Source organism: Enterobacter sp. DSM 30060, assembly GCF_013375955.1.
GTDB lineage: Bacteria > Pseudomonadota > Gammaproteobacteria > Enterobacterales > Enterobacteriaceae > Enterobacter > Enterobacter intestinihominis.
Map to the genome: position 1 here is coordinate 3779545 of NZ_CP056118.1, position 110692 is coordinate 3890236.

General features: G+C 54.2%; 128 protein-coding genes, 2 tRNA genes and 7 pseudogenes (2 of these 137 running past the window's edge). 81 read left to right on the plus strand and 56 right to left on the minus strand.

What is annotated here, in order from left to right; genetic code table 11:
- From HWQ15_RS23265 to gamL, 7 genes and pseudogenes are all read right to left on the minus strand, one after another.
- Positions 1-148, minus strand: the start of a protein-coding gene (locus HWQ15_RS23265; protein WP_223862003.1) for a phage N-6-adenine-methyltransferase. The gene continues 455 nt to the left of window position 1, outside the view; only the first 148 of its 603 coding nucleotides appear in the window; the start codon lies at positions 146-148; its stop codon lies beyond the left edge, outside the window.
- A gap of 219 nt (positions 149-367) precedes the next feature.
- Positions 368-1435, minus strand: a pseudogene (locus tag HWQ15_RS23270) (DNA cytosine methyltransferase); the annotation flags it as partial.
- Complete coding sequence (locus tag HWQ15_RS23275) at positions 1432-1890, minus strand: hypothetical protein (protein WP_063849970.1); 459 nt, start codon at positions 1888-1890, stop codon at positions 1432-1434. The pseudogene HWQ15_RS23270 and the gene HWQ15_RS23275, both read right to left, overlap by 4 nt.
- Positions 1890-2513 (minus strand): lambda exonuclease family protein, encoded by a 624-nt coding sequence (locus HWQ15_RS18040; RefSeq protein WP_063849968.1) that lies wholly within the window; start codon positions 2511-2513, stop codon positions 1890-1892. The genes HWQ15_RS23275 and HWQ15_RS18040 overlap by 1 nt, the downstream gene beginning before the upstream one ends.
- Positions 2510-2791 carry a hypothetical protein gene (locus HWQ15_RS18045; protein WP_162148171.1) on the minus strand — a complete coding sequence of 94 codons (282 nt, stop codon included), beginning with the start codon at positions 2789-2791 and terminating at the stop codon, positions 2510-2512. The genes HWQ15_RS18040 and HWQ15_RS18045 overlap by 4 nt, the downstream gene beginning before the upstream one ends.
- Before the next feature lie 23 nt (positions 2792-2814).
- Positions 2815-3013: pseudogene (locus HWQ15_RS18050) on the minus strand (hypothetical protein).
- 11 nt (positions 3014-3024) lie between these two features.
- The gene (gene gamL / locus HWQ15_RS18055) at positions 3025-3309 is read right to left on the minus strand and encodes a host nuclease inhibitor GamL (RefSeq protein ID WP_063418855.1); all 285 of its coding nucleotides are present in this window, start codon (positions 3307-3309) and stop codon (positions 3025-3027) included.
- Between the two features lie 123 nt (positions 3310-3432).
- On the opposite strand from gamL, the gene HWQ15_RS18060 reads away from it, so the two are divergent.
- The gene (locus HWQ15_RS18060; RefSeq protein ID WP_063216523.1) at positions 3433-3630 is read left to right on the plus strand and encodes a hypothetical protein; all 198 of its coding nucleotides are present in this window, start codon (positions 3433-3435) and stop codon (positions 3628-3630) included.
- On the opposite strand, the gene HWQ15_RS23280 is transcribed toward HWQ15_RS18060, so the two are convergent.
- From HWQ15_RS23280 to HWQ15_RS18075, 4 genes are all read right to left on the minus strand, one after another.
- Positions 3631-3786 (minus strand): host cell division inhibitory peptide Kil, encoded by a 156-nt coding sequence (locus HWQ15_RS23280; RefSeq protein ID WP_063216521.1) that lies wholly within the window; start codon positions 3784-3786, stop codon positions 3631-3633.
- A complete protein-coding gene (locus tag HWQ15_RS23285; RefSeq protein WP_042889509.1) occupies positions 3783-3941 on the minus strand; it encodes a hypothetical protein in 159 nt (52 codons plus the stop codon). Before HWQ15_RS23285 ends, HWQ15_RS23280 begins: the two co-directional genes overlap by 4 nt.
- Positions 3938-4168 carry a hypothetical protein gene (locus HWQ15_RS18070; protein ID WP_042889510.1) on the minus strand — a complete coding sequence of 77 codons (231 nt, stop codon included), beginning with the start codon at positions 4166-4168 and terminating at the stop codon, positions 3938-3940. The genes HWQ15_RS23285 and HWQ15_RS18070 overlap by 4 nt, the downstream gene beginning before the upstream one ends.
- 144 nt (positions 4169-4312) lie before the next feature.
- On the minus strand, positions 4313-4543 hold the full coding sequence (locus HWQ15_RS18075) for a hypothetical protein (protein ID WP_139154040.1): 231 nt from the start codon (positions 4541-4543) through the stop codon (positions 4313-4315).
- 761 nt (positions 4544-5304) lie between these two features.
- Between HWQ15_RS18075 and HWQ15_RS18080 the strand changes: the two genes are divergently transcribed.
- Positions 5305-5511, plus strand: a complete 207-nt coding sequence (locus HWQ15_RS18080; protein ID WP_063849964.1) for a hypothetical protein — start codon at positions 5305-5307, stop codon at positions 5509-5511.
- Between the two features lie 23 nt (positions 5512-5534).
- On the opposite strand, the gene HWQ15_RS18085 is transcribed toward HWQ15_RS18080, so the two are convergent.
- The 3 genes from HWQ15_RS18085 to HWQ15_RS18095 all read right to left on the minus strand — a co-directional run bounded on the left by HWQ15_RS18085 (position 5535) and on the right by HWQ15_RS18095 (position 7100).
- Positions 5535-5819: a type II toxin-antitoxin system HicA family toxin gene (locus HWQ15_RS18085; protein ID WP_045265467.1), complete on the minus strand. Its 285-nt coding sequence runs from the start codon at positions 5817-5819 to the stop codon at positions 5535-5537.
- Positions 5820-5830: 11 nt separating this feature from the next.
- Positions 5831-6127 (minus strand): DUF1902 domain-containing protein, encoded by a 297-nt coding sequence (locus HWQ15_RS18090; protein WP_045265468.1) that lies wholly within the window; start codon positions 6125-6127, stop codon positions 5831-5833.
- A 280-nt stretch (positions 6128-6407) separates the two neighbouring features.
- On the minus strand, positions 6408-7100 hold the full coding sequence (locus tag HWQ15_RS18095) for a helix-turn-helix transcriptional regulator (RefSeq protein WP_015571542.1): 693 nt from the start codon (positions 7098-7100) through the stop codon (positions 6408-6410).
- Positions 7101-7205: 105 nt separating this feature from the next.
- Here HWQ15_RS18095 and HWQ15_RS18100 point away from each other — a divergent pair, with 105 nt between their 5' ends.
- From HWQ15_RS18100 to HWQ15_RS18325, 47 genes and pseudogenes are all read left to right on the plus strand, one after another.
- Positions 7206-7439 (plus strand): helix-turn-helix domain-containing protein, encoded by a 234-nt coding sequence (locus HWQ15_RS18100; protein ID WP_003859811.1) that lies wholly within the window; start codon positions 7206-7208, stop codon positions 7437-7439.
- Between the two features lie 29 nt (positions 7440-7468).
- Entirely contained in the window at positions 7469-8011 is a 543-nt protein-coding gene (locus HWQ15_RS18105) for a toxin YdaT domain-containing protein (RefSeq protein ID WP_057060256.1), read from the plus strand.
- A gap of 89 nt (positions 8012-8100) precedes the next feature.
- Positions 8101-8247, plus strand: a complete 147-nt coding sequence (locus HWQ15_RS18110; RefSeq protein ID WP_015571544.1) for a hypothetical protein — start codon at positions 8101-8103, stop codon at positions 8245-8247.
- A gap of 52 nt (positions 8248-8299) precedes the next feature.
- A complete protein-coding gene (locus HWQ15_RS18115) occupies positions 8300-9325 on the plus strand; it encodes a replication protein (protein WP_255319021.1) in 1026 nt (341 codons plus the stop codon).
- Positions 9322-10695: a replicative DNA helicase gene (locus HWQ15_RS18120; RefSeq protein WP_176587402.1), complete on the plus strand. Its 1374-nt coding sequence runs from the start codon at positions 9322-9324 to the stop codon at positions 10693-10695. Before HWQ15_RS18115 ends, HWQ15_RS18120 begins: the two co-directional genes overlap by 4 nt.
- A complete protein-coding gene (locus HWQ15_RS18125; protein WP_148745112.1) occupies positions 10685-10999 on the plus strand; it encodes a protein ren in 315 nt (104 codons plus the stop codon). Before HWQ15_RS18120 ends, HWQ15_RS18125 begins: the two co-directional genes overlap by 11 nt.
- Positions 10996-11550: a hypothetical protein gene (locus tag HWQ15_RS18130; RefSeq protein WP_176587403.1), complete on the plus strand. Its 555-nt coding sequence runs from the start codon at positions 10996-10998 to the stop codon at positions 11548-11550. Before HWQ15_RS18125 ends, HWQ15_RS18130 begins: the two co-directional genes overlap by 4 nt.
- Positions 11547-11732, plus strand: a complete 186-nt coding sequence (locus tag HWQ15_RS18135; RefSeq protein WP_060460437.1) for a hypothetical protein — start codon at positions 11547-11549, stop codon at positions 11730-11732. Before HWQ15_RS18130 ends, HWQ15_RS18135 begins: the two co-directional genes overlap by 4 nt.
- A pseudogene (locus tag HWQ15_RS18140) lies at positions 11729-12169 on the plus strand (ead/Ea22-like family protein); the annotation flags it as partial. The gene HWQ15_RS18135 and the pseudogene HWQ15_RS18140, both read left to right, overlap by 4 nt.
- 11 nt (positions 12170-12180) lie before the next feature.
- Complete coding sequence (locus HWQ15_RS18145; protein WP_063216510.1) at positions 12181-12384, plus strand: hypothetical protein; 204 nt, start codon at positions 12181-12183, stop codon at positions 12382-12384.
- A 3-nt stretch (positions 12385-12387) separates the two neighbouring features.
- Positions 12388-13566 carry a DUF551 domain-containing protein gene (locus HWQ15_RS23290; RefSeq protein ID WP_255319022.1) on the plus strand — a complete coding sequence of 393 codons (1179 nt, stop codon included), beginning with the start codon at positions 12388-12390 and terminating at the stop codon, positions 13564-13566.
- 31 nt (positions 13567-13597) lie between these two features.
- Positions 13598-13831 carry a hypothetical protein gene (locus HWQ15_RS18160; protein WP_059596222.1) on the plus strand — a complete coding sequence of 78 codons (234 nt, stop codon included), beginning with the start codon at positions 13598-13600 and terminating at the stop codon, positions 13829-13831.
- A 211-nt stretch (positions 13832-14042) separates the two neighbouring features.
- Positions 14043-14498: a YbcN family protein gene (locus HWQ15_RS18165; RefSeq protein ID WP_063849959.1), complete on the plus strand. Its 456-nt coding sequence runs from the start codon at positions 14043-14045 to the stop codon at positions 14496-14498.
- Positions 14498-14668 (plus strand): NinE family protein, encoded by a 171-nt coding sequence (locus HWQ15_RS18170; protein WP_032652810.1) that lies wholly within the window; start codon positions 14498-14500, stop codon positions 14666-14668. The genes HWQ15_RS18165 and HWQ15_RS18170 overlap by 1 nt, the downstream gene beginning before the upstream one ends.
- Entirely contained in the window at positions 14661-15302 is a 642-nt protein-coding gene (locus HWQ15_RS18175; RefSeq protein ID WP_063849957.1) for a recombination protein NinG, read from the plus strand. The genes HWQ15_RS18170 and HWQ15_RS18175 overlap by 8 nt, the downstream gene beginning before the upstream one ends.
- A 109-nt stretch (positions 15303-15411) precedes the next feature.
- Positions 15412-16101, plus strand: coding sequence for a bacteriophage antitermination protein Q (locus HWQ15_RS18180; RefSeq protein ID WP_176587404.1), 690 nt, complete (start codon positions 15412-15414; stop codon positions 16099-16101).
- 97 nt (positions 16102-16198) lie between these two features.
- Positions 16199-16276, plus strand: a tRNA-Met gene (locus HWQ15_RS18185).
- A 3-nt stretch (positions 16277-16279) separates the two neighbouring features.
- A tRNA-Arg gene (locus HWQ15_RS18190) sits at positions 16280-16355 on the plus strand.
- A gap of 189 nt (positions 16356-16544) precedes the next feature.
- Positions 16545-16850: a phage holin family protein gene (locus HWQ15_RS18195; RefSeq protein WP_154815988.1), complete on the plus strand. Its 306-nt coding sequence runs from the start codon at positions 16545-16547 to the stop codon at positions 16848-16850.
- Positions 16837-17313: a glycoside hydrolase family protein gene (locus HWQ15_RS18200; protein ID WP_045348743.1), complete on the plus strand. Its 477-nt coding sequence runs from the start codon at positions 16837-16839 to the stop codon at positions 17311-17313. Before HWQ15_RS18195 ends, HWQ15_RS18200 begins: the two co-directional genes overlap by 14 nt.
- Complete coding sequence (locus HWQ15_RS18205) at positions 17310-17705, plus strand: DUF2570 domain-containing protein (RefSeq protein ID WP_063135921.1); 396 nt, start codon at positions 17310-17312, stop codon at positions 17703-17705. Before HWQ15_RS18200 ends, HWQ15_RS18205 begins: the two co-directional genes overlap by 4 nt.
- A gap of 263 nt (positions 17706-17968) precedes the next feature.
- Positions 17969-18187: a hypothetical protein gene (locus HWQ15_RS18210; protein ID WP_032935985.1), complete on the plus strand. Its 219-nt coding sequence runs from the start codon at positions 17969-17971 to the stop codon at positions 18185-18187.
- Positions 18184-18390 carry a hypothetical protein gene (locus tag HWQ15_RS18215; RefSeq protein ID WP_032935983.1) on the plus strand — a complete coding sequence of 69 codons (207 nt, stop codon included), beginning with the start codon at positions 18184-18186 and terminating at the stop codon, positions 18388-18390. Before HWQ15_RS18210 ends, HWQ15_RS18215 begins: the two co-directional genes overlap by 4 nt.
- Before the next feature lie 3 nt (positions 18391-18393).
- On the plus strand, positions 18394-19032 hold the full coding sequence (locus HWQ15_RS18220) for a putative metallopeptidase (RefSeq protein WP_058663661.1): 639 nt from the start codon (positions 18394-18396) through the stop codon (positions 19030-19032).
- Positions 19033-19064: 32 nt separating this feature from the next.
- Entirely contained in the window at positions 19065-19544 is a 480-nt protein-coding gene (locus tag HWQ15_RS18225) for a DUF2280 domain-containing protein (protein WP_022651005.1), read from the plus strand.
- Positions 19531-21009: a DNA-packaging protein gene (locus tag HWQ15_RS18230; protein WP_063216482.1), complete on the plus strand. Its 1479-nt coding sequence runs from the start codon at positions 19531-19533 to the stop codon at positions 21007-21009. The genes HWQ15_RS18225 and HWQ15_RS18230 overlap by 14 nt, the downstream gene beginning before the upstream one ends.
- Positions 21010-21069: 60 nt before the next feature.
- Positions 21070-21270, plus strand: coding sequence for a hypothetical protein (locus HWQ15_RS18235; protein WP_063216484.1), 201 nt, complete (start codon positions 21070-21072; stop codon positions 21268-21270).
- A gap of 69 nt (positions 21271-21339) precedes the next feature.
- A complete protein-coding gene (locus tag HWQ15_RS18240) occupies positions 21340-22689 on the plus strand; it encodes an anti-CBASS protein Acb1 family protein (RefSeq protein ID WP_063216486.1) in 1350 nt (449 codons plus the stop codon).
- Positions 22649-23575, plus strand: a complete 927-nt coding sequence (locus HWQ15_RS18245; RefSeq protein ID WP_063216488.1) for a phage minor head protein — start codon at positions 22649-22651, stop codon at positions 23573-23575. The genes HWQ15_RS18240 and HWQ15_RS18245 overlap by 41 nt, the downstream gene beginning before the upstream one ends.
- A 2-nt stretch (positions 23576-23577) precedes the next feature.
- Complete coding sequence (locus tag HWQ15_RS18250; protein ID WP_063216490.1) at positions 23578-24843, plus strand: hypothetical protein; 1266 nt, start codon at positions 23578-23580, stop codon at positions 24841-24843.
- Between the two features lie 12 nt (positions 24844-24855).
- On the plus strand, positions 24856-25311 hold the full coding sequence (locus HWQ15_RS18255) for a hypothetical protein (RefSeq protein WP_063216492.1): 456 nt from the start codon (positions 24856-24858) through the stop codon (positions 25309-25311).
- Positions 25312-25325: 14 nt separating this feature from the next.
- The gene (locus HWQ15_RS18260; RefSeq protein WP_058663656.1) at positions 25326-26423 is read left to right on the plus strand and encodes a major capsid protein; all 1098 of its coding nucleotides are present in this window, start codon (positions 25326-25328) and stop codon (positions 26421-26423) included.
- Positions 26424-26432: 9 nt separating this feature from the next.
- Positions 26433-26729, plus strand: a complete 297-nt coding sequence (locus HWQ15_RS18265; RefSeq protein WP_063945709.1) for a hypothetical protein — start codon at positions 26433-26435, stop codon at positions 26727-26729.
- A 58-nt stretch (positions 26730-26787) separates the two neighbouring features.
- Positions 26788-27189, plus strand: a complete 402-nt coding sequence (locus HWQ15_RS23305; protein ID WP_045339783.1) for a hypothetical protein — start codon at positions 26788-26790, stop codon at positions 27187-27189.
- Entirely contained in the window at positions 27189-27377 is a 189-nt protein-coding gene (locus tag HWQ15_RS23310; protein WP_058663674.1) for a hypothetical protein, read from the plus strand. The genes HWQ15_RS23305 and HWQ15_RS23310 overlap by 1 nt, the downstream gene beginning before the upstream one ends.
- Positions 27361-27723, plus strand: coding sequence for a hypothetical protein (locus tag HWQ15_RS18270; protein ID WP_115168533.1), 363 nt, complete (start codon positions 27361-27363; stop codon positions 27721-27723). Before HWQ15_RS23310 ends, HWQ15_RS18270 begins: the two co-directional genes overlap by 17 nt.
- A 7-nt stretch (positions 27724-27730) precedes the next feature.
- Entirely contained in the window at positions 27731-28168 is a 438-nt protein-coding gene (locus tag HWQ15_RS18275; RefSeq protein WP_042889545.1) for a hypothetical protein, read from the plus strand.
- Positions 28165-28551 carry a hypothetical protein gene (locus tag HWQ15_RS18280; RefSeq protein WP_042889546.1) on the plus strand — a complete coding sequence of 129 codons (387 nt, stop codon included), beginning with the start codon at positions 28165-28167 and terminating at the stop codon, positions 28549-28551. Before HWQ15_RS18275 ends, HWQ15_RS18280 begins: the two co-directional genes overlap by 4 nt.
- Before the next feature lie 17 nt (positions 28552-28568).
- Positions 28569-29303 carry a phage tail tube protein gene (locus HWQ15_RS18285; RefSeq protein ID WP_022651017.1) on the plus strand — a complete coding sequence of 245 codons (735 nt, stop codon included), beginning with the start codon at positions 28569-28571 and terminating at the stop codon, positions 29301-29303.
- Positions 29304-29341: 38 nt separating this feature from the next.
- A complete protein-coding gene (locus tag HWQ15_RS18290) occupies positions 29342-29995 on the plus strand; it encodes a DUF6246 family protein (RefSeq protein WP_049126362.1) in 654 nt (217 codons plus the stop codon).
- Positions 29996-30178: 183 nt separating this feature from the next.
- Positions 30179-30709 carry a KilA-N domain-containing protein gene (locus HWQ15_RS18295; RefSeq protein WP_176587405.1) on the plus strand — a complete coding sequence of 177 codons (531 nt, stop codon included), beginning with the start codon at positions 30179-30181 and terminating at the stop codon, positions 30707-30709.
- Between the two features lie 114 nt (positions 30710-30823).
- Complete coding sequence (locus HWQ15_RS18300; RefSeq protein ID WP_032676269.1) at positions 30824-31192, plus strand: hypothetical protein; 369 nt, start codon at positions 30824-30826, stop codon at positions 31190-31192.
- 8 nt (positions 31193-31200) lie between these two features.
- Positions 31201-31479: a hemolysin XhlA gene (locus HWQ15_RS18305; RefSeq protein ID WP_237764776.1), complete on the plus strand. Its 279-nt coding sequence runs from the start codon at positions 31201-31203 to the stop codon at positions 31477-31479.
- A 76-nt stretch (positions 31480-31555) separates the two neighbouring features.
- Complete coding sequence (locus tag HWQ15_RS18310) at positions 31556-31888, plus strand: hypothetical protein (RefSeq protein ID WP_074171117.1); 333 nt, start codon at positions 31556-31558, stop codon at positions 31886-31888.
- A gap of 44 nt (positions 31889-31932) precedes the next feature.
- On the plus strand, positions 31933-34527 hold the full coding sequence (locus HWQ15_RS18315; RefSeq protein WP_176587406.1) for a tape measure protein: 2595 nt from the start codon (positions 31933-31935) through the stop codon (positions 34525-34527).
- Positions 34527-34874 (plus strand): phage tail protein, encoded by a 348-nt coding sequence (locus tag HWQ15_RS18320; RefSeq protein ID WP_022651022.1) that lies wholly within the window; start codon positions 34527-34529, stop codon positions 34872-34874. Before HWQ15_RS18315 ends, HWQ15_RS18320 begins: the two co-directional genes overlap by 1 nt.
- 21 nt (positions 34875-34895) lie before the next feature.
- Complete coding sequence (locus HWQ15_RS18325; RefSeq protein WP_023303625.1) at positions 34896-35057, plus strand: hypothetical protein; 162 nt, start codon at positions 34896-34898, stop codon at positions 35055-35057.
- On the opposite strand, the gene HWQ15_RS18330 is transcribed toward HWQ15_RS18325, so the two are convergent.
- Positions 35040-35504, minus strand: coding sequence for a retropepsin-like aspartic protease (locus HWQ15_RS18330; RefSeq protein ID WP_032665925.1), 465 nt, complete (start codon positions 35502-35504; stop codon positions 35040-35042). The two genes, HWQ15_RS18325 and HWQ15_RS18330, sit on opposite strands and share 18 nt — an antisense overlap.
- 164 nt (positions 35505-35668) lie before the next feature.
- On the opposite strand from HWQ15_RS18330, the gene HWQ15_RS18335 reads away from it, so the two are divergent.
- The 11 genes and pseudogenes from HWQ15_RS18335 (at position 35669) to HWQ15_RS18380 (ending at position 44975) form a co-directional block, all read left to right on the plus strand.
- Positions 35669-36373 (plus strand): phage minor tail protein L, encoded by a 705-nt coding sequence (locus HWQ15_RS18335; RefSeq protein ID WP_023296451.1) that lies wholly within the window; start codon positions 35669-35671, stop codon positions 36371-36373.
- Positions 36373-37092, plus strand: a complete 720-nt coding sequence (locus tag HWQ15_RS18340; RefSeq protein ID WP_059291162.1) for a C40 family peptidase — start codon at positions 36373-36375, stop codon at positions 37090-37092. Before HWQ15_RS18335 ends, HWQ15_RS18340 begins: the two co-directional genes overlap by 1 nt.
- On the plus strand, positions 37035-37568 hold the full coding sequence (locus tag HWQ15_RS18345; RefSeq protein WP_023296453.1) for a tail assembly protein: 534 nt from the start codon (positions 37035-37037) through the stop codon (positions 37566-37568). The genes HWQ15_RS18340 and HWQ15_RS18345 overlap by 58 nt, the downstream gene beginning before the upstream one ends.
- Positions 37569-37577: 9 nt before the next feature.
- The gene (locus HWQ15_RS18350) at positions 37578-41327 is read left to right on the plus strand and encodes a phage tail protein (protein WP_080399876.1); all 3750 of its coding nucleotides are present in this window, start codon (positions 37578-37580) and stop codon (positions 41325-41327) included.
- A gap of 43 nt (positions 41328-41370) precedes the next feature.
- Entirely contained in the window at positions 41371-41685 is a 315-nt protein-coding gene (locus tag HWQ15_RS18355; protein WP_022651029.1) for a hypothetical protein, read from the plus strand.
- 48 nt (positions 41686-41733) lie between these two features.
- Positions 41734-42357, plus strand: a complete 624-nt coding sequence (locus HWQ15_RS18360; protein ID WP_246559849.1) for a hypothetical protein — start codon at positions 41734-41736, stop codon at positions 42355-42357.
- A gap of 107 nt (positions 42358-42464) precedes the next feature.
- Positions 42465-42698, plus strand: coding sequence for a hypothetical protein (locus HWQ15_RS18365; RefSeq protein WP_017382566.1), 234 nt, complete (start codon positions 42465-42467; stop codon positions 42696-42698).
- A gap of 58 nt (positions 42699-42756) precedes the next feature.
- Positions 42757-43935 (plus strand): tail fiber domain-containing protein, encoded by a 1179-nt coding sequence (locus HWQ15_RS18370; protein WP_080398137.1) that lies wholly within the window; start codon positions 42757-42759, stop codon positions 43933-43935.
- A gap of 55 nt (positions 43936-43990) precedes the next feature.
- Positions 43991-44335, plus strand: a pseudogene (locus tag HWQ15_RS18375) (recombinase family protein); the annotation flags it as partial.
- A gap of 83 nt (positions 44336-44418) precedes the next feature.
- Entirely contained in the window at positions 44419-44658 is a 240-nt protein-coding gene (locus HWQ15_RS23315; RefSeq protein ID WP_063945722.1) for a hypothetical protein, read from the plus strand.
- A complete protein-coding gene (locus HWQ15_RS18380; protein ID WP_023306078.1) occupies positions 44658-44975 on the plus strand; it encodes a hypothetical protein in 318 nt (105 codons plus the stop codon). Before HWQ15_RS23315 ends, HWQ15_RS18380 begins: the two co-directional genes overlap by 1 nt.
- Positions 44976-45114: 139 nt before the next feature.
- Here the strand turns inward: HWQ15_RS18380 and HWQ15_RS18385 are convergent.
- Positions 45115-45309: pseudogene (locus HWQ15_RS18385) on the minus strand (PTS sugar transporter subunit IIBC); the annotation flags it as partial.
- Between the two features lie 179 nt (positions 45310-45488).
- On the opposite strand from HWQ15_RS18385, the gene HWQ15_RS18390 reads away from it, so the two are divergent.
- Positions 45489-46517 carry a Mal regulon transcriptional regulator MalI gene (locus tag HWQ15_RS18390; protein WP_023299968.1) on the plus strand — a complete coding sequence of 343 codons (1029 nt, stop codon included), beginning with the start codon at positions 45489-45491 and terminating at the stop codon, positions 46515-46517.
- A 55-nt stretch (positions 46518-46572) separates the two neighbouring features.
- Here HWQ15_RS18390 and HWQ15_RS18395 read toward each other — a convergent pair whose 3' ends face one another.
- Positions 46573-48099 carry a YdgA family protein gene (locus tag HWQ15_RS18395; protein ID WP_022647926.1) on the minus strand — a complete coding sequence of 509 codons (1527 nt, stop codon included), beginning with the start codon at positions 48097-48099 and terminating at the stop codon, positions 46573-46575.
- Between the two features lie 99 nt (positions 48100-48198).
- The gene (gene manA, locus HWQ15_RS18400; RefSeq protein WP_048966442.1) at positions 48199-49374 is read right to left on the minus strand and encodes a mannose-6-phosphate isomerase; all 1176 of its coding nucleotides are present in this window, start codon (positions 49372-49374) and stop codon (positions 48199-48201) included.
- A 199-nt stretch (positions 49375-49573) separates the two neighbouring features.
- On the opposite strand from manA, the gene fumA reads away from it, so the two are divergent.
- Positions 49574-51220 (plus strand): class I fumarate hydratase FumA, encoded by a 1647-nt coding sequence (gene fumA / locus HWQ15_RS18405; RefSeq protein ID WP_063149330.1) that lies wholly within the window; start codon positions 49574-49576, stop codon positions 51218-51220.
- 212 nt (positions 51221-51432) lie between these two features.
- A pseudogene (fumC, locus tag HWQ15_RS18410) lies at positions 51433-52796 on the plus strand (class II fumarate hydratase).
- Here fumC and tus read toward each other — a convergent pair.
- The 4 genes from tus to rstA form a co-directional block, all read right to left on the minus strand.
- Complete coding sequence (gene tus / locus HWQ15_RS18415; protein WP_022647930.1) at positions 52797-53726, minus strand: DNA replication terminus site-binding protein; 930 nt, start codon at positions 53724-53726, stop codon at positions 52797-52799.
- A gap of 74 nt (positions 53727-53800) precedes the next feature.
- Positions 53801-55099 carry a two-component system sensor histidine kinase RstB gene (rstB, locus tag HWQ15_RS18420; RefSeq protein ID WP_063149331.1) on the minus strand — a complete coding sequence of 433 codons (1299 nt, stop codon included), beginning with the start codon at positions 55097-55099 and terminating at the stop codon, positions 53801-53803.
- A 325-nt stretch (positions 55100-55424) separates the two neighbouring features.
- Positions 55425-55844: an anti-adapter protein IraM gene (iraM, locus tag HWQ15_RS18425; protein ID WP_032671145.1), complete on the minus strand. Its 420-nt coding sequence runs from the start codon at positions 55842-55844 to the stop codon at positions 55425-55427.
- A gap of 389 nt (positions 55845-56233) precedes the next feature.
- Positions 56234-56950 (minus strand): two-component system response regulator RstA, encoded by a 717-nt coding sequence (rstA, locus tag HWQ15_RS18430; protein ID WP_176587407.1) that lies wholly within the window; start codon positions 56948-56950, stop codon positions 56234-56236.
- Positions 56951-57077: 127 nt separating this feature from the next.
- Here rstA and HWQ15_RS18435 point away from each other — a divergent pair, with 127 nt between their 5' ends.
- Positions 57078-57413 carry a GlpM family protein gene (locus HWQ15_RS18435; protein WP_022647934.1) on the plus strand — a complete coding sequence of 112 codons (336 nt, stop codon included), beginning with the start codon at positions 57078-57080 and terminating at the stop codon, positions 57411-57413.
- Here the strand turns inward: HWQ15_RS18435 and folM are convergent.
- The 3 genes from folM to ydgH all read right to left on the minus strand — a co-directional run bounded on the left by folM (position 57410) and on the right by ydgH (position 60684).
- Positions 57410-58132 (minus strand): dihydromonapterin reductase, encoded by a 723-nt coding sequence (gene folM / locus HWQ15_RS18440; RefSeq protein WP_022647935.1) that lies wholly within the window; start codon positions 58130-58132, stop codon positions 57410-57412. The genes HWQ15_RS18435 and folM overlap by 4 nt on opposite strands.
- A gap of 39 nt (positions 58133-58171) precedes the next feature.
- On the minus strand, positions 58172-59554 hold the full coding sequence (locus tag HWQ15_RS18445; protein WP_063216364.1) for an amino acid permease: 1383 nt from the start codon (positions 59552-59554) through the stop codon (positions 58172-58174).
- A gap of 185 nt (positions 59555-59739) precedes the next feature.
- Positions 59740-60684 (minus strand): DUF1471 family protein YdgH, encoded by a 945-nt coding sequence (gene ydgH, locus HWQ15_RS18450; RefSeq protein WP_063216361.1) that lies wholly within the window; start codon positions 60682-60684, stop codon positions 59740-59742.
- 535 nt (positions 60685-61219) lie between these two features.
- Between ydgH and pntA the strand changes: the two genes are divergently transcribed.
- The 3 genes from pntA (at position 61220) to HWQ15_RS18465 (ending at position 65368) form a co-directional block, all read left to right on the plus strand.
- Positions 61220-62749, plus strand: a complete 1530-nt coding sequence (pntA, locus tag HWQ15_RS18455; RefSeq protein ID WP_063149348.1) for a Re/Si-specific NAD(P)(+) transhydrogenase subunit alpha — start codon at positions 61220-61222, stop codon at positions 62747-62749.
- A gap of 10 nt (positions 62750-62759) precedes the next feature.
- Positions 62760-64148, plus strand: a complete 1389-nt coding sequence (gene pntB, locus HWQ15_RS18460) for a Re/Si-specific NAD(P)(+) transhydrogenase subunit beta (protein WP_022647939.1) — start codon at positions 62760-62762, stop codon at positions 64146-64148.
- A gap of 107 nt (positions 64149-64255) precedes the next feature.
- Positions 64256-65368, plus strand: a complete 1113-nt coding sequence (locus HWQ15_RS18465; RefSeq protein ID WP_022647940.1) for a mechanosensitive ion channel family protein — start codon at positions 64256-64258, stop codon at positions 65366-65368.
- 38 nt (positions 65369-65406) lie between these two features.
- Here the strand turns inward: HWQ15_RS18465 and uspE are convergent, their stop codons facing one another.
- The 6 genes from uspE to HWQ15_RS18495 form a co-directional block, all read right to left on the minus strand.
- A complete protein-coding gene (gene uspE, locus HWQ15_RS18470; RefSeq protein WP_063216359.1) occupies positions 65407-66357 on the minus strand; it encodes a universal stress protein UspE in 951 nt (316 codons plus the stop codon).
- Positions 66358-66494: 137 nt separating this feature from the next.
- Positions 66495-67247, minus strand: a complete 753-nt coding sequence (fnr, locus tag HWQ15_RS18475; RefSeq protein ID WP_000611906.1) for a fumarate/nitrate reduction transcriptional regulator Fnr — start codon at positions 67245-67247, stop codon at positions 66495-66497.
- Between the two features lie 183 nt (positions 67248-67430).
- Positions 67431-67946, minus strand: a complete 516-nt coding sequence (gene ogt / locus HWQ15_RS18480; RefSeq protein ID WP_023306088.1) for a methylated-DNA--[protein]-cysteine S-methyltransferase — start codon at positions 67944-67946, stop codon at positions 67431-67433.
- Positions 67947-67955: 9 nt separating this feature from the next.
- Positions 67956-69482: a p-aminobenzoyl-glutamate transporter gene (gene abgT, locus HWQ15_RS18485; RefSeq protein ID WP_022647942.1), complete on the minus strand. Its 1527-nt coding sequence runs from the start codon at positions 69480-69482 to the stop codon at positions 67956-67958.
- A 36-nt stretch (positions 69483-69518) separates the two neighbouring features.
- On the minus strand, positions 69519-70964 hold the full coding sequence (locus HWQ15_RS18490; RefSeq protein WP_063149333.1) for a M20 family metallopeptidase: 1446 nt from the start codon (positions 70962-70964) through the stop codon (positions 69519-69521).
- Entirely contained in the window at positions 70964-72274 is a 1311-nt protein-coding gene (locus HWQ15_RS18495) for a M20 family metallo-hydrolase (protein ID WP_063149334.1), read from the minus strand. Before HWQ15_RS18495 ends, HWQ15_RS18490 begins: the two co-directional genes overlap by 1 nt.
- A 175-nt stretch (positions 72275-72449) precedes the next feature.
- Here HWQ15_RS18495 and HWQ15_RS18500 point away from each other — a divergent pair, with 175 nt between their 5' ends.
- Positions 72450-73361, plus strand: a complete 912-nt coding sequence (locus tag HWQ15_RS18500; protein WP_046620072.1) for a LysR family transcriptional regulator — start codon at positions 72450-72452, stop codon at positions 73359-73361.
- A gap of 350 nt (positions 73362-73711) precedes the next feature.
- Positions 73712-74275: a DNA endonuclease SmrA gene (smrA, locus tag HWQ15_RS18505; RefSeq protein WP_023299979.1), complete on the plus strand. Its 564-nt coding sequence runs from the start codon at positions 73712-73714 to the stop codon at positions 74273-74275.
- Positions 74276-74284: 9 nt separating this feature from the next.
- On the opposite strand, the gene HWQ15_RS18510 is transcribed toward smrA, so the two are convergent.
- Complete coding sequence (locus tag HWQ15_RS18510; protein WP_023299980.1) at positions 74285-75943, minus strand: methyl-accepting chemotaxis protein; 1659 nt, start codon at positions 75941-75943, stop codon at positions 74285-74287.
- 144 nt (positions 75944-76087) lie between these two features.
- On the opposite strand from HWQ15_RS18510, the gene HWQ15_RS18515 reads away from it, so the two are divergent.
- The gene (locus tag HWQ15_RS18515) at positions 76088-76954 is read left to right on the plus strand and encodes an aldo/keto reductase family oxidoreductase (protein WP_063149335.1); all 867 of its coding nucleotides are present in this window, start codon (positions 76088-76090) and stop codon (positions 76952-76954) included.
- A gap of 47 nt (positions 76955-77001) precedes the next feature.
- On the opposite strand, the gene HWQ15_RS18520 is transcribed toward HWQ15_RS18515, so the two are convergent.
- Positions 77002-77202 carry a hypothetical protein gene (locus HWQ15_RS18520; RefSeq protein ID WP_023299982.1) on the minus strand — a complete coding sequence of 67 codons (201 nt, stop codon included), beginning with the start codon at positions 77200-77202 and terminating at the stop codon, positions 77002-77004.
- Between the two features lie 634 nt (positions 77203-77836).
- On the opposite strand from HWQ15_RS18520, the gene HWQ15_RS18525 reads away from it, so the two are divergent.
- Complete coding sequence (locus HWQ15_RS18525) at positions 77837-80266, plus strand: glucose/quinate/shikimate family membrane-bound PQQ-dependent dehydrogenase (RefSeq protein WP_063216356.1); 2430 nt, start codon at positions 77837-77839, stop codon at positions 80264-80266.
- Between the two features lie 86 nt (positions 80267-80352).
- On the opposite strand, the gene pqqF is transcribed toward HWQ15_RS18525, so the two are convergent.
- From pqqF to HWQ15_RS18560, 7 genes are all read right to left on the minus strand, one after another.
- A complete protein-coding gene (gene pqqF / locus HWQ15_RS18530; RefSeq protein ID WP_063149336.1) occupies positions 80353-82629 on the minus strand; it encodes a pyrroloquinoline quinone biosynthesis protein PqqF in 2277 nt (758 codons plus the stop codon).
- A gap of 5 nt (positions 82630-82634) precedes the next feature.
- Positions 82635-83777 carry a pyrroloquinoline quinone biosynthesis protein PqqE gene (pqqE, locus tag HWQ15_RS18535; protein WP_063149337.1) on the minus strand — a complete coding sequence of 381 codons (1143 nt, stop codon included), beginning with the start codon at positions 83775-83777 and terminating at the stop codon, positions 82635-82637.
- A complete protein-coding gene (gene pqqD, locus HWQ15_RS18540; protein WP_003857508.1) occupies positions 83764-84042 on the minus strand; it encodes a pyrroloquinoline quinone biosynthesis peptide chaperone PqqD in 279 nt (92 codons plus the stop codon). Before pqqD ends, pqqE begins: the two co-directional genes overlap by 14 nt.
- Positions 84043-84044: 2 nt before the next feature.
- Positions 84045-84800, minus strand: coding sequence for a pyrroloquinoline-quinone synthase PqqC (gene pqqC, locus HWQ15_RS18545; protein WP_023306095.1), 756 nt, complete (start codon positions 84798-84800; stop codon positions 84045-84047).
- 2 nt (positions 84801-84802) lie between these two features.
- Positions 84803-85720 (minus strand): pyrroloquinoline quinone biosynthesis protein PqqB, encoded by a 918-nt coding sequence (pqqB, locus tag HWQ15_RS18550; protein WP_063148142.1) that lies wholly within the window; start codon positions 85718-85720, stop codon positions 84803-84805.
- 55 nt (positions 85721-85775) lie between these two features.
- Positions 85776-85847: a pyrroloquinoline quinone precursor peptide PqqA gene (gene pqqA, locus HWQ15_RS18555; protein ID WP_002905689.1), complete on the minus strand. Its 72-nt coding sequence runs from the start codon at positions 85845-85847 to the stop codon at positions 85776-85778.
- Between the two features lie 138 nt (positions 85848-85985).
- Positions 85986-87005 (minus strand): dipeptidase, encoded by a 1020-nt coding sequence (locus HWQ15_RS18560; protein WP_058678023.1) that lies wholly within the window; start codon positions 87003-87005, stop codon positions 85986-85988.
- A 255-nt stretch (positions 87006-87260) separates the two neighbouring features.
- Here HWQ15_RS18560 and HWQ15_RS18565 point away from each other — a divergent pair, with 255 nt between their 5' ends.
- On the plus strand, positions 87261-87707 hold the full coding sequence (locus HWQ15_RS18565) for a hypothetical protein (protein ID WP_022647956.1): 447 nt from the start codon (positions 87261-87263) through the stop codon (positions 87705-87707).
- A gap of 67 nt (positions 87708-87774) precedes the next feature.
- Here the strand turns inward: HWQ15_RS18565 and yajD are convergent, their stop codons facing one another.
- On the minus strand, positions 87775-88122 hold the full coding sequence (gene yajD, locus HWQ15_RS18570) for an HNH nuclease YajD (protein ID WP_063149338.1): 348 nt from the start codon (positions 88120-88122) through the stop codon (positions 87775-87777).
- Between the two features lie 208 nt (positions 88123-88330).
- On the opposite strand from yajD, the gene HWQ15_RS18575 reads away from it, so the two are divergent.
- Complete coding sequence (locus HWQ15_RS18575) at positions 88331-89365, plus strand: LLM class flavin-dependent oxidoreductase (RefSeq protein ID WP_063149339.1); 1035 nt, start codon at positions 88331-88333, stop codon at positions 89363-89365.
- The gene (locus tag HWQ15_RS18580; protein WP_063149340.1) at positions 89358-90305 is read left to right on the plus strand and encodes a zinc-dependent alcohol dehydrogenase family protein; all 948 of its coding nucleotides are present in this window, start codon (positions 89358-89360) and stop codon (positions 90303-90305) included. Before HWQ15_RS18575 ends, HWQ15_RS18580 begins: the two co-directional genes overlap by 8 nt.
- Here the strand turns inward: HWQ15_RS18580 and HWQ15_RS18585 are convergent.
- Positions 90302-91342, minus strand: coding sequence for an AI-2E family transporter (locus HWQ15_RS18585; RefSeq protein WP_045308500.1), 1041 nt, complete (start codon positions 91340-91342; stop codon positions 90302-90304). The genes HWQ15_RS18580 and HWQ15_RS18585 overlap by 4 nt on opposite strands.
- Before the next feature lie 421 nt (positions 91343-91763).
- On the opposite strand from HWQ15_RS18585, the gene mdtJ reads away from it, so the two are divergent.
- Together mdtJ and mdtI are read left to right on the plus strand one after the other, a co-directional pair.
- Complete coding sequence (gene mdtJ / locus HWQ15_RS18590; RefSeq protein ID WP_032624865.1) at positions 91764-92126, plus strand: multidrug/spermidine efflux SMR transporter subunit MdtJ; 363 nt, start codon at positions 91764-91766, stop codon at positions 92124-92126.
- Positions 92113-92442: a multidrug/spermidine efflux SMR transporter subunit MdtI gene (gene mdtI, locus HWQ15_RS18595; RefSeq protein ID WP_022647960.1), complete on the plus strand. Its 330-nt coding sequence runs from the start codon at positions 92113-92115 to the stop codon at positions 92440-92442. The genes mdtJ and mdtI overlap by 14 nt, the downstream gene beginning before the upstream one ends.
- 5 nt (positions 92443-92447) lie before the next feature.
- Here mdtI and HWQ15_RS18600 read toward each other — a convergent pair whose 3' ends face one another.
- The 4 genes from HWQ15_RS18600 to HWQ15_RS18615 all read right to left on the minus strand — a co-directional run bounded on the left by HWQ15_RS18600 (position 92448) and on the right by HWQ15_RS18615 (position 96814).
- Positions 92448-93269: a serine protease gene (locus HWQ15_RS18600; RefSeq protein ID WP_023299991.1), complete on the minus strand. Its 822-nt coding sequence runs from the start codon at positions 93267-93269 to the stop codon at positions 92448-92450.
- Positions 93270-93547: 278 nt separating this feature from the next.
- Positions 93548-93853, minus strand: coding sequence for an acid resistance repetitive basic protein Asr (gene asr / locus HWQ15_RS18605; protein WP_022647962.1), 306 nt, complete (start codon positions 93851-93853; stop codon positions 93548-93550).
- A 148-nt stretch (positions 93854-94001) separates the two neighbouring features.
- Entirely contained in the window at positions 94002-95486 is a 1485-nt protein-coding gene (locus HWQ15_RS18610) for a carboxypeptidase M32 (protein WP_045308501.1), read from the minus strand.
- Positions 95487-95560: 74 nt separating this feature from the next.
- Complete coding sequence (locus HWQ15_RS18615; protein WP_022647964.1) at positions 95561-96814, minus strand: MFS transporter; 1254 nt, start codon at positions 96812-96814, stop codon at positions 95561-95563.
- Between the two features lie 121 nt (positions 96815-96935).
- Between HWQ15_RS18615 and HWQ15_RS18620 the strand changes: the two genes are divergently transcribed.
- From HWQ15_RS18620 to bioD, 3 genes are all read left to right on the plus strand, one after another.
- A complete protein-coding gene (locus HWQ15_RS18620; protein ID WP_022647965.1) occupies positions 96936-97841 on the plus strand; it encodes a LysR family transcriptional regulator in 906 nt (301 codons plus the stop codon).
- A 121-nt stretch (positions 97842-97962) separates the two neighbouring features.
- The gene (gene mlc / locus HWQ15_RS18625) at positions 97963-99183 is read left to right on the plus strand and encodes a sugar metabolism global transcriptional regulator Mlc (RefSeq protein WP_063149342.1); all 1221 of its coding nucleotides are present in this window, start codon (positions 97963-97965) and stop codon (positions 99181-99183) included.
- A gap of 131 nt (positions 99184-99314) precedes the next feature.
- A complete protein-coding gene (gene bioD, locus HWQ15_RS18630; protein WP_015570628.1) occupies positions 99315-100010 on the plus strand; it encodes a dethiobiotin synthase in 696 nt (231 codons plus the stop codon).
- Here the strand turns inward: bioD and clcB are convergent.
- From clcB to HWQ15_RS18665, 7 genes are all read right to left on the minus strand, one after another.
- Positions 99945-101255 carry a voltage-gated ClC-type chloride channel ClcB gene (gene clcB, locus HWQ15_RS18635; protein ID WP_063149344.1) on the minus strand — a complete coding sequence of 437 codons (1311 nt, stop codon included), beginning with the start codon at positions 101253-101255 and terminating at the stop codon, positions 99945-99947. The genes bioD and clcB overlap by 66 nt on opposite strands.
- A 104-nt stretch (positions 101256-101359) precedes the next feature.
- Complete coding sequence (gene osmV, locus HWQ15_RS18640) at positions 101360-102508, minus strand: osmoprotectant ABC transporter ATP-binding protein OsmV (protein ID WP_022647969.1); 1149 nt, start codon at positions 102506-102508, stop codon at positions 101360-101362.
- Positions 102508-103155: an osmoprotectant ABC transporter permease OsmW gene (osmW, locus tag HWQ15_RS18645; protein WP_063148135.1), complete on the minus strand. Its 648-nt coding sequence runs from the start codon at positions 103153-103155 to the stop codon at positions 102508-102510. The genes osmV and osmW overlap by 1 nt, the downstream gene beginning before the upstream one ends.
- 8 nt (positions 103156-103163) lie before the next feature.
- The gene (osmX, locus tag HWQ15_RS18650) at positions 103164-104063 is read right to left on the minus strand and encodes an osmoprotectant ABC transporter substrate-binding protein OsmX (RefSeq protein WP_017694085.1); all 900 of its coding nucleotides are present in this window, start codon (positions 104061-104063) and stop codon (positions 103164-103166) included.
- An 18-nt stretch (positions 104064-104081) separates the two neighbouring features.
- Positions 104082-104792, minus strand: a complete 711-nt coding sequence (gene osmY / locus HWQ15_RS18655; protein WP_022647971.1) for an osmoprotectant ABC transporter permease OsmY — start codon at positions 104790-104792, stop codon at positions 104082-104084.
- A gap of 261 nt (positions 104793-105053) precedes the next feature.
- Positions 105054-105797, minus strand: a complete 744-nt coding sequence (locus HWQ15_RS18660) for a YoaK family protein (protein WP_045621656.1) — start codon at positions 105795-105797, stop codon at positions 105054-105056.
- 299 nt (positions 105798-106096) lie between these two features.
- Entirely contained in the window at positions 106097-107224 is a 1128-nt protein-coding gene (locus tag HWQ15_RS18665; RefSeq protein WP_074143603.1) for an alpha/beta hydrolase, read from the minus strand.
- A gap of 114 nt (positions 107225-107338) precedes the next feature.
- Between HWQ15_RS18665 and HWQ15_RS18670 the strand changes: the two genes are divergently transcribed.
- Together HWQ15_RS18670 and catA are read left to right on the plus strand one after the other, a co-directional pair.
- On the plus strand, positions 107339-108223 hold the full coding sequence (locus HWQ15_RS18670) for a LysR family transcriptional regulator (protein ID WP_063149351.1): 885 nt from the start codon (positions 107339-107341) through the stop codon (positions 108221-108223).
- 86 nt (positions 108224-108309) lie between these two features.
- Complete coding sequence (gene catA / locus HWQ15_RS18675) at positions 108310-108969, plus strand: type A chloramphenicol O-acetyltransferase (protein ID WP_023300000.1); 660 nt, start codon at positions 108310-108312, stop codon at positions 108967-108969.
- A gap of 56 nt (positions 108970-109025) precedes the next feature.
- Here catA and HWQ15_RS18680 read toward each other — a convergent pair whose 3' ends face one another.
- The 3 genes and pseudogenes from HWQ15_RS18680 to HWQ15_RS18690 all read right to left on the minus strand — a co-directional run.
- A complete protein-coding gene (locus tag HWQ15_RS18680; protein WP_022647976.1) occupies positions 109026-109337 on the minus strand; it encodes a YebG family protein in 312 nt (103 codons plus the stop codon).
- A gap of 108 nt (positions 109338-109445) precedes the next feature.
- A pseudogene (dmsD, locus tag HWQ15_RS18685) lies at positions 109446-110061 on the minus strand (Tat proofreading chaperone DmsD).
- Positions 110062-110106: 45 nt separating this feature from the next.
- Positions 110107-110692: the 3' portion of a dimethyl sulfoxide reductase anchor subunit family protein gene (locus HWQ15_RS18690; protein ID WP_063149346.1), read on the minus strand. The gene runs 269 nt beyond the window's last position; only the last 586 of its 855 coding nucleotides appear in the window; its start codon lies beyond the right edge, outside the window; its stop codon occupies positions 110107-110109.

Genomic DNA, 110692 nt, shown 5'->3' on the forward strand with positions numbered 1-110692 from the left:
AGCAGAACTCAGCATTAAGGGAAGCGAAGAGGGCTGGAGGAGTACGCCAGAGGTCACGCTGGTCGAGCGGTGTTTTACTTCCGCCATAATCACCATTCAACTTCTCTACTGGCAGCGCTGCGGCGATGCGCTCACCGATCCAGCGCATAACCGGCACAGCCATAGAGTTACCTATCGCCTTGTAGCGCGGTCCATCGGCCGCCCGCCCACAGCACTCTTCAAACGTCATCTTTCCACCGCGCATCAAGTATTTGGCAAAATCACGGTCCATTTTTTCGGGGCTTACTTTGCGACCGTATTCAATCAAGGTGTGATCGTCGGGGAATCCCTGCAGGCGCTCACACTCACGGGGAGTCAGGCGGCGAACCTGCATACCCCACCCGATAGCTCCGACCCCCATACCAGCGCGGCCGCCATTCGGTGTCAAAAGCGCGTTGGCAGTTCCGTCATTTCTCACTTCGACCGTGCTCCCTTCTGACCGCCCACGGATTGCCAATGTGAATGGTTCAGTAACTATCGCGTTTTCCTGTCCGTTGTTGCGTCCGAGCGTGTGCGCAAGTTCTCGGTTGGTATCTGGATCCTGCGTGCCGTGCACTGCGAAAGTCTCAGTATCAAAATCCAAACTGATCCCATGCGCGGTGCAGGCGGTCGCCACATCAATATGACCGGCAGTATTGCCACCGCCAAAAGCAATCAGGTGTCCAGCTTGTGCCTGATTGTCGTCTGCGCCACACGTTCCAACGCCTCGTGCAGTAAGGGCGGCAACAGCCTTTTGCGTTTCTCGGTGTGGCGGAGAATCCCGGCGCACGCTGTCGAGCTCAAAAAGTACCGCTGCGGGATCGAATCCTTTTCGAGCACTTGCGACAACGAACACACGGCGGCGTCGTTGGGCCACCCCGAAAAATTGAGCATCAAGGATGCGCCAGGCGATAACCCTTTCTGGTCCAGACACACAACCAGCGTGCGTCCATTTTCCCCCTGCTGGCTGCAATTCACAGCTTTCTCCGGCAAGTCCTGCCAGAAAGCACCCGAAGGCATTGTCTTTGCTGCTGAGCACGCCGGGGACGTTTTCCCAGACGATGATTGCTTCTGGCTCACCGCGTTCGCGGCGCTTTGCATCGATTGCATTGGCTAATTCCACGTAAGAGAGGGTTAACTGGCCGCGGTCATCAGACAGGCCTTCACGTAAGCCGGCGATGCTGAATGCCTGGCAAGGCGTACCACCGACAAGAACATCAGGCGCTTCGACATCACCAGTGCGCACCGCATCGGATATTTTGGTCATGTCGCCGAGGTTGGTTACTTCCGGCCAGTGGTTGGCGAGAACTGCCGAAGGGAAGGGTTCGATTTCAGAGAACCAGGCTGGCTTCCAGCCGAGAGGTTCCCACGCTTTGCTGGCAGCTTCGATACCGCTGCACACGCTTCCATATTTCATGATGTACGCTCCGGATCGTTAACATCCCAGCCATTACGCTCAATATTCACAGCCAGACGCTTATCTCCGACCTCTTCGATACTCCGTCCGGTCATCTCTGAGACTTCTGCGTTTGTGTGGCGCCACAGGTATGCAACTTCTTCTGCTGTCCATTCAGGCATGACTTTTCCTCCTGACGATCGGGAAAGTGAGTTGCGCTTGCTGCGCACGGAGTGGATAGAGCGGCCGGTTGCCGCGGCGATTTCCTCTGGAGTGAATCGACCAAACAGAAACAACTCTGCTTTGGTCCATTGTCTGCCTGTCATTCTGGAAGGTAGAGGAGCGCCGATCCGTGTCGCCTGAGTGGTGACTGCGCGTTCCGTGCGCTCGAGTTTTTCGGCGATAAGTGGAAGAGGCATTGTTTTGCAAGCGTCATAGAGGAATAGGTTTTCCCATGGCTGCCAGGTTTCTGCCATCACATAACCTCCATGATTCTCGCTTTTGTTTCAGCTATGAGTTTTATGAAATCCTGCCGACGAGATCTCAGTCTTTCTATCTCTGTTTCACATTCGGCGGCCGTTAGGCGATAGACAATGAGCTGCTTGCCATCCGGGAAGTCTGAGCAGTAGCTGATGAAGTCCACCCAATCCCTGCCAGAGCAATCAAGGTGACCGACCAGTTGCCATCTGTATGCCGGATCGAAGGAACCGCGGGTGAGGGTGGAATAGTGAGTGGCGGCAATGACCGACTTAATCTCAACGAGCCCGTCCTGGCCAACGAGGCCGTCGGGGCTGTCGCCGTACGTGTCGTGATCAAAGAAACCGCCGTTATCCACGTCGACGAAGTTCATCTCTTCGTACAGCATGCGGGCAATTGGCTCCTGTTCGTGCCCGCGCTCCATGTGGTCGTTTGAGAAGCCAAACTCAGACTTGCACCCCTTAATCTGCTCCAGAGCCAACTGTAGAGCGTAACGCTTGGCCGGTTCGCCAAACGCTTTACCATCGTTAGCCATGATCAGACCGAAGTTTGAAGCGGTGGCCTTACCCAGGCGAAGAGCATCCCACTCTTCACCGTTTTGCTCGACGTCGTGCCAGATCATGATGAACACTCCTGCTCAAGTTGGCGGCGATGTTCTGGAGAAATGTCCATTCTCGCCAGCACTGCATCAAGGTTGCCATCGCGCTTGAAGGCGGCCTTAGCGTTATTCCATGCCTGCGTTTTTTCCGGTGAAAGCACCGGCTTTGTAACGCGTGCCGGGCTTAAGCGGAGGCCTTCAACCGATTCCTTTCCGAACCGGACATTTTTATCGACGTAAACAGTGACCTTTACGCCAACCCAATCTTCAAGGAATGGCGAGCCGGTAATGCTTTTCAGCATCTTGCTGTTCGTGGCATTCAGAATCATCGGCTTAAGCTTTTCGCCAGGGCGCAGCTCACGCTCTTCAAAATAAGCAGTGTTAAAAACGTCTTTGGATTTTTTTGTTTTGTCGTTTTCTAACGTTGCCCGGGCGATCGTCAGCACCGTTGGCTCAACGATATCGGCGCTGCTCAGGTAAGGGGAGTCAAAAGCTTTTCGGTAGTGAGTTTTAGTTTCAGACATTTCATGCATCCTTAAAACGGGCAGCCGGTACGGTGTTCCCAGTCGTATTCCGCCTGGGCGTAAGCAACTGCCGAAATGAAATCGTTGTAGGCCTCGCCAGCTTTATCGCTGCGAAGTCCTTCGTATGGGCTGGAGTCAATAGGTACGGAGAAGTGGAAGAGGCCGGACGGCTCTTTTGGCATCATGTCGATGATTTGCTGCGCCCGGTCGTCGATCCACTTCTCTTTCTCGTCGGTGAGCTGCTGCTCAACCCAGCGCCGGTCTTCGATACGGTCGTAAGTGAGGAATGCGTTCATGGCTGAACTCCTGAAATTTGGATGTGCAAAGCCCGGTACAAATTGGCTACCAAAGCGCGTGAATTTGATGATTTATTGCTGATTGGCTAAATTCATGACTCCACCATTAAAGAGGTTGCGATCATGGAATTTATTGCTTTCAGTGAAGGGGACGTGGTTGCTATATCAGGTGATGATGATGAATGGCTTGTGGAGCAATTCCATCCTGATTCTCCCGATACTGACGTTACTATCTATAACCTGAGGACTGGTGACTATATTGCTCAGAATTACAAGGATATGCGGCGAAGGATAGTCAGGGTAATCAGGCATGAGGAATAATTACTGCGTCGAAACCTGACGTCCGCGATACCACGGCATGCCAGCAGCTCTTTTCATCTCTTCGTTGGCTTCCATCCATTTGGCGCCATTGCGCTGCGCTTTGGCGTCACGAGCTTTCTGCTGCGCAAGCCGCAGCAACTGATGATTGATAGTCATACCTTCACCTCAACCTGTTCCAGGAGGCCAGCGATATGCATCTGCCAGCGGTTAAGCGTCAGCTTGTCACGCGGTGCCGATAACGACGTCAGCTGCCACTCGTTATCGTTGAGCTTTTTGGCGGTGTACTGCTTTCCGTTGTGGGTTACTGTCATGATGCCTCCCGGGCGCGTAGCATTGCGTCTGCCATTTCGTAGGCCTCAGTTGCAGTGCATGCATCACTTGCCATCCATTCAGGATTGGACAATTTGCCCTGCATTGCCTTTGCTGCGAAATAGTCTCGCAGCGACATACCACCATTGGTAATAACCTCTTCCACGCCTGGGGCTACCGGCTTTCTTATGTGAGGAAAAGCTGGTCCGCCATGATTTTCTTTGCTCATATTCATCTCCACGCTTAAGGCCGCGCCGCCGAACGTTAAACAAGACTTCTGCGCTAATGGGCGGTGGATGGCCGCCGGTTGTCATAAATGGGCAGACTCGAAAATCTGCCTATGTATGGCCGATAAAAAACCCGCCGTGGCGGGTCAATCGCTTGTTACTGTGTAACCTTCGTTTTCAAGCCAGCGAACCACATCAGATTCATCCATTGCATCAAGAAGTGATGCCGCCGTGTACTCAGAAATAATTTCTTCCGGCTTAACACATTCAACTAACTCGATACTGTCGATATCGATTTCCATATGCCTATTCCATCCGTCGCCGTATGGGTTAATAGAGTTAATTTGTTTAACTTTTAACGTCGCATCTATTGCCATCGCCTTACCCTCTGTCGTTACCCGCTGATGCGGGAGAAATGCTTTGGTGCTGGCTCCCCACAATGAAGCAGGGAAGGCCGTCGTCGCCTTGGTGAGCCATTACCTCACCAACTAGCTGATAACCGTCTGCCAGCCCAAAGCACTCACCAAAAACCCCGACATCGCCGGGGTTTCCGAAAGCATTTGTGGTACCGATTATTTGTGAGCGATATAGCTTTGCCGTCGCATAGAAGCTCCTTTGTTGCGTGGGTTGATGAATCGAAATGCTTTGGTGATTGGATGGCCGTAGTAGGATTACGGCGCCATGCTGTTCTTTCGCTTAAAGCTTTTCCAGGCTGCGTCTTTCTGACGGCAGTTCAGCCCGCATTCATCCAATCCCAAAACATCCCTGTATTGGTCAGCGCCAACTCTCTGCCAGTGTTGCCCGTTCTCACGCCGTTCTCGCTCTCGCGCGGGGATACTCTCTCACCGACCGGATCGCACCCGGTGATACTGCACGTTTACGTGTAGGGGTCTTAACAGGTCATTGACGCTGTAAATCTGCATGTTGTTAAAAAGCAGGCGACTTGCTGTCCGCCGCTGGCTAACTTCGCTCAGCTGTCGATGTTTCGTTTCGATGGGCTTATTAAAAACCATAGTTGTTTTATCGTCAACAACAATAGTTGTATTAATGATTAATGTGGTTTTATTTGGTTGTTTTTAAACGAAATTTATTTTTAGCTCCGATGATGGTATGTTTGAAAAAACATCAGGAGGTGGCTATGGATCGTGATGAGCTTGCAGATGACCGGATAGCCTTCATGGCTGGAGAGGTTGGGTGTGTGGTGTTCGAGCTGGTTTACAACGGGATTGAGATTAACAAGGACAACATTGTGGGATTTCTGGAAGGGAAGCGTAAAGCCGTCGGGAACGTGATTCACAAAGGGATGTTACGGGATGCGACTGAGATGGTCCGGAAGGGTAAATAAAAACCCGGCGCGGTGGCCGGGTTTTAGCTGGTGATTTGAAATCCTATATCTTCAAGCGTAGCGTCACCTCTGCATAATGCGTGAAAGTGGCGATCTTTCAGCCCGGCTTGTTTAGCCATGGATTTTATCAAATCTCTGGAAAATGGGGCGTGATGCTTATCAACTGTAACCACCCATTTCCCTTTGCTGTTCTTGAGAACCCATTGTTCGTGAGAGGTTCCTGTTTTGGGTTTCATTTCAAACCCCATTTTCTTAAGCCCTCTGATTACCTCGTCGTATTTCAAAGGGGTAAGCTTTTTCAAGAACATGTAATGCAGTCCTAAGCATGAGCATCACAAGGTTCAGCAAAGAGCTTTGCTTCACCTCGTTTTCTGACAAAGACCTGAAAGGCGATCACCCAATACTTTAGCCACATAGATAGCGGTGCTTTACGGCTAAGTAATTGTTTTGCATATTCCGGTTCTGATAGTGCTTCAGTGAAAAAGTCTTTAATCTGTTCGTCCAGTTTTTTTACGGCGTCCTGCATGGTATCTGCTTGCGCTGCCAATGACAGGTCTAAACACGCAGCTACGTAAACGCCGTTCTGCTGGTAGGCCATGCAACGTAAGGTTTTCATTTTGTATCTCCTCAGAAGCTCTCATATAGGAGCTTAAGTGAAGTTTACCCTATAGGTGATTTTAGGCAACTCAAAAAATAGATAAAAATGTAAATGTCAAGGAGTGGGGTTTATTAATCTGAATTTTTATACAGTGTAATTGTTTTGTATGAAAAATTCGCCATCCTTAACCAAACGTCTCATCAGGCCACCATAAGCACGATCGCAACAACCGAGAGCAAAGTAACCACGCCTACTATCAGATATTCTCTTATCACCCAAACACCTCATCAGGCCACTGCTACAGTTTGTTGTAAGCTATCGATTCATGGATCAGCGCTTTTCCCATGATGTAGAGCTGGTCCTGATTCTCTTCTGTTACATACCAGTCTTTGTAAGCCGGGTTATCTGAAAGCACGGCTAATTGCAGGCCCTGCATTTGCAGACGCTTAACATGGAAGTGCTGCCCAAAGACAAATGCGTATACTCCGTCAACCTTGAAGTTCCTCACTGACACATCGAAGAAGAGGCGATCACCAGACTGAATCGTTGGACACATACTGTCACCGTCTACAGTCATCACCTTCACATCATGCTGTGCGCGATTGCCGAAGAGGGCGCGGGCATGCTCATTTGTGAACTCAATAGCATGCAGAACTTCTACAAACTCAGAAATCATGAATGATCCCGGTCCCGCACTAACAGTGAGGTCGAGAACGTCTACGCGGAATACGTCCGAAGCTGCATTAGTTAATAAAGCTGCCCCTGATTGCTTTCCGTCATTAAGCATCGCCCCTTCTCCAGAGCTGAGCCAATCAGGCATTACCCCGAGCGCGTTAGCAATTTCCACAAGCTTGGTGGTCTGGCTGGCTTTTCCTGTTTCAATTTTCTGAATAGCCGCCTGGCTAACACCCACGAGATCCCCGAGCGCCTTTTGTGTCAGGCCTCGTGCCGCGCGTGCTTCTTTCAGTCTTCCAGCAAGTGTCGTTTTCATAAGGTTAAATGTACAACCGTGGTTTTATTCCATCAAACGAAAATGGTTGTTGACTAAATACAACCATAGTTTTATTCTTCATTCATATTCACTACGGAGGTTGTTATGAACCCAACCATTAAAACCGCTATCACCATTGTCGGCTCTCAAAAAGCCCTTGGTGAAGCGTGCGCAGTGTCGCAGCAGGCGGTTTACAAGTGGCTACACAACAAAGCGAAGGTTTCTCCGGAGCATGTGAACAGCATCGTAAAAGCAACTGGTGGCGAGATTCAGGCATACCAGATTCGCCCTGACTTGCCGACGCTGTTTCCGTCACCGGCCGACAACAATGCCGCTTAACGGCGGCCTTAACAACGAAAGGGAAAGCAATGCATTCACTTGCGTATCAACACAATACCGGAATACACCCGGGAGCGGTGATAAACCGCGCTCAACCTAAGGCGGCGCCAGACCACGAAAAGATCCGCGATGCGGTCCGGGCATGGTCGTCGGCGCTGGACAATCAGGACGTCGTTTCGGCGCTGATCATCAACGAATACCGGGAGCAGGGCGGGAACTACATAAGCTTTCCGGAAGACATCAGCCGGGCGCGGCAGAAGCTGTTCCGCTTTCTGGATAACCGCTTCGACTCCGAGCAGTACCGCGAGAACGTGCGCCAGTTGACACCGGCAATCATGGCCGTCCTGCCACTGGAGTACCGCAACCGCCTGGCGCCGCAGAACGACACGATGTCGCTGATCGCCTCTGCGATGAAAGAGTGCGCTGAAGCTAAACAGGCCGTGCTCCTGGACGCTCCAGAGCATCAAAAGCTGAAAGAGGTAAGCGAGGGTATAGCGTCGCTGTTTCGCCTTATGCCTGAGCAGGTAGGCCCGCTGATGACGATGGTGACGTCGATGCTGGGGGTTATGTGATGGGAAGTTTCAAAAATGGCGAAAGCCAGTCTGCGCGAACAGAACTGGCCTTCAGATGCAAATCGTGTGCACTCATTGCAGGAGGAATAATGGCAAAAAATCCACGCTATTACCATACCGCTGTACATAAAAACATAACCCGCGACCGCTTCATCCGCTCGGTTAATCCGATTGTGGCAGAGAAGATGCGCGCCATCCTGGAAGAACTGAAACGTAAGGAGAGTGGCCGTGGGTAACCTCGCAAAAGTAATACCTTTCAGACCGTCTGTATCGGTCGTGGAGCGTCAGGTGGCAGATATCGATGATGGGTATACCCGCATCGCTAACGAGCTGCTGGAAGCGGTTATGGCTGCTGATTTAACGGCTCGCCAGCTGAAGGTCGTTCTGGCGGTGATCCGCAAAACCTACGGGTTCGGGAAAAAGTTTGACCGCATTACCAATACACAGATATCAGGGATGACCGGTATTCACCATACGCATGTCTGCAAGGCCAAGAACGAGATGATTGCGATGAACATCATCGTTACCAACGGCCTTGCGATCGGGGTGAATAAGCTGATTTCTGACTGGAATTTCAGCATTAGCCAAAATGGCAAATCATTAGCCGAAACAGCTAATGAAACATTAGCCAAGTCAGCTAATACCAATAAGCCAACTCAGCTAAACACAAAAGAAACTATTCAAAAGAAAGAAAGAAAAGATCCCCCTAAATCCCCCCAGGGGGAAAACTCACTCGCTCAGGAGGTGATGGATTACTTCAACGAGCTAACGGGTAGTCGTTGTGCTGCACTGGCGCCTTTCGAGAAAGCTCTCTCCACGGTGAAGAGCAAAGACCAGTGCTACACCGCTGAAGAGCTGAAACTGGTTATCCGCTGGGCCCATGTGAACTGGGGCCACAGCTTCAAGCCAGAGAACCTGTGCCGTATGACCCGCTTTGATGGATACCTGTCAGACGCCCTGATATGGGCAGATGGTCATGGAAGCAACCCGAAAGCCTGTCCGCACGAAGAGATCATCAAGCTCTGGAATGAAAAATTCCCTTCGAAGGCCGTTTCGCTGCATGAGTGGAACCGCCGCCGTCCGGCCTATCGAGACCTGGAAGCTGTGTGGAACGGCAAAACCACCCAGGGCAACTGGCGAGAACTGAAGCACATGGGAATGGCCTTCGAGCTGATTAGCAAGTCTTCCCTGTTCGGCACCAGAGGCGATCAGCCATGGCTGACTCTCGACTGGATACTGAATCCGAAGAACTGGGGATCTGTCTACGAGCAGGCCATCAACGAGCACCGTGAGCGCAAGGGAGTCAAAGCATGAGCCGTTTTATCGATTTGTACGTTGAGCAGGCCGTCATCGGCGGGATCATGCTCGCAGCGGGCCGCACAGACGGCGTTGACATGGCGACTGACGCGATTGAGGGGCTGACTGAGGACCACTTCACAGCAACGCCTCACAAGGTGGCTCTGCGGTCCTACAAACGCCTCAACGAGTCCGGGGAGAAGATAGACCTGCTGACGTTGACCAGCGACCTTGAACGGCTTGGCGCGCTGGAAAGTGCCGGGGGATTCGCTTACCTGGCTGAATGCAGCAAAAATACACCGTCGTTCGCGAACCTTGCCTCGTACTGCGAAAAGTTGCGGGAAATGCATCTCGGCCGCCGGATGACCCTGGCGTTACAGGTTGGGATCCAGAAGCTGTCCGAACCAACGACCGAGGGTATCGCAGACATCATCGGCAACATTCAGGCCGACATCTCTGGAATTGAGCACAGCGCTGACTACGGAACTGAACACATCACCACTGGCATCGATATGTCGCTTGAAACCATCCAGGCGATCATCAATGGCGACATCTGGAAATACAAAACAGAGCTCGGCATGTCGACCATCGATAGCGCTTTCGGAGGATTCAACAATACGGATTTTATCGTTGTTGGCGGACGTCCTGGCATGGGGAAAACCATGTTTAGCACCACAGTGACAGAAACCGTAGGCCTGAAAAACAAAAAGCCGGTGCTGTTCTTCAGTCTCGAAATGCCAGTGGAACAAATCTCTGAGCGAGTCGCTTTCCACCGGGCGCGGGTAAGCAAAGAAGATCTGCTGAGCAAAGTTAGCGGGAAAATGGACGAGGCATGGGGGAAGGTTAGTCACTGCATGAAGGAGTTCATCGACTCTCCGATCTACATCAATGACAAGCCATCCCTGAGCGTTCACCAGGTGCGTGCGGAAGCGCGGCGTATGAGTAAGAAGTTGGGCGGACTGGGCGTGGTAATCGTCGATTATCTCCAGAAGATGCGGATGTCAGACCCGGAGAACATGAACCGCAGCGTAGGGGAGATCGCTACGGGCCTGAAGAACCTGGCGAAAGAATTGCGTTGCCCGGTCATCGCTTTGGCCCAGCTGAACCGAAACCTTGAACAGCGCGCTAATAAGCGTCCCGTTGCCGCAGACCTGCGAGAGTCTGGCGTCATTGAGCAGGAAGCCGATGTGATCTTCATGGTTTACCGGGATGAGAAGTACAACGAAAACACCGAACTGAAAGGCATCACCGAAATCATCTGTGTGAAGGCCCGCCATGCTCCGGGTGCAGAAAAGACCTACCACTTCAGCAGCCGCTACTCCGGCCTGGACCCGGTAGATTTCACCTACAGCGGTCAGATGCAACAGGAGGCTGACTATGAGTGCTAAGTCCATGACAGGGCGTGAAGCTATTGAGTGGTATCTGGAAGGTTACGGTTCATTCACCGCTGAACTGGTATGCGAAGCAACCGGAGTGTCCCGCTCTCAGGTGCTGGCGGCATCGTTCAAGATGCGGCAGAACGGCGAGATCGTCCTTCGCGAACGTAACTGGCGCACCAATGTTTACGTGGCCGCCGAAGACGACGAAGGGAAGCCGATCAATCGCGAGGGCGAGAACACAATTTTCCAGGGATGCCGCAACAGCGCGGCGATGAAGCGAGTATTGATGGTTTGGGGGAGGGCAGGGGTATGAGCGTGAAACGTTATGAGTGGATGGCCTGTGATGAGCATGCGTGCCATTGCGACGTGGTAGAGAGTGCTGAAGGCGATATGGTTGATTACGAAGACTACGCCGCACTTGAAGCCAGATGCGCGGCGCTGGCTGCGGAGAATGCACTTTTGAAAAAATCGGAGCCAGCACCATTCAGTAAACTGATGATGGAGGCGCTTGATGTTTATCAGGCGGGCGCTGACGAAGTGCCAGAGTTGGCAATGCTGAGCGCATATAAAAAACTGCGAGATGGACTAAAAACCCCGGCGACGGACGCTTTCCTGGCTGAAGTGCGAGCGCAGGCGCGTAACGAAGGCATCAACTATGCAGCCAGTCGTCTCGCCGCTGCATTCAATCACGGTTTCGTTGATAAGCCTCTGGCTGAAGTATACGACGTGGTGCGCATGATTATGACGACTAAAGAAGACCTGGCAAACGACCCATTACCAGCTACGGACGGTTTGTCCGGCGAATATGCAGAGAAGTTTCTCGCAGAGTTTTCCGCCCAGCTTCGCAAAGGAGTGCAGTCATGAAAAACCGTAAAGCAAAAATCATCATTCTTCGCGCCCTGAAAAACTGCTACCCGCGCCAGTGGCTGAACGTAAGCAATCGCCGCATGGTTCTCTTCACGCTAGGTGGTGTTAGCCGTGAAGGGCATCAATTCAAAAAGAGCGCAGCACAGAATCGCTGGAAGAATCATGTGAGGTTCCAATGAGCAACATCGACAAACTTATGGAAAAGCTGAAATCGGCTGCGCTAAAGCTTAACTGCGAGCAATGGCAAACACGCAATGGCTTTAGCGGCGTTGAGGTGATTGTTAAAGGCAGTGTGGCAAAGGGGCATGGTTGTGTGAGTTATCAGCCGGTCGCTTCTGAACTGGTTGATACCAAAACGGCAAAGGCAATCGCTTTATTTTGTCCGGCCAACATTTTGGCGCTGCTGGATGAGCTGGAAGCAAAAGACGCGAAAATAGCCAACCTTACCGCCGAACGCGATGCTCTTCGTGAAGGCGCGATGGGTGACGCGAAGCACAGCAATACCCGTGCTGCGGCCGATATCTATTTCCAGTTAGTCGAGGAGTGCGAAATACCTGCCGGCGGCTCCCTGGTTGAGTATATAAGCGATCTGCGTGAGCGCGCCGCAGCCGGTAAAGGAGAGTAAGCATGGCTGACAAATGCCTCCGCTGTGTAACCGGGATGATCGGCGCGATGAAGATTTATCAGGGCGACTGGGAGCAAAGCGTTGCCTTGTTTGAAAAGAAAATCGCCGACTGGAATGAGCGCACGCGTCATTACGCGATCCCTCATCCGGGCTTTGCCAATAAGTTTAACCATTGCCCAATGTGCGGCAGGAAGGTTGAGGACTAGCCCATGACATTAACCAAAGAATGGCTAAAGCATACCATCGCGGAGCTTGAAGAAGAGCGCGATGCTGTGCCCGGAGTTGTAAACGAAGATGCGGCCAAGGCGCTCGCTGCGATGAAACTGGCGCTGGCATCGCTCGAAGCGGAGCCGGTGTCAGTCAACGACGATATGGCTTATGCATTCCATCATGCGATATCAGATTCATCATTAGGCTCTGACGAAGTTGAAGAAATTAAGGCTGGGTTGCGTGCTGCATTCGCTAATGTCACCGCCCAGCCAGCGCCGGTATCTGTGCCTGATGATATAGACACTCGCATGAAAAATGCCGGTATGTTATCTGCGGCAGAAATTATTGCTGGCCAGCCGATTGATGCATTCATGAAGCATGCGGGTGTAGTGGATTTAGAAAGCCTGCTTAAGTGGTCTGAAATGCGCCGCGCTGAGTTCCTCCGTATGCAGGCAAAATATGAGTTGGGCGACAATCAAAAGGACGACATGTACGAGTGGGTTATCTCTCACGTCGCAGCTTTCAGCGAACTTCACGTTAACATCCGCGCCGCCATGCTTCAGGGTGCCGATGGTACCCTCACCAATGAAGGTACCATACCAGTCACGCAATTTAAGCCGGTAGCAGACCTGTACGGCTTAACCTCACCAACTGGTGGCGAAACATCATTCACTTTCGACGCTGTTGAAGCTCGCGATTTCATTGATGGCGGTTGGTTATGTCAGGAGTACGTGACGCTGGAACGGTATCAGGAAGCGATAACCAACCATACCGAGGATAAGCTCGCTATGGTTGACCATTCCGGTGACTCCAACAATATGGTTGAACCTGTAACGACGGCTTACAAGTTGCGCGATGCGGTGGAAACCATTCGCAGCTCCGGTATAGCAATCGATGCCGATAAAATATTTGCAGAGCGCGATGTTCTCAACTCTCCGGTGATTCCGGATGGTTGGGTGGCTTGCAGTGAGCGGATGCCTGAAGACGATGACTTCGTTTATATCTGGCCTCGTCCCGATTTTGGTGTCGAGTTGCATGTTGCTCAGTACGGAAAATTCGATAAAAGAGATGCTGGCTGGTACGCGCAGGTATACGAGCAAAATTACGGCATTGAATATTATCCGGTAAGGGTCACCCACTGGATGCCACTGCCAGCAGCACCTCAGCAGGAGGTGTGATGTGGATGAGAAAACAAAGATTTTAGAGGTAATGCAAGCTAGAGCTGCTCAGGAAGAGAAAGTCCTTGGCGGCAGATATCCAGTCAGGATGGCTACATGGAATCTTCGCCTGGCAATGGAGGCTAGATTCCCAGATGAAGAGTGGAAGTCAGCAGAGCTTCGCAAGATTTTAACCGAGATGGCTAAGGAAGGGCTCGTAACAAAAGACTTAGGCCACAGCAGGATAGGTCAGGCTGTATGGAGGCTTGAGAAGCGCGACGCCTAACCAATTCGCCGCATAACAAAACGTCAAGCAACGTTTGATTTCCAATAATCATCCATCCATAATTAAGTCATCGGAGCCTGAACAACTCCGGTGACTTCTGCGCATTTAAGGGGACTTAAATGCGACCACAATCTGAACTCCTCACCTTGTCACAGATGCAGAAATGCACCTGCGATTTTCTGCATTCTGCGGTTTCCTTTAAGGAGGCCGTATGACTCTGCCAGTAGACGGTATCAAACTCCATCGCGGCAACTTCGCGGCCATAGGCCAGCAAATTCAGCCATTGCTGGATGCAGGCCAATGCTTCCGCCTTCAGGTTAAGCCATGGCGCGAGAAGCGCAGCCTGTCTCAGAACGCACTCAGCCACATGTGGTACACGGAGATCAGTAAATACCTCATCGCCCGCGGCAAGACCTTCGCTACTCCTGAGTGGGTCAAAGACGCGATGAAGCACACCTATCTCGGCTACGAAAGCAAAGACCATGTAGACGTCGTGTCCGGCGAGGTCACCACCGTCCAATCCCTCCGCCATACGTCAGAGCTGGAAACCGGCGAGATGTACATCTTCCTGTGCAAAGTCGAAGCCTGGGCAATGAATATAGGCTGCCACCTGACCATTCCGCAGAGCTGCGAGTACCAGCAGCTGCGCGATAAGCAGGAGGCCTGATGTCTACTCCACTTTCCCGCGTCATCACAAACGAAATATTCCGCGTTCCGGCGCGCCGCCAGCGTAAGCCTGCGGTTAAGCCGTCCGATATCCCAACACTGAAGGGCTACACCGCCCGCCTGGTGGATCAGAAATGGCTGCGCCTCGCGGCAAGGAGAAATCATGCGTAAACCATCCCGCCGTAAGTGCAAAGTATGCGGTGAATACTTCGTACCGAAATTTCACGACATCCGGATCCGCTGGTGCAGCCCGGAGCACGGCGCAATCCTCGCGATGGAAGAGCGCGAAAAGGAGAAGGTGAAAGCTGCGGCTAAGCGCATCAAGGAGCAGAAGGAAGCCGAGAAGGCCGGGCGCAAACGCCGTAAGGAGCGTCTGGCAGAGCTAAGGCCTGCCGGTTACTACAAGGCGCAGGCTCAGCAGGCTTTCAACGCCTACATCCGTGCGCGAGATGCTGATTTGCCATGCATCAGCTGCGGAGAGACCAACCCGCCCGATCTGCACGGCGGCCAGTGGGACTGTGGCCACTTCAAATCTGTAGGTGCAAACCCTGAGCTGCGCTTTGAAGAGCGCAACGCCCATAAGCAGTGCAAATCCTGTAATGGCGGCGCTGGCAAATACACCGCCAAAGAGGCGACGGTCGCGCAGCAATACGAAGCTGGCCTGGTCGCTCGTTACGGCCAGGAATACGTCGACTGGCTCAATGGCCCTCATGAGATGACCAACTACCGCCGGGAAGACTTCATCCGGATCCGGGATGAGTACCGCGCCAAACTCAAAGCACTGAAACAGCAGGAGGCCGCATGAACCACGCCGACCTCCTCCAGTACCAGGCAGAAAGCGTTAAGCGCGCCAACCTGCCGCCAGTAGCAAAGCACAGCCAGGCCAAAACCAATCAGCCACAGAAGGAAGCCGCATGAACAGTCAGCAACTGGAATACGTACGTCAGCAGCTCATTGTGGCGACCGCAGACCTAAGCTGGGCGACGAAAGGGCAACTGGTAGCTTTCGCCGAGAACGCGCAATTCACCGCGACGGCGCGCAGCCGGGGACGTAAGAAAATCACTGACCCGGTCACCGGCCGGAAAGTTAACCCGGACGGCCCGGCGATGAGTGGCAGCCAGTCCCGCGCTAAGGGCTCATCTATCGCGCTGGTGGGTCCGGTCGAGTTCGTGACAGCATCTTGGCGCCGCGCTGTCATGTCTCTGGAAGAACATCAGAAAGCGTGGCTACTATGGAACTACAGCGAGAATATCCGCTTCGAGTACCAGGTTGCGATCACCCAGTGGGCGTGGGCAGAGTTCCGGGAACAGCTCGGCACGAAGAAAGTGGCCGGCAAGACGCTGGATCGCCTGAAGAAGCTAATTTGGCTGGCGGCGCAGGACGTGAAATTGGAGCTGGCAGGGCGTGAGACGTACGAATATCAGGCGCTGGCGGAGTTGGCTGGCGTGGCGAAATCCACCTGGACAGAAACGTATCTGCCTCACTGGCTGGCGATGCGTAACAGCTTTAAGCGACTCGATAGCGGTGCGCTTATCTCAGTAACGCGATCACGTTCACAACAAAAGGCGACAAATTTAGACGTAAGTCTTGCAAAACCGAACTAAAACGCATATATTTCATGTAAATCTGATATCGTCGCCATAGCTTCGTAGGTCGACAAAGAATTAAGAGCCTCGCTAAATGCGGGGCTTTTTTGTTTCTGGGCCGGAAGCTCATTTGGTATGAGCGGTCCCCTCATAAGGGAAGGGTAGACAGGTTCGAATCCTTCACGGCCCACCAAATTTGCCTGTAGCTCAGAGGAAAGAGCAACCGCCTTCTAAGCGGTTGGTCGCTGGTTCGAATCCAGCCAGGCGAGCCAAACCCAGCCAGGGTATTTACGGCCATAGAGCCGACATTGCCTTACCCTCATCTTCCTGGCTTGTCGCCAGGTTTTTTATTCCAGGCCGCAGACAATCAATTCCAGATGCCACGTAGCTATCGTGTCTGACGGCCTTTCCCCACTACACAAACAGCACCCCGTTTTTTCGGAGGTGATATGGCTAAACGTATGCAAGATAAAGAAAGCATTGCCGGAGTGTCATGGTTGATAGTCCTTGCTCTGTCATGCTGGGGCGGCCTGGTCCGATACCTTATTGACGTTAAGCAGAACAAAGCCACCTGGAGCTGGATCAACGCGCTGGCGCAAATTGCAGTGTCCGGCTTTACCGGTCTTATTGGTGGCCTGATCAGCGTTGAAAGTGGGCTGAGCCTTTACATGATTCTGGTTACGTCGGGCATTAGCGGGGCGATGGGCTCTGTGGCGCTGACGTACTTCTGGGAACGCCTGACGGGGATGAATAATGCAAACAATTAACCCTCAGCGCAAAGCGTTTCTCGACATGCTGGCATGGTCAGAAGGCACTGACAACGGACGGCAGCCGACCCAAAACCACGGTTACGACGTAATTGTTGGCGGATCGCTGTTTACTGATTACTCCGATCACCCGCGCAAACTGATTACGCTGAATCCGAGACTTAAATCTACTGCTGCGGGGCGCTATCAACTACTGGCGCGTTACTGGGATGCATATCGCAAGCAGCTTGGGCTGAATGATTTCTCTCCAGCTAACCAGGACGCTGTTGCTCTCCAGCAGATTAAAGAGCGCGGGGCGCTACCTCTGATCGACCGTGGCGACATTCGCCAGGCTATCGATCGTTGCAGCAATATCTGGGCATCACTTCCCGGCGCTGGTTACGGTCAGTTCGAACATAAAGTTGATGCTCTGATTGCAAAGTTCAAGGCTGCCGGAGGCAAAGTTAACGAGCCTGCATCATGAACACGACCATCATCTCGTTGTTGAAAAAACTTTGGCTTCCAGTTGTCATCCTGTTTGTATTTGCCGTGCTGTCGTGGAAGGTGAATCACTACCGCGACAATGCCATCACCTACAAAGGCCAGCGCGACAAGGCGACGGTCAGGGCAGACACATCGGAAGCGATCACCAACAACGTGATCACCACGATGAACCTTATCCGTGACATCTCACAGGCTACCCAGAATGCAAAGAACGAACTGGCCCATAAAGGCGAGACGCGCATTGTCTACATCAGGCAGGCACTTGAAGGCGATCCGTGTGCTAACCAGCTTGTTCCTTCTGCCGCTGCTGACAGCCTGCGGGAATACGCAGACAGTTTACGTTCCGGCCCCGGTGGTGCCGATAAGCGCTGACCTGACCGCAGACACACCGATCCCCGGAATGGTGGTTCCGTTCACATGGCAGGCAAGTCTCGAGTTAAACGCTCAGCTCTATACGGCGCTGGGGCAGTGCAATCTGGATAAGGCGGCAATCCGCAAAATCGAATCCTCCCGACAAGGAAAGAATGCTCAACCCCAATAAGGCGGTGATCATCATCTTGCTGACGGGTAAGCCGTAAGTGGCTAAGCACTTCTGAGAAGCAGGGCAACAGCTGCGACAAGGCAAAGAGGTAATCATGTCCGACATCTACCAAATCACGCTAACCACCCAAACAGGCGAAACCTTCACGGGCAAGATGTCACGACGTCAGCCTGAGTTGGTAAACGGCTTTGTGCCGCTGGCAACCGAAACAGGCCAGTGGCTTTACTTCGCACCTGCTGATGTGAAGCGTGTGGAGTTCACGCCAGTACCGGCAGAGGAAGAACCGGCAGAAACTGAGGAGTCCGCATCATGAAGAGCGCTTTTATCCCGGTAACGCTTAGCCTGGATGTTTCATCTGCTGGCGAAGAGGCTCAGGCCGTGGCCAGCGAGCTACTCCGCCGCACTAATGGGCTTAGCCCGCGCATTTCTGAAGATGAGGCGCTTCGGATTCTACTGGTCGACGTGACCCGGGATTACCTGAAGGCCAAGAGCAAGGCAGATCAAACAACGGAGTAATCCATGGCTAACGATGACGAGCGCAGGCCATACCCGCCAGTTAACTTCATCGCCTCCGACAACTGGCAGCCATACACCAGACTGATCCCAGCCAATGAAGTGCATGAGTGGGTAAATCGCCAAATCCTGAGCGATACCGGCAGCATCCATAACCATGACCACGAGCACTTGGTTGAGGCCGATCTCTGCTTCATGTGGGCGTCAGACTCATTCGCGAAGAAGGGGCGCTACGTCCTCGGCCAGGCCGAACAGGTAATGCTCCGTGCCGGTGGTTGGCAGAAAGCCAGAATGGAACAGCAGATGCATGAATGGTTCGGGCGCATCCCAAAGTTCATCATCACGCTGGCAGCCGATTACTGCTCACAATGCAGTGACCTCGAATTTTGCGCACTGGTAGAGCATGAGCTTTACCACATCGCCCAGGCCACCGATGATTTCGGCGCGCCAAAGTTCAACAAAGAGACTGGGCAGCCAGTGCTTACACTGCGCGGCCACGACGTCGAAGAATTCACTGGTGTCGTACGTAGATACGGTGCCAGCAAAGAAGTACAGGAGCTCGTTGATGCGGCTAATGCGCCAGCAGAAGTGGCTCACATCGATATAGCCAGGTCATGCGGCACATGCATGCTAAAGCTGGCCTAACAATATGACTGATTATGACAGGCAGGTAACTAATGGCGACACTGAAAGGTGAGGTCAAAGCCTTCATCGTTCAGTCCCTTGCCTGCTTCGATACTCCATCCCAGGTGGTTGAGTTGGTCAAAAAAGAATTTGGCCTGAGCATCACTCGTCAGCAGGTCGAATCACACGACCCGACGAAAGCAAACGGCAGGGGGCTGGCGCAGAAATGGGTGGACATGTTCAATGCCACCCGCGAACGCTTCCAGAATGAAATCTCAGACATACCGATCGCTAACAAGGCGTACCGACTTCGCGTTCTCGACCGCATGGCAACGCGTGCCGAGGGCATGAAGAACCTCGCGCTTACTGCCGAGATTATCGAACAGGCGGCGAAGGAATGCGGCGATGCCTACACCAATAAGCACAAGTTTGAACATTCCGGCCCGAATGGTGGCGCCATCCAGACGATCACCATGAGCAAAGAGGAATACAAATCCGCACGGCAGGAGATGATGGAGGATGACGACTGCTGAGCAAAGGGCATTTGCCCGTAAGGTTGAATGCGAAGAGGACGGGCTCTATTACGCTCGCTACTTCTTCAAGCAGCGCACCGGCGGAAAGATGATTGTCGCGCCTCACCACAAGGTGATTCAGCAAACGCTGGATCGCGTCATTGATGGTGAGATTCAGCGCCTGATCATCAACGTCCCGCCTGGGTACACGAAAACGGAACTGGCGACCATCAATATGATGGGCCGAGGGCTGGCGCTGAACTGCCGGGCCCGTTTCATGCACCTGTCCTATTCGCATAACCTGGCGCTGCTTAACTCCTCAACCGCGCGCGGCATGATTAAGTCGCAGGCCTACCAGTCGATGTGGCCGATGGCGCTGCGCGATGACGCAGACAGCAAGGCGATGTGGTGGACCGAGCACGGCGGCGGCGTTTATGCGTCGTCAGCTGCCGGGCAGGTTACCGGCTTTCGTGCCGGGCACATGGAACCAGGCTGGCAGGGGGCGCTGATTATCGATGACCCGGTTAAGCCAGATGACGCTTACTCAGAGATCGTCCGCGACGGAGTAAACAACCGCTTTAACGAGACAATCAAATCACGACTGGCGATCGAGACGACGCCGATGATTGTCATCATGCAGCGGATCCATTACCACGACCTGAGTGGCTATCTGCTGCGGGGCGGGAGTGGAGAGAAATGGCATCACCTGAATCTGCCGGTGATTATCGACAATAGTCAGCCATATGCGGCGCAGTACCCTGAAAACTCACACGCTATACCGATTGACCATGGCTTACCTGACGGCTGGCTGTGGCCTTTTAAGCACAATGAATCGCATCGTGTATCGCTGTTCTCGCACCGGCGCACCGCAGAAGCCCAGTACATGCAGAAGCCTCGCAGGTTTAATGCAGAAGGCGCTCTGTGGACGGAGGTGATGATCAGTGCGGCGCGCGAGTTGCAAATTCATCACGACAAGGTTCGCACTGTCGTAGCCATTGACCCGCAGGCAACAAACAGCGACGAAAGCGATGAAACAGGTATTGTCGCTGCCAGCTCATATGGTGCTGGTGATAAAAAGCAGTTCTCTGTGGATGGCGATTACAGCGGTAAATTTTCACCTGCTGGATGGGCCAAGAAAGCCATATCGGCTTATGAGCAACACGAAGCTGACGCGATAGTTATTGAGACGAACCAAGGTGGAGACATGGCGGAGGAGACACTCCGCAACGCCGGGTTCAAAGGTCGCATCATTCGTGTCCATGCCAGCAAAGGGAAGTATGCCCGCGCGGAGCCGATATCGGCGCTCTACGAGCAGGGCCGAGTGGCAAATCACGGAAATCTCTACGTGTTGGAGAATCAGCTGATGGAATACATCCCAGCCACTGCGAAGAAATCACCAGACCGCCTCGACGCGATGGTTTACGCACTGACAGAACTGAATGGATCGCAACCTGTAGGGATGATGATTCCAAAACGATTGAGATAATCAATTAAGTTTTGGTTTATCCCTGCCGATTATCTTCTTGAACAAAAATGAGGAGATAATATGGAACAGTTCGATACAGATGATGGCCGTCCACAAATCGTCATAACATTTGAATACATTGATCCAGAAACAGGCAAGAAGGTTTTTGTCTCAAGAGCTGTTGATAAAGCAACATATGATAGCGATTCGGGCGCTTTGTATGCGGAAGCAGAAATGATGGCTCAAGAATTTAAATATCGGATGAAAGAAGAGGGCCTGTAAACCCAATTCTCTTTCTAAGGTCGCTCAGGCGGCCTTTTTTATTGCCATAAATCCACCAACGGACAATCCATGACTGACAAATTAACTCTCGCCGTCAACCATGCGTTGAACGATGCGCGGATGGCGCGCGCCCGTATGGGACTGATGGCGCCAACGATGGGGCTGGACAATAAGCGCCATTCCGCATGGTGCGAGTATGGATTCCCTGAGCAGGTGACCTACGAAAACCTCTATGCCCTTTACCGCCGCGGCGGTATCTCTCACGGTGCAGTTGAGAAGCTGGTGGGCAAGTGCTGGCAGACTAACCCGGAAATCATCGAGGGTGACGATGCCGACGAGAGCAAGGACGAGACCATCTGGGAGAAGAACACCAAAAAGGTTTTCACAAAGCGCCTATGGCGGGCCTTTGCTGAAGCTGACCGCCGCCGCCTGGTCGGGCGCTATGCTGGCATCCTGCTGCATATCAACGATTCAAGAGTATGGGATCAGCCGGTTGTTCGCGGTAAGTCACTTAAAAAGGTAACGATCGCATGGGCCGGTTCGTTAACTGTGAGCGAGTGGGTAACTGACCAGAAATCTGCAGACTACGGGCAACCAAAGCAGTGGAAATACGTTGAGAGCCTGCCAAATGGCGGGACGAATCAGCGCTTTGTGCATCCTGATCGCGTCTTCATCTTGGGCGACTACTCGAATGATGCCATTGGCTTCCTTGAGCCTGGCTATAACGCCTGCGTCAGCCTTGAGAAGGTCGAGGGTGGTTCTGGTGAGTCATTCCTGAAGAACGCCGCGCGGCAGCTTAATGTCAATTTTGAGAAGGAAATCGACTTCAACAATCTCGCGTCACTTTATGGCGTGAGCATTGACGAGTTGCAGGATAAGTTTAACGAAGTTGCCGGGGAAATGAACCGTGGTAACGATGTTCTGATGACAACCCAAGGGGCTACAGTCGCACCACTGGTCACAGCTGTAGCGGATCCGTCAGCGACCTATAACGTCAACCTGCAAACCTTCGCTGCATCTGTTGATATCCCTGTGAAAGTTCTGGTTGGGATGCAGACGGGTGAAAGGGCAAGCACCGAGGATCAGAAATATTTCAACGCGCGCTGTCAGTCACGCCGCGGTGACCTGTCATTCGAAATTGAAGACTTCAGTGACAAGCTCATCGACCTGAACATCATTGATGCTGTCAGCGAGAAGACGGTTATCTGGGATGACCTCAACGAGCAGACAGGAACTGAGAAACTCGCCAATGCCAAAACCATGGCAGAGATTAACCAGACGTTCCAGGGCAGCGGAGAGAATCCGGCATTCAGCCGTGAAGAAATTCGCACGGCAGCCGGTTATGAAAACGTCGATGAATTCCCGTTAGGAGAAGAGGATGACGACGAAAAAGACGAAGCCACCAATTCTGCCGCGTAACTATCAGGATCCGACCGGAGCCGATGCGCTGGAACGCCGGGCAATGAAAGACTTCTCCAGGCGGATGAATAAGATTGGCAAAGCGTACAAATCAGCACTCGACAAAATACCTTCCTCCCTCGCAGTAAACGCCAGATACGAATACCAGCTAAACCCAACGCTACTCTCCATCATCCTGAACGATGCCAGTTACCTGGTGGATCAGGTGCTGCTTGAAGGTGGCGATTACGACCTGTGGTTTTACGAGTACATAGATCTGGCTTCGGAGAAAGGGACCGGGCAGTCGTTCTACAACCTCAGCCAGCAGTCGCCGGTGTACGCCGCTGGTCGTGAGTCGTTAGCGTCCATCCTCGCAAGCGACCCGTACCAGCAACGAATGGCGCTGGTGCATGCGCGTGTATTTGAGGAAATGAAGGGGCTGAGCGCTGACGTTAAGCGCGACATGGCGCGCGTGCTGACTGATGGCGTGGGGCGCGGGCTTAATCCGCTGGAGATTGCGCGCAACCTGACAGACCAGACCGGAATCGAGAAGCGCCGGGCAAACCGTATAGCACGCACTGAAGTGACTACCGCGCTGCGCCGGGCAAAGTGGGATGAAGACCAGGAGGCGAATGACCTATTCGGCCTTAAGACCCTTCTGGTTAACATCTCGGCGCTGTCATCGACCACCCGACATACCCATGCAGTGCGTCACGCCCACCTCTACACCAATGAAGAGGTCCGTGACTGGTACAGCAAGGATGGCAACTCCATCAACTGCAAATGCAGCCAGCAGTCGGTGCTGGTGGATGCGGACGGTAAGCCGGAATACCCGGACACCATTACGAAACTAAAACAGGAATATAAATCGATGCAGGCGCGCGGTTACGCCTGGGCGGAGAAATAACTATGCCTATGCAGGTCAACATCACCACGCAGGTGAACAGTCAGTCTATCCGGCGCGAAACATACAACGGGCGTGAGCATCTGGTACTGCCGAGTTACACGCTTCCGGCGAACGTCGTCATGAATGGCGGGCTGTACACGCAAGAACAAATCGACGCCCACTATAAGGGACTGGAAGGCACCCTGGCACCGCTTGGGCATCCTCAGGTTAACGGTCAGTTTGTGTCTGCTTTCTCGCCTGAGGGGATTAACGCAGGCCATATCGGCGCGTGGAACCGCAACGTTAAGAAGTCCGGTAATCGCATCTACCTAGAAAAGTGGGTAGATGTTGCCCGCGCTAGCGAGTCGGAAGGTGGCAGGGAACTGCTTGAACGTGTCGCTGCCATTGAGCGCGGTGAAGACGTGCCGCCGATTCATACCAGTGTTGCCGCATTCCTCGACCAGCTTGAACCTAACGAACAACAGAGAGCTACGGGCGCCGAGTGGGTGGCGAAGATTCACAGCATGGACCATGACGCGATCCTGCTGCACGAAGTCGGAGCGGCCACCCCTGAGCAAGGAGTAGGCCTGATGGTTAATGCCGATCTTGCTCAGCCGCTTAAGGCGAACTCCGGCGCGCTAGTGGGTGAATCCTACCGGGAGCGCGAGCAGCGTCTCGATCGGGCGGCCAAAGCTAAGTTTGCGGCGGGCGCGGATGAATACGCATGGGTTGCTGACTTCACTGACTCGCAAGCGGTAATCATCCGCAACGGCGGCACCGCTGAGGTGTTTGGCTACAAGTCTGAGGGCGGCGTTATCACCTTCGACGACACCGGCACCGCAGTAGCGCGCCAGGAGTCATGGGTGGCCGTCGTAGCCAACAAATTCAAAGCTCTATTCACACCGCAGGAACAGCCTGCACCAAACCACAAAACGGAGGGCGACATGCCTTTAACCAAAGAAGAACTGGAACAAATCGGCAGCATGATCGGCCAGGCTGTTGCGACCAATACTGAAGCGGCTATTAAGCCTCTCGCGGAAAAGGTTGATGCGCTGCAGGCCAATCAGAAGCAACTCTCGGAAACCCTGACCGCCAACTCTCGCGCTGAAGAGAAAACAAAGCGCGAAGCGGTTGCCAAGGTCCATGGCGATATCGTGGCTAACGCGCTGTCTGGCGAAGCTCTGGATGCGATGTTCAAGACGCTGGGCGAAGCTGCACCGCTGGGCACCAACAATGCGCAGCAGCAGAAAGAAACCGGTGCACCTAACCCTGCCGAATACTTCAAATAAGGAGCCAGAATAATGGCACGTTATCGTCGCGTTAATATCGACGGTCAGTCTCTGTACAAGACCGAAACCCGCGTTACTGCCGCATCCTTGCTGCCCGGTACCGCTGCAGTCATCAATGACGACAATGAGTTTGCGCAGGCAACTTCGCTGGCTGGTCGTATCTACATCATCGATGTTGCCTATCATCAGGGTCTCAAAATCACTGAAGCAGTGCCAGCCGGCGACTCCGCAGTGGGTAACTACGTAGAAGAGGGCCGCGAGCTGGCGCTGCTGTGCGTGGCGGGGACTTACGCCAAAGACGATCCAATCAAGCTGGGTAGTAATGGGCAATTTACCAAAGCTACTGCAGACACCGATTCGGTGATTGGCTATAGCCAGGACGATGCGACCATCGCAGCCAGCACTACCGATTTCATCCGCGTGCGTATGCGCGTCGGTACCGTAGCCGCTGCAGATGCTGGCGCTTAATCAGGAGAATAATAATGTATTTTACCGCTGAATCACTGGCTACTAACCGCCGACTCCAAGGGCACTGGAGTGAGCTGTGGGCCAACCGTGACATTTATAACGCCCAGCATGACATGATGGTCAACGCGTACCGCACGCGCATGACGCATGAAATGCTGGCGGCGAATGCCATCGGTGGCTTTACACGTGAATTCTGGGCCGAAATTGACCGCCAGATTATCCAGATGCGCGATCAGGAAATTGGCATGGAAATCGTCAATGACCTGATGGGTGTGCAGACCGTGCTGCCGATTGGAAAAACTGCAAAGCTGTATAACGTCTCCGGCGATATCGCGGATGATGTCTCTATCAGCATTGATGGTCAGTCGCCGTATTCCTTCGACCACACCGAATTCGGTTCAGATGGCGATCCGATCCCGGTATTCACTGCTGGTTACGGAGTCAACTGGCGCCATGCTGCCGGGCTGAGCACTGTCGGCATCGATCTGGCCCTGGAATCTCAGTCGGCCAAGATGCGTAAATTCCACAAGAAGCGCGTCGACTTTTACCTGAACGGCGATGCCAGCATCGTGGTTGATGGTCTGCCAGCGCAAGGTATGAAAAACCACCGCAACACTCAGAAAATCAACCTGGGTAGTGGCGCTGGCGGCGCCAACATCAATCTCACCACAGCTACACCGGCTGAGCTACTGGCATTCTTTGGCCCCACAGGTCCATTTGGCCTCACTGCCCGCCGTAACAAGGTTACAGCTTACGACAAGCTGTGGGTGAGCCCTGAAGTCTGGGCCAACATGGCTAAGCCGTATCTGGTGGATATCAACACCGGCACAAATGCGCTGCTTAGCGGAACCGTTCTGGATGCGATCAGCAAGTTTATTCCTGCTAAGTCTATCCAGATGACCTATGCACTGGAAGGTAACGAGTTCCTGGCGTACGAGCGCCGACAGGATGTGATTTCTCCTCTGGTAGGTATGGCTGTGGGCGTTGTACCGCTCCCGCGCCTGATGCCGCAGAGCAACTACAACTTCCAGATCATGTCCGCAGAAGGTTTGCAGATCAAGAAGGACGGCGAAGGCCTGTCCGGTGTGGTCTACGGCGCCAACCTGGCTTAAGGAGCAATCATGGCTGAAAAATACGAAGTGGTTAAGCCGTGGCACGGCGTTGCGCTTGGTGACGTTGTTGAGCTGGGCGAAGTTCATCCGTCGCTGAAACCGCATGTGCGCAAGCTGTCCGATAAAGCTGCTGCGGAACTGGTACCTGCAACCCCGGGTGCTGGCACTGACAACAAAGCGCGCAAAGAGGCAGTCATTGCCCGACTCGATGCGCTGGGCATTGAGCATAAAGGCAACCTGGGCCTGGAGAAGCTCACTGAGTTGTTGCCGGAAGGTGAACTCGAAAAGCTTTTCCCTGCTGAATAACGGCCGCCTCTAAGGCGGTTTTTTTATGCCCTCTTCGGAGGGCTTATCAGAGGCTCGCATGATTACTACAGTACAGGCCAAGGAATATCTGGAGTCAGTCGGTATCACGCTGCCTGATTTCATCCTGCTGGCTCTTTTAGAGCAGGCTGGCAGCATTCAGGAGTGTCTGGATGCGCATTACCCTCCCGCAACCGCTCTGCTAATACAGTCCTACCTGCTGGGGCTAATGGCGCTGGGGCAGGGTGACAAGTACATCAGTTCTCAGACAGGGCCCAACGGCGCATCACGCTCATTTCGGTACCTGTCTTTTGCTGACCGATGGAAAGCCTCTCTGGGGCTTCTGAGGGGACTAGATAAGTATGGATGCGCTACAAGCCTGATCCCGCCTGATCCGACTAACACCGCTTTCGCTGGCATCTGGATTGCAAGGGGTGGCTGCATGTGCAACGGGAGTCGATGATGGCGTTGATATCGGTCAAGCAGAGGCTTCCTGAGCCCTTCGTAAAGGTCTGGGTTATCACTGACTGCGGGCGGCGGGTCACGGGTTACGTTAAAAGTAACGGGGAATGGTATTTGCTGTGCCGGAAGGTCGCCGCTGTGAATCCGGAGGTTATCCGGTGGGAGGATGAAAGTGTCAGTCACGGCTAACTGGTCTTACACCAACGTCGCCACTGTCTACCCTCGCGTCTATGACGACTGGAACAACACCTGGACAAACGGCACCCCATACCTGATTGACTGCACCTGGACGGCGAACAATGAAGTTGCCGTTGATGGCAGTGGTAAAGAGTTCACCACGAACCTGATTTTCTTTACTGAGCTGAAGCGCAATGGCATCGATGCGACCATGCCGAAGCGTGACTGGTATATCGCCAGAGGTGACACAACGGCACAGGCCGATCCGCTGAAAGCTGGTGCAAACGTCATCAAGGCGGTGACGGAATGGGATATGTCACCATTCGGCGAGGAGCCAGACTACAAAATTCTGACGTGAGGGGATCATGCCCGTAAAAGGTATCAAGCGTGTTCAGATGAACACCCGCAAGGTGCTGGCAGAAATTGCCGGGCCACGCACAGAAAGAGTGCTGACTGGGGTCATGATTGTCGGATCGTCTCACGCTGCGCTACTTACTCCCATTGACACATCCACGCTTATCAACAGCCAGTACAGAAAGCTTGAGCCAATGCCCGGCGGGATGCAGGGAAAGGTCGGTTACACGGCTGCATACGCTGCCGCCGTTCACGGTATGTCCGGTAAGCTAAAAGGTCAGCCGCGTGGACACTTCGGAAGAACTCGCGCTGGAAAAGAATTCGGCGGCGGCACCGGGAAGGGGAATTACTGGGATCCCGATGCCGAGCCGGGGTTCCTGACCAAAGGCTTTGAGCGTGACGGTCTCAACGAGATTAAGGCCATCATCAAGCAAGGGTACAAAGTATGACGCGTAGCGAAGTGTATGACGCGCTGAGAGCGTGGTTGCAGTCGCATGGCTTTGATGTTGGTTATCGCGTCCAGAAGCGATTCTGGAATGAGTTGGAGAATACCGAGGGGGAAAGATACCTTGTCATCCAGCAGAACGGTGGCGGCAAGCCAGAAGAAGCGATAACCCGCGATTATTTCCGCATCCTCCTCCTGTCAGGTCAGAACGACAGCGATATTAACCATGTTGAAGACCGCGCCGACGCCATCCGCCAGGCGATGATCGACGACTACAAAACCGAATGCATCATTTCGATGCAGCCAATAGGCGGCATCACCGCCATCCAGACCGAAGAAGGGCGTTACCTCTTCGATATTTCCTTTCAAACCATCATTTCCAGATAACACGGAGATAAATCACTATGGCGTGTGAATCGGGCGCTTTTACCGGGCGCGACGTCGTCGTTTATTACGCGATTGGATGCCCTGAAGTACAACCCACCGCCAGCGCTTACCGCCGACTCGGCATGATGCGCGGCAAAACAGTAAATGCAGAGTGGGAAACCGCAGATGCGACCGGCGACATGAGCGCTGCATTTACTCAGGAGAGCCTCGTTACCTACAAGAACATTTCGTTCTCAGGTGACGGTGTGACCCGCAAAGAGGATGTTTATGCGCAGAACGCGCTTAAGCGTCACGTCTACAACCCGCCAGCAGAGACCAGCAACCAGCCGTATGTGTGGTTCAAAATCATCTCTCCGAACGATATCACCGAAGGGCCGTTCATGGTGACATCATGGGGCGATGAGGCGCCGCACGACGACGTTGCCACCTGGTCTGTCGAAGCGTCCAGTGCCGGTCAGGTTGACGTGCGTGATGTTGGCGCGGTAATCACCATTACCACTCAGCCGCAAAACCGCACACTGACCGTAGGTGACGCGCTGAACCTGTCAGTTGCCGCGACGGTTTCTGATGGTTCTACGCTGGCTTACCAGTGGCAGAAAAACGGCAGTGATATCTCAGGTGCAACATCCGCAACGTACACCAAAGCGAGTGTGATTGCTGGTGATGCTGGCTCATACACCTGCCAGGTGTCATCCACCACGGCGGGTACCGTCACATCCGGTACTGCGACGGTTGTTGTCAACGCAGCCTGACACCAGGGGCTTCGGCCCCATTTTTTTTGAGAGGTTTCATGAAAGCAATAACCGATATCGGCCAGGCCATTGTCCGCTCTGGGGGCAAAGAGATATTCCTCAACCCGTCATTCCTCGCCATGTCTCGTATTGGGTCGCCGGAACAGATTGTTGATGCTTTCGTGAAGGTTCATGCCGGGCATTACCCGAAACACCGAATCTCCGATACTCAAATCCTGAAGGCGGCCAATGCCCGATGCTTTGCTGAAATGGCAGCATCTGCGGCAAACGTAGTACGGAATTGCTCTGAGGGTGATATTGCAGAGGTGATTGGTTCGTACTCGGTGAACGCAGAAGGACGGCTGCTGTTCAAGCCTGGGGTTATCCCAATCGAGGATGTTATCCAGCTTGCCCGCCACCTGATTCTGCATGGCGTAATGGGCGATCAGCCGCCGGAGGATTTCGAAGGAAAAAAAGGCGAATACAGTGACAAATTCGATGTACGGTCATTCGTCTACACCGCTGTTGCTCACCTCGGCATGAGCGAGTCTGATGCCTGGAACATGACAATGACCAGCTTCCGCGCCGCCATGAATGCCAAGTTCCCGCAGAAAGAGAAAGCCAGAGTGCCGACTCAGGAGAAATACGACGAGGTTATGGACTGGGCCGAGCAAATGCTGGCTATCGACGCGCAACGGAACGGCCCGCATTAATCTCCTTCGAAGCAACACAACCAGCCTCGCAATAGCGGGGCTTTTTTGTATCCGCAATAAAACCAACGCGCTTCACACGCGCACGTTATAATCCTAGAGCCTACAGAAAGCGAGCCTGAGAGTTAGTTGTACTCTGGGGCGGCTATCTCTGTGTGACAGGCTCACTTTCTATAGGTAAACCTCATGCACTATCCAACCGTATCTGTAAACGGAGTTTCCGTTCGCGTTGATGACGAAGGGCGCTACAACCTCAATGATCTTCACGCTGCCGCAGTGGCAAACGGAGAGGCAACAGAACAGCAGCGCCCAAGTCAGTTTTTGCGTAGTGCTCAAGTTAAGCGCTTCATAAAAGCACTAAAAGCCAAAGTGCAAAAAAGCACTCTGGAACAAATTCAACCACTTAATGTTATTAAAGGTGGGGATGAACCAGGCGTTTGGGGTGTTGAACTGTTGGCGATCCGTTATGCCGCATGGATTAAGCCGGAATTTGAGATTGAAGTATATGAGGTGTTCCGAACGGTGGTTCGCCTCGGCATCAGTGCCATGTCCCGCCTGAACAAAATTGACCACATCATCAATACTGAAACCAAGCAGATCAGCCTATGCGCCAGCCAGATGGCCAGATGGGGTTCCGGCGGCCGCAAGCAACTACTGAACGCAGCACGGGATCGTGTTGCTGATGAAGTTCAAATGTATTTGCCTGGCATTATGTAGGCAGCGATAACCCGCTTAACTGCGGGTTTTCCCGTTGCCATGGATAGATGAACAGTTTTTGAAGTCATGCCCGCGTGATAAATTTAAGGAAATACCATTTCGTGGTGAATCAGCGTGGAAGACGAAAAACAGCACCAAATGCAACTTCAACTGACCCTTCAGCGGCGGCTGGAGAAAGTTACTCCTGAGCTATTTTCTGAATATCTCTTCGAACGCGGCGTCAAAACAGTCATATGCCCAATTTGTGGGAGTGATGATATTTCTATACCTAACGCCAGTTCAATCACTGTGGGGCCTGATGGGTGCGAAAGCAGCATTTATGCCATCCCTGTCAAACTTGATACAGAAGGACCATCATACTCTTTAGTAAAATATGAATATCGTTTGATATGTAAGAACTGTGCGTATTCTATGCACTTTGCAACGTGGCCAGTATTGAAGTGGGTTGAACAGAAGTTGTCAGAAGCAGGGGAAGACCAATGAATATTAGAATGGAAGATAACATTCACGTAGTCGATTTCCCGAAACACGGTGGCGGAGGTAGCGGAGGAGATGACATGCTAGAGAAGCGTGTAAAGAAACTAGAGGATGATCTGGCTGGCATTCGGACTGATATAGCAGTCATAAAATCAAATTATGCAAACAAAGAAGATGTCGCCTCTTTAAGAGCTGAGTTACACCAATCTATTTCCGCTCAGACAAAATGGTTAGCTGCGACCATGATTGGTATAGCCGGCCTTGCCATGGCAGTTGCCAAGCTCATTTTCTAACCCAGCGCTCGCTGAGTTTTCCCTGGCCACGATCCCTGCTAGGATTCCCTCATCTTTTACCAAAGGGGATAGGGATATGAAGAAAACACTTCTTTTAGGATTTTCGTTGCTTTCTTTTTCGGTTTTGGCCGCATCATACCAGATACAGGTGCCAACTGATTCGAAAGCAACATACACAGTGCTGGACAAAGGTTCTCAAGGCTCACTCAGAACAATCACGACAAAAAGAGATGGGTCATCTGGGGTTACATTTTCGCAGCGAATTTATAATTGTGAAGCAAACGAAGTTAAATACTTGGGTTCTGGTGAGAGCTTAGAAGAAATGAAGAGCTCTAAGGCCGATCCTGGCATGTCGCCAATAGTAAGTGGCTCCATTGCTTACTACCTAGGTCGAGAGGCCTGCAAGTAATCCAAACCCGCTCCGGCGGGTTTTTTTATGCCCGGAGATTAAAAATGGCACAGAATGTTGGTGATATTGAGTACACAATTAAAGCTGATACCGCAGAGCTTTTGACCGCAGGGAAAGATGTTAATCGGGTCACAGGGCGGATGGAAAGCGATCTCAGTAAAGCTGATAAAGCAGCCGACAGGCTTAGTACAGGCCTTAATAAAGTCGGAGTTGCAATTGCCGGGGCTTTCACCATTCAGGCAGCCCAAAGAATTATAGAAATTGCAGATAATATGAATACGCTGCAAGCGCGGGTAGCAAGGCTTTCACCTGATGCAGATAAAGCTCGGGAAACCATGTCATCTTTATCCGCTATTGCCTCTGGATCTGGAAATAGCCTAGAGGAAACAGAAAGACTCTGGGAATCATTAACTACCGCATTAAAAGAGACTGGAGCGACAAACCAGCAAGTCCTCTCATTAACTGACACATTACAAAAAATTGGCACAGTCGGTGGATCTTCAACCGAAGAAATGGCGAACGCTTTAAGACAGTTTGGTCAGTCTATTTCAGGTGGAATTGTTAGGGCTGAAGAGTTCAATTCCATCCTTGAGCAAATGCCAGAGCTGGCAAGGCAGATTGCCTCCGGTCTGGGAGTATCAATTGGCGGCCTACGCAAAATGATGCTTGAAGGTAAATTAACAGCCCAGGACGCTCTTAATGCAATTCAAAAGCAATCGCAAAATGTTAATGAAGAATTTAGTAAAATGCCTGTCAGTATCGACAGAGCAAAGAACAGCTTGGATGTGGCTTTTAAGAATGCAATAAGCGACCTCAATAATGCCATAGGACTTACATCTACATTGGCAGGGCTTATGCAAAGCGTTGCCGATAACCTGAATTTCTACAACAATAATGCTGGCAACGCTGCAAGAATGCCGAAGCTTATTAAGCTACAGCAAGAATTAAACTCTGAGCTTAAAGATGGTCAGCGCTGGTATGAGACTGACTCAGTATTCCAGGCTCGTCGTGCTCAGGCCGCCGTTCAGTTAAAGCAGGTCGAAGGTGAAATAGCTCATATCAGAGCTAAGACAGCAAGCGATGCTAAAAAAGGTGGAGAATTCAACGCTCCCGATACGACAGGCGATGACAAAGCCACTCAGAAACTACTGCAAAATGCACAGAGAAGACTGACGCTATCAAAACTTGAGGGAGAGGCGCGAGCCAGGCAAATGGCTTTGTATGACGCAGAGGATGCCGGCTGGAAGAATAACGATCCGCGCATTAAACAATTGCAAGACCAATATGCTTTAACTGAGCGTAACACTGCCGCGTTGAAGAAAAATAATCAGGAATCTAAAACATCAGCCACGCAATCTGAAGCCATTGCTAACAAACTGGAGAATTTAAAGCAAGAGGCAGAACTAGTTGCAGACTCGACGCAAACCCTGACAAGGGAGCAGCAACTTCTTCGAGCAGAGCAATCTCTTGGCTCTAAAGCTACTGATGAGCAGAGAAGCAAGGCAAGGCAATATAAACAAGCCGCTTTAGATGCGGCGGATGCGACCAAGGGTTTTGCTGTCGCCCTTCAAGAGCTGCCAGAAGATGCAGAGAATCGCTCCTATGACGATTCAGTTACAGCAATCAAAGCGGCGTTCAAAGCTCAACTCATAAGTAAAAAGCAATATGATCAAGCCTCAGAACGTCTGGAAGCAGATCATCAGATTAGATTGGCAAAAATCCGTGCCCAGCAGGTAGTCACGCCTCAGCAGTCCGCTCTCGGTGAAATCGACCCGGTTCAGCAATTGGCTAACAAGCACGCGCAGGAACTGGCTCTCATCCAGCAGTTTGAGACGCAGAAAGGTCAGATCACTCAGCGCGGCCTCGAGCTGATGAACGCGGCCAATACCGAATACGAGCAGGCTCGTATTGCGGCGCAATGGGAGATTTACCGCAACCAGAGCACGACCAATCAGCTGATGGCTGACGCTATCGATTCTCTCCAGGGGGGGGCGACCAATGCCATTACCGGGCTGCTCAACGGCACTCAGAGCCTGCAAGAATCCTTCGCCAACATCGGCACGACAATCCTCAACAGCGTTGTCGGTAGCCTGGTGCAAATGGGGATTGAGTGGGTCAAGAGCCAGTTAATGGGGCAGGCCGCTGCTGCCGCATCACTGGCATCTACAATGGCTCAGGCTACCGCCGCTGCATCTGCATGGGCGCCTGCTGCTATGAGTGCTTCTATAGCAACAATGGGGAGTGCTGCTGCTGTTGGTCAGACGGCCTATGCTGGCTCTCTCCTGGCAGCCAAAGGAATGGCCGTTGCTGGTGCGCGTTATAACGGTGGTCCGGTCGATGCCGGATCTCTGTATCGGGTAGGTGAGAAAGGTAAGCCAGAGATATTCCAGGCCAGCAATGGCAGCCAGTACATGATACCTGGTGATAACGGCCGGGTGATCAGCAACAAAGATGTGCTGGGGGGCGGAGGTGGTGGTGCTTCATTCAACCCCGTAATGAACCTGACGATAAATACCACTGGGGGAATTGGCAGTGAGGATATCGCAAGGCTGCGCAAAGCGTGGAGTAACGACATGCTGAAGATGATGGTAGACCAGAGCACTCGTCCCGGTGGTTTATTGCAAGGGAGGCGTAAGTAATGCCAGAAACATTCACATGGACACCGCAGCGAGCTTACCAGGTTGAACGCACACCCAACGTAGCCGTCGTTAAGCTAGGTGACGGCTACGAGCAGCGACAGGTGAAGGGTATCAATCCACTGATGGATAAATACTCGCTCACCTTTCGCGGCGTCAGCGGAGCGTGCCGCAGTAACCCTGCGAAGGATGCTGAGGCATTCCTCAAGGCCAGGGGGGCGGTTGAATCGTTCTACTGGACGTCATCCGATACGGGAGTGAGGAAGCTGTTTGTCTGCCGATCCTGGAATATGACAAAGACCGGGCCGCTGTTTGAACTGACGGCCACTTTTGAACAAGTACCACGATAAGCCGAAAGGCGGGAGACAGTTATGACTTTAGCTGAACGTGTAAAGAGAATTGAGAGCGAATTAAAAGATATTAAATCGCAACTCAATTCTGGTACCGATTCTAGGAAAACAGCAAAAGCAATGCCCTTATCCAGTCTTGCAAAAGAGGGAGGTATCCCTGGGGGGTTAGTTAAAAAATGTTAACTCAAATACTTGATTGGAAAAATCCATCGTAAGGGCGCCCATTTTAATTAGTTGCATTCCGAAAACGACTTGGAATTTTCTCCCGTTACTTACCAATGGCACTGAAGTCAATTCTGTTGAAAAAACTCTTTCGTCCTCAGTGAACGATATTACCGCATGCCGAACTGTAGTTTCTATTGTTGAGGTGGCTCCGCTCACAGTTGTTTTTTCCGCGATTGGGAGTTTTAAATCGTCAGCAAAGTCTGAATCCACATAGCAAATATCTGCTCCGGTATCTATAAGTGCGTAGGCACCAGCCTTCAATCCATTTGGTTTATAAACGTTTATATCTTTTGAGCTACTTGGCCATACTGTCAATGGAACTACGGGAATTGCATGCTCCGTGGGGGTATCTGATACCGATCCATCAATAGGGGAAATAAACTTGATTTTTACTTTGGTGATCATCCTTTTTCCTTCGAAGAGTTATTCAGCCATTCCTCCTCTTTGCGTGAATCAGTGTCCCACCACTGACGGGCTGAGCTTACACGTTAACCAGGGTTATCAGTAAGCAACATCCTGATATTCAAACAGTAGCCACCACTTGGTGGCTTTTTTTATGGGAGTTTGCCGTGCGCGACATACCAGCCAGTATGATTATTGATAGCGTCGACGCCGGAGTAGGCGCGTTTATCGACCTGTTCGAAGCCGACCTGCAACCCTTTGGCGGAGACCTTATCCGGTTCCATTCCGGCACCAATGGATATTACGGAAATGTGATCTGGAAGGGGAATCAGTATCAGGCATACCCGATAGCAGTCGAAGGGTTCGAGTCAAAGAACGAAGGCACATATGCCCGGCCAACAATGGTGGTGGCGAACGTCACGGGTTTACTGACGGGCATAAACCATGACTTCGACGACATGCTTGGGGTGGTGATCACCCGCCGTCAGGTTCCGGTGAAATACCTGGACGCGGTGAACTTCCCCAATGGCAACCCTGACGCAGATCCGACGCAGGAAGCGGTTTCCCGCTACGTTGTTGAGGAGATGACGGAAGAGACGTTCGAGCAGGTCACTTACACGCTGGCGACGCCGATTGACTGCGATAACGCCATCATCCCGGCGCGAACTATCCTTGCAGACGTATGTCAGTGGCAGTATCGGGGTGTTGGGTGCGGCTATGACGGCCCCCCTGTTGCAGACGAGCGCGACAACCCAACCACTGACCCGGCGAAGGACAAATGCTCTCACCGCCGTAGCGGCTGCCGCTTCCGTTATCCACGACCGGAACCAATGCCAATCAGCAGCTTCCCCGGCTCTCAGAAGGTTTCATGATGCAGGAATTACTCGATTATGCGGCATCGTCGCAGGATGAGGTGTGCGGCTTAATCCTGGATGGCGGGCAGTTGTTCCGCTGTCGGAATGTTCACCCGGAGCCTGGAAAGCACTTCCGAATCAGTGATGATGAGTGGCTGGCGGCCGAGGAGGCTGGAGAGGTGACTGCGGTATTCCACTCTCACCCAATGAACAGCCCGGTTCTGTCCGGCGCCGACCGTAAATGCCAGGTTGCATCGGGCCTTCCATGGGTGCTGGCCTGTAACGGGAAAATCAGAACGTTCAGGCCTGTGGATTACTTTTTGGGGAGGCGGTTCGAGCACGGAGTGACTGATTGTTACACGCTATTCCGTGATGCGTATCACCTGTGTGGCATTGACCTCCCTGACTTCGAAAGGACGAATGGCTGGTGGCTGAGAGGGGAGAACCTTTATCTGAACAACATGTCGCGCAATGGCTTCAATCAGGTATCGCCGGGAGAAGCGCTGCCAGGTGACGTAATAATCAGGCAACCATTCCCCGGAGCTGACCCTTGCCACGCAATGATTCTGCTCGATGACAATATGGTTCTTCACCACGATTGCTCAGGGCATTTAAGCCGGAGAGAACCAATGCGCCCGGCATACGTTAAGCAGATGCATTCCATATGGAGACATGAACAGTGCTCATCTTTAAATTTGCAGGGCATTTACGCCGACATTTCCGCAAAGTCGAGCTGAGCGTTGATACCCCTGCCCAGGGCATTCGTCTTTTGCTTGCTCAGAATCATGAGTTCAAAAAAGCATTCCTGAACGCCAGAGTAAGAATGCGAGTGGCGGGTGAGGATGTTGAAACGTCTTCGGTGCAGTGGCACATGGATCGGCGCCTGAAGGATGGCTCTGTAGTGCTGTTTGTCCCGGTGATTGAGGGGGCGGGACTTGAGACCAGTACGATAGTTCTCATTGCCTCACTGGTGCTGTCTGCCGCCTCGGTTGCTTACTCCATCTACATGTCCCGGAACATGAAAAGCAAAACTTCAGCGGAAGCGGCCGAAACAAACACCCTCACGAATAACTCGTTTACCAGTGCAGAAAACAGGGTCGGACAGGGGCATCCTGTCCCCATACTCCTCGGCGAGATGGAGGTCGGCAGCAACGTAATAAGTCTCGGGATCGACACATCTAATAATTCCGACTGGGAAGAATCAATCAGCTAAGGTGGCGCTATGTCTTCAGGTGGCGGTAAAGCATCAACCCCAAAACTACTCGACGATAACCTCAAATCAAAACAATTCTATCGGGTACTGGATCTGATATCTGAGGGGCCAATCGCGGGCCCGGTGGATCAGGAGCACCTGTCTTCATTCAAGCTGAATAAGACGCCTATCACTGACTCGAACGGTAATGTCAACGTGAACGGCATTAGTGTTGCCTGGCGACCTGGATCGGAAACTCAGGAGCCAATCAACGGCTTCTCTGCAATCGAAGCGACGACCATTGTTAACACTGAGGTCACTTACGATACCCCGCTGGTTAGAACCGTGACAGATCAGGACGTGACCCGCGTTCGTTTTAACATCGGCGTCACCGGGCTCATGGAGCAGGACTCCAAGGGTAACCAGAAAAACACCTCTGTAACGATGGTTATCGAGACCAGAACTGGCTCGTCGGGCTGGGTCATGGAGAAGACGGTGACGATTACAGGGAAAATCTCTGGCGAGTACCTTGAGGCGCACGTCATTGATGCCCCCGACACCAAACCGTTTGATATCCGCGTTCGCCGCATTACGCCTGACAGCAGCAGCGATTTGCTGTCAAACGGGACTGTTTGGAACAGCTACAGCGAGATCACCGACGACAACCTTAGCTATCCGTTCTCTGCTGTTGCCGGCTCAGTCATCGACCGTGACCAGTACACCGACACGCCGAGCCGCACATATCATCTTCGCGGGCTGATCGTTGACGTACCGGATAACTACGAGCCAATTGCTAGAACTTACTCCGGGCTGTGGACGGGGGGCTTCAAAAAGGCATGGACTAACAACCCGGCGTGGCTGTTCCGTGAGCTGGCGAAAAACACCCGATTTGGCCTGGCGAAACGCGCCGGATACATCGATGTTGACGATGGCGCACTCTACATTCTGTCGCAATATTGCGATCAGCTTGTAGATGATGGGTATGGCGGCAAAGAGCCACGCATGACGCTCAACGCCTACATCACAGAGCAGGCGAGTGCGCGAGACATTCTCGACAAGATAGCGAGCATGTTCCGTGGCATTGCGCTGTGGGACGGCCTGCGCCTGTCCGTAATGCTGGACGCTCCACAGGATCCGATTGCGACAATCACGAACGCCAACGTTGTGAATGGCGAGTTCAAACGAAGCTCTGTAAAGCGTTCAGAGAAATACAATGCGGTTGTAGTGTCCTGGACTGACCCCGACAACGGATGGGAGCAGGTGAAAGAGTACGTTTCCGACGATGAGATGATAGCCAAAGGGAACTACAACGAAACCACTCTGGAGGCGTTTGGCTGCACCTCTCGCGGACAGGCATGGCGGGCAGGTAAATGGCTGCTGGAAACAGCAAAGCGTGAAAGCAGCAGACTGTCTTTCCAGATGGCACGCGATGCTATCCACTTCACGCCGGGTGATATCGTTGAGGTCATGGATAATGACTACGCAGGAACTCGCCTCGGGGGGAGAATTGTTTCTCATTCCGGGAGGGTGATAACGGTTGACGCGGTTGATTCCTCGGTAGTAACGGACGGCTCCACTATGTCGATTATGGGGAGGGACGGAAAGTTCTCTCGCTATGAGATTGATGGCGTTAACGGAAACAACGTCACACTCAAAAACGAACCTGAATGGGTGAGGGCGGGAACTGTATTTGCCATTTCAACCGCAAGCGTTGCGATTCGCCTTTTCCGGATACTGAGCGTTGCCGAAACGGAAAACAACTCCGTATACAGCATAACGGCCTCATTGCACGACCCCAACAAACAGGCCATCGTTGACGAGGGTGCAGTGTTTGAAGTTCCCAGCGATACGCTGAACGGCTACCGCGTGCCTAACGTGGAAAACCTGCGAATCCTGAACACAAACACCGAGACCGTCCAGGTTACAGCAACTTGGGAGACGGCAACCACTACTAAAAAACTGGTGTTTGAGCTGTACATCTACAGTGCTGATGGGAAGCTGGTATCTCAGTACGAAACTGACCAGTTCCGGTATGAGTTTTACGGTCTGAGTGCTGGCAGCTACACGCTCGGCGTTCGTGGGCGCAATGAAAACGGGATGAAAGGCGCCGAAACTCAGGTGAGTCTTATTATAGGCGCGCCAAAGGCTCCTAACTCCGTTCAGTGGATACCCGGACCATTACAGGCCACTCTGGTGCCAGTTATGTCTGTAACGGCAACATCAGATACCTCTTTTGAGTTCTGGTACGCTGGCGAGACTCCGATTCCATTGTCCGACGACATTGAGAATAAAGCTCAATTCCTTGGCCGTGGCAATCAGTGGACCATCCAAAAACTTAAGTTTGACCATGTTTATTACGTTTATGTTCGAACTCGTAATGCATTTGGCGTTTCAGGATTTGTAGAGGCTTCCGGAAAACCAACAGACGACTTCAGTGATATCACCAATGCAATCCTGGAGGAGATTAAAGAGACTGATACGTTCAAAGACCTGATCGAGAGCGCGGTGGAGAGCAGTGAAAAGTTCGCAGAACTGGCTGATGCAATCAAAGAGAATGCAAACGGTCTTGCAGCGGCGGTTGGATCGAATAAGCAGACAGCAGAAGCAATCATCGGCAACGCGCTTGCTATTGCTGATGTTGTCGTGCGGCAGACAGCCCAGCAAGGCGCTAACTCTGCGACCTTCGAACAGCTCCGGGAGGTGATCGCCACTGAGACGGAGGCACGCGTCACGGATGTTACTCGTCTTGAGGCGAAAACTGCCCAGAATGAAGCGGGTATTACTGATGTTCGCCAGGCGTTAGCAACGGAAACTGAAGCTCGCGCTTCTGCGGTAAGTCAATTGACGGCTGCCACTCAGGTCGCATCTGACAAAGCTGATTCAGCAGCTGCTGTAGGTGCTCAGAATACAGCATCAATCACTGACCTTAGCCAGGTTGTCACGGACCTCGATTCCTCAATGGCATCCCGTCTGGAGGAACTGGGAGCAAGGACAGATACTGCCAGCGGCGGCATTCAGAGTAACTCCATCGCGCTAATAACGAGTACGCTGGCGCAGGTTGATCAGCAGGTGAGACTCAGCGCGCAGTACGGTGACAGTAAGGCCAGCATCGATCGTATTGATAATGTTATGGCAAGCGACAGGGAGGCAACAGCGCGTTCGCTACTGAGTTTGCAGACTGACGTGAACGGCAACAAGGCAGCAATCAACAGCCTGAATCAGACGTTTTCCAATTATCAGCAGGCCACGGCCACGCAGATAAACGGCATTACGGCGACCATCAACGGGCACACTTCAGCGATCACCACCAACGCGCAGGCGATAGCAAACGTTAGTGGTGACCTGAAGGCGATGTACAGCATCAAGGTTGCCGTGGACGCGAATGGAAAGCAGTATGCCGCCGGAATGGGGATCGGTGTAGAAAACACTCCATCGGGCATGCAGTCGCAGGTGCTGTTCCTGGCGGATCGCTTCGCCGTCATGGCGCAGGCGGGGGGAGCGGTTACACTGCCGTTCGTTATCCAGAACGGGCAGGTGTTTATCCGGGAAACCTTCATTCAGGACGGCACCATCGGCAACGCCAAGATTGGCAACTACATCCAGTCCAATAACTATGTCGCTGGCTCAGTCGGATGGAGGCTGGATAAGGGAGGTACGTTTGAGAACTACGGTTCGACAGCTGGTGAGGGAGCCATGAAGCAGACTAATCAAACGATCAGTGTCAAGGATGCCAACAATGTGTTGAGGGTGCAGATCGGGAGAATCACGGGAACATGGTAACGGGAGGTCTCTTACGGGGCCTCTTTTTTTTCAGGAGGACTGGATGGCGGAATATGGTGTTCAGACATGGGACGCCTCAGGCAATGTAAATAACTATGGCGTTAAGCCTGTCAGCGTTTGTGGCTATCTCCAGCTGGCCCAGAACCAGAAAACAGGCTCTTACACCGTAGCGCTTCCACCGGGTTGCAGGCTGACCTATTTTCAGAGCATGAACGGCGATCAGTTTGGTACGAGTCGGAGGAAGATCACCATTTCAGGGGGAACAGCAACAGTGTCAGCAGTAGGCGATACCGACTACTCAGCAGGGACTGAGCCTGCGGCAGCGGCTTATCTCATTTTCCAGATCGAGAGGGCATAAATGGCGGAGTATGGCGTTTTACTGACGACCACGAGCGGGGAAGTATGGGTGACCGCGAACAGCTCGCCAATCGCTCTTCAGGCGCGAAAGACAGCGGCACTTCAGGGAACATCGGGGTTCAATACCAAAGTGACGCACACATTCCCCGCAGGCCAGCCTGTTGTCGCCTTCGTTCATTGCACGGTTGAGGTCGAAATCACTCAGACGATAAGCGGGAACACCATCACGATTGATTTTCTCAGACCGAATGCAACCGGCACAGCGTACGTTTATTTTTTCTCTATTTTCCCGCAGACAAAGCCAGACTACGGGCTGGCTGTGTGGGATGCATCAGGGACGCTGATTTTAACAAACGAAACGCGCACGCTGAGCGATGTTGTCACCCTCGGTACCGCCGGGGTGGATGCCAGCTCAGGATACAACATCAATACAACTCTGGCGGGGAAGTGGGCCTGCATGCCTGCCATGCTGGGACTAATTACCGGGGTTGTATCGGCTGGCGGTCAACCGCAGCCATACTCGGCTATATACAAGAGCTTGGCAAAACTTGAGGGAAGCAATACGCGGATATTCGCCAGGCCGCAGACAACCCCCGGTGGCAACCTTCAGAACGTTACGTATTCGAATCTGAGAAACGTGATTATGGCCATTAACTGCGCCAATTATGATTGATCGTTTTTAGCGATCAATTTCGAATAATTGATCTACCAAATCAATTATATCCCGTTGATTCATATTGTTATTGTGTAGCTTCATGAATGCCCTGGGATATAACCACTATGAAAAATATGATTCTTTGCCTGGCGGTAGCGGTATTGCTCTCCGGTTGCGCTGGCGTTATTGAGAAACAGCAACCCGTATGCACCGGAACAGCCCTGGTCGGCGGACAGGAAAGCAGCGTCCAGATCTACGGAGTCCGTAAACAAAACAATCAGACGCAGTACCGCGCCGGTTATCCCTTTAACTGGTCATGGGTGAGCGCCAACACATTCACCAGCACCACCTGCCACTAACCCATTCAATTTTGAACAAACCCCGCTCCGGCGGGGTTTTTTATTGCCTGGAGAAAACATGATTTATACTACTGGCACTATCGCCATCAGCGGAAACACCCTTACAGGTACCGGCACAAACTTCACTGCTGCTGGTTCTCTTATTCGTAACGGCTGTACCGTTATTGCAATGACCAGCCCTGTGCAGGTATTTCAGATTACCACCATCGGCAGCGCAACAAGTCTCACCGTAACGCCAGCAGCTAACCCAACTGTTCCCGCTGGAACCCGGTTTGCCATTCTTCTGAGTGACAGTCTGAGCGTGGATGGGCTGGCGCAGGATATCGCTGAAACCTTCACGATGTACCAGCGCTACATGAGCGGATTCGCTGATGTGATGAACGGTACTACAGACGTCACCATCACGATTAACGGTGTGGCCGTCACGGTACCGGGTCAGAAATCGCTGGCGAAGAAAGGGGCAAACAACGACATCACCAGCCTTTCCGGGCTGACTACCGCCCTCAGTATCAGTCAGGGCGGAACAGGTGCAAAGAATGCTTCTGACGCTCGTGCTAATCTTGGTGCGGCAAAATCTGGAACAAACGATGACCTTACTCTGATACGCGGACTCACGGGGCGTGCTCAACTGTGGGGTGACACTGATTATTCCACAGGAACGCTGGTAAGTTACACCGGGACTACTGTAGGTGCCATGGTGCGAGCCACTACTGCCATTGTTGCAACATCTACTTATGCGGCCAGTGCATCCTTTGGTTACTGGATTGATGCAAACAGCATTGGTAGCAGTGGACCTATGCTCGCAAGCACAGGCTCGCAACAAAACCGATGGATCTTCAGAAATTCTTCTGGTGCTATCAGTACGGCTAATGGGGACATAACCCCGTCAGCTTCTGATGAGCGCGTAAAAAATATAATAAGAGAGATTACTGAAGAAGAGGCGGTTGATTTCATTTCAGGACTAAAACCAATCAGATATACCTTCAAATGGGCTCCTGAAAAGGTAAAGGTTGGCTATAGCGCGCAAAATGTTGAGGCTCTTGATTCTGAGTTAATCTCAGTATCAGCACTGACCGTTATTGATCCTGAGAGCAGTGAAAGCACAACATATGAAGACGGAAAAATCATCGATCCAGGAGAGGTCGGTGCTGCGTATTTAGTTCCTGTAGTTAAACAGCTTTTGCGCCGAGTAAGTGAGCTTGAGGAAAAGCTTAACCTGAAAAGTGCTCAATCTTAAAATTGACTGGCGCAAAGGTAGTCATACGTCGACTGCAACCGTTACATTCCAATCTGACGAACTCCGGCAGCGCGGCATCCACTTCAAAAGACTTACGGATAGCATAGACACTTCCAGCCCAATGGGGCGTTTCATATTCCACATAATGTCAGCCCTGGCCGAGATGGAGAGGGAGTTGATCGTGGAACGCACCCGGGCAGGATTGGCGGCAGCCCGGGAAAAGGGGCGCATTGGTGGCAGGCGCCCGAAGTTAACCCCAGAGCAATGGGCGCAGGCGGGGCGTCTGATCGCAAACGGAGTGGACAGAAAGCAGGTGGCGATTATTTACGACGTTGCGGTGTGCACGCTGTATAAAAAATTCCCGGCCACCAAATTGATCAATAATTTACTCACTGAGTGAAATTGATAGGTAACATCGGGATTGAACATTTTTATCGTCAAAATATACTGTATATAAATACAGTGTTTTTTTGTGAGGTAATGATGCCACGCACAGCAGACATACATGCCGCTTTTATCGCGGCAATAGAGGTTAACCCAAAAGGTTACCGCTATCTACGAACAGACAGCTTCATCAAAAAGCTGCGGGGGTTTAACTGGCACTTCAGCCGTGCAGAAGCAAACTCATGGATAGAACGCTATCAACCCGGTTTTGCAGATAAGACAACTGACGGCAGTGATAACAGATACTGGATCCTGCGTAACATGGGGAGGGTGCACTGATGGGATTTCCTTCACCGGCGGCTGATTTCGTAGCACCGCGTTTATCTCCGGAAATTATCTGCGGGATCGGCATGGACAGCCGCATCCTCGAAACCTCGTCTGGCTTTGCGGTTATCGAGCCGTGCACCAGACTGGTACAGAATCAGGTTCTGCTAATCCTCAGCGGCGGACGGACTCAGTTTGCCAGGGTCATGGGCAGGGCGCTGATTTGTGATGATGGTGAAGCGATAGAGGGGGAGGCTGCGGAAGAGGTTGAGGTGATGGGGCGGGTGACATTCTTCATCAACAGCGTGATGCAGGATGACAGGGTGGTGTGATGGGGCATGGGTGGGGCATAAAGTTACCGCGAAACGACGTTAGTTCATTGCACATGACAAATCGTATCGCGGCAACATAGCAGAAGTTACCGCACATCAATCCAACATCAAGCCACTTCGTTAAAAGACTTAATAGTCTCCAGATGAAGATAGCCTGAAGTACCGGATTTCCGAGGAAAGGGATTAGAGTAATGACGTCATGGCTGCTTAACGAGCTGCCGATCCCCAGCATGATCCCGCAAAAAGAGAGAAGCGCCACGGGCAGCATAAAGGTTTTGCCCAGTTGCTGGAAAAACTCCCACAGCGATATTTTTTGTGCTGCTTTCGTCGTCATAAAACGACTCCTTAAATGGTAGAAAGAGATTTAACGACCGCGATGGGGCGAGAAGATAAAACGTTTTATCAAACTTTAGTGCGCGCTAAATCACATTCTCAGGCTTTTACTGGTAGTATAAAGATAACGTATTGATAAAACGTTTTAGCGATCTCATTATCAAGGAGTCACGCCACCACATGGCTGTAGCGAAAAAGATCACCATCAACGATGTCGCGCTGGCGGCGGGGGTTTCCGTTAGCACCGTTTCGCTGGTATTGAGCGGGAAGGGGCGCATCTCTCCTGCTACGGGTCAGCGCGTCAACGAGGCCGTTGAGCAACTGGGCTTTGTGCGTAATCGCCAGGCGTCGGCGCTGCGCGGTGGGCAAAGCGGGGTGATAGGGCTGATTGTTCGCGACCTCGCGTCGCCGTTTTATGCAGAACTGACCGCCGGGCTTACCGAGGCGCTTGAAGCGCAGGGGCGAATGGTTTTCCTGCTCCACGGTGGGCGCGAACCGGAGCAGCTGCTCTCCAGGCTGGATATGCTGCTGACGCAAGGGGTGGATGGGGTGATCGTGGCCGGCGCGTCCGGTGTGGGCAGTGAATTGTGTGAGCGCGCGGCGCAGAAAGGCGTACCGCTGGTGGTTGCGTCACGCGCCAGCTATCTCGACGAAGCCGATACCCTTCGGCCGGATAACATGCAGGCCGCGCAAATGCTGACCGAGCATCTTATTCATCGCGGCCATCAGCGCATCGCCTGGCTCGGCGGTAAAAGCTCGTCCCTGACGCGTGCGGAGCGGGTGGGCGGTTACTGCTCCACGCTCATCAAATACGGCTTGCCGTTTCACAGCGAATGGGTGGTGGAGTGTGAATCCAGCCAGAAAAAAGCCGCCGAAGCCATCGGCACGTTGCTTCGCAACAGCCCGACAATCAGCGCGGTGATTTGCTATAACGATGTGATTGCGATGGGGGCGTGGTTCGGCTTGATCCGCGCCGGACGCCAGAGCGGTGAGGGCGGGGTAGAAACGTTCTTCGGCCATCAGGTGGCGCTGGGGGCATTTGCGGATGTCGGTGAAAATGCGCTAGACGATCTCCCCATCGTCTGGGCGACGACGCCGGCTCGTGAAATGGGGTACACCCTGGCAGACCGAATTATGCAGCGTATTGAAAATACGGACGTGCAGGCCGGGCATCAGATTGTGGCGGCGCGGTTAGTGACGGTGAAGTAATCTCCGCTGCACATCGCCCGGCAATAAAAAACCCCTCATGCGAGGGGTTTTTCGTTTACTGCTGCGGTACTGCTGGCGGCGCTGCCGGTTCAGCCGGTGCCGGAATGCCCAGCGTCGGCATACCAAACATGCCGACAAAATCTTCCAGCGGCATTTTGTCGCCGTTGAGCGTTACCTGGCCATTAGCATATTGCAGGCTGGTGGAAATGGTGTTGTCTTCCACCTTCGTGATGCGGAACATCTGGCCCATCGCCGCCAGGCCTTTCACCTGTTGGTTTGCCAGTTTACCTGCATCTTCTTCACCATACCCTTCGAGTTTCGCAATCTGCGTCATGAACTCGGTTGCCATATCCATCGGGATGGTCAGTTTGCTGTCGAGCGATTTCACGCTGCGGTCAACTTCCTGCGCCAGGGTCTGCGGCTCGCCGGTCGCGGCCGCCGGATCCTTCAGGAACAGCGACAGGTTGAAGTTGGTTTCGCCTTTGTCGTTTTTCCAGCTCAGTGGCGCAACGGTAATTACCGGCTCGCCTTTCAGCAGGATCGGCAGGTTATTAAACAGCACGGCCATCGCCTGCTGCTGGTACGCCTGCGGGTTCTGTTGCAGGGCGGCATCGGTCAGCAGAGCCTGGCTCTCTTTGCTGTATTTCTGGCTAAATTCGTGCCATGCCTGGCCGTCAATGTTGCCAATTTTCAGTGACAGCTTGCCGGTACCCAGGTCCTGATTCTGTACTTTCAGGCTTTTCAGGCTGTAATCCAGCTGGGTGTTGATGCTTTTACCGTCTTTGGAAACGTCAGACTTGCCGTCCAGATCCATGCCTTCCAGCACTGCCATCTCTTTACCTTCAATCGCAATGGCGATCTTATCGAGGCTCAGCTTCTGATCGCCAATACGCTCGTCAAAATCGGTCATACGGCTATTGCCGCTGGCTTTCAGGTTGTTGAAGGTAAGCTGGACCTTCTGGTTATATTCATTGACTGAATTCACCAGGCCGCTGGCGGCATCGCCGGTCAGAGAGACATTCTTGCCGTCGCGATCGGCATCAAGCTGGAAATTACCGCCGCTGAAGGCGACTTTATCGGTGCCTTGTTCGTAATTCAGCGCTTTCAGGTCGATGTCGGAACGCGTATCACCGGCATAGCTGATGCGGGTATTGATCTCGAACGGCGACTCATTTTTCGCCATATCGAAAATTGGCTTCGTCACCTCGTTATTTACCAGTACGGTTCTGGCGGATGCCATAGAGGGGATCAGGTTAAACTTTTTCAACTGTGCCAGCGGGAACGGACCGTGGCTGACCACTTCATCCAGTACCACGCTCTGGCCCGGTTTCAGCCAGGCGTTCTGATTGCCCGCTACCGGCTTCACCACCACCTGCATATGGCTGGTAAAGACGCCACGCTGGTAGTTCTGGTAGCTCAGCTCCAGACCTGCTTCAGGCGCGCTGCGCTTAATTTCGCTGTTTGCCTGTGCCATCATCTCTGCCAGACGGCTTTCCAGCTGTTTCCCGGTATACCAGGAAGCACCCGTCCAGATCACGCCTAAAGCAACAATCACTCCTACCGCTACGACCGATTTTTTCATTGCGATTATCCCTAAAATGAAACCAGGCGGTTAAAACCGCCTGGTGTTACAACGCCTGTTACTAGCTTAGCAAGAGTTGTTAAAAAATTCAGTAAGTCCCTAAAGCTTATTAAAAACGCGCGCCAGGCGACCAGTGCCGCTCACGAAGACAGGCGACTCGTTTGCCGGGACAAAAGCGGACTCCCCCGGTTTAAGCAGCAGACGCTCGCTACCGTTATGCAACGTCGCTTCGCCTTCCACACAGAACAGGATCGCGGCGCTCTCCTGTGCAATGGCGGTTTCGTCTGCGCTGAGGTCATGCAGGGAGAAGGCAAAATCGTCAACCGGAATCGGGAAGTCCAGCTCTGCGCCGTTTTTCACCGGCTGAGTAAGCAGCTCCGCAGCTGGTTTCGCCACGAACTTCACGTTGGCAACCAGCTCAGGGATGTCGATGTATTTTGGCGTCAGGCCCGCGCGCAGTACGTTATCGGAGTTAGCCATCACCTCCAGCGCCACGCCGTTCAGGTAGGCGTGCGGGGTTTCAGCGAACAGGAACATCGCTTCGCCCGGGTTGAGCTTCACCACGTTCAGCAGCAGCGGAGAGAAGAGGCCGCTGTCGTCCGGATAAAACGCGGAAATTATGCGAATGGTGTCCCATGGCTCACCCTGCTGGCCGTTCAGCGCGGCTTTCAGCACCGCCAGCGCGTGGGATTTTTCCTCGCCCTGCATATTCAACAGGCTGGCAAACAGCGCGCTCAGGGCTTCTGCGTTCGGGTTTTCCAGGAAGTGGGCGATCGCGTTGTGAGCCCCAGCGACCGGTTGCAGCAGGGAGATGATCTCGGAAAACTCGCGGAAGGCATTCATCGCCAGGAAAGGGGTAAGGGCGAAAACCAGTTCCGGCTTGTGGTTAGGATCTTTGTAGTTACGCTCTGCGGCGTCTAACGGAATACCGGCGGCATTTTCTTTGGCAAAGCCCAGCTCAGAGGCTTTTTTGTTCGGGTGAACCTGAATGGAGAGCGGCTGGTCGGCGCACAATACCTTGAACAGAAAAGGCAGCTCACCAAAACGATTCGCCACTTTATCGCCGAGCAGCGCGGCTTTGTCGGCATCGATGACATCACGCAGGCTGCGCACCTGGCCGCTGGCATCTTCAATTTTTGAGCTGCTCTTCGGGTGCGCGCCCATCCACAGCTCTGCCATCGGCAGGTTGTCCGGGTTGGCGATACCGTAGAGATCCGTTAACGCAGTTTTACTTCCCCAGGCGTAGTTTTGCACTGAGTTGATGAGTTTTTGCATTATCAAGCCCTGATTCATATGTGGAATTAACTTCGCGTATTAAAGCAATAAACCGAATGGAAGTAACCTGCGGATGTAAAAAGTCGTACTAGTCTCAGTTTTTGTTAAAAAATTGTGTAGGATAAGCTGACTCGCTTTTAAGCCGGGCAGCGGAACATCTGCCCTGAATAAACAGACCGAAGCAGTAAGTGAGAGAACAATGTCGAATAAACCCTTCCATTATCAGGATCCTTTCCCCCTCAGTCAGGATCGGACCGAGTATTACCTGTTAACCCGCGATTACGTTTCTGTCTCTGAGTTTGAAGGGCAGGAGATCCTCAAAGTTGACCCGCAGGCGCTGACGCTGCTGGCGCAGCAAGCCTTCCACGATGCTTCCTTTATGCTCCGTCCGGCGCATCAGCAGCAGGTTGCCGATATTTTGAGCGACCCGGAAGCCAGCGAGAACGACAAGTACGTTGCCCTGCAATTCCTGCGTAACTCTGATATCGCGGCGAAAGGCATTTTGCCGACCTGCCAGGACACCGGCACGGCGATTATCACCGGTAAAAAAGGCCAGCGCGTCTGGACCGGCGGCGGTGACGAAGCGGCGCTGGCGCGCGGCGTCTACAATACCTACACCGAAGATAACCTGCGCTATTCGCAAAACGCGGCGCTGGATATGTACAAAGAGGTGAACACCGTCACCAACCTGCCTGCGCAGATTGACCTCTACAGCGTCGACGGTGACGAGTACAAATTCCTCTGCATTGCCAAAGGCGGCGGTTCAGCCAACAAAACCTATCTTTACCAGGAAACCAAAGCGCTGCTTACCCCGGGCAAGCTGAAGAACTATCTGGTTGAGAAGATGCGCACCCTTGGCACTGCGGCCTGCCCGCCGTACCATATCGCGTTTGTGATTGGCGGTACGTCTGCTGAAAGCACCCTGAAAACCGTTAAGCTGGCCTCAACCAAATACTACGATGGCCTGCCAACGGAAGGTAACGAACATGGTCAGGCGTTCCGCGACGTGCAGCTAGAGCAGGAACTGCTGGCCGAAGCGCAGAATCTGGGGCTGGGCGCGCAGTTTGGCGGCAAATACTTCGCGCATGACATTCGCGTGATCCGCCTCCCGCGCCACGGTGCATCCTGTCCAGTGGGGATGGGCGTGTCGTGCTCTGCGGATCGTAACATCAAAGCGAAGATCAACCGCGACGGCATCTGGATCGAAAAGCTGGAGAACAACCCGGGCAAATACATCCCTGAAGAACTGCGAAAAGCGGGTGAGGGCGAAGCGGTACGCGTTGACCTGAATCGCCCGATGAAGGAGATCCTGGCGCAGCTTTCGCAGTATCCGGTTTCAACGCGCCTTTCCCTGAACGGGACGATTATTGTTGGCCGCGACATCGCCCATGCGAAGCTGAAAGAGCGCCTGGACAACGGTGAAGGGCTGCCGCAGTACATTAAAGATCACCCGATCTACTACGCAGGCCCTGCAAAAACGCCTGATGGGTATGCTTCCGGCTCGTTAGGCCCAACCACGGCGGGCCGTATGGACTCCTACGTCGACCAGTTGCAGGCCAACGGTGGCAGCATGATCATGCTGGCGAAAGGCAACCGCAGCCAGCAGGTGACGGACGCGTGCCACAAGCACGGCGGCTTCTACCTCGGCAGCATCGGCGGCCCGGCAGCGGTGCTGGCGCAGGGCAGTATAAAGAGCCTCGAGTGCGTGGAGTACCCGGAACTGGGTATGGAAGCGATCTGGAAAATTGAAGTGGAAGACTTCCCGGCGTTCATTCTTGTGGATGACAAAGGTAACGACTTCTTCAAACAGATCCAGTCTTCCCAGTGTTCGGCGTGTGTGAAGTAATTCTGTAAATTGCCGGGTGGCGCTGACGCTTACCCGGCCTACATTCTCGTAGGTCGGGTAAGGCGCAGCCGCCACCCGACATCAAAAAGAGCGCACAAAGCGCCATAACGTTTCTCAGAAGTCATCAATACTTATCTCTTAAGCATGTGAGCAATCCCATCTTTGTTATCAAGGAGTAAGTAATGACAATGCATCGCCGCGAGAAAGACTCCATGGGCGCCATCGACGTCCCGGCCGACAAGCTATGGGGCGCGCAAACCCAGCGTTCGCTGGAGCATTTCCGCATTTCGACAGAGAAAATGCCCGTCTCGCTAATCCAGGCGCTGGCGTTGACCAAACGCGCTGCCGCCAAAGTCAATCAGGATCTGGGCCTGCTGGATGCCGATAAAGCCTCCGCCATCATCAATGCCGCCGACGAAGTGCTGGCGGGCAAACATCCCGACGAATTCCCCTTGCCATCTGGCAGACCGGCTCAGGCACCCAGAGCAACATGAACATGAACGAGGTGCTGGCGAACCGCGCAAGCGAGCTGCTTGGCGGCGTACGCGGCATGGAGCGGAAGGTTCACCCGAACGATGACGTGAATAAAAGCCAGAGTTCCAACGACGTGTTCCCGACGGCCATGCACGTGGCGGCCGTCATCGCTATCCGCGAGCAGCTTATCCCGCAGCTCAACGTGCTCAAATCTACGCTTAACGAGAAAGCGCAGGCTTTCGGCGACATTGTAAAAATTGGTCGTACGCACCTGCAGGACGCCACGCCGCTGACGCTTGGCCAGGAGATCTCCGGCTGGGTGGCGATGCTGGAGCACAATCTTAAGCATATAGACAACAGCCTGCCGCATCTGGCGGAGCTGGCGCTCGGCGGAACGGCGGTTGGCACCGGGTTAAACACCCATCCCGAGTACGCGGTGCGCGTGGCCGAAGAGCTGGCGAAGATCACCGGGCAGCCGTTTGTTACCGCCCCGAATAAATTCGAAGCCCTGGCGACCTGTGATGCGCTGGTCCATACCCATGGCGCGCTGAAAGGGCTGGCAGCCTCGCTGATGAAAATCGCCAACGACGTGCGCTGGCTGGCCTCCGGCCCGCGCTGCGGCATCGGCGAAATCAGCATTCCGGAAAACGAGCCGGGTAGCTCCATTATGCCGGGTAAAGTAAACCCGACGCAGTGCGAAGCCATGACCATGCTGTGCTGTCAGGTGATGGGTAATGACGTTGCGGTCAACATGGGCGGCGCGTCGGGTAACTTCGAGCTTAACGTCTATCGCCCGATGGTGATCCACAACGTACTGCAATCGATTCGTCTGCTGGCCGATGGCATGGAGAGCTTTAACGAGCACTGCGCGGTGGGCATTGAGCCTAATCGCGAGCGAATCAGCCAGCTGCTGAATGAGTCCCTGATGCTGGTCACGGCGCTAAACACCCATATTGGTTATGACAAAGCGGCCGAAATCGCTAAAAAAGCGCACAAAGAGGGGCTTACCCTGAAAGCCTCTGCGCTGGCGCTGGGCTACCTGACGGACGCCGAGTTTGATGCCTGGGTCCGCCCGGAAGCGATGGTGGGCAGCATCAGGTAATCACTGCGCCACATACAGGTGCAGCCGCGGGATAATCAGCTGTAGCGGCTGCGCCTGGGGTTTATAGCGATGCTGAACGTTTTCAGCATCGTAGTTCAGCAGTTCTCCGATATCCGGCACCACCGCACCCTGATCGGCATCGTAGAGCGCAATCAGCGGTGTCGGGCAGGCGTATTGCACCTGCTTTTGCTGTCCGGCATACCAGACACGAGCGATAGGCTGCACCTTCACCGGACGCTTTATTTTAAGACGGGTATCAGCCGGCAGGGAGGCAATGCTGTGGTACTCCTGCTCCAGCCGTTCAATCCACTGTTCCCGGGACCACGGGGCGACCGTTCGCGGCGATTTCAGGCTTTTCTCCAGCTGAGCCAGGATCTCGTCGCGCGTGAAGTTTTTAATGATGTGCTTGTTGGCCCAGCCGAAGCGCAGCGTGGCGGGGTGGCGCAGTACCGTCAGCGTGCGGTAAGCATTCAGGGTGATCAGCCCCGGAAGCTGGCGATGCACCCATTCAAAACGGGCAGCCGGTGCCAGCCCGGACTCAACGGTCACGATTTTCTCGAAGGCGGCTTTCAGCGTATTAATATGCGTAATTTGCGCCTCAATGGCTTCACGTGTTGCGGTATCCGTTTGCAGACAGATGACGCCGGGCAGGCGAACGGCGGCCTTACTGCTGCGATTTTCGGACTGCTGCTGGATGAAAAGGCGGCGATAGTGCTGCAACGTCAGTTCCAGCGCCACTTTACCGATATGCTGCGTTACCTCAATGGTGTTCAGCGGGTCGTGTTCCGCGCCTTTCGCCACCTCGGGCAGGGAAAAGACGCGGGCGGCCAGCAGGCGGCAGCCCTGTAGTTGCGCCGTCAGGGTCAGTAACGCCTGCTCTATTTCCCGAAATGTGGTGTTAAGCCTTTCGATGAGATCGTAAGTCGCCATAATAGCCCTTAATTAGTTACAACATACTACTGATATAGCACAACACGCCGGGTCAGGCCAGCGTGCGGTTTAGGTCAGGCAGGTATGGGAAGAGGAATGTTGTGATAGATCGGCCAGCTAAAGACGAACCGGGCCCCGCCCAGCTCGCTCGCTTCGCAGCGAACCGAACCGCCCATCGCCTGGGCAATAGAACGGACAATAGCCAGCCCCAGACCACAGCCGCCGGTAGCACGGTCGCGGCTGGGGTCGAGGCGCACAAACGGCTCGAAAACTTTTTCACGCTCCGCTGGCTCAATACCGGGGCCATCGTCTTCCACACACAGAATTGCCTGGCTCCCCTGCAAATCTAAACCTATGCGCAGCGTGGTTTCGCTGTAGCGCATGGCGTTGTTCATCAGATTATCCAGCACGCGTTCCATCAGGCGCATGTCCAGCGCGCCGTACGCGCCGGGTGTAATGGCTGTCAGCAGTTTTCGCTGAGGGTTAACGCTCTGCACATCGTTAATATGCGTCTGTAGCCAGACGGGAAGATCCGGCGTACTGAGGTGCAACTCCGTCTGAGGCCGATCGAGGCGGGCATAGGTCAGCAGCTCTTCAATCAGCGCTTCAAGCTGGCCAATATCCCGATTGAGGGCCTGCGATTCCGCGGCGGTGAGGTTCTCGCTCATCTCCAGGCGATAACGCAGGCGTACCAGCGGAGTGCGCAGTTCATGCGCAATGCCGTCGATAAGCTGCTTCTTGCTGGCAATCAGGGCGTTGATGTTATCGGCCATCTGGTTAAAGGCAATACCGAGACGGTCAAAACTGGAACCACTGTCGAAATGTATGCGTTCAGTTAAATGACCCTCCCCAAAACGCTGTGCGGCGGATTCCAGTTTCAGCATGTCCTGCCAGTGCGGTCGCATCCAGATGAACACAGGGAAAGCGAGCGAGATGGCAATAAAGCCCAGCAGGGCGAGATCCAGCAGGCGCATCTGGTGCAGGTAATAGAGATAGGGCACTGGCCCGACGGCCAGGACATAGTGGCTGCGCGGAATACGCTGAATGAAAGTATATTTCTCGTCCAGGGCGACGATGTCTCCGTCGCGCAAACGCTGCATCGCCGGCGGCGCTAAATCAAAATCCTTCATGGGTTCGATACGCAGATCAAACGACAGATTCAGATCCAGCTCTTTTAACGTACGTGCCCAGTCATGCGGAGGAATTTCGCGCAGCTCGCTACGCATCAGGTAGAGCGAGCTTTTCATCAGATCGTCCAGGGATTGTCTGCCCGCACGCTCTGCGGTGAACTTATAGACCAGCCCGACCAGCATGGTCATCACCAGAAAGCAGACAAACAGCAGTAAATAAAACTGAACAAACAGCTTCTTCATTAATTTCACCGAAACAGGGGCTTCACTACACGTCTTTTACCAGCAGGGTCGCTATGGGCGCAAGTCAGGCATGATGCGTTGAAAAGGGGTATTCGTCGAAAGGTAATAAAACACGGCATCGCTTTATTCCATCAATGCCCGGGTAATCCGTTTACGCTTCGCTATACGAGTTTATTTGCGATTGAGAGTATTTGTGAATCAGAATAACAATGACAAAGGCCACCTGCGGGTGGCTTTATTTATGGCGTTTACCAGTGAGAGGTATCCGGCGCAAACGGTGCGACAAAGATACTTATCTTTGTAACCTGAACATTACCAACATTCGTTAATGTCTGGATTTGACTGTGCTGACAATCAGTGGATTCGTGATAAACCCATGCGGACACTTACGCGCGTTGCAATGCACCGCGTAGGTACATATCTCCTCTTCCTGGTTTCGATTGTATGGGCAGGCCATCTTGTTTTTAATTTCACTCCATAACATCTCGTTGTAAGGGGAGATGTTGTATATCGATATAGGCTTGAAAACACCATTAATGAAGACGCCATTCTTTGTCGGATATATCCTATCGCCGGGGTACAAATAGACATCGCTTTCATACCAAATGATGAGTTTCAAGAACTTGAGTCCCAAGATGCTTGAATAAACGATTCCCGTGTTAGGACAAATTACCGAGCTAATGACTCTCCATGACATTGCTATACCTCGTTCATTAAATAATTGAGAGAGTATAAGGTTTAGCATGAGAATTAGATTTCTGCAAACGCGTAAGCTATTGAAAAAGATCGATATTATTTATATGCTAACTATATCCCCTTTGTTTTCATAAGGATAAGATAATAATTTAGTCAATTGTAAAGTTCATTTTTAACACAATGTGCATTTAAGTGACGGATTTTTGATCGATGATGATTCCTGAACTGCTGAATATATATTGTACTATAGCAATGAAATACATTAGAGCTACTTTTGTTTACGCGAAAAATGCACATCGAAATTGAACAGGTAAGAGGAATGTGATCAAGGGATATTTCATGACTAACGATGCATATAATCGAAAACTTACGACGTATACCGATAACATTCCTGATGCATCGCAAGTTATTTTTCGAAATTTACTGTGTAGTTTTTTTTCAGGTTTCCCATGCGTGCGGGGCAAACAGGTAGCCCTTATTACGTACGGTTTTAATGCGGTAGGGCTCGGTGGCGCTGTCCTGCAGTTTTTTTCGCAGGCGAGAAATCGCCACATCAACGCTACGATCCATTCCGTCGTAACTTACGCCGCGCAGATTTTTCAGCAATGCATCCCGGTCCATAATTTGCCCGGCATGAGTTGCCAGCTCCCACAGCAGGACAAAATCTGCGGTTGAGAGCGCAATCAGCTCCCCGGAAAGCATAACCTGTCGGTTGACCGGGTCGATAGAAAGCGTGCCGAACCGCATCGCCTTATGCGGCGTTAAAGAGGGCGCAGGCGCTTCACGCTCAGCGCTGGCACGCTGACGCAGATGAAGGCGCAAACGGGCAAGCAGGACCGCCGGCGGCGTGGTTTTCAGGATGTAGTCATTCGCGCCCATCTCAAGGGACAGAATATGATTCATATCGCTGTCGAGAGAGGTCAGCAGCACGATCGGGCCGTCCCACTTCGCGCGCAGATCCCGGCAAAGCGTCATGCCATCTTTTCCGGGCAGCATAATGTCCAGCAACACCAGGTCCGGATTTTCGCGGGTGACGACGTCTTCAGCGCGATCGCCACGAGGTTCGACAACCACTTCAATATCATGTTTACCCAGATAAGCGGCGATCAATTGACCCACTTCGGGTTCATCTTCAACATAAACAATCTTATTCATACTACGTCTGTCATCGCGAAAAACGTCAACATACACCGCACAACCTTAACCTTCCATTAATCTTTCATAATTAGCCGGAGTTCCGTTATCCTGCACGGGAATGTTATTTGATTGTTAAGGGAAAAGAATGGGGCTGTTGATCAAAGCCGCGCTGGGTGCGCTGGTCGTGCTGCTGATTGGGGTGCTGGCTAAAACGAAGAACTACTACATTGCCGGGCTTATCCCGCTGTTTCCCACCTTTGCGTTAATTGCGCACTATATTGTGGCCTCTGAGCGGGGTATAGAGGCGCTGCGGGCTACCATTGTATTCGGGATGTGGTCAATCATCCCGTATTTCATCTATCTGCTGTCGCTGTGGTACTTCACCGGTTTTCTGCGTCTGCCCCTGGCGCTGGGCGGGGCGGTGGTCTGCTGGAGCCTCAGCGCCTGGGTGCTCATCTTCTTCTGGAGCCGCTTTCACTAGCGCAGCGGGCGGCCACCGTCCACGGCAAACGTCCTTCCCGTGACGTAACAGCTGGTCAGCAGATAATCGATCAGGTCGATCACCTCTTTCTCGCCGGGCGCAATTTTCATCAACGATTTGTTAAGCGCCTGCTGACGATACTCGGCATCATCGCCCTCGTTAAATAAAATCATCGCCGGGGCAATCGCGTTGACTTTTACCTCGGGGGCCAGCTTGCGCGCGAACGAGCGAGTCATATTATCCAGCGCGGCTTTGCTGGCCGCGTAGGCGATGTGTTTATCGCTGCCTCGCTCCACCACGTAATCGGTGAAATGGATAATGTCGCCTGCGGCATGGCCGTGTCCGCGTAGCAGATCCTGTAGGGCATGGTTGAGCAGATAAGGCGCATTAACGTGGATCTGCATCATGCAGGCGAGCGTTTCGCTGAGCGAATGTCCTGCTTTTTCAGGAAGCCAGGTACTGGCGTTGTGAATAACCGCCCGCAGCCCGGGGGTGGTCGATTTCACTTTTTCCGCGAAAGCAAGAATACCTTCATCCGTGGAGAAATCCGCCTGAATGCAGACGGCTCCGGCATGTCGTAGCCCTTCAATGGAGGGATATTCCGTGCGGTAACTGACGATAACCGGATGGCGAAGATTGAGAAAGTGATGGGCGAGGGCGAGGCCGATGCGACGGCCTGCGCCAGTGATCAATATTGGGCGTTGCTGCGTGTGTCCCATCGTAATCTCCTTTTCAGTTCAACAATGGGACAGGCGGCGCTATCCCATTAACATCCACGTTGCCGGTACGGCAGCGACTAACAGCAAACCTATCAACGCCATTTCGCGGCGCTTAAGGGCATTATCAAGCTGATGCGTACGGCGAGCGTAGATAAACACCAGCAGGCCTGGCGCGTAGAGCACCACGGACAGCAGCAGATGCATCGGGCCGGAAGCATACAATAACCATAGACCGTAAATACAGGCACCTACGCCTACCGCATAGTGTGCCGGGCGGGTCGCAATTTTTAACAGATATGCGCCCACTAAGAAATAGGGTACCAGAATCATCTCGGAGGCGATGGTCAGCAGCGTGTTATAGTCCGAACCTGTGAGCCAGATCAGCACCAGACAGACCTGCACGCTGATGTTGGTGAGCCACAGAGAGGCCGATGGCGCACTGTTTTTATTCTGACGGGCAAACAGGCGCGGGAACGCTTTGTGCGTGGCGGCCAGGAACGGAACTTCCGCCGCCATAATGGTCCAGCTCAGGTACGCGCCGCAGACGGAGACAATCAAACCTGCCGCGATAACCACATCACCCCAGGGACCGAGCATTTTCACCATCAGCCCGGCCATGGACGGATTACGCATCTCCGCCAGATCAGGGCGGGCCACCACACCGAGCGACAGCAGCGTCACCAGCAGATAAACGCCCAGCGCCGCCAGGACGGCCAGCAGCGTGGCGCGTCCCACGTCGCGTTTGTTACGCGCGCGGGCAGAGACCACGACGGCACCTTCAACACCGATGAACACCCACAGGGTAATCAGCATGGTATTTTTCACCTGCTCCCAGACGGGAACGCCCAACGCAATACCGCTGAAATCGAGCGTAAAGACATCGAGACGGAAGGCGAGGAAGGCCAGCACGACGAACAGGCCAAGCGGCACCAGCTTGGCCAGCGTCGCCACCAGGTTAATGCTGGCCGCGGTCTGAACACCGCGCAAAATCAACCAGTGAACAATCCACAGCAGCACCGAGGCGCCGACGATGGACTGCCAGGTATTGCCGTCACCAAACAGGCGCAGTTCGGGCGTATCGGTAAAGAAACTGAGCGCCGAGAAGACGATAACCAGATAGGAGACGTTGGCGATCACCGCGCACAGCCAGTAGCCCCAGGCGGAGCAGAAGCCAATCAGCTCGCCAAAACCTTCACGGGCGTAAGTGAATATTCCGCCGTCCAGATTCGGTCGGATACGCGTCAGCAGCAGCATGGCGAACGCCAGCAGCAAAATCCCGACGCCGGTGATGCCCCAGCCAATTAGTAATGCGGCCGGGCTGGCGACGGCCGCCATGTTCTGCGGCAAACTGAATACGCCCGCGCCCAGCATTGAGCTCAATACAAGTGCAGTTAACGCACTCAGGCCAAGTTTCTTTTCCATTGGCTTCCTGTTATGAAAAGTCCAAATCCAGAATAATTATTTCGCTAAGGCGCATAAAAATGGTGGATCACGCTAAGGCGCGGGATTTTACGGAGTGTGACGGATGCATGCAATGACATGGGGCAGAAATCAGAAAAAAAGTAACAAAAAAGGCGGCACTGCGCCGCCTTTATGAAACCGTTTTGTTACTTGTACAGATCAGCACTGATGGTCAGGTTGTTGCCACGTTCCTGCCACTGGCGGGTGATGTGGTAATACTTCGCGCCTTTCTTCGCAGCACGCTTCGCCACCTGATAGGAGATTTCTGTCATGTTGCCATAGTTGCCCGTAAACTTGATGCTGTCGAACGGCACCATCTGCGCGGCAGTGGCTTTGTTCAGCTCTTCAATTTTCGTGCCGTCTGGTAACGTAACGGTATAACGACCGCCTTTGGTGGATTGGGTTTCAAAGAAACGACCCACTTCAGCGCTTGGTGCCGCAGACGTTGCTACGCCCGGAATTTCAACTTTCTTCGCTTCTTCACCGCCTTTTGCTAACGCAGCACGACCGGCTTCTGAATCCGCTGGAATCGCATCCGGGCTTTGCACTACGCGTTTTTTCGCATCTTGCTTATAGATGAAGGCGGTAATGCGCTGGTTTCCGCCCTGGTTGGCATCAACCTGACGCACGATATAAAACGCGTAAGCGCCTTTTTCTCTCGCGGCTTTGGTGATGGCATCGTTAACTTCAGGCTGGCTGCGGTAGAAGCCCTGAACGGTCACGGTGTCATACGGTTCCAGCTGAACAGCCTGATCTTTCGGCAGTTCAACAATGCCGTTAATCACGCGGTTTTTCTGTTGATCTGCCTTTGGGGCATTCTCTTTGTACAGCGCAACAGTCACGCGCTGGTTACCGCTGTTGCCCTGATCGGACTGGTCAACAACGTAAAACGAGGCAGCGCCGTTTTTATCGGCGGCTTTTGATGCGGCGGCGACGGCATCGCCAATGGAATTATACCGACCCACAATGACCGTATGGTCAAAAGTTTTTAACGCTGCCGCTTGCTCCGGCGTCAACTCTGTCGCAGCATTCGCTGACAGGGCGGTCGCGGAAAGAAGTGCGGACGCCAGGAGTGTGTTCTTAAGCTTCATAAAAATAATCCTTCGCCTTGCGCAAACCATGTACTGGTGTTGTTGTTAATTTGAGACGGTCCCGATTATGGCATTTAACACCCGTCGCTGTCTGCGGCATTTTTCACAGCCTGTGCTCAGCAAAGGACCTGATTCGATAACATTTTGTGATATGTGGAAAAAACAGGCGTTTCACAAGAAAAACTGATTAAGCATATGACTTTTACAAGTTAATTTAATGTTAATGAGTTGTTCTTTTATGGCGCTATATCATGTTTTTACCGCTTCGCTTGCGCGATTTATCGGTCCTGAAGGCGAATTTAAGGTAAATATCTCTGTCAGTGACCCCGATCGCTTATTTTTCACAGATAAAATAAGAAATAGTGTTTTCTGGCGGTAGATCACGGGCGCTATTTTCAGTAGGTTATAGAAAGTTTGTTACTGTTTTATTTTCCGGGGTTAATCATTCTCCGTCGTTATCGCGATGGTGAAAATTGATACGAACCGCGGGCAATTATCGACAAACCATCATCACAAACCGATGGAAGGGAAAACTATGCGTATTGGGGTACCAAAAGAACGGTTAGCCAATGAAACCCGCGTAGCGGCAACACCAAAAACGGTGGAGCAACTGCTTAAACTGGGTTTTACCGTCGCGATTGAAAGCGGCGCGGGCAATCTGGCGAGTTTCGATGACGAGGCCTTTACTCAGGCTGGCGCGGACGTAGTGGACGGTGCTGAGGTCTGGCAATCACCCATTATTCTGAAGGTAAACGCACCGGAAGAGAGTGAAATTGAACTGCTGAACGCGGGCACGACGCTTGTGAGCTTTGTCTGGCCAGCCCAAAACCCGGAGCTGATGGAGAAGCTGGCGGCACGCGGTGTCACCGTGATGGCGATGGATTCCGTGCCGCGTATTTCGCGCGCGCAGTCTCTGGATGCGCTGAGTTCTATGGCAAACATTGCCGGCTATCGCGCCATTGTCGAAGCTGCTCATGAGTTTGGTCGCTTCTTTACCGGTCAAATTACGGCCGCAGGCAAAGTACCACCCGCGAAGGTGATGGTAATTGGTGCCGGTGTGGCAGGTCTTGCCGCTATTGGGGCCGCAAACAGCCTGGGCGCTATTGTTCGTGCGTTTGATACCCGGCCGGAAGTGAAGGAGCAGGTGCAGAGTATGGGCGCCGAATTCCTTGAGCTGGACTTCAAGGAAGAAGCGGGCAGCGGTGATGGTTACGCGAAGGTCATGTCTGAAGCCTTTATTAAGGCGGAAATGGCGCTCTTTGCGGCGCAGGCAAAAGAGGTGGACATCATTGTCACCACCGCGCTTATTCCGGGTAAACCGGCGCCGAAGCTGATCACCCGTGAGATGGTGGATTCCATGCAGCCGGGCAGCGTGATTGTCGATCTGGCGGCGCAAAACGGCGGTAACTGTGAGTATACCGTGCCAAATCAGGTCACGACGACCGCGAACGGCGTGAAGGTGATCGGTTATACCGACCTGCCAGGACGTCTGCCAACCCAGTCCTCTCAGCTGTACGGCACGAACCTCGTTAATCTGCTGAAGCTGCTCTGCAAAGAGAAAGACGGCAACATCACCGTTGATTTTGATGATGTGGTGGTGCGCGGCGTGACCGTGGTGCGTGAAGGGGAAATCACCTGGCCTGCACCGCCGATACAGGTTTCCGCTCAGCCTCAGGCTGCGCCGAAAGCGGCGCCTGAGCCTGCAGAACCAGCGAAACCTGCGTCGCCGTGGCGCAAATACGCCATCATGGCGCTGGTCATTATCCTGTTTGGCTGGCTGGCGGACGTCGCGCCAAAAGAGTTCCTTGGCCACTTCACCGTCTTCGCGCTCTCCTGCGTGGTGGGTTACTACGTCGTGTGGAACGTTTCCCATGCGCTGCATACCCCGCTGATGTCGGTTACCAATGCCATCTCCGGGATTATCGTGGTTGGGGCATTGCTGCAAATTGGTCATGGCGGCTGGATCAGCTTCCTGAGCTTCATTGCAGTGCTGATCGCCAGTATCAATATTTTCGGTGGTTTCACCGTGACTCAGCGCATGCTGAAAATGTTTCGTAAAGGCTAAGGGGTAGCATATGTCTGGAGGATTAGTTACAGCCGCATACATTGTTGCTGCAATCCTGTTTATTTTCAGTCTGGCGGGGCTTTCCAAACACGAAACGTCTCAGCAGGGAAATAACTTTGGTATCGCCGGGATGGCGATTGCGCTGATTGCCACCATCTTTGGGCCGGACACCGGCAACGTGGCGTGGATCCTGGTGGCGATGATCATCGGTGGTGCGATTGGTATTCGTCTGGCGAAACGCGTTGAAATGACCGAGATGCCGGAGCTGGTTGCTATTCTGCACAGCTTCGTGGGTCTGGCCGCGGTGCTGGTGGGCTTCAACAGCTATCTGTACCACGAACCGGGTCTGGAACCGATTCTGGTGAACATCCACCTGACCGAAGTGTTCCTCGGCATCTTCATTGGTGCGGTGACCTTCACCGGCTCAATCGTGGCGTTCGGCAAACTGCGTGGGAAGATCTCTTCCAAACCGCTGATGCTGCCTAACCGCCATAAGCTGAATCTGGCAGCGCTGGTCGTTTCCTTTGTGCTGCTGGTGGTCTTCGTGCGTACCGAAAGCGTAGGCTTGCAGGTGCTGGCGTTACTGGTGATGACCATCATCGCGCTGGCCTTCGGCTGGCATCTGGTGGCGTCTATCGGCGGGGCAGATATGCCGGTAGTCGTCTCCATGCTGAACTCCTATTCCGGTTGGGCAGCGGCAGCAGCAGGCTTCATGCTGAGCAACGACCTGCTGATTGTCACCGGTGCGCTGGTCGGTTCTTCCGGTGCGATCCTGTCTTACATCATGTGTAAGGCGATGAACCGCTCGTTTATCAGCGTCATCGCGGGTGGCTTCGGTTCTGACGGTTCATCAACCGGTTCTGATGAGGAAGTGGGTGAACACCGTGAAATCAGTGCGGAAGACACCGCAGAGATGCTGAAAAACTCGCATTCCGTTATCATCACCCCGGGCTATGGCATGGCGGTGGCGCAGGCGCAGTATCCGGTCGCGGAAATCACCGAGAAACTGCGCGCGCGCGGTATCAAGGTTCGCTTTGGTATTCACCCGGTGGCGGGGCGTCTGCCAGGCCACATGAACGTGCTGCTGGCGGAAGCGAAGGTGCCTTACGACATCGTGCTGGAAATGGACGAGATCAACGATGATTTCGCCGACACCGACACCGTGCTGGTGATTGGCGCCAACGACACCGTTAACCCGGCGGCGCAGGACGATCCGCGCAGCCCGATTGCGGGTATGCCTGTTCTCGAAGTGTGGAAGGCGCAGAACGTCATTGTCTTCAAACGCTCTATGAACACCGGCTATGCTGGCGTGCAGAACCCGCTGTTCTTTAAAGATAACACCCACATGCTGTTTGGCGACGCCAAGGCCAGCGTGGATGCGATTCTGAAATCTCTTTAATTCCGCTTCATCCTGACAAACCGCCCCTGGGGGCGGTTTTCTTATTTCTGCGGTCAGCCATTCTCCTCTGTCTATACTTTACCCTTTGTGTAATACGAGGAGGTGTAATGCAATTTCTGTCCCGCTTTGACATCATCGCGCTGATGATGACGCCATCATTCTGGATTGGCGTCGCCACGGTAGTCTTTGTAACTCTGCTGGTGTACTGGCTGCTGACGCGCCTGATCGCCTTTGTTAAGAAAGGGATCACCACCTGGGGCGACAAGCATCCCACCACCAACCGGATGCGTTTTATCCTGACGGATATGCTTAACCGCACCAGCCGCTTCCTGCTTTTTGTCGTGGCGCTGCTGTTCAGCCTGCGTTTCGTCGACTTACCGGATCATCTCTTTGGTACCGTGAGCCACGCCTGGTTCCTGGTCTTCGCTATCCAGGTGGCGCTGTGGATGGATCAGGGGGTGGTGTCGTGGCTTCGTCACGTCATGCTGGCGCCGGGAAGCCATAAAAACCCGGTGACGCTGGTGATCACGGGGCTTATCCTCCGTGCCATTGTCTGGTCAGTGATGCTGCTGTCTATCCTTGCTAACGCGGGCGTCAACATCACTGCTCTGGTTGCCAGCCTTGGGGTAGGGGGTATTGCTATCGCCCTCGCGGTGCAAACGATCCTGAGCGACGTGTTTGCATCGCTCTCCATCGGTTTTGATAAGCCGTTCGAAATCGGCGATTTTGTGGTGTTTAACGATGTCGCCGGGACGGTAGAGCACATCGGCCTGAAAACCACCCGTATCCGTAGCCTGAGCGGGGAGCAGATTGTCTGCGGGAACGCCATCCTGCTGCAACAGACGCTGCATAACTACAAGCGGATGCAAACGCGCCGGATCGTCTTTACCTTCGGGGTCGCCAGCGACACGGCGCCGGAAAAACTGCGTTCAGTGGGTGATATGGTCAAACAGATCATTACCGACGTCGGGGAAACGAAGTTTGACCGCGCCCATTTCCTGGGCTTCGATCGCGATCGCCTGACCTTCGAGGTGGTCCATATTGTTAATACGGCTGATTACAACAAGTACATGGATATTCAGCAGGAGATCAATATTCGTATTCTGGAGGGGCTGAACCAGCAAGAGATCAAGCTGGCGCTGCCGAGCATGGTTCTGCACGCGCCCTGGATGAATGCTGGCGACGAGGCACCGGCGCAACGGTTGAGCGAAGCGCAATAAAAAAAGCCCGCCGTTACCGGCGGGCTTTCATTTTGGGGTCAATCGTCTTCCTCATCGTCCAGTTCAACCGGCGTCTGATACTGATCCGGCTTGATAACCAGAAGGTCGCAGCGAAGATGGTCGATCACCTGCTCGGCGGTATTACCCAGGAACGCGGCAGAAATACCGGTCCGGCCAATGGTGCCCAGCACCACAATCCCGGCCTGCAAATGCTCCGCCAGATCCGGAATAACCTCTTCCGGTAACCCTTTTTCTACGTGGGTCATGTTCTCATCGATACTGAATTTCTGGCGCAGTGCTTTCATGGCCAGCAGATGCTGACCGCGAATCGCGTCGTTATACACGCTCGGGTCAAATTCAGGCAGCTCGATGGCGATATTGATTGGCGTAACCGGATAGGCTCCCACCAGATGGACTTCGGTATGGTTAACCTGGTCGGCAAGCTGAAGGGTCTCCTTCACCAGCTTCTCGTTCAGCGAATTGTGATAATCCTCTTCGCTGGCCAGATTGACCGCCACGACGGCTTTCCCGCCCTCAGGCCACGGCTGATCTTTCACCATCCATACCGGACAAGGGCATTTGCGCAGCAGGTGCCAGTCGGTTGGGGTGAAAATCACGGATTCCAGTTTGTCATGCTGGTGCGCCATTTTCAGCAGCAGGTCATGCCCACCGGCCACCACTTCCTGAATAATGGCTTCGAAAGGACGGTTGTGCCAGACCACCTTGATTTCGATAGGTACGCCCGCTTCCAGATAATACTTCGCCTGCTCGCGGATCCACGCGGTACGCTGGCTGATCACTCCCTGACGCATAGCGGTGCGCTCGTCAGGCGACAGAAGGGTGGTCATCTCGTATGAGAAGTCATAAATCGGCAAAAAGGCTTTAATTTTGCCACCAATCCGTTGATGTAAATACACAGCACGTCGTAATGCTGGCTGATCGTCCTGATTCGGATCGATAGCCACCAGCATATTTTGATACTTTGCCATACAGGTCTCCTTACTACTGTCACCACAGTCTGTAAGTAAAAGAGTAACCTATATATCTTGAATGAAACAGGGGGGAAGTTTTTGCCAGATCAATAATCATGAAAATTTATCGACCTGGCATAAGATATCCGGGAGAGTTATGCCACGTTACGTGAGTGACCCGCCAGAATGGCCAGGGCTTCACCGTTTTCAATGGTGATGTACTTACCTTTAACCGCCAGCATTCCGCTCTTCTGGAAACGACCCAGCAGACGGCTGATGGTTTCCACGGTCAGGCCCAGATAGTTACCAATATCGCCACGCGTCATGGTCAGACGGAATTCGCGTGGGGAGAAGCCACGTTCCGCGAAACGGCGGGAGAGGTTATAGATAAAGGCGGCCAGACGCTCTTCGGCATTCTTTTTGGAAAGCAGCAGGATCATATCCTGATCGCCTTTGATCTCACCGCTCATCAGACGCATCATCTGCTGACGCAGGTTCGGCATCTTACCGGACAGATCGTCCAGCGTTTCAAACGGGATTTCACAAACCATAGAGGTTTCCAGCGCCTGAGCAAAGCTCGGGTGATGGCCACTGCCGATGGCGTCAAAGCCGACTAAATCGCCCGCCAGATGGAAGCCAGTGATCTGCTCGTCGCCCTGTTCGGTAATGGTGTAGCTTTTGATGGTGCCAGAACGGATAGCATAGAGCGATTTCAGTTCGTCTCCCGCTTTAAACAGCGTCTGCCCTTTCTGAATAGGCTTTTTGCGCTCGATGATATTGTCAAGCTGATCGAGTTCATGCTCATTCAGAGTAAACGGGATACAGAGCTGGCTGATGCTGCAATCCTGGCAATGGATAGCACAACCGCCAGACTGAATGCGTCGTATAATTCGCTTTTCCGGGATCATAGGTTTGCTCAAGCCTTAATTGATATTGGTCAATTTTAACATCTTTTTGGTAAGGACGTAAGTCTGGCAAACCCCCAATAAAGACAAGAGACGGCAGCGAGTTGCCATCTCCTTGAAATTCCACAGAATGATTAAGGATTATTAGCCTAACAGGAAGAAAATTAAGCACAAAAAGCCTGGGAATTACAGCAGAAAATACCCTTCGTGACGCAGCAGCCACTCTTTACGCTGTACGCCCCCGGCATAGCCGGTGAGGGTGCCGTTGCGCCCGATCACGCGATGGCAAGGCACCACAATGCTGACGGGATTTGAGCCATTCGCCGCACCGACTGCGCGCGCCGCGCCGGTACGGCCAAGCTGCTCTGCCAGCTGACCGTAGTGCATCACCTGCCCGCAGGGAATGTTACGTAGCGCCTGCCACACCTCGCGCTGAAAAGGGGTACCCGCCGTGGCGGTTGGCAGGGTATTAATAATGCTGAGATCGCCCTCGAAGTAGGCCGCCAGTTTATCGCTCAGCCCGCCAGGATTACGGGCTGTAATACGCTCGTAACCCTCGGCGCGATAATGAATGTTGAGCAGCTCAACCATCCGGTCGCTGTGCTCTTCCCACTCAACAGCGCGAAGATTGAACGCTTCATCCGCGATAACCCACAGCGGCCCCAGCGGTGTCGCAATCTTGTCTTCGAGTAATCTCAGCATCAGTATTCCTTAGTTCAGCCTCGGGTAAATACCCGGTCCAATCGGCAGGCCGACAAGATACCACGCCACCAGCATCACCAGCCATACCCCTAAGAAGATAAGCGGATAGGGCAAGACCAGCGAATAGTAGGTACCCAGCTTAGCCTCCGGTCTGTAGCGTTGCAGGAAGCCTAAAAACAGCGGAACGAAGGGTGACACGGGCGCCAGCGGGATCACCGAAGAATCGGCGACACGGAACAGGATCTGGGCGAACGCCGGATGAAAGCCGAGCATCATAAACATGGGGACAAAGATGGGGGCCAGAATCGACCAGATGGCCGACCCGCTGGCAATAAACATGCACAGCAGGGACGACAGCAGCGCCAGGCCGACAAACGCCGGAACCCCGCTCAACCCCGCCGCCTCCAGCGCGTCCGTCAGGCTCACGGCCATAAACTTGCCCATGTTGCTCCAGTTAAACATGGCCACAAACTGCGCCAGCGGGAACACCATCACGATAAAACCCGCCATCTCCTTCATCGGCTCGATCATCAGGTGCGGCAGATCTCCCTGACGGCGGATTTTACCGGTAGCGATGCCGTAGGCGAGCGAAACGACGAAGAAGAAGAGAATTATCAGCGGCACAATACCCTGAATAAACGGCGAGGGAAGTACGGTGTGTTTGATTGGATCGCGCAACACGCCATTCTCCGGCACCACCATCAGCGCCACAGCCGCAATGAACGCCAGCGAGACGATCCCGGCGACGCGCAGGCCGAACTGCTGCTCTTTGCTCAGCGTCTCCAGCTTTTCATCGCTCCGGCCTTCCCATTTACCCAGGCGCGGCTCAACGATCTTATCGGTAATCAACCCCCCGACAATCGTCAGGACAATCACCGAACTGGCCATAAAGTACCAGTTGTCGATCACGCTGACGTGCATGGCCGCATCGATGGTGCTTGCTGCCTCCGTGCTGATGCCGGAGAGCAGCACATCGGTGGTCACAATAAGCAGGTTAGCGGTAAACCCACAGCCGACGCCCGCGATCGCCGACAGCAGGCCCGCAACAGGATGACGGCCAACGGCGAGGAAAATCAGCGCCCCCATCGGCGGCATGATCACCAGCGCCGCGTCGGACGAGATATGGCTGAAGAAGGCAATAAACAGCACCATATAGCTGGCATAACGCGCGCTGACGTGCGAGGCCATTTTCACCATCAGCGCGGGCAGCAGACCGACGCGTTCGGCCAGACCCGCGCCTAACACCAGCGCCAGGATGGCGCCCAGCGGCGCAAAACCGCTGAAGTTTTTAATCACGTTCGGCAAAAACCAGTGCAACCCCTCCACGCTGAGCAGATTTTTTACGGCCACCATGCTGCCGTCGGCCGGGCTGCGCACGCTCACATCAAAGGCGGACAGCACGGCTGTCGCGACCATCAGGATGACAATTAAATAGATAAAAAGCAGGAAAGGGTGCGGCACTTTATTGCCGATCCTTTCAACCCAGCCATAGAGCTTACCGGATGGGGAATGCGAAGGTATGGAAGACATACTCATGGGCGTTCCTCGGGACTGTTGTTGTGTTGTGTTTTTTTATTTTAAAGGTGACGGTGTCACGTCCTGCGGGATCGGACACTCGTACGGTTTTTCTGTTATGTGTTGTTCGAATTCTTCCCGACATTTTCGCAGCAGGTCGGCATCCTGAAGCAGATGCAGCGCGGTCGCGCCCATCACTTTTCCGGCCAGCAGCATGCCTTTATGGGCAATAGAGGTACGCCCCTGCGCCACCAATTGCCAGGTATGCAGCGGGGTGCCGACGGTAAAACAGGGGCTAAAGCACTGTGCGACAGGCATCTTCCAGCTGACATCCCCCACGTCGGTGGAGCCTGCCAGCACGTTATCGGTGATGGCGTAAGGGGCAACTTCATCCACCAGTAGCGTTTCGTGATGGCGTCGGGCAAAGGCTTTTCCCTCTTCGGCTCCCGTTGCGGCAATGTTTTTCAGGCTGTTTTGCAGGTCGTTTGCCGTGAGCGTGGCGCGGATTTCACGGGCAAATTCGCGTTCTTCTTCCGTCCAGTCCGGCGTGCCGTAATGCTGCAATGCGCGGTACATGGCCGCTTCGAGCGTACGGTTCGGCAGATAGCTGGAGCAGGCTTTATCAAAGCGACACTCGACTGTGGTTTCGGTCATCATCGCCGCGCCCTTGGCGATTTTCTCGATGCGCGCGTAGATCTGCTGCGCATCGGCCATCTCCGGAGCGCGGATCAGGTACAGCACTTCTGCCTGAGCCTGCACCACGTTAGGCGAAATTCCGCCGGTATCGGTGATGGCGTAATGAACGCGCGCTTTTTCAATGATGTGTTCGTTGAGGAAGTTTGTGCCGGTGGTCATCAACGTCACGGCATCCAGCGCGCTACGTCCCAGATGTGGGGAGTTTGCGGCGTGGGCGGCGATCCCCTTAAACCGCCAGGCGGCCTGAATATTGGCCAGCGTGCTGACGTTAAACATCCCGGCAAAGGCTTCCGGATGCCAGGTCACGGCAGCGTCCACGTCGTCAAATAATCCTTCACGCACCATAAAGGTTTTACCAGAGCCGCCTTCCTCGCCGGGGCAGCCGTAAAATCGTACCGTTCCGCTGCCGCCGTGCTGTTCCAGCCAGCTTTTCACCGCCACCGCACCGGCAAAGGCAGCAGTACCCAACAGGTTATGCCCGCAGCCATGGCCGTTAGCCCCCGGGGTGGCGGATTGCGCCGTCGCGCAGTGCGCCTGCTGGCTCAACCCGGCCAGGGCGTCGTATTCGCCCAGAAGGGCGATAACGGGCTTGCCGCTGCCGTAGCTGGCAATAAAGGCGTTGGGAATGCCTCCGGCTTCCCGCATCAGGGTAAAGCCCTCGGCTTCCAGCGCGCTGGCAAGCCGTTCGGCGGACCAGAACTCTTCAAAGCGCGTTTCGGGATGATCCCAGATGTCGTCGGCAATATCGGTAAACATCTGACATCGCGTGTCGATGGCATCAGCGATAAAAGCGTAGTTCTCCTGCATTACACACCTCGCGTCCACGGGAAATTAAGCGCAGTTCGCGCCAGTGTTTCGATGGCAACGTTCATCACCTGCTCATCAAAATCGAATTTTTCGTTGTGATGTCCGGCGCTCAGTTCGGTGCCGAAGACCATATACGAGGCCATGCCGCCGTTCTGCTGCACGCGGGCCATCATTAGCGTGGCATCTTCGGAGCCCGCAGGCGCTTTGACCTTATTAATGGCATGAGTCACGCCGGGCACCTGGCTTGCCTGTTCGCGCAGATAATCGACCCAGGCCGGGGTAGGGGCACTGGAGGTCGCCGCCCCCATCAGGTTTATCCCGGCTGTTACGCCGTAGAGCGCCGCCGCGCCGGTAATCACCGCCTGCGCGCGCTCAAAGACATACTGATTAATCGCCTCGCTTTCACCGCGGGTTTCAACCTTAAGCAACGCATCAGCCGGAACCACGTTGCGTCCGCTGCCCGCCTGCATGACTCCGACGTTAACCCGGGACGCGCCTTCGCTGTGTGGCGCGATGCCATGCAGCGCGATAGCGGCCTGGGCCGCCGCGAGCAGGGCGTTACGGCCCTCTTCCGGTTTACCGCCAGCGTGTGCGGCAACGCCGGTAAAGCGCACGTCAAATTTGGTGGTCGCCATGAAGTTATCGCTGCCGCAGATCACCGTCCCTTCCGGAATGCCGGTTCCAATATGAATGGCGGTAAAGTAGTCCACGTCGTCCAGCGCCCCTGCAGCGACCATAGCGCGGGCGCCGCGCGTACCCTCTTCGGCAGGCTGGAAGATCAGTTTGATGGTGCCGTTGAGCTGGGCTTCATGCTGCTTAAGCACCTGCGCCAGCCCCAGACCAATGGTGGTGTGGCCGTCGTGCGCGCAGGCGTGCATCATGCCCGGGTTGCAGGAGGCAAAACCGTCGCGGTACGGCCGGTGGCTGTCGTCATGCGCTTCGCTCAGATCAAGCGCATCCATGTCCACGCGAAAGGCCAGCGTCGGGCCGGGGCGACCAGTATTCAGGGTCGCGACAATGCCGGTGAACCCGCCTTCGAACGGCGCGAGCCATTTTTCCGGTGCGCCTTGCGCGCGGGCGCGGGCAAATTCCCGCGCCAGGGTTGCGTCATCGGGCAACCCCATCCGGCTTTCGGCATCCACGACATCGCGACCCATCGCCAGCTCGTAACCCAGCGAGTCCAGGATCTCCGAGACTTTCGCGGCTGTGCGAAACTCCACCCAGCCGGATTCCGCGAAATGGTGAAAATCGCGACGCCATGCGCTCAGTTGGGGGGCTAATGTATGGATGTACTGCGCCAGTGCGTTCATATCTTTTCCTGTCATCATTAAAATATGTGAACTGCTTCACGCTGTGATAGTTTTTACTTATCACTAAGCGATTTTTCACAGTTTTAACCGTTCAGGAATTACCCTCGCACATCCAATTCCATTAAAGTAGATGACAGTTTCTTTACTCTGATAAACAACGGTTATCGGTCGGGCTATGTCATTTCAGATTAAATTTCATCAAATTCGGGCTTTTGTTGAAGTGGCGCGTCAGGGCAGTATTCGCGGAGCCAGCCGGGTGCTGAATCTTTCGCAGCCCGCGCTGACTAAATCCATTAAAGAGCTGGAAGAGGGCATGGCGGCACAGCTGTTTGTGCGCCGGAGTAAAGGTGTCGCCCTGACCGAGTGCGGGGAAGGGTTTTATCACCGCGCTAATTTGATTCTGGAAGAGCTTCGCGCAGCGCAGGATGATATCCGTCAGCGTCAGGGGGAGCTGACCGGGCAGATCAATATTGGGATGGGTGCCAGCGTGGCGCGCAGCCTGATGCCCGCCGTTATCTCCCGTTTTCATGCGCAGCATCCTCAGATCAAGGTGCGGATTATGGAAGGTCAGCTGGTATCAATGATCAATGAATTACGCCAGGGTGAGCTGGACTTTACCATCAATACCTATTATCAGGGGCCTTACGATCACGAATTTACGTTTGAAAAACTCTTTGAGAAACCTTTTGCGGTATTTTGTCGGGAAGGACATCCGGCGTTGGGGGCTACCTCTATTAATGAACTTCTTCATTATAACTGGACAATGCCAACGCCGCGGGGAAGTTATTATAAGCAGCTTGAGGATATATTTCATCATCGCTCGCAGATACCGCGTATTGGCGTCGTTTGCGAAACCTTTTCGTCCTGTATTAGCCTTGTCGCACAAAGTGACTTCCTGAGCGTGCTGCCGCAGGAGCTGGGCTGCGACCCGCTGCTGGCGCACCGGCTGGTCATGCTGCCGGTTGTGGAAACACTTCCCAGAGCGGCCTATTATTTAATTCAGCGCCGTGATGCACGCCAGACGCCCCTGGCTGAATCATTAATTACACAATTCAGAAGGGAAGCGAGAAAAATAGTTTTATCGTGAAATTGCCAAAGAAAAAATAGAGCCTGTCCGACATCAGACAGACCCTACAGTACACACAGCAGTGCGTCCTTTCGCAAATCCTGGGTATTATATCCATGAGGCAGGTATATTTAGGTATAACATCTTTCCTGAAAAAAGAAAGGCGGCACGTCATTGGTTTTACAAAATTTCAACGCAAATCACTTATTTTAACACTGCTGTAGTTTTAGTTAAGTAATATTTAAATAACTTTAATGGTAGCTATATATATTCATCAGATTAATATTTATCTTGCCCCTTGCGGTAAGGGTTATTGAGGCCCCTGCCCGGTGCAGGTATAGTACAAGCCCCGATGTGCCCGGAGGATTTCCATGAACCCTGACGACAAATCACTTTTTCTTGACGCCATGGAGGATGTCCAGCCCCTGAAACGCTGCACCGATATCCACTGGCAGCAAAGCCGTAATACCCGGGTTCGCCAGGAGATCGATACCGAGCAGCTCGACAACTTTCTCACACTGGGTTTCCTGGAACTCTTGCCGCTTGAAGAACCGCTGATGTTCCAGCGCGAGGGCGTTCAGCAGGGCGTTATTGACAAGCTGCGCTCGGGTAAATACGCCCGACAGGCCAGCTTAAATCTGTTGCGTCAGCCCGCCGAACGCTGCCGCCAGATGCTGTACGCCTTCATTCGCCAGGCCAGCCGCGACGGTTTACGTAACCTGATTATCATTCACGGGAAGGGCCGCGAGCAGAATTCGCACCCGAACGTGGTGCGCAGTTATCTTGCCCGCTGGTTAACTGAGTTCGAGGACGTGCAGGCTTTCTGCGTGGCGCTGCCGCATCACGGCGGCAGCGGGGCATGTTATGTTTCACTCCGAAAATCCGATGAGGCGAAACAGGAAAACTGGGAACGTCACGCCAAGCGCAGCCGTTAACAGTAAGGCCTAGAACGTCTCCCAGTTTGTGTCACCTGAGGCACTGACCGTGGCGGGACGCAACAGTTGCGGTGCTTTTGTATTTTTTGGCCGCGGAGCGGTGTTTTCCTGCATGTTCAGCCGGAAAGCCGCCACGGCCTGGCGCAGCTGTTCAGACTGATCTTCCAGCGCCGCCGCCGCCGTTGCCGACTCCTGTACCAGCGCGGCGTTTTGCTGCGTTACGCTGTCCATCTGCGAGACCGCCAGGCTGACCTGTTCAATACCGCGGCTTTGCTCGTCAGACGCCGACGAGATTTCAGCCATAATATCGGTTACGCGTGTCACGGCCGCGACGATCTCTTTCATGGTCGCACCCGCCTCGCTCACCTGTTCCGAGCCGGTATTCACCCGGCTGACGGAGTTTTCAATAAGCCCTTTGATCTCTTTTGCCGCCTGCGCGCTGCGGCTGGCCAGCGTCCGTACTTCGCCTGCCACCACCGCAAAGCCGCGGCCTTGTTCGCCGGCACGGGCGGCTTCAACCGCCGCGTTGAGCGCCAGAATGTTGGTCTGGAAGGCAATGCTATCGATAACGCCGGTGATATGCGCAATTTGCTGAGAACTGTCGGCAATGTCATTCATGGTACGCACTACATTATTCACCACCTGGCCGCCGCGTGCGGCGGTTTCAGACGCATTCTTTGCCAGCAGCGTCGCCTGACGAGCGTTATCCGAGTTCTGTTTCACCGTGGCCGTCAGCTCTTCCATGCTGGCGGCGGTCTCTTCCAGCGAGGCTGCCTGCTGCTCGGTTCGGGCGGAAAGGTCGTTACTCCCGGCGGCAATTTCTCCTGCGCCCGTGTAGATAGAATCTGTGCTGCCGCGCACGGCGCTGACGGTGCTGACCAGCGACTGTTGCATCTCATGCAGACCGGCGGCCAGCTGGCCCATTTCGTTGCGCCCGGTAATCGCGACGTTTTGCGTCAGATCGCCGCTCGCGATGGTGCGAATATGGTTCATGATGGCGTTGAGCGGTCTCAGGAGCAGGTGCTGTAAACCCTGCCAGATCACCACCAGCACGGCGATAACGGTCAGGAAGATCGCCGCCAGCGTCCACTGCATCTGGGTAAAGCTGTTCTGGTTCTCTTCGGCGGCGGCTTTCAGCAGCACGTTGTTTTCCGCGCGCCAGCGGGTATAGACCGCCTCCATCTCATCCTGCGCCTGCTGGGCGTCCAGGTCGCCATAGGCCTGATAGTTATCGGCGCGCAAGTACGCAATGGACAAGCGCATTACCTCGTGCATGTTCTTCCAGGCTTTCTGCATCTCTTCGGTGAGTGCGGCATTTTGCCCCTTCACCTGCGGAATCGCCTGCCAGTTTTTGTAATAGTCTTCGGCTTTGGCCAGCGAACCATTGGCGGTGCCCAGCAGCGTATTGATTGCCGCGAGAGAGGCCGGGTCGCGCTGGTTTTTCAGGTAGCGGATCGCCACGCGAGTGACGGTAACGCGCGTTTTCACCAGGGTGTTCACACTGTCGCTGAGGCTCTCCTGCTGGGCATTAAGCAACCCGGAGTTCTGAAAGTTGTGACGATCGTTGTTAACGGCAGAGTAGAACAACCCTCCCGTGACAACTTGCAGCAGACAGAATATGGTGAGGGCAAAGATAATACCGGTAATCACGTGCAGATTTTTCAGCATGGCGGTCATCCGTAATAGAAGAGGCAGGGTTACATCAATACTATCGTCGTAGCGAATTTAAACTTTAATTTTACTATTGCTTAACTAATGGTTTCGTTGCGGAACCTGTTGTAAACCCGGATCATTTTAATGAGGAAGGTCAGCATGAGCAGCATAGATAAATGCGGAACATTCACGCTCGGAACGCGTACGGTTAAACGGTTTGGCTATGGCGCGATGCAGCTTGCCGGACCTGGCGTTTTTGGTCCGCCAAAAGACAAAAATGCGGCGCTGGCGGTGTTGCGTGAAGCGGTAGAGTCGGGGGTAAATCACATTGATACCAGCGATTTTTACGGCCCCCATGTGACCAACCAGCTTATCTGCGAGGCGCTTCATCCGTACCGGGATGACCTTACGATTGTGACCAAGATCGGAGCCCGACGCGGCGAGGACGCCTCCTGGCTGCCGGCGTTTTCCGCCCAGGAGCTGACGCAGGCGGTGCATGACAACCTGCGCAACCTGAAGCGAGATGTGCTGGACGTGGTTAACCTGCGGATCATGTTTAGCGCCCACGGACCAGCGGAAGGCTCGATTGCCGCGCCGCTAAGCACCCTCGCGGAGCTGCAACAACAGGGGCTGGTTCGCCATATTGGGCTGAGCAACGTCACTGCTTCGCAGGTGGCTGAATCGCAGAAGATGGTTTCCGTGGTATGCGTACAGAACATGTACAACGTGGTGAATCGCGGTGACGATGCGCTGGTAGATTCGCTGGCGCAGCAGGGGATTGCCTGGGTGCCGTTCTTCCCACTGGGTGGTTTCACGCCACTGCAATCTTCCGGGCTACAGGCGGTGGCGGATTCACTGGATGCGACGCCTATGCAGGTGGCGCTGGCATGGCTGCTGCAACGCTCGCCAAATATCCTCTTGATCCCGGGTACTTCTTCGGTGGCGCATCTGCGTGAAAACCTGGCGGCAGCCGATCTGGTATTGCCGCCTGAGGCGCTGGAGACGTTAAATACGCTGGTAGAGTAACCCAGACAGCAGCAAAAGCCCGGGGGGATTTTTCGGGCTTTTGGTGTTTATGACACAATCTGATTCCTTTGGCGGTGAAGTGCTAACGCTTCCGCCACGATTTCCTGCTTACTTTTCCGTGTTTCATACGCAGTAATGCGGATGTACTCCATCAGCGCTGGATCGATGCGCGCACTTAACATCCTGAGATCGGCCTCCTTTGCTACACCGCGAGCAACACGCTTGTCGGGATAATCACGGGCTGGCATAGAAAACGTCCTCCAAAAATTGTCTTGTTAATTTGTGCTGTAAAATATGCGCTAGTCTTGGTGTAAAGTCAATGGCTAGTGAAGGCGCAGTGAATTACTGTTTGGATTTTCTGTGATTCAAGACTTCATTAAGTGATTTAATAGTGTTTGTATTGTCACTCTGTGAGTCCGCTTTGATGCGGAAAGTCACATTTTCAGTGCTGATAATGACGGAATGTTCAACGCACCAGACGCTCTAAAATTATTGATAATTTCTTCCTGAAACTTAACTCAGGTTTATCCCTGTGCTTATTCATGGTTATTGCTTAATTAAATCTTCTGTTTGAAGGCTCAGCTGTAAAAATCTGACGCTATAAGACCGGCCTTGGGGGAATCCTGATATTAATCCTTTAAGCAACTTCCGGCTGGTCATATATTCCAGCATAGGTGACGTAGTTAGCGATATTCGCTATTTTAACCCTGTTAAACCCATGTAATTTCGCTGGTTTTCATTTCTTCCGACATAATAGATTTTGTCTACGGTCTCTTTTTAATTTATGCTTCGCATACGAACAATTAGCGTTGTGCAGGGTTTTAACATCGTGGCAGTTAATAAAACCCTGCTTTATATAAAGTAATCAGGAGATTCATTTTTATGTCAGACAATAATCCCCGCCCATTGGGCTGGTTAGGCCCGTGGTGCCTGCTGGTGGGTGTGGTACTTCTTGTGACGGGGCTGTTTTTTGCCATCGGCGGTTTTAAACTGGTTTCCCTGGGGGGGAGTTGGTACTTTCTCATTGCCGGGGTTTTCACGCTGCTCTCTGCAATTCAGTTTTTCCGCCGCAAATCCTCTGCCGTAGGGCTGTTTGCTCTGGTGTTTCTTGGCACCCTGATTTGGGCATTTTTCGATGCCGGACTCGACTTCTGGCCCCTGGTTTCCCGATTAATGGTACCCGCCGGGCTGATGGTGCTGGCAGCAGCCACCTGGCCTGCATTGCGTAAGCGTGAAGGAAAACCGTCCTCTACGAAAGGGGCGATGGCGGTCTGCGCGGTCCTTATTATCGGCATGGGCGTCACCTTTGTTCAGATGTTTCAACCTCATCCGACCGTGCCGTTTAGCGGCGAAAAGCGCCCGCTGGTGCCGGTAAAAGAAGAGGCGAAACAGCAGAACTGGGATCACTACGGTAATACGGCTGGCGGTAGTCGCTTTGTGGCGCTGGACCAGATAACCCGTGACAACGTGAAAAACCTGAAACCGGTCTGGACCTACCATACCGGTGATATTCCGCAAAGTCCGGATGGCAATGGCGCAGAAGATCAGCAAACGCCGCTACAGGTAGGCGATCGTGTCTTCCTCTGTACGCCGCATAACAACGTGATCGCCGTGGATGCCGATAGCGGGAAAGAAATCTGGAAAGCGGAAATCAACGCTAAGTCTGCCATCTGGATGCGCTGCCGTGGCCTGGCGTACTTTGATGCCACCAAACCGCTGGCACAGCCAACGGTAGCCGGCTCCACACCGGTTCTGCCAGCGCAGGTCGCACCGGGCGCGGCATGCCAGCGCCGTATCCTGATGAATACCATTGACGGTAAGCTGATCGCGTTAGACGCCGATAACGGCAAATTCTGCCCGGATTTCGGCACTGACGGCAGCGTTAACCTGCATGAAGGAATGGGCGACGCGTCAGATCCAACCTATGTGTTGACGTCGGCCCCGACGCTGGCGGGTACCACGGTCGTGGTTGGCGGCCGCGTTGCGGATAATGTCAGCACCGATATGCCGGGAGGCGTAATACGTGGTTATGACGTGATCACCGGCCAGCTGCGCTGGGCGTTCGATCCGCGTAATCCGGATCCGAACTATGTTCTGAAGCCGGGCGAACACTACAAACGTAGCTCCGCAAACTCCTGGGCCCCTATGTCCTGGGATGCGTCGATGAATACCGTGTTTATCCCGATGGGAAGTTCCTCTGTTGACCTGTGGGGCGCTGACCGTATTCCGGAAGACCACAAGTACGCCACCTCAATCCTGGCGCTGGATGCGACAACCGGGAAAGAGAAGTGGGTATACCAGACCGTGCATAACGACCTCTGGGATTTCGATATTCCGATGCAGCCGAGCCTGGTTGATTTCCCAACCAAAGAAGGCAACAAGCCAGCGGTCGTGGTGGGCACCAAGGCGGGGCAGATTTACGTCCTCGATCGCCTGACCGGTAAACCGCTCACCGAAGTGAAAGAGGTTCCGGTAAAACCAGCAGCTATTCCGCGTGAGCAGTATCCGGCAACGCAGCCACGTTCCGTGGGCATGCCGCAGATTGGCGCGGAGACCCTGAAAGAGTCTGATATGTGGGGAGCGACGCCGTTTGACCAGCTGGCCTGTCGTATCAGCTTCAAATCAATGCGTTACGACGGTCTGTACACAATGCCGGGCACCGATATTTCCCTGAGTTTCCCGGGCTCGCTGGGAGGAATGAACTGGGGCAGTCTGTCCACGGATCCGAACAACCAGTACATTTTCGTCAACGACATGCGTCTGGGTCTGTGGGTTCAGCTGATTAAGCAAGATCCGCAGAGCGCGGTGGCAAATACGGGTGGTGAAGCCGTGAACGCCGGGATGGGCGCCGTTCCGATGAAAGGAACGCCGTATTCGGTCAACAAAAACCGTTTCATGTCACCGCTGGGCATTCCGTGCCAGAAACCACCGTTTGGCTCTCTCTCCGCCATTGACCTGAAAACGCAGAAAATCGTCTGGCAGGTGCCGGTCGGTACCGTACAGGATACCGGTCCGTTTGGGGTAAAAATGCGTATGCCAATGCCTGTCGGTATGCCGACGCTGGGCGGTACGCTGGCCACGCAGGGCGGTCTGGTCTTCATTGCGGGAACCCAGGATTACTACCTGCGCGCCTTTGATTCCTCTACGGGGGAAGAAGTGTGGAAAGCGCGTCTTCCGGTGGGTAGCCAGGGCGGACCTATCAGCTATGTATCACCGAAAACCGGCAAACAGTACATTCTGATCTCTGCTGGCGGAGCACGCCAGTCGCCGGATCGTGGTGACTACGTGATTGCCTACGCGCTGGATAAATAACAGCGAAATAAGCAACCTGGCCCCGTCGAAGTACGGGGCTTTTTTTTGACTAAAAACCACGGATATGAAGAAAGCGGCGGGTCCGGTCAGCCCGTGAAAAGCACCCGCCAGCGACGGCGATGGCGAGTCATCTCGCGCCATAGTGCGATTATCTCGTCATGTTGCAGGGCATCAACAGCCTGCGGCGTTAACACCGGTAAACCATAGCGCTGGCGCAGGGCGGCTACTGCCGTGGCGCTGGCATTCATCGGTGACCGGATTTGCATCGCCAGCTGCTGTCGCAATACGCTGAACGCCGTCACATCGCACAGCGTCAGCTCACGCAAAAATTGTTTGCAGCAACCCAACAGGTTCACGGGAGAGCGGTCAGGCGACTGTAACGCCAGCAGCAGGCCATCGCGATCGGCAATACGCTGATAACGACAGCTGACCACGTAGCCAATCTGCTGTTCCACGCGCAGGCGCTGGAAAAATTGCGGTTCGCAGCATAACGCCAGCAGCCGCAGCGCGGCGAGCGATGCGCCCGGCGGCAGGGGAATAAACACCAGCAGCGCCGAATCCGCGCTGGCGTGCGGAATGTGTTCGATCCCGCCGGGACAACCGCTTAATGGCGTCGGCTTAGCGTTAACCGGCGCCCGGAGCAGGCCAAGCTGCCGGGCTAACCCGTGCGCGTGTGCGACGCTGCCGCCAACTAGCGCCGCCAGCCAGCCGTCCCGTGGCGGATCCGATGCCAGACGTTCAGGCAATTGCTGAAGCAGCTCACGGATGGCAATGCCTTCTGGCACTGGCGTAAGAGCCGGGGCGGGGTGGGAGAGGCGATCGATTATCGCCCCGATGATGTGTTCCGCCGTCACCACGGCGTCAGGAAGCCGCAGGGTGAGCTGCCAGCTACCGTCAACCGTTTGCCACTCGCCGCTGCCGTCAATATGGCGCAGTTCAGCAAGGAGAGGGCGTAACTGTTTGCCCATCGCCACCCCCTGCGCCCGTTCCACGCACGAATAAAAAGGCCTGCGCAGGATCAGCGTTGGCGGTTGTGTCTGCGCCGACAAATGCAGCAGCGGAGCGGCTTCTGACGTCGGGGCTGGCGTAACATACCTGGCAGTCTGCGGGTAGAAGGAAAACGCGATGGGGCTATCATCTGCAACCGGCTGGCGACGCCAATGGCTAAGCGGCAGAGCAAACCCCTGGCTGGCGATAATTTCAGCGGTTTCAATTTTTTTGCAGGCCAGATACGAGGTGGGCGCCGCCAGTAAATCGGCACAAAAGGCGGAAAAACTTACGGGCGCCGCACCGGGCGCAAAACCGAACGCCCGCTGGCGCAGCTGCTCCAGCGTCGGCAGGGCGCTAAAACGCTGCTGTGCCAGCCGATAATAATGCCGCTGCTGCTCATCCGTCGTTTGCTGTAGCGCCCGTAGCCAGTGGGTAATATGCGGGTCAACCTCCTCGGGTCGTTCGCTATCAACCGTTAGCGCCAGCCAGCCGTTATCGTTATCCTGATAAAGCCAGTTCAGGGCGACATCTTCTGCCAGCCCGCGCTCCCGCAGCCCGGCAATCAGGCTTCCGGGGGCGTCGTCCAGTAAAAACTCCCGAAATAAGGTGACGTTGTCACTTTTTCGAGTCAACGGACAACGCCACAGTGCGGGTCGCTCCGTCACTGCCAGCTGAAAATCTGCTTCAGCGCTAAGACGCAACGGGGGAGCAGTTTCAGGCATGCCACCAGAAGCAAAACCGGACGCAAACGTATGGGCAAGCTCGGCCAGCGCATCCAGCGTTTGCGGCCCTTGCAGCCACAATTGCAGGTGTCCGGCCACATAATAGCGCCGATGAAAGTCGCGCAACGCGGTTTGCAGCGATCCCGGGTCCTGCCCCAGAGAATCCTGGCTACCTACCTGAAAACGGCGAAAAACTGTGGGTTCTTCCATCGCGTGGCGTGCCGCCGCTTCGCGCCTGGCGGAATCATGCTGCTGGATGAGCCGGTTTTCCGCATCAATGACCGCCACTTCGCGCTGTATGTCATCGCATGAAAGCAGCGGCGCCTGCAACATATCCCGCAGCCGCGCGACGCCGTCGGACAGGTTATCGGCGGCCACATCGAAGAAAAATGCGCTGTGGCGAGCCAGCGTGGTGGCATTGACGCTACCGCCCTGACGCTGGACCCAGGCCATGAGTCGATCGTCGCCCTGATAGCGCTGGCTACCGCGGAACAGCAGGTGCTCAAGTAAATGCGCAAGACCGGCGAAGCGCGGTGGCTCGTGATGGCTTCCGGCACTCACGCGCGCCAGCGCCGCCGCGCGTGTCGCCTGCGGCTGATGCACCAGCGTTGCGCGTAAACCGCCTGCCAGCTCCACGATGCGGGTGGTCATTATCGCTACAGTTCCCGGGTTTTATAGATAAGCTGCGAACGGGTACGGTTGCGGAACTGAAGCTGGCCGATTTTCATGTCGCTACAGGCTGCTTCGCGTCGCGCGTCCAGAATTTTATGATGATGCGGCGATTTGCTGCACACCGGATCGGCGTTATCAGCATTCCCGGTGAGCATAAAGGCCTGACAGCGGCAGCCGCCGAAGTCCTTCTCCTTTTCATCGCAGGAGCGGCACGGCTCCGGCATCCAGTCAAACCCGCGATAGCGGTTGAAGCCGAAAGAGTCATACCAGATGGATTCCAGACTCTGCTCAAGCACCGAGGGGAACTCCACCGGTAGCTGGCGCGCGCTGTGGCAGGGCAGCGCCGTGCCTTCCGGGGTCACGCTGAGGAAAATCGACCCCCAGCCGCCCATACAGCCTTTTGGTCGCTCTTCGTAATAATCAGGGGTGACGAACAGCAGGTTGGTCAGATTGCCGCTGGCGGCCATTTTTTGCCGATAGTCGGCAACCACGCGTTCCGCGCGGGCGATCTGTTCCCGCGTCGGCAGAAGCCCCTGACGATTAAGGAACGCCCAACCGTAGAACTGGCAGGTGGCAAGTTCGACGTCGTCGGCGTCCAGTTCGATGCACAGCTCGATGATTTTATCGATCTGGTCGATGTTGTGCCGGTGCAGGACGAAATTCAGCACCATCGGGTAATCGCGCGCTTTGACCGCTTTGGCCATCGCCAGCTTCTGCTGGAAGGCTTTTTTATTCCCCGCCAGCGCAGCGTTGAGCACTTCATCGCTGGCCTGGAAGCTAATCTGGATATGGTCCAGACCGGCCTCGCTGAACGCGTCGAGCTTGCTTTCCGTCAGGCCAATTCCCGAGGTGATCAGGTTGGTATAAAAACCGAGATCGCGGGCGGCGCGGATCAGCTCCGGCAGATCTTTACGCGTCAACGGTTCGCCGCCGGAAAAACCTATCTGCACGCTGCCCATCGCCCGCGCCTGGCGGAAAACCTCAATCCACTGTTCAGTGGTCAGCTCCTGATCCTGCCGGGCAAAGTCCAGCGGGTTAGAGCAGTAAGGACACTGTAGCGGACAGCGATAGGTCAGCTCCGCCAGCAGCCACAGCGGTGGATTGACGGCGGGTTTATTCTGGCTCACGGAAAATAATCCACTTCTGTTGATAAGCGATTTGCAGGAATTCTACGACGTCGTCATCCACGCCGCCGGCTTCCGGGAACCGTTCGTTGAGTATGGCAATGATGGCCGCCGCGTCGCGTTGGCCATCGACCAGTTCGAGGATTGCGGCCGCGGTCTCATTGAGTTTAGCCATGCCTTCCGGATAAAGGATGACATGGCTGTCCTGAGCGGCTTCCCATTGCAGGCGATAGCCGCGACGAAAGGCGACGATGGAGTTTTTTTGCATGCTTATACCAGTCGGGTTGTGTGCCAGGCCGCTTTGTCGGTGACCGTGTGATAAGGCGGACGCTGTAGCGCGTAGGCCATGGTCATCGCGTCGAGCATCGACCACAGGATATCGAGTTTGAACTGAAGGATCTCCAGCATCCGATTCTGCTTTTCTGCGCTATCGCAGTAACTCTTCGCCAGCTCCAGACCGTGTTCAACGTCGCGGCTGGCCTGGCTGAGGCGGCTGCGAAAATAAAAATAGCCTTCCTCTTTGATCCACGGATAGTGCTGCGGCCAGCTGTCGAGACGCGACTGATGAATTTGCGGGGCAAACAGTTCGGTGAGCGAACTGCATGCCGCCTCCTGCCAGTTGGCACGGCGGGCGAAGTTAACGTAAGCGTCCACGGCGAAACGGACGCCGGGCAGCACGTGGCGTTCGCTGATTAAGTCGTCGCGGCTAAGCCCTACGGCTTCGCCCAGCTGTAGCCAGGCTTCGATACCGCCGTCATGACCGTTGCTGCCGTCGTGATCGAGGATCCGCTGCACCCATTTTCGACGCGTGTGCGGATCCGGGCAGTTCGCCATAATGGCCGCATCTTTCAGCGGGATCGTCGTCTGGTAGTAAAACCGGTTCGCCACCCAGCCCTGGATCTGCTCGCGGCTGGCCTCGCCGTTATGCATCGCGATATGGTACGGATGGTGAATATGATAGTAAGCGCCTTTCGCCCGGAGGGCGTGTTCAAACTCTTGCGGCGAGAGCGTTTCACGAATGTGCATAGTTAGTCCTGAAGCGTGATGGTCATCCCGTCCCAGCTCACTTCAATTCCCTGCTGCGTGAGGGCGTGACGCTGCGGCGACTGCTCGTTAAGGATCGGGTTAGTGTTATTAATGTGAATCAGAATCTTGCGCTTTGCCGGCAGTGAGGCCAGCAGCGCCATCATGCCGTGTTCATCGCCGAGCGCCAGATGGCCCATATCGCGGCCGGTATTGCGCCCGACGCCAGCGGCCTGCAGTTCATCGTCCTGCCAGACGGTGCCGTCAATCAGCAGACAGTCTGCTTTTTTAAGCCACGGCAGGATAGTGTCATCGGGTTCACCGAGACCCGGCGCGTAGAACAGCGTCTGACCGTTGCGGCGGTTTTCGATAAACAGCGCCACGTTATGCCCCGGCAGCGGGCGGTCGCGCCACGGCGAATAGGGCGGTGCGTTACTGGCGATGGGGACAGCGGTAAACTGCAAATCAGGGCAGGCTTCCACGCTAAAGGCGGTGAGCGGCGCAATCGGATGATGAACCAGGCCGCCGTTCCAGTGCCGGAGCATGGTAAAAATCGGGAATCCGCTGGAAAGATCTTCATGCACCTCTGGCGTACACCATACCTGATGTGGACACCCCTCGCGCAGGCTGAGTAGCCCAGTGGTGTGGTCAATCTGGCTGTCGGTGAGAATAATGCCGCCAATATGCGTGCCGCGCAGAACCTCTTTCTTATTCAGTTCTGGCGTATGGGCAATCTGCTGGCTGATATCTGGCGAGGCGTTACACAGTATCCACTCTTCGCCGTTATCGCTGACGATGATCGACGACTGGGTGCGGGGGGTCGCCTGAAGGGTACCGTTGCGCAAACCCTGACAGTTGGCGCAATTACAGTTCCACTGAGGGAAACCGCCGCCGGCGGCGGAACCGAGGACTTTAATAAACATGAAGATAGGCCAGGTAGTAAAACAAAAATGCCCGCACGGATGGCGGGCTGAGCGATTAGCGGTTGGAAATGTACAGCGTCACTTCCAGGCCAAGACGTAAATCAATAAAAGCAGGTTTCTTCCACATCGTTTTTTCCTCTTTAAAAATGCAGCACCAACACCATTGTTTGTGCCAGTTTTGTGATGGTCATCAAATAATGCGTCACAGTGGGGCAAAGCTCAACCCGAAAGATGTAAGGAATTAACGTAATGTTTACAACGTAACCTATTGTTGCCAAACATTTTGCAATACCTTTTGCCAGTTGCCCCACAGCAGCTTATTCAGCACAAATTGATCATAGCCGCTGTCACGCAACGCGCTGATTAGCCGCGGTAAACCACTCACATCATGCAAATCATCAGGTAACGTGATGCCGTCAAAATCGGAGCCCAGCGCAACATGATCTTCGCCCATGATGTTAATAAGATAGTCGATATGGCGAACGATTGTGCTCAGCGGGGTATCGCTATCGCGTTTACCGTCGGCGCGCAGAAAGGCGTTGCCGAAATTGACCCCTGCCACGCCGCCGCTGTCGCGGATAGCCAGCAGTTGCCGATCGGTCAGATTACGCGGTTGCGGGCACAGCGTATGGGCGTTGGAATGGGTGGCGACCAGCGGTGAAGAGGAATGACGAGCAGTATCCCAGAACGCCTTTTCATTCATATGAGAAACGTCAATCAGCATGTTCAGGGCGTTAGCGTGCTTAATGAGGGCGATACCCTCTGCGGTAAGCCCTGGGCCGCTGTCCGGGCTGCCGGGAAACGCCCCGTTAACGCCAGTGCCAAAACGGTTAGCAATGTTCCAGAAAGGCCCAATGCTGCGCACGCCAGCGGCATAGAAAGCCTGTAGATCGCCACCCTCGCCGTCAAAACCGCCCGCACCCTCAATATGCGCCACCATCGCCAGCACCTTATCCTGACGGCAGCGTTCGATATCTGCCGCGCTCAGGCACAATCGCGCCCGTCCATCGGAGTGTGCGACAAGCTGCTTGAGGATCGTCAACTGCTGCCAGAGAATGTCGATCGGTTGCCACGGCTCGCTGGCGTAGTGCGGCGCCATGCGGGCGATATACTCCTGCGGCGGCACGAACAGCGCGAACAGCCCGCCGGAAAATCCGCCTTGCTGCATGCGCGGATAATCGAGGTGTCCGTTCTCAATGCCGGAAAAGAAGGCCTTTACCGGATCCTGGCGATGATGAAGCCATAAATTAAGCAACAGGTCATTGTGACCATCAAAAATCGCCATAGCGCATCCCACTGTTGTTTATTGCTGAAAAAGTTGCCAGGCACGATAACCGATTTGTCCTGTCCGGCAAGGAGAAACTTACAACTTAGCAGCAATTGTTAATATCACTTAACCCTGAGGAGATCCGCACATCATATTGCGTGGCGAGATAAGAGCATTTCCCGTTCCATCTGCGATTGCATCGCGTACGTTCCCTGAGCTACAGGGCTACGCTATACTTCGCCACTTTGAGTTATGCGTGGCAGGTAACGAAATATGCGGGAGAGCATTAATTTTCTTTTCGTGGTGCTGTCTTTCACAGCACTGATTATGCTGATGCGCTTTTTCATCAGGCGTATTCGGCATCCAAAGCGCATCGTTGCCGACAGCCGGGGAATGAAAAAAATCTCTACCCATCCTTCCTGGTTTGGCGGATCGTCAGGTAAAACCTACTTTTATGATGAGCAGTATTTATACGAGGTCATAAATAGCGTCACCCGTAAAATTGAGCTGGCGGCTATCGTAAAAATTAAGCCGGGCTCGACAGTGGTAAATAACAGGCGGATCTGGTCTGTGAGCTATCTTGAGGGAACCCGTGAAAAACAGGTGCAATTTTATAATAATCTGACGGTGTTTAATCAAAACTTTGCTGCGTTTTTAGAGGCTGTAAAACGCGTGAATCCTGAAGCCGATATTAAGGCCGTCTCCTTGTTCAATCTGTGACTGGAATACATTACCTTTATCTTTCTGACTGCCCATACGGCAGGTATGGGCAGTAAAGCCGCCGATATTACTTCTTCTTGTTCATCATCGCCTTGAGATCGGCAAAGGGGTTAAACGTGGCGACACCCACGTCTTTTTGCGCATCCTCACCTGCGACAACGGTGGTGCCATACTGATCCGCTTCGGTGTACTTTGAGTGTTCGTGGTCATGGCAAAACAGGCACAACAACTCCCAGTTACTGCCATCTTCCGGATTATTGGTGTGATCGTGGTCGATATGGTGGACCGTGAGTTCACGAAGATTCGAATACACAAACTCCCGCGAGCAGTGTCCACAGACCCACGGGTAAATTTTTAGCGCTTTTTCACGGTAGCCGCTTTCCAGCCGTGCGTAGTTTTTGGGGATCAGAGCCATTGCTGATGTTACCTGTTAAAAAAGAGAATAGTTCACACTATATCCCATTTTGAGATGCCAGGAGAATGCCTCCTCTGCGGGAAGGCAGCGTGCGATTTGCGTATTTCTGTCAGTTTATTTGAAGCATTCCGTTAAATAATCACCATTTATTCTCATCGGTTAATGCGTAGAGTAGGGATAACGCAATGCTTTATCAGGATACTCCACTATGAAAAAGATCGGATTTTTGTCGTTTGGTCACTGGACGCCGTCTTCCCAGTCCGGCACGCAAACCGCAGCTGACACGCTGCTACAGTCCATCGATCTGGCTGTCGCCGCTGAAGAGCTGGGCGCGGACGGGGCTTATTTCCGCGTGCACCACTTTGCCCGCCAGCTCAGTTCGCCATTCCCCTTGCTGGCTGCGATAGGCGCGAAAACCAAACGCATCGAAATCGGTACGGGCGTGATCGACATGCGGTACGAGAATCCGCTGTATATGGCGGAAGATGCTGGCGCGGCAGATCTCATCTCCGGTGGACGATTACAGCTTGGTATCAGCCGGGGCTCCCCGGAGCAGGTGATTGATGGCTGGCGTTATTTTGGTTACGTGCCGCAGGAAGGGGAAAACGAATCTGATATGGCGCGCCGTCACACTGAGGTACTGCTTGATGTATTACGCGGTGAAGGGTTTGCGAAGCCTAACCCACAGCCGATGTTCCCAAACCCGCCGGGATTGTTGCGTCTGGAGCCGCATTCAGAGGGCTTACGCGATCGTATCTGGTGGGGGGCTGGCTCCAATGCAACGGCAGTATGGGCGGCAAAACTGGGGATGAACCTGCAAAGCTCAACGCTGAAAGATGATGAAACCGCCGAGCCGTTCCATATTCAGCAGGCAAAACAGATCCGTGCCTACCGACAGGCCTGGGCCGAGGCAGGGCATACCCGTCAGCCACGCGTTTCGGTCAGCCGCAGTATTTTTGCCCTGATGGACGATCGCGACCGGATGTATTTCGGTTCAAGCCGCAATGAGAGCGACAGCGTTGGCTATCTGGATGAGAAAACGCGGGCCATTTTCGGACGCAGCTATGCCGCAGAGCCAGACAAGCTGATTGAACAGTTGAGAAAGGATGAAGCGATCGCGGAAGCGGATACGCTGTTGCTTACCGTGCCGAATCAGCTGGGTGTGGAATACAACGCACATGTGATCGAGTCCATCCTGAAACATGTCGCACCGGAAATGGGATGGCGCGATCGCAATGCGTAATCTGGCCCTCTGGTATCGCCGGTTTGGTGAGCCTGAATCGGTACTGCAAGCGGAAACCACACCATTGTCACCGCGACAGCCGGGAGAGATACGTGTGCGCATGCTTTTTTCTCCGGTGAACGCCTCCGATCTCATCCCCATCACCGGGGCATATCGCCATCGCACGCCGCTACCCGCAATAGCCGGTTATGAAGGGGTCGGAATAGTGACCGAAACGCCCGCCGCTTACCCGGCGCTGCTGGGCAAGCGGGTCCTGCCGTTACGGGGGCAGGGAACCTGGCAGCGCTATGTCGACTGCCCGGTGGCGTATGCGGTTCCCGTCCCGGACGACATCGACTCGCTTCTTGCCGCGCGGGCGTATATCAACCCGCTTGCCGCTCAGATGATGCTGGACCGCTATCCTCCGATCGGGAAAACGGTGCTGCTCACCGCTGCCGGTTCTGACTGCGCTGTTCTGCTCGGGCAATGGGCACGCCAGGCGGGTGCAGAGGCGGTTTACGGGATCCATCGCTCGCCCGTGCACGCTCAACATCTGGCTGAAATGGGGATCGTCCCGATTGCGCAAGATGATACGGCCGCCGTCAACGCTGCCGCCGCGCAAGCGGAGGTGGTGTACGACGCCACGGGCGGCAGCCTGGCGGAGGCGATCCTGAGCGTGATGCCCGAAACCGGTACCTTTGTCTGCTACGGGCTACTCTCCGGGCAGACCTTCCGGCAGCAGCGGCCGTTGCCGCGCGTGGCGTGGTTTCACATTCGTAACTATCTGGACGCGCTGAGCGCTGAGGCGTGGCAGGCGGAGTTTCGGCGCATCTGGCCTAAACTGCGCGCCAGCCAGTGCAGCGATGTTACCCTCTACCCGCTGTCGGAATGGCAGCGGGCAGTGGGCAACTACCGCGAAGCGGGAAGAACGGGCAAGCCTATGCTGTCGATGGACAATTAATCGGCCTTATGGCTCATGTCGCTCAGCAGTACAGCGATACTTTGTCCACCGGCGGTCTGCTCCAGGCCAATTTTGACAATAATTGTCAGCGGAACGGAGAGCAGCATGCCGACAGGCCCGAGCAGCCAGCCCCAGAAAATCAAGGACAGGAACACAACAAGAGTTGAAAGCCCCAGCCCGCGTCCCATTATCCGTGGTTCGAGAATGTTCCCGAAGACAAGGTTAATCACCAGATAGCCTGCCAGCAGAATCAGGGCATCATACAAACCGCTGAAAACCAGCACCTGAAGGATAGGGGGGATCGCCGCCAGCACGGAGCCAATGTTAGGAATATAGTTGAGCGCAAAGGCCAGCAGCCCCCAGACGAAGGCAAAACGCACATCCAGCGCGGCGAGCATCCCCCAGACCACTAATCCCGTCACCAGGCTGATGGCCGTTTTCAGCACCAGATAGCGTGAAACGCTGTCGAGCGCGCGCTGAATAGCACCCATTCCCTCTACCGGACGCACCATGATGTGCTGGAGTTTTGCAGGCAGCTGTGGAACTTCCAGCATCATAAACACAACCGTCAGGAACAGCAGGAAAATCGAGGTCATGGCGTTGGAGAGCTGTGCCAGCAGGCTGGTGACAATCGTCATGGCGGCATTCGGATCGATGTATTTAAGCAGTTCCTCAACCGAGACTTCGATACCCGCGCGTTGCAGCCAGGGTTCAATTTGCAGCAGCGGAGTCGCCAGGGAAGAGCGGTATGTCGGCAGCGTCCGCGCCAGCTCGTTCAGGGAGGTTCCCAGATAGGCGACTAACAGCACCATCGCAACGATAATAATACTGATAAGCAGGCTTATCGCCAGCACACGCGGGATGCGCAGCCGCACCATTCGCTGCACCAGTGGATTGAGGATCACCGCGATAAAAAGCGCCAGGATAAAGGGCACGATGATATCGGCCGCAAAACGAACGCCGGTCAGAATGATCACCAGCATGCCCAGCATGATGACGATCTTAAGCCCGTTGAGGGTGATAATGGGTTTGGCCATGGACGTTCCTGAACAGTTTTTTATTTATAATAGAGGGGAAAGCGGATTAAAAAAACTAACCAAAATCAAACAGACTGGGTAAAGAAATGAAAAGGCTTTGAGTAAATTCCTGGCTTATGATACAAATCAGGCGTGTTCAACTACTGAGGACAATTTTCATCCGCAAAGACGAGAAGCAACACCGCGGATAATTGTAATTTTATGGACAATTTGTTCAGGACGTATTTTTCAAACAACTCTGCTCTGTTTTCTACCTCCCTCTGCACGCTTTCCGGTGAACAACACTGGCGTTCCGCGCTATAGTCACGTCTTCTGCCTGAGCTGGCGCTATGCGCTTAGCTAACTGATTTAATTCCCACTTTTTTGGTTTGCTGTTCGCAGCGAGCCTCGATGGATTATATTCTCAAGCAGGAGAAAAAACATGTTTTACTGGATTTTATTAGCTCTGGCTATCGTTGCTGAAATTACCGGCACCTTGTCGATGAAATGGGCGAGCGTGAGTGACGGCAGCACCGGATTTATTTTGATGCTGGTCATGATTACGCTTTCCTATATTTTCCTCTCTTTTGCGGTTAAAAAAATCGCGCTGGGCGTGGCATACGCTTTGTGGGAAGGTGTTGGTATTTTATTGATCACGCTGTTCAGCGTCATGATATTTGATGAAACCCTGACGACAATGAAAATTGCCGGGCTGACGACCCTGGTCGCAGGTATCGTGCTGATTAAATCGGGTACGCGCAAACCAGCCAAACAGCAGAAGGAGCAGACCCATGCAGCAGTTTGAATGGATCCACGCGGCCTGGCTGGCTTTCGCCATCGTTCTGGAAATTATTGCGAACGTCTTTTTGAAGTTCTCCGACGGCTTTCGTCGCAAAGCCTACGGCTTGTTATCGATTGCCGCGGTTCTTGGGGCGTTTAGCGCTCTGTCACAGGCAGTGAAAGGCATCGATCTTTCCGTGGCCTACGCGCTGTGGGGCGGCTTCGGTATTGCCGCCACCCTGGCGGCAGGCTGGATTATGTTCGGGCAGCGTTTAAACCATAAAGGCTGGATAGGGCTGGTATTACTGCTCGCTGGCATGATCATGATTAAACTGGCCTGAGTGACCTACTGCTGCGCCAGGGCTTCCAGCCGGTCGCGAAAACCGGTCACCGCTAACGCTCGGTTATCGGCGCGCCAGCGGTCTTTCGCTGCCGGAGCAGAACTCTGAACGCCAATCAGTTGCCAGCCGTTAACGGTTTTTAACATCAGGGGCGATCCGCTATCACCCGGTAGCGTATCGCACTGATGCGAAAGCACGCTGTTTTGCGCCCAGCCCGTCACCACGCAGTCCGTATGGGTGTACAGCGAATCGAGGTGATCAACAGGGTAGCCTGACTGCGTCACTTTTCGATCGGCGGCTTTCAGGGCGGCGGTGAGCGCGTCTTTGTCACCATCAAAGAGCGGTAGCGGAGCGATCCCGGACGGCGGATAACGTAAAACGATCAGCCCGAAATCCCAGGATGCCGCCCCGGGCGGCACAATCCAGCCATCGCCATCCGGTTTCAGGCGTTTCCCGAGCGACGGATCCACCCGCCCCTCAATACCGTGAATTTCGTAGCGCCAAATCCCTTTCTGCGAGACAAAGCGCAGGGCGATCGCTTTATCCGGTTTGCCTTCGGGCGGCATTAACAGGCAATGACCCGCCGTCAGCGCAAGGCGTGGCGTTATGAGAGTTGCGGTACATAGATTGCCGCTGGCGGTTTCCAGTTGCCCGATGGCATCCCAGGGCGCTTCGGTAGGATCGGTGACACGCGTACGATCGTCATGACCAAAAAACAGCGTCTTTACCTCTTTGGCGCTGATGGCGTCATCGTCGCCCTCATCCGCATGTGAAAAGCCTGCAAAAAGGCTAAACGTTCCCAGTAACAACACAACAGATTTACGCATATCACACTCTGGTGGGGGTAATTATGATTATTAAAAGTGAACCCTATGAAAATACTATAGACGCGACGGCGAGAAAGTGGGAGTAAAATCAGCGTGCTACATTCAGGAAAGATAAAAGTGGCTGGCGATGAGCGCGCATAAAATTAGCAGGATAAGAATGAGCTCAAACCGATAGCGCCGCAGCATACGCCCTCCGGATAAAAAAACGGCGCTGACCGCAATCCCGTTCAGCGCCGGTTTACCAACGTGCCCCGAAGGGCACGGTTAAGCTTGTACTCTTACGCTGCTGGCTGTGCAGCAGGTTTAGCCGCTTCGTGTTTTGCCGCTTTTTTGTGATGCTTTTTAGCCGCCTGGGCTTTCTGCTCTACCGCAGGTTTTGCCGCTTTTTTGTGGTGCTTTTTCGCGGCCTGCGCTTTCTGTGCTGCCGCTGGTTTAGCCGCTTTGTGATGTTTTTTATGGTGAACCGTTTTGGCCGGAGCAGCGGTGGATGCCGCAGGCGCTGCGGTGGCGGTAGTTTCAGCCGCGAATGCAGCGGAAGAAAGACCCATAGCAGCGGCAACAACCAGAGCTAATACTTTTTTCATTTTCATACCCTCGAATTTGGTTTTTCATTTAACCCCACTGCGGGGCCGTTGAAATAACTATATCCCTGTAAATTCGGGGTTTCCGTGAGTGATTGGTATCGGCGTGTAACCATATGTACAACGCCGGGGTGGCCCCCGGCGCGTTCGTTTACAGGTAGCGGGACGTCAGGTGTTCGCGGAAGTAGCGGATATTCAGATCTTCACCTGTGGCCTGGGTGATGAGCTGCGACGTGCTGAAACGGCTGCCGTGCTGCCAGATATTCTGACGCAGCCAGTCAAACAGCGCCGAGAAGTCGCCCCCGGCAATGGATGCCTGCAACCCGGGCAGCGCAGTTTTGGCGGCATGAAACAGCTGTGCCGCATACATTGCCCCCAGCGTGTAAGACGGGAAGTAGCCAAAACCGCCGTCGGTCCAGTGGATGTCCTGCATACAGCCGTTGCGGTAGTTATCTTTGGTGGATAATCCAAGCCAGGCCTGCATTTTCTCATCCCATAACGCGGGGATATCATCCACTTCGATTTCGCCATTGATCAGCGCGCGCTCAATCTCATAGCGCAATACCACATGCGCCGGATAGCTCACTTCATCTGCGTCAACGCGGATGTAGCCCGGTTTCACGCGCTGATTCCAGGCAATAAAATTCTCTTCACTGAATGCCGCCTGGCTGCCGAAACGGGCATGGACCGCCGGAAGCAAATGCTTCAGGAAAGCCTCACTGCGGCCCAGCTGCATTTCAAAGAACAGACTCTGGGATTCATGGATCGCCGTAGAGCGCGCCAGCGCAACGGGCTGACCGGCCCACGCTCGCGGAAGGTTTTGCTCGTAGCGGGCATGTCCGGTTTCGTGGATCACGCCGAAAAGCGCGCTGAGCAACTCGTTTTCATCGTAACGCGTGGTGATACGCACATCTTCCGGCACGCCGCCGCAGAACGGGTGGGCGCTAACGTCCAGACGACCGCCGTTAAAATCGAAGCCAAGCATTTTCATCGCTTCCAGGCCCAGCTCGCGCTGGGTGGCGGTGGGGAAGGGACCCTGTGGCGGAACGAACGATCGTTGAGCCTGTTTTTCCACAACCTTTGCCAGCAGCTCCGGTAGCCAGGACTTCAGATCGCCGAACAGCACATCCAGGCGAGCGCTTGTCATGTCGGGTTCAAAGATATCCAGCAGCGCGTCGTAAGGCGTGCAGCCTTTAGCCTCGGCGCGCAGGCGGGCTTCTTCACGACTGAGTTTCACCACCTCTTTCAGGTTGGCTGAAAAGCCCTGCCAGTCGTTGGCCGGACGCTGAGTGCGCCACGCGTGTTCACACCTGCTGCCCGCCAGCGATTTGGCCTCCACCAGCGATTCCGGCAGTAAAGTTGCCTGCTGGTAGTGGCGCGTCATTTCACGCAGGTTGGCCTGCTCAACGTCGTTCAGATCTTCTTCTGCCGCCGCAGCCAGCCATTCACCCACTTTTTTATCGGTCAGGATCTGATGTTGCAGGACGCTCATCTCCGCCAGCGCTTCACCGCGCGCGGCGCTGCCGCCGGGCGGCATCATGGTAAACATGTCCCAGCTGGCGATGGAGGAGAGGTGAGAGAAGCGGGAGAGACGCTGGAAGGTGCGGGTGAGTTGTTGATAGTTATTGTTTTTCATGAAGTCCTCGTGTCTGAATCAGCCGATGACAAAAATTAGCATCGGCTCGATTTAAACACGAAGAGGGCTGAATGTTAATGCAGTCGTTTATGCAGGCTCGCGCCCACCAGCAGTGCCGCGCACAGCATCAGCGCGATAAATCCGCCCACGCCGTTCCAGCCGTAGTTATGCCAGAACACCCCGCCGAGAGTCCCGGCAATGCTGGAACCGAGATAGTAACTGAACAGATACAGAGACGAAGCCTGACCTTTGGCGCGGCGCGCGCGTGGGCCAATCCAACTGCTGGCAACAGAATGCGCGGCAAAGAATCCCGCAGAGAAGAGCAGCATTCCGGCAAAAATCAGCCACAGGGAAGAGACAAGCGTCATCAGCAGTCCGAACAACATCACAGCGGTGGACACCAGCATCACCGGACCACGGCCGAAGCGCGCGGTCATGGCGCCCGCTTTTGGCGAACTCCACGTCCCGGTGAGATACGCCACAGAGAGCAAACCCACCAATGCCTGGCTAAGATGCCACGGCGAGAGCATCAGCCGGTAGCCAATATAGTTAAACAGCGTGACAAATGACCCCATCAGCAGGAATCCCATCAGAAACAGTCGCGGCAAACCTTTGTCGCGCCAGTGCAGACGGAAGTTGATAAACAGTGTTTTCGGACGCAGGGAAGTCGGGCGGAAATGGCGCGATTCCGGCAGGATTTTCCAGAACATCAGCGCCGAAGCGAGGGCGAAGCAGCCGATTACGGCCAGCGCAATGCGCCAGTTAAAGAAATCGGTAAACACACCGCTGAGCAGGCGTCCGCTCATCCCGCCGATAGAGTTCCCGCTAATGTACAGCCCCATGGAGAAGGCCACGAAACTCGGGTGGATCTCCTCGCTGAGATAGGTCATCCCGACCGCCGCCACGCCGCTGAGGGATAACCCAATCAGCGCGCGCATGACCAGAATGCCGTGCCAGCTGGTCATCATGGTGGACAGCAAGGTACACACGGAGGCCAGCATTAACGCCGTTACCATGACCTGCTTACGCCCGATGGCATCTGAAAGTGGCCCGGTGAACAGCAGACCGATCGCCAGCATCCCGGTTGAAATGGAGAGCGAAATACTGCTGCTGGCTGGCGACACGCCAAATTCATGCGACAGGACCGGCAGGATCGGCTGAACGCAGTAGAGCAGGGCGAAAGTGGCGAGACCCGCTGAGAAGAGCGCCAGCGTGACGCGCATAAACTGGGGGGTACCACGTTTTATAAACTGAACCGGCTGCGGTACTGCGGGTAAATCATCAATGTCGCTGGCCGGCGCGATATCAACGGTCGTTGTACGGCTCACACATAATCCTTGCTTAAACTTCCCCGTGGTTTCTGGTGACGGGTATGACCACAAGATTAGGGTAGGAAAATGTAAATATTCTGTCTAATATATTAATAATCTCAAATGATACTTTAAAAATATGAATATCGAGCTGCGCCATCTGCGCTATTTTGTCGCCGTCGCTGAAGAGCTCCATTTTGGTCGTGCTGCGGCAAGGCTGAATATCTCCCAGCCACCGCTGAGCCAACAGATCCAGATCCTTGAGCAGCAGGTTGGGGCGCGTCTGCTGGCGCGAACCAACCGCAGCGTGAGCCTGACGGCGGCGGGAAAACAGTTTCTCGCCGATAGCCGACAGATCCTGAGTATGGTGGTGGACGCCGCCGCCAGAGCGGAACGGCTTCATCTCGGGGAGACGGGAGAGCTGCGCATCGGGTTTACCTCGTCGGCCCCCTTCATCAGCGCTGTTTCACAAACGCTATCCTCGTTTCGCAGTAACTTTCCGGATGTGCATATTCAGACGCGCGAAATCAATACCCGGGAGCAAATATCGCCGCTTAATGAAGGATCGCTCGACCTGGGGCTAATGCGTAACACGCAGTTGCCTGATACCCTGGCGTGGCAGGTGATCCTCCGCGAACCGCTGATGGCGATGATCCCCCGGGATCACCCGCTCGCCGCGCAGCATAGCGTCACGCTGGCTGAACTGGCGAAAGAACCCTTTGTCTTTTTTGACCCACAGGTGGGTACCGGATTGTATGACGATATTCTTGGTCTGATGCGGCGATATGGCCTTGTCCCGACTATCGCGCAGGAAGTGGGGGAAGCCATGACGATCATTGGTCTCGTTGCCGCAGGGCTTGGCGTGTCGATTCTTCCGGCCTCGTTTAAACGGGTACAACTGCCGGAAATGCGCTGGGTGAATATTGCCGAGCAGGATGCGGTCTCGGAGATGTGGCTGGTGTGGTCTAAACATCATGAACAGAGCCATGCGGCACAGCGTTTCAAAGAACAATTAATTACCGCTTCTCACGGGCGTTATTTATAGGGAAAAGCGGGCGAAAATGTGCAGTAAATCACATGGCTAAGTAAAAATTTGACGTCAGCCATTGAAGTGCTTCACCATAGCCCTCAGTTTATTTCGAAGCTCGAAAATAAGGGAGTACGAGGTGGTTGCTGATAGTCAGCCAGGGCATATCGATCAGATCAAGCAGACCAACGCGGGCGCCGTTTATCGCCTGATTGATCAGCTGGGTCCGGTTTCGCGTATCGATCTTTCGCGCCTGGCACAACTGGCACCCGCCAGTATTACCAAGATTGTCCGCGAAATGCTGGAAGCCCATCTGGTTCAGGAGACAGAAATTCAGGAGCCGGGCAGCCGTGGCCGTCCGGCGGTAGGGCTGGTGGTGGAAACGGAAGCCTGGCACTACCTGTCGCTGCGAATTAGCCGCGGGGAAATCTTCCTCGCGCTGCGCGACCTCAGCAGCAAGCTGGTGGTGGAAGACCGGCTGGAACTCCCGCTCGATGCAGAGCAACCACTCCTCGATGCCATTCTGACCCACATCGACCAGTTCTTTATTCGTCACCAGCAGCGCCTTGAACGTTTAACGGCGATTGCGATCACCCTGCCGGGAATTATTGATACCGAAAATGGCATTGTGCACCGCATGCCGTTTTATGAAAACGTCAAAGAGATGCCGCTGGGCGACGTGCTGGAAAACCACACCGGTGTACCGATCTACATTCAGCATGATATCAGCGCCTGGACGATGGCGGAGGCGTTATTTGGCGCTTCCCGGGGCGCGCGCGACGTAATTCAGGTGGTGATTGATCATAACGTTGGCGCAGGTGTGATCACCGACGGGCGTCTGTTGCATGCTGGCAGCAGTAGCCTGGTGGAGATTGGCCATACGCAGGTCGATCCGTACGGAAAACGCTGCTACTGCGGTAATCATGGTTGTCTGGAGACGATTGCCAGCGTCGAAAGCGTGCTGGAGCTGGCGCAGGTGCGGCTCAGCCAGTCAATGAGCTCCACGCTGCACGGTCAACCGTTGAGCGTCGAGGCATTGTGCACTGCGGCAAGGCAGGGCGATCTGCTGGCGAAGGACATCATTACCGGCGTGGGCAATAATGTCGGGCGCATTCTGGCCATTATGGTGAACCTGTTTAATCCACAAAAAATACTGATTGGCTCCCCGCTCAGCCAGGCGGCGGATATCCTCTTTCCGGCGATTTCCGCCTGCATCAACCAGCAGGCGCTTCCCGCGTACAGTAAAAACATCGTGGTCGAAAGTACGCAATTTTCCAACCAGGGTACGATGGCTGGCGCCGCGCTGGTAAAAGATGCGATGTACAACGGCTCGTTACTGATTCGTTTGCTTCAGGGCTAACTCTTTTCCATAGATGTACGAAAAATTGCGCTATCTCAAGCCGGGTAGCGCACGCTTCCCGTAGACTTTCCCCACTGAATTATTTACCTGGTTTATATTTTTTGAAGCATACCCAAGAGGTGGAATGAGTCATGCTTAAGCGTTTCTTTATTACTGGTACGGATACGTCTGTCGGGAAGACCGTCGTATCCCGCGCGTTACTTCAGGCCCTGGCGGCAAGCGGTAAACGCGTTGCAGGATACAAGCCGGTAGCAAAAGGCAGTAAAGAGACGCCAGAAGGGCTGCGCAATAAGGACGCCCTGGTTCTGCAAAGCGTCTCGTCTCTGGAACTGCCTTATGATGCCGTCAATCCCATCGCGTTAAGCGAAGAGGAAAGCAGCGTCGCTCACAGTGGGCTTATCAACTACAGTCTGCTCTCTGATGGCCTGGCAAATCTGAGTGAAAAGGTTGACCACGTTGTCGTTGAAGGGACCGGTGGCTGGCGCAGCCTGATGAACGATTTACGTCCCCTTTCCGAGTGGGTGGTGCAGGAGCAGCTGCCGGTGATTATGGTCGTGGGCATTCAGGAAGGGTGCATCAACCATGCCTTGCTGACGGCGCAGGCTATCGCTAATGACGGCCTGCCACTGATTGGTTGGGTGGCGAACCGTATTAACCCGGGCCTTGCGCACTACGCAGAAATCATCGACGTGCTGAGCAAAAAGCTGCCTGGCCCGTTGGTAGGCGAACTGCCTTATCTGCCCCGCGCCGAGCAGCGCGAATTAGCGCACTATATCGATCTCTCGGCTTTCGGCGGTATGCTGGCCGTAGATCGAGTCGTGGCGTAGCGTTCTCGACAATACCGACGCCACAACACAGGCAACCAGCAAACCGGGAAGTAAAAAATACTGCCCGGTCATCTCACATACCATCAAGGCCGACATGATTGGCGCATGCGTTGTGGCGGCGAGCAGCGTCGCCATACCCGCCAGCCCAAGCAGGATCGCTGTCTCAGAGCCAGGAAACCACAGCGCAAAGATCTGCGCAAACAGCATTCCCGTTGCCATACCAACGAACAAGGTTGGCGTAAACACGCCTCCCGGTGCGCCGGACCCGCTGCTTGCCAGCACCGCCAGGAGCTTGCAGATAAAGACGCCGGCAATTACCGACAGCAGCGGCGGCGACTGCAAAAACGCCTGAACCACGCTGTAGCCATTCCCCCATACCTTCGGCGTCAGCAGCGACAGCAGCCCGACGATCAGCCCCCCCAGCGCCAGCTGCCACGGCGGTGAAAGTTTGAGACGCAGAAACAGCCTGTGGCTGGCCGCCATCAGCCACATCAGCAGCGGGCCGCAAACGCCAGCCAGCAGACCCACGCCAACGATCAGGAAATAATCCACCGCCGTAAGCATCTCGCTGAGATGGACATCATAAAGTGTATTCGCGCCGGGACTTAACAGGCGCGTGGTCAGCAGAGCCACCACAGCGGCAATCACCACCGGGCCGAGGGAGGCCAGCATAAGTGTGCCAAACAGGATCTCTGCGATAAACAGGCTGCCCGCCAGCGGCGCATGATAGGCGCTGGCCATCCCGGCGGCGGCACCGCAGGCGATCCACAGTTTCCATTCGGATTTCGGCGTACAACGTTGTGCAAAAAAGGAGGCAGCGAGGGCGGCAAGCAGGATCATGGCGCCTTCCCGGCCGATGGCGCTGCCGCTGGCGACCACCAGCAACGAGGCGAGGGATTTCACCAGGCTGGCGCTGTAATCAAACTGGCCATCACCCGTCTCCAGCGCCTCCATATAATCGGTCGGGGCGTGGGGACGTTGTGCCGTCATGCGTTGCCATCCCCACAGCAGCACTCCCGCGGCCAGACCACCCAGCGCAGGCGTCAGCGCCCGCCGCCAGGGCGATAACGCGGCAGCGGCGTTCACCAGGCTTCCGCTTTCGTTGCTGAGAAACAACCACTCCAGCAGATACATGCTGTGGCGGAACACCGCAACGGCCAGCGCTGCCAGCACGCCGGTGACGGTAGCAATCAGGAGACGGCGAAACATCGCGCGGATGTCGGGGTAAGCGTGAAGACGTTGCATGAAGTCGTGATTAACGGGGACGATACGATATTGTGGCGGGAAAACGTGAGGTTAGCAAAAGGTATGCGTGCGGAAAAAGGCCGGGCAGTACCCGGCCTGAATGCTTAACTCTCGCTATGAATATTCAATGCCCGGCGCGTACGCCCGGAACTCAAATACTCCGCAATATAATCCTGGGATATCTCGCCGTTATAGCGTCCGTCCTCGTCCACAATCGGCATCCAGCTGGTGTTGCTCTCATACAGGCGAGAAAGCACCACGCGCAGGTTATCCTCGGCCTTACCTGTCATGCGGAACGGATGCAGAATATCACCGCAGCTGCCGCTGGCATTACGCGCTTCGCGGCGCTTCACAAAGCCCAGCGGTTTGCCGAGATCATCAACCACGGTAATGGCGCGAATATCGTTGTCATCCATGGTGGCGAAGGCCTCTGGCAGCGGCGTCGATTCGCGTACCGTAATCGTCGGCTGCTGGTCGGTGACGTCGCCCGCGGATACCAGCAGCAGGCGTTTCAACGTCCGGTCCTGACCAACAAACGAGCCGACAAACTCATTGGCGGGTTTCGCCAGCAGCTCGTCCGGGCTGGCGCACTGAACAATACGCCCCTGACGGAAGACGGCAATACGGTCGCCCAGCTTCAGCGCTTCGTCAATATCGTGGCTCACCAGCATCACGGTCTTTTTCAGCTTGCGCTGCATCTCCAGGAACTGGTTCTGGATCACCTCACGGTTAATCGGGTCGACCGCGCCGAACGGTTCATCCATCAGCAGGACCGGAGGATCCGCTGCCAGCGCGCGGATGACGCCGATACGCTGCTGCTGACCGCCGGACATTTCGCGCGGATAGCGGTGAAGGAATTTATGTGGATCCATTGCCACCATATCCATCAGCTCCTCGGCACGGGATTTACAGCGCGCTTTGTCCCAGCCCAGCATGCGCGGCACGACGGTAATGTTCTCTTCGATAGTCATGTTCGGGAACAGGCCAATCTGCTGGATCACGTAGCCAATGTTGCGGCGCAGGGTCACGGTGTCCATCCCGCTGGTGTCTTCGCCGTTAATCAGGATCGTCCCGCTGCTTGGCGTAATGAGACGGTTAATCATCTTCAGGGTAGTGGTTTTCCCGCAGCCGGACGGGCCGAGCAGCACGCACATTTCCCCTTCAGGCACGTTCAGGTTGACGTTGTCGACGGCCTTAAACGTCTGGCCGTGCTTCTGTGAAAATTGTTTGGTGAGGTTTTCCAGTTTTATCATTATCGAATCCCCTTCGGAGTCAGTACCACCTGCAAACGGTGCAGCAACCAGTCGAGCACAATCGCTAAAAGACAAATCATCAGCGCGCCCGCAATTAACATACGAATATCACTCCCGCCAATACCGTTAAGCAGCAGCAGGCCCAGACCGCCCGCGCCAATCACGGCAGCAATCGCCATGACGCCGATGTTCATCACCACGGCGGTGCGGATGCCGCCAAAAATCACCGGCAGCGCCATTGGGATTTCCACCCAGCGCAGACGCTGCCAGAAGGTCATGCCGATGCCGCGTCCCGCTTCGCGCAGGCCGGGTGGCAGGCTGTCGAGCGCCGTGTGGGTGTTGCGCACAATCGGCAGCAGTGAATAGAGGAACACCGCCGTAATCGCGGGCAGGGCGCCAATGCCCTGACCGATCAGCGAAAAGAGCGGGATCATCAGGCCGAAAAGCGCAATTGACGGGATGGTGAGCACAATGGTGGCAATCCCCAGCACCGGCGTTGCCAGCCATTTATGGCGGACAATTAAAATACCCAGCGGCACGCCAATAACAATCGCCATGCCCACGGCGAGTGCCACCAGCCAGAGGTGTTGCAGCGTCAGGGTTAAGAGATAGTCCCAGTTGTCGAGAATATAGTGAATCGTCTCCATAGCGCCTCCTACAGCAACTGTTTGCTACGCAGGAAATCACGGGCGACCTGCTGCGGTGACTGATGGTCGATATCCACCTTCTTATTCAGTTCGGTGATAACGTCGTTATTGAGCTGGGCTGAGAGGGTGTTCAGCGCCTCCTCCAGCCCCGGGTTAGCCTCCAGCGTGTCTTTTCGAACAACTGGCGTCACGGCGTAACTCGGGAAGAAGCCTTTATCGTCTTCCAGCACTTTAAGATCGAAGCCCTTCACGCGCCCGTCGGTGGTGTAGATCAGCCCGGCATCGACAAACCCGTCGCGCACCGCGTTATAGACCAGCCCCGGATCCATCTGGCGGATCTGCGGGCGGTCCAGCTCCATGTTGTAGGCCGCCTGCAACGGTTTCATCCCGTCGCTACGCCCGGCAAATTCCAGGTCAAGGCCCAGCAGCCAGTTGTTATCTGGATCGGTTTTACGGATCTGCTCAATCTTTGCCACCATCTCAGACATGGTATTGATATGTTCAGCCTCGGCGCGCTTGCGCTGCATGGCAAAGGCATAGGTATTGTTCATATCGGCAGGTTTAAGCCACACCAGACCGTGCTTTGCGTCGAGGCGTTTCACCGTCTCGTATGACTCCTGCGGCGACATGCGTTTGTTGATATGGTTGAAGATGATCAGCGACGTGCCGGTGTACTCCCAGGTCATATCAATCTGCTTGTTAATCATCGCGTTACGGGAAATCACCGTCGCAATATTAGTCTGCGGCTGCACCTGAAATCCTTTCTTTTGCAGATACTGTACGGTCATGGCCGAGAGAATGTGCTGCTCGGTAAAGCTCTTTGTTGCCAGGATCAGCGGCGCGGCGAGCGCCTGGCTGGTGAAGAGCGCGGCGGCGCACAGCGCCGTCAGGCCGGAAAACAGTCTCATAGAAGCTCCTTGTTATAATTATCGCGCGAGATGCGGGCTCAGTAGTCGACCCAGTGCCGCCAGCAGCGTATCCAGAATCAGGGCGAACAGGGCGGTGGCCGCCGCGCCCAGGATCAGCGTCGGGAAGTCATTCAGATAGATCCCCGGGAAAATCAGCTCGCCGTAGCTGCTGGCGCCAATCAGGAATGCCAGCGGTGCGGTACCGACGTTAATCGCAGTGGCAATGCGAATACCGGAAAGCATCACCGGCCAGGCGTTAGGAATTTCGACCTGATGCAGGCGCTGCCATTTGGTCATGCCGATGCCGTTTGCCGCTTCCAGCAACGACGCGGGAACAGAGCACAGCCCGGCATAGGTGTTACGCACAATTGGCAGCAAAGAAGCGAGAAAGAGGGCGATAATGGCCGGTTTATCACCGATGCCAATCACCACCATCGCCAGCGCCAGAACGGCCAGCGGCGGCAGGGTGTTGCCCACGTTAAAGATTTGCATCACGTATTCGGCGATACCCCGTGCCGCCGGACGGCTCAGCAGAATACCGCTTGGAATGCCCACCAGCAGGGCAAAGAACATTGATGAAAAGACCAGAATCAGGTGCTGTTGACCGAGGTAGAGCAGGTCAACCTGGCGCGCCTTAATCGTCTCCAGTCCAATTCCCCAGGTGAGGAGAGCGAGGACCACGATAATCGCGCCTACAAAAAGCAGCGAACGTTTAAGTAATGGGTGCATTGCGGTGTGTCTCCCTGTGCGCATGCGTTATAGCAACCACCTGTTGCGGTTGCCTGTTGTTATGCCATGTTTCGGCAGGGGTACTTCACCTATAGCAAGCGAAACGGAAGGGTTCCAGCAAAGGGGGTAAAACAGTAACCCTATGAAATTAGTGACAACCTGAGTTAAGCCTTATGGCGTAAGGGCTGTCAGTGGGAAGGCAGAATAGTCTTAAAGAAGCACGCCTCAAGTGACAACGTCACTTGAGGCGTGCTGATCACCCTATCGACTAAGCGCGGCGCGTACCTTTCGAACGCGCCACGAGATACGAACGATTGAAAAGGCAGCGATAAACACCAGCATCAGGCCCAGTGCCAGCATCGCGTGGAATCCAAACTCTCTGAAGAGGATCAGCCCCGCAATCCCGCCGGTAATAAACGAGAAAAGGGTGGTTAAATGGGTTTTGAGCTGGCTCTTTTGCGCGGCCGTGTCTTTGGAATAATCCCGGCGCAGCATGGCGACCATAACGGAGGCCAGCGAAATGCCGGCATCGGTCAGCGTGCCGGTAATGTGCGTGGATCTCACCCGACCGCCGGAAAGCTGAGTTGAGGTGGAGTTATGAATTCCCATCAAACCGCACAGGAAAAGAATAATCTCCTGATTCGTGGCGAAGGAGTGAAAATACATTTCATAAAGGGATACCCCGGCAAGTAATAGCCCTTCAACAAATAAAACCTGGCTGAATATCAGCCTGACGTTATGGATAATTCCCCAGATAACAATAATCCGCGCAACAATGGCGCCAGTGACAAACGACAGAATAATGGCGCCAAAAAAAAGAATATCACTGAGATCGGTGGAGGAAACTTCGCTGGATAACTGCGATGTATTACCCGTCATATGAGAGGGGAAAAAGCCGAACGCGCCCAGCGCAATGGCATTCAGCAGTCCCGCGGAGGTCGCCAGCCAGAGTGCAAGACGACGATCCTCCTGATGCGTTCGTTCTTTCTTTAATTTAATCAGCAAAGAATACCTCCAGTTTGAGCTTTGCCTGACTTCTCAAGCTAACAAAGCGATGTCGCCGACTGACCAGGATATTGCTTAATTATTATTTCAACGGGAGGTATTCGAGGTTTTGTAATTAAATAAAATAACCCTGTTAATATAATGCCTTATTGCAGATGCCACGAGCAGACTTACGGGCAAAAATACTGTCCCAGTGTGCATGCTCGCTGTAGCGGGATGGGATTTGATTCAGTGTAGACATAGGTGTCATTCACGACGATGAGAAGAGATGCCCCCGTGATTTCCGGGGGCTTAGAGTGTTATTTCAGACTGGTTTTGAAGAACTGCTCAAACTGCGCGAACGGGATTTTTCCTGCGACGTTATCGTAGAGATCAACATGGTTTGCACCGGGAACAATCACCAGCTCTTTCTCTTTGCTGCCGACGGCCTTGAACGCATCCTCCGCAAAATAACGAGAGTGTGCGTTTTCACCGGTCACAATCAGCGTTGGGATAGTGATCTCCCCGGCATAGCTCAGCAGCGGCATATTCATAAAGGATAACGGCATGGTCGCAGTCCACGCGCCGGTGGAGTTTACGGAACGGGCATGGAAACCGCGCGGCATACGGTAGTAATCATAGAACTCTTTCAGTACCGGATGCGGATCGGTGGGCAGTGCTTCCGGCAGAATGCGCTCGGCCGCCGTCACCTTGCCATTCTCATCGACATTAATATCGTGGCCGCCATGGGCGAAAGTGCCGCTTTCAGCATCTTTCCAGCGCTGCGCGTTCAGATACTGCAACACGGCCCGACGATCGGCCGCTGAATAGCGATCTTTCCCGTTGCCCACCCCGTGACCCATCGCGCGGCTCATATCGTACATTACGCTGGTGGCGACCGCCTTCACGCGGGTATCCATGGATGCCGCGTTCAGCGCCATACCGCCCCAGCCGCAGATACCAAGAATGCCGATACGGTTACGGTCGACTTCTTTCTGTAACCCCAGGAAATCCACAGCGGCGCTAAAGTCTTCGGTGTTGATGTCAGGGGAGGCAACGTTACGCGGCTGGCCGCCACTTTCCCCCGTGTAGGATGGGTCGAAGGCCAGGGCCACGAACCCCTGCTCAGCCAGAGTCTGGGCGTACAGACCGCTGGATTGTTCTTTAACCGCACCGAACGGCCCACTGACGGCTATCGCCGCCAGTTTCTGGTCGCCGTGGTTCCTGGGAATGTACAGATCGCCCACCAGAGTGATCCCGTACCGGTTCTGGAACGTCACTTTGCGGTGGTTGACTTTATTGCTCTCGGCGAAGGTTTTATCCCAGGTTGTCACCATCGAAACGGGGGCGTTAGGATTTAGCGTTTCTGCATAACTCATTGTTGTCACTCCACTTAATGATGCATATAACAGCAGCGCAACGGACAGTTTTTGGGTGAATGTTTTCATAAGAGGTACCGTGTGTTGTTGTAATGAGGCCATTATAGTTAGCAGAAATAGTGCTGATTAGAGGCCTGAAGCTGCTAGGATTAATATCATTTTGTTATGAATCGATGAGGCATGATGGCGAAGCGGGAAAACTACAATGAGCTGTATCTGTTTATCCAGGTGGTGCGGGAGGGAAGTTTCACGGCAGCCGCGCAACGGCTCGGGCTGGCACAATCCGGGATCAGCCGATCGGTTCGCGAGCTGGAAGAGCGGCTGGGCGTTCAGCTTCTGGTGCGTACCACGCGCAAACTGTCGCTGACACACGCCGGGGAACAGCTTTACCAGACCGCCGGCTCCGCCTTTGATGCGCTTGATACCGGGTTGACCAGACTGGCGCATTATCGCCAGACGCCGTCCGGCACGGTGCGCATTAATGCCAGCCAGCACGCCATCGAAAAATGCCTGCTGCCAAAGCTCGCTATCTTCAAACAGCGTTACCCGGATATCCGTCTGGAATTGATGAATGAGAGCCGGTTCGTGGATATCATTGCCGAGCGATTCGACGCGGGCGTCCGGCTGGGGCCGGAGGTGGGACAAGGAATGATTGCGGTGCGCATCACGCCCGATATGGAGATGGCTGTGGTTGCCGCCCCGGCGCATTTTCGGCGCTATGGTTTCCCGCAGACGCCCGCCGATCTGGATGCTCATCCCTGCATTGCCTACCAGTTTGCCGACGGTAACCACTATCAATGGGAGCTTGTTCAGGACGGGAAGCGAGTTACGCACCGGCCTGAGGGGCAATGGGCCTTTTCCGACAGCTACATGGAGGCCGAAGCGGCCCGGTTGGAACTCGGGCTGGCCTATGTCCCGGTTGAGCTGGTGGCTGACGATCTGGAGCGTGGCACGCTTATACGCGTCTTACAGCGCTACAGCCCGCGGATGGAAGGGCTTTACCTCTATTATCCGCACCGCAACGTGTCCCCGGCGCTGAGAGCGGTTATTGATACGTTGAAAATTTAAGGCAGCCTCTGCTCGATGGTCTATACAGCTCCTGGGTTTGTGATACGCTACTATTTTATATAGCGCTGCTTAATTAAGGCAAAGAAATGACAAAAATAACGCCAGAATATACGGCTGTAGACTTATCGAGTTGGGCAAGGAAAGAACATTTTGAAGTCTTTCAGAGCTTTGCTCAATGCACGATTAACCAAACGGTTCAGCTGGATATCACTGCGCTGCTGAAACATATCAAACAGGTTGGCTGGAAATTTTATCCTTCGATTATTTCCCTTATTTCGACAGTCGTTAACCGCCATTCTGAGTTCCGTATGGCTATGAAGGATAATGAGCTTGTAATATGGAATGAGGTGCATCCCAGCTATACCCTTTTCCATAAAGAGACGGAGACGTTTTCATCATTATGGAGTCACTTCGACGGGAATATTCATCACTTTCAGAACGTTTATGCAGAAGACGTTTCTCGCTATGGTGATAATCTTGCCTACTGGCCCAAAGAAGAGTACCGGGAAAATATATTCTTCATATCGGATATTCCATGGGTCAGTTTTACCAGTTTTAATATCAACGTGGCTAACATGCAGAACTTTTTTGCGCCCATGTTCACGTTTGGAAAATACTTTAACCAGGATGGAAAAGTCTTGTTGCCTTTCGCCGTTCAGGTTCATCATTCTGTCTGTGATGGTTTCCATGTAGCCAGACTAATCAACGAGTTGCAAGAGTTGTGTGATAATTTACCGCACTATTAAGCCGCGAGCCGTTTCCGGCCCGCGGCAGCAGGACAGGTGATGAGTCGTTCTGACGATCAGGCGGCTTTGACGGCCCGGATTTTTTTGCTGCTATCCGCCTCTGGCGCTGTTTTATCCGTTGCAGCATTGAGCTCGGGAAGCTTGCTGGTACGCAGGATATGCTGCACGGACTCTTTCTGCTCGGCAAGATACAGACCAAGGTTTTCCGCCTGCGTTTCATCCATCTGCATTCCGCTTTGCAGCAGCCAGTCGGTGAACGCTTCTGCCATGTCGAGCAGTTTGTCGTGAGCGTCAGCCTCTTTCTTACTGGCAAAAGTCATTTTCTCTTCACCTTTTCTTACGACCACGAATTTTGTTTCAACAGCCATTTTGCACCTCCAGTACTGTAATTATATACAGTGTAGCAGTTCCGGATCTGCGTTGCAGCAAAAATGTCCGAACCTGGCTTACACAACGGATGTACAAGCCAGGAGCTGTTATCGGTACAGCGTTTTTTCTGCAATCGGGATCAGCAAAGTGGACTGCCATTCTGCCAGCGTCAGCTGGGCAAGTTTACCCAGCGCCGTATAGAACGGATGGGCCGCGTTTTCAACGAATACGCTAAGGAAACGCGTGCTCCACGGCAGCAGATGCCAGGCCATAAGCTGGTCGCGTTCTGTGTCGCGACCGTTCTCGGCAAGCCATGCCGCCAGCATCAGCAACGTTCCGAAGTGATCTTCCGGCTCATTCTGCTGCATCTCAAAGGCGATATGGTTTTCACGCATCCACTGGCGCAATGCAAGGGTCGAATCGCCAAACAGCACGGACTCGCGATCGAGCCAGACGGAGCCCCACGGGGGGGGCGGGCAGGGCATACGGGCCAATAAACAGACGCTGCCAGGCGTCTTTCAACGCTTCGTCCGACGGGTTCTTAAACATACTGGCCACGGGCTGCAGGCTTTCCTGCGCCAGCGGCCAGTCCTGCATCCAGTCACCTGCGGTCAGGGCACTCACCAGCGGTGCGGTCTGCTCGCTGTCAGGGGCAAAATAAAACAGCGCGCCCAGTACCCGGGCGCTGAACGCGAACGATTCGCGGTGTGAGACGTCATTCATTACAACTTTCCTTACTTGTGCGCGGGGGTAGCCCGCGCACCTGTGTTAACCTGCAATTGCTAACCCTGCGGTCATATGCAAACCATAAAATAGCCCACGGCCAATCATTTCACCCCCCGCCACCAGCACGAAACCTGCAAACAGGCCGAGCGTTTTCGGTTCCTGACGACGAATAAGCGGACAGATCCAGCAGCCTAAACCCGCCGCCAGCAGCGCGATGCGCCATACCTGAAGCGAACCATAATCCGGCAGCAGGGCGTTAGCCTGCTGGATAGAACTCTGGATCGTCCCCAGCGTATTGCTTTGCAACACGACGACCGCCACGCAGGCGATGAGTGCCAGTACGCTGACAGACGCGGCAAGGGTACCTTTGTATGTCACGTTTGCGACCCGCAGAAGCAGCGCGGCCAGCATCGGGCCAGTAAGAGCCATCGTCAGGAAGAAGGCCAACGTGGTGTAGCCCGTATACCAGGTCGGTACGGTATCGATCTGATAGACCCGGGTCATAGCCCAGACAAAAACGACACCCAGGAGCTGGCTGACAACCAGCCAGATTTTGCCTAAAGCTGGGGGCATTTTACCGATAACCGACACCAGCCACCAGAAACCGCCCACGGCAAAGAAGATCGAA

Coding starts and splice junctions, on each gene's coding strand:
- HWQ15_RS23275 (WP_063849970.1), bottom strand. CDS start 1,890: ATGGCAGAAACCTGGCAGCCATGGGAAAACCTATTCCTCTATGACGCT.
- HWQ15_RS18040 (WP_063849968.1), bottom strand. CDS start 2,513: ATGATCTGGCACGACGTCGAGCAAAACGGTGAAGAGTGGGATGCTCTT.
- HWQ15_RS18045 (WP_162148171.1), bottom strand. CDS start 2,791: ATGCTGAAAAGCATTACCGGCTCGCCATTCCTTGAAGATTGGGTTGGC.
- gamL (WP_063418855.1), bottom strand. CDS start 3,309: ATGAACGCATTCCTCACTTACGACCGTATCGAAGACCGGCGCTGGGTT.
- HWQ15_RS18060 (WP_063216523.1), top strand. CDS start 3,433: ATGGAATTTATTGCTTTCAGTGAAGGGGACGTGGTTGCTATATCAGGT.
- HWQ15_RS23280 (WP_063216521.1), bottom strand. CDS start 3,786: ATGACTATCAATCATCAGTTGCTGCGGCTTGCGCAGCAGAAAGCTCGT.
- HWQ15_RS23285 (WP_042889509.1), bottom strand. CDS start 3,941: ATGACAGTAACCCACAACGGAAAGCAGTACACCGCCAAAAAGCTCAAC.
- HWQ15_RS18070 (WP_042889510.1), bottom strand. CDS start 4,168: ATGAGCAAAGAAAATCATGGCGGACCAGCTTTTCCTCACATAAGAAAG.
- HWQ15_RS18075 (WP_139154040.1), bottom strand. CDS start 4,543: ATGGCAATAGATGCGACGTTAAAAGTTAAACAAATTAACTCTATTAAC.
- HWQ15_RS18080 (WP_063849964.1), top strand. CDS start 5,305: ATGGATCGTGATGAGCTTGCAGATGACCGGATAGCCTTCATGGCTGGA.
- HWQ15_RS18085 (WP_045265467.1), bottom strand. CDS start 5,819: ATGTTCTTGAAAAAGCTTACCCCTTTGAAATACGACGAGGTAATCAGA.
- HWQ15_RS18090 (WP_045265468.1), bottom strand. CDS start 6,127: ATGAAAACCTTACGTTGCATGGCCTACCAGCAGAACGGCGTTTACGTA.
- HWQ15_RS18095 (WP_015571542.1), bottom strand. CDS start 7,100: ATGAAAACGACACTTGCTGGAAGACTGAAAGAAGCACGCGCGGCACGA.
- HWQ15_RS18100 (WP_003859811.1), top strand. CDS start 7,206: ATGAACCCAACCATTAAAACCGCTATCACCATTGTCGGCTCTCAAAAA.
- HWQ15_RS18105 (WP_057060256.1), top strand. CDS start 7,469: ATGCATTCACTTGCGTATCAACACAATACCGGAATACACCCGGGAGCG.
- HWQ15_RS18110 (WP_015571544.1), top strand. CDS start 8,101: ATGGCAAAAAATCCACGCTATTACCATACCGCTGTACATAAAAACATA.
- HWQ15_RS18120 (WP_176587402.1), top strand. CDS start 9,322: ATGAGCCGTTTTATCGATTTGTACGTTGAGCAGGCCGTCATCGGCGGG.
- HWQ15_RS18125 (WP_148745112.1), top strand. CDS start 10,685: ATGAGTGCTAAGTCCATGACAGGGCGTGAAGCTATTGAGTGGTATCTG.
- HWQ15_RS18130 (WP_176587403.1), top strand. CDS start 10,996: ATGAGCGTGAAACGTTATGAGTGGATGGCCTGTGATGAGCATGCGTGC.
- HWQ15_RS18135 (WP_060460437.1), top strand. CDS start 11,547: ATGAAAAACCGTAAAGCAAAAATCATCATTCTTCGCGCCCTGAAAAAC.
- HWQ15_RS18145 (WP_063216510.1), top strand. CDS start 12,181: ATGGCTGACAAATGCCTCCGCTGTGTAACCGGGATGATCGGCGCGATG.
- HWQ15_RS23290 (WP_255319022.1), top strand. CDS start 12,388: ATGACATTAACCAAAGAATGGCTAAAGCATACCATCGCGGAGCTTGAA.
- HWQ15_RS18160 (WP_059596222.1), top strand. CDS start 13,598: ATGCAAGCTAGAGCTGCTCAGGAAGAGAAAGTCCTTGGCGGCAGATAT.
- HWQ15_RS18165 (WP_063849959.1), top strand. CDS start 14,043: ATGACTCTGCCAGTAGACGGTATCAAACTCCATCGCGGCAACTTCGCG.
- HWQ15_RS18170 (WP_032652810.1), top strand. CDS start 14,498: ATGTCTACTCCACTTTCCCGCGTCATCACAAACGAAATATTCCGCGTT.
- HWQ15_RS18175 (WP_063849957.1), top strand. CDS start 14,661: ATGCGTAAACCATCCCGCCGTAAGTGCAAAGTATGCGGTGAATACTTC.
- HWQ15_RS18180 (WP_176587404.1), top strand. CDS start 15,412: ATGAACAGTCAGCAACTGGAATACGTACGTCAGCAGCTCATTGTGGCG.
- HWQ15_RS18195 (WP_154815988.1), top strand. CDS start 16,545: ATGCAAGATAAAGAAAGCATTGCCGGAGTGTCATGGTTGATAGTCCTT.
- HWQ15_RS18200 (WP_045348743.1), top strand. CDS start 16,837: ATGCAAACAATTAACCCTCAGCGCAAAGCGTTTCTCGACATGCTGGCA.
- HWQ15_RS18205 (WP_063135921.1), top strand. CDS start 17,310: ATGAACACGACCATCATCTCGTTGTTGAAAAAACTTTGGCTTCCAGTT.
- HWQ15_RS18210 (WP_032935985.1), top strand. CDS start 17,969: ATGTCCGACATCTACCAAATCACGCTAACCACCCAAACAGGCGAAACC.
- HWQ15_RS18215 (WP_032935983.1), top strand. CDS start 18,184: ATGAAGAGCGCTTTTATCCCGGTAACGCTTAGCCTGGATGTTTCATCT.
- HWQ15_RS18220 (WP_058663661.1), top strand. CDS start 18,394: ATGGCTAACGATGACGAGCGCAGGCCATACCCGCCAGTTAACTTCATC.
- HWQ15_RS18225 (WP_022651005.1), top strand. CDS start 19,065: ATGGCGACACTGAAAGGTGAGGTCAAAGCCTTCATCGTTCAGTCCCTT.
- HWQ15_RS18230 (WP_063216482.1), top strand. CDS start 19,531: ATGACGACTGCTGAGCAAAGGGCATTTGCCCGTAAGGTTGAATGCGAA.
- HWQ15_RS18235 (WP_063216484.1), top strand. CDS start 21,070: ATGGAACAGTTCGATACAGATGATGGCCGTCCACAAATCGTCATAACA.
- HWQ15_RS18240 (WP_063216486.1), top strand. CDS start 21,340: ATGACTGACAAATTAACTCTCGCCGTCAACCATGCGTTGAACGATGCG.
- HWQ15_RS18245 (WP_063216488.1), top strand. CDS start 22,649: ATGACGACGAAAAAGACGAAGCCACCAATTCTGCCGCGTAACTATCAG.
- HWQ15_RS18250 (WP_063216490.1), top strand. CDS start 23,578: ATGCCTATGCAGGTCAACATCACCACGCAGGTGAACAGTCAGTCTATC.
- HWQ15_RS18255 (WP_063216492.1), top strand. CDS start 24,856: ATGGCACGTTATCGTCGCGTTAATATCGACGGTCAGTCTCTGTACAAG.
- HWQ15_RS18260 (WP_058663656.1), top strand. CDS start 25,326: ATGTATTTTACCGCTGAATCACTGGCTACTAACCGCCGACTCCAAGGG.
- HWQ15_RS18265 (WP_063945709.1), top strand. CDS start 26,433: ATGGCTGAAAAATACGAAGTGGTTAAGCCGTGGCACGGCGTTGCGCTT.
- HWQ15_RS23305 (WP_045339783.1), top strand. CDS start 26,788: ATGATTACTACAGTACAGGCCAAGGAATATCTGGAGTCAGTCGGTATC.
- HWQ15_RS23310 (WP_058663674.1), top strand. CDS start 27,189: ATGGCGTTGATATCGGTCAAGCAGAGGCTTCCTGAGCCCTTCGTAAAG.
- HWQ15_RS18275 (WP_042889545.1), top strand. CDS start 27,731: ATGCCCGTAAAAGGTATCAAGCGTGTTCAGATGAACACCCGCAAGGTG.
- HWQ15_RS18280 (WP_042889546.1), top strand. CDS start 28,165: ATGACGCGTAGCGAAGTGTATGACGCGCTGAGAGCGTGGTTGCAGTCG.
- HWQ15_RS18285 (WP_022651017.1), top strand. CDS start 28,569: ATGGCGTGTGAATCGGGCGCTTTTACCGGGCGCGACGTCGTCGTTTAT.
- HWQ15_RS18290 (WP_049126362.1), top strand. CDS start 29,342: ATGAAAGCAATAACCGATATCGGCCAGGCCATTGTCCGCTCTGGGGGC.
- HWQ15_RS18295 (WP_176587405.1), top strand. CDS start 30,179: ATGCACTATCCAACCGTATCTGTAAACGGAGTTTCCGTTCGCGTTGAT.
- HWQ15_RS18305 (WP_237764776.1), top strand. CDS start 31,201: ATGGAAGATAACATTCACGTAGTCGATTTCCCGAAACACGGTGGCGGA.
- HWQ15_RS18310 (WP_074171117.1), top strand. CDS start 31,556: ATGAAGAAAACACTTCTTTTAGGATTTTCGTTGCTTTCTTTTTCGGTT.
- HWQ15_RS18315 (WP_176587406.1), top strand. CDS start 31,933: ATGGCACAGAATGTTGGTGATATTGAGTACACAATTAAAGCTGATACC.
- HWQ15_RS18320 (WP_022651022.1), top strand. CDS start 34,527: ATGCCAGAAACATTCACATGGACACCGCAGCGAGCTTACCAGGTTGAA.
- HWQ15_RS18325 (WP_023303625.1), top strand. CDS start 34,896: ATGACTTTAGCTGAACGTGTAAAGAGAATTGAGAGCGAATTAAAAGAT.
- HWQ15_RS18330 (WP_032665925.1), bottom strand. CDS start 35,504: ATGATCACCAAAGTAAAAATCAAGTTTATTTCCCCTATTGATGGATCG.
- HWQ15_RS18340 (WP_059291162.1), top strand. CDS start 36,373: ATGCAGGAATTACTCGATTATGCGGCATCGTCGCAGGATGAGGTGTGC.
- HWQ15_RS18350 (WP_080399876.1), top strand. CDS start 37,578: ATGTCTTCAGGTGGCGGTAAAGCATCAACCCCAAAACTACTCGACGAT.
- HWQ15_RS18355 (WP_022651029.1), top strand. CDS start 41,371: ATGGCGGAATATGGTGTTCAGACATGGGACGCCTCAGGCAATGTAAAT.
- HWQ15_RS18365 (WP_017382566.1), top strand. CDS start 42,465: ATGAAAAATATGATTCTTTGCCTGGCGGTAGCGGTATTGCTCTCCGGT.
- HWQ15_RS18370 (WP_080398137.1), top strand. CDS start 42,757: ATGATTTATACTACTGGCACTATCGCCATCAGCGGAAACACCCTTACA.
- HWQ15_RS23315 (WP_063945722.1), top strand. CDS start 44,419: ATGCCACGCACAGCAGACATACATGCCGCTTTTATCGCGGCAATAGAG.
- HWQ15_RS18380 (WP_023306078.1), top strand. CDS start 44,658: ATGGGATTTCCTTCACCGGCGGCTGATTTCGTAGCACCGCGTTTATCT.
- HWQ15_RS18390 (WP_023299968.1), top strand. CDS start 45,489: ATGGCTGTAGCGAAAAAGATCACCATCAACGATGTCGCGCTGGCGGCG.
- HWQ15_RS18395 (WP_022647926.1), bottom strand. CDS start 48,099: ATGAAAAAATCGGTCGTAGCGGTAGGAGTGATTGTTGCTTTAGGCGTG.
- manA (WP_048966442.1), bottom strand. CDS start 49,374: ATGCAAAAACTCATCAACTCAGTGCAAAACTACGCCTGGGGAAGTAAA.
- fumA (WP_063149330.1), top strand. CDS start 49,574: ATGTCGAATAAACCCTTCCATTATCAGGATCCTTTCCCCCTCAGTCAG.
- tus (WP_022647930.1), bottom strand. CDS start 53,726: ATGGCGACTTACGATCTCATCGAAAGGCTTAACACCACATTTCGGGAA.
- rstB (WP_063149331.1), bottom strand. CDS start 55,099: ATGAAGAAGCTGTTTGTTCAGTTTTATTTACTGCTGTTTGTCTGCTTT.
- iraM (WP_032671145.1), bottom strand. CDS start 55,844: ATGCTAAACCTTATACTCTCTCAATTATTTAATGAACGAGGTATAGCA.
- rstA (WP_176587407.1), bottom strand. CDS start 56,950: ATGAATAAGATTGTTTATGTTGAAGATGAACCCGAAGTGGGTCAATTG.
- HWQ15_RS18435 (WP_022647934.1), top strand. CDS start 57,078: ATGGGGCTGTTGATCAAAGCCGCGCTGGGTGCGCTGGTCGTGCTGCTG.
- folM (WP_022647935.1), bottom strand. CDS start 58,132: ATGGGACACACGCAGCAACGCCCAATATTGATCACTGGCGCAGGCCGT.
- HWQ15_RS18445 (WP_063216364.1), bottom strand. CDS start 59,554: ATGGAAAAGAAACTTGGCCTGAGTGCGTTAACTGCACTTGTATTGAGC.
- ydgH (WP_063216361.1), bottom strand. CDS start 60,684: ATGAAGCTTAAGAACACACTCCTGGCGTCCGCACTTCTTTCCGCGACC.
- pntA (WP_063149348.1), top strand. CDS start 61,220: ATGCGTATTGGGGTACCAAAAGAACGGTTAGCCAATGAAACCCGCGTA.
- pntB (WP_022647939.1), top strand. CDS start 62,760: ATGTCTGGAGGATTAGTTACAGCCGCATACATTGTTGCTGCAATCCTG.
- HWQ15_RS18465 (WP_022647940.1), top strand. CDS start 64,256: ATGCAATTTCTGTCCCGCTTTGACATCATCGCGCTGATGATGACGCCA.
- uspE (WP_063216359.1), bottom strand. CDS start 66,357: ATGGCAAAGTATCAAAATATGCTGGTGGCTATCGATCCGAATCAGGAC.
- fnr (WP_000611906.1), bottom strand. CDS start 67,247: ATGATCCCGGAAAAGCGAATTATACGACGCATTCAGTCTGGCGGTTGT.
- ogt (WP_023306088.1), bottom strand. CDS start 67,946: ATGCTGAGATTACTCGAAGACAAGATTGCGACACCGCTGGGGCCGCTG.
- abgT (WP_022647942.1), bottom strand. CDS start 69,482: ATGAGTATGTCTTCCATACCTTCGCATTCCCCATCCGGTAAGCTCTAT.
- HWQ15_RS18490 (WP_063149333.1), bottom strand. CDS start 70,964: ATGCAGGAGAACTACGCTTTTATCGCTGATGCCATCGACACGCGATGT.
- HWQ15_RS18495 (WP_063149334.1), bottom strand. CDS start 72,274: ATGAACGCACTGGCGCAGTACATCCATACATTAGCCCCCCAACTGAGC.
- HWQ15_RS18500 (WP_046620072.1), top strand. CDS start 72,450: ATGTCATTTCAGATTAAATTTCATCAAATTCGGGCTTTTGTTGAAGTG.
- smrA (WP_023299979.1), top strand. CDS start 73,712: ATGAACCCTGACGACAAATCACTTTTTCTTGACGCCATGGAGGATGTC.
- HWQ15_RS18510 (WP_023299980.1), bottom strand. CDS start 75,943: ATGCTGAAAAATCTGCACGTGATTACCGGTATTATCTTTGCCCTCACC.
- HWQ15_RS18515 (WP_063149335.1), top strand. CDS start 76,088: ATGAGCAGCATAGATAAATGCGGAACATTCACGCTCGGAACGCGTACG.
- HWQ15_RS18520 (WP_023299982.1), bottom strand. CDS start 77,202: ATGCCAGCCCGTGATTATCCCGACAAGCGTGTTGCTCGCGGTGTAGCA.
- HWQ15_RS18525 (WP_063216356.1), top strand. CDS start 77,837: ATGTCAGACAATAATCCCCGCCCATTGGGCTGGTTAGGCCCGTGGTGC.
- pqqF (WP_063149336.1), bottom strand. CDS start 82,629: ATGACCACCCGCATCGTGGAGCTGGCAGGCGGTTTACGCGCAACGCTG.
- pqqD (WP_003857508.1), bottom strand. CDS start 84,042: ATGCAAAAAAACTCCATCGTCGCCTTTCGTCGCGGCTATCGCCTGCAA.
- pqqC (WP_023306095.1), bottom strand. CDS start 84,800: ATGCACATTCGTGAAACGCTCTCGCCGCAAGAGTTTGAACACGCCCTC.
- pqqB (WP_063148142.1), bottom strand. CDS start 85,720: ATGTTTATTAAAGTCCTCGGTTCCGCCGCCGGCGGCGGTTTCCCTCAG.
- HWQ15_RS18560 (WP_058678023.1), bottom strand. CDS start 87,005: ATGGCGATTTTTGATGGTCACAATGACCTGTTGCTTAATTTATGGCTT.
- HWQ15_RS18565 (WP_022647956.1), top strand. CDS start 87,261: ATGCGGGAGAGCATTAATTTTCTTTTCGTGGTGCTGTCTTTCACAGCA.
- yajD (WP_063149338.1), bottom strand. CDS start 88,122: ATGGCTCTGATCCCCAAAAACTACGCACGGCTGGAAAGCGGCTACCGT.
- HWQ15_RS18575 (WP_063149339.1), top strand. CDS start 88,331: ATGAAAAAGATCGGATTTTTGTCGTTTGGTCACTGGACGCCGTCTTCC.
- HWQ15_RS18580 (WP_063149340.1), top strand. CDS start 89,358: ATGCGTAATCTGGCCCTCTGGTATCGCCGGTTTGGTGAGCCTGAATCG.
- HWQ15_RS18585 (WP_045308500.1), bottom strand. CDS start 91,342: ATGGCCAAACCCATTATCACCCTCAACGGGCTTAAGATCGTCATCATG.
- mdtJ (WP_032624865.1), top strand. CDS start 91,764: ATGTTTTACTGGATTTTATTAGCTCTGGCTATCGTTGCTGAAATTACC.
- mdtI (WP_022647960.1), top strand. CDS start 92,113: ATGCAGCAGTTTGAATGGATCCACGCGGCCTGGCTGGCTTTCGCCATC.
- HWQ15_RS18600 (WP_023299991.1), bottom strand. CDS start 93,269: ATGCGTAAATCTGTTGTGTTGTTACTGGGAACGTTTAGCCTTTTTGCA.
- asr (WP_022647962.1), bottom strand. CDS start 93,853: ATGAAAAAAGTATTAGCTCTGGTTGTTGCCGCTGCTATGGGTCTTTCT.
- HWQ15_RS18610 (WP_045308501.1), bottom strand. CDS start 95,486: ATGAAAAACAATAACTATCAACAACTCACCCGCACCTTCCAGCGTCTC.
- HWQ15_RS18620 (WP_022647965.1), top strand. CDS start 96,936: ATGAATATCGAGCTGCGCCATCTGCGCTATTTTGTCGCCGTCGCTGAA.
- bioD (WP_015570628.1), top strand. CDS start 99,315: ATGCTTAAGCGTTTCTTTATTACTGGTACGGATACGTCTGTCGGGAAG.
- clcB (WP_063149344.1), bottom strand. CDS start 101,255: ATGCAACGTCTTCACGCTTACCCCGACATCCGCGCGATGTTTCGCCGT.
- osmV (WP_022647969.1), bottom strand. CDS start 102,508: ATGATAAAACTGGAAAACCTCACCAAACAATTTTCACAGAAGCACGGC.
- osmW (WP_063148135.1), bottom strand. CDS start 103,155: ATGGAGACGATTCACTATATTCTCGACAACTGGGACTATCTCTTAACC.
- osmX (WP_017694085.1), bottom strand. CDS start 104,063: ATGAGACTGTTTTCCGGCCTGACGGCGCTGTGCGCCGCCGCGCTCTTC.
- osmY (WP_022647971.1), bottom strand. CDS start 104,792: ATGCACCCATTACTTAAACGTTCGCTGCTTTTTGTAGGCGCGATTATC.
- HWQ15_RS18665 (WP_074143603.1), bottom strand. CDS start 107,224: ATGAAAACATTCACCCAAAAACTGTCCGTTGCGCTGCTGTTATATGCA.
- HWQ15_RS18670 (WP_063149351.1), top strand. CDS start 107,339: ATGGCGAAGCGGGAAAACTACAATGAGCTGTATCTGTTTATCCAGGTG.
- catA (WP_023300000.1), top strand. CDS start 108,310: ATGACAAAAATAACGCCAGAATATACGGCTGTAGACTTATCGAGTTGG.
- HWQ15_RS18680 (WP_022647976.1), bottom strand. CDS start 109,337: ATGGCTGTTGAAACAAAATTCGTGGTCGTAAGAAAAGGTGAAGAGAAA.